The organism is Streptomyces canus 299MFChir4.1 (genome assembly GCF_000383615.1).
Taxonomy (GTDB): domain Bacteria; phylum Actinomycetota; class Actinomycetes; order Streptomycetales; family Streptomycetaceae; genus Streptomyces; species Streptomyces canus_C.
This window is the reverse complement of the sequence record NZ_KB911591.1, coordinates 144879-253343: the sequence shown is the minus strand read 5'-3', so window position 1 is coordinate 253343 and position 108465 is coordinate 144879. Positions and strand designations below refer to the sequence as shown.

The window sequence follows — 108465 nt, the reverse complement described above, 5'->3', positions numbered from 1 at the left end:
TACGCCGACTTCAACGGCGACGGCTACGACGACCTCGCCGTGGCCTCGCCGTACGAGAAGGTCGGCACCGACACCGACGGCGGCGCCCTCGCGATCCTGTGGGGTTCGGCGAGCGGCCTCACCGGCAAGGCGAGCGACGTACCCGACCCGGCCGTCTCCTCGCACGACAACTGGGGCCTGTCCCTGGCCGCCGGCGACTTCGACGGCGACGGCAAGGCCGACCTGGCCGTCGGCAACTCCTCCGCCACCCTCTACGTCTACAAGGGCGGCTTCAGCAGTTCCACCGGCCAGTCCGGCGGCCGCTACACCGTCAAGCCCCCGATCGCGCCCGGCTCGGCCGGCTTCCCGTACGGCCCGGAGCAGCTCACCGCCGGTGACGTGAACGGCGACGGCCGCACCGACCTGGTGGTCGACGGCTTCGAGACGCAGACGGAAAACGGCTGGAACACCAACTACTGGGTGCCGGGCACCGCGAGCGGTCTGAGCGTCGCGGGCGTCAAGACACTCAAGCCGGGCATCGTGACCGGCATCGGCGACATCAACGGCGACGGGTACGGCGACATCGTCACCGGCGCCGACTGGGACGCCACCTCCGGCGAGGGCCAGAGCATCCCGGACGCCGCGAACGGCGGCAAGGTCAGCATCACCTACGGCTCGGCGTCGGGTCCCGCCTCGACCACCGGCATCACCCAGAACACCGGGAACGTACCCGGCAGTTCGGAGAAGGGCGACGGCTTCGGCTGGGACCTGGACCTGGGCGACGTCAACGGCGACGGATACCAGGACCTCGTGGTCTCGACCCCGGCGGAGGACCTCGGCAGTGTCGCCGACGCCGGCATGGTCACCGTCATGTACGGCTCCGCGAGCGGCATCAACACCTCCACCGGCCTCCAGTCCTTCGCGCAGAACACGACGGGCGTCCCCGGCACCGACGAGAAGAACGACCTCTTCGGCGCCGACGTCAAGCTCGACGACGTCAACGGCGACGGCAAGGCCGACCTGGTCATCGGGTCGTACGAGGACGGCGGCGACGGAGCGGTGACCTACCTGCCCTCCACCGGGACGAAGATCGGCACGACCGGCTCCCGCGCCCTCTCCGTGACCTCGGTGGGCGTCTCCACCTCGGGCACCGCACAGTTCGGCGCGCTCTTCGCCGACTAGACGGTGCGCTAAGAGGTCACGGGCGAATCCAGGTGACGAGTGCGGCTGCGGCGACTGTACGGAGGTGGCCGCAGCCGCACTCGCCGAACCGGCCGAAGCCGCTCGCCCCGCTCTTACTGGGCATCCCAGTGATCTCCACGAGCTGGAGTCGACGTGGTCGGTCGACGTGACGACTCGACACGCCCTGTGCCTGGGGCGGTGGTCGGTGCCATCCGCAACGGCGGTTGCGTGGAGCGTCCGTGCGGTAGCCGTCCGTACTCCGGTTCCACTGGAGCCGGCTCGCCGCCGACGTCAGGCGGGGCGGCCGTAGGAGTGCGGGTCGACCGGCCGCTGGGACTTGGGGAGTTGACCGACCACGAGACGGTATGACTCGGTCACGAGCTCCTGGACCAACTCCTCGTCGATCGCCTCCCCGCCCTCCAGCGTGATCCAGTGCTTCTTGTTCATGTGGTAGCCGGCGGTGATGTCCGCGTTCTCCTCGCGCAGGGCCTGTGCCTCGCCCGGATCCGACTTGAGGATCACGACGGGGCGGCCGGGCACCTCGGTTATCAGCATGAAGACCTTGCTGCGCACCTTGTAGACCTCCCAGTCCGGACCGAAGGGATGCTCCAGGCCGCTTCCGGGCAGCGCCTCGGCGCGGTCGGCCGCGGTCTTCTGCAACGTTGTTCCGTTCATGGGGGGGTGAGGCCCTTCCTTCGCGGGGGGGGTCCTTCATCCTGTCCTTGAGATCGACAAGTCGGACGGCGGGCTGCGGACACATGATGGTCAGCAGGCGACACTCACTCGACGCCGACCACCTCACCCGTAACACCACAGCCCACGCGCCGGGCATGTGCCGTGCGGGCACGATCCCAGCACCGCGCACAACGCCCCGGCCGTCCTGGCCCCGCATCCGGTCGACGTGCCCTGCGGTACGAACGTTGCCTCGACCCCAGCAGTTGACCTTCCGCGAACTCACTAGACGACACCGGACACCTGAACGCCCGCCCCGGCCGCGAACGGCTCCCCAAGCTGCTCGCTCTCGATCTCCAGGACCCTCGTCGATGAGTTCAGCCACGGATCGCAGTCTCACCACTGTGACCGACCGATAGGAGTGGAGATGGGCAAGCTGCGTCAGGTGGCCGACGGCGTCTGGGTCCGGCAGAGCGAGTGGGTCTGGAGCAATTCCGTCGTGGTGCGCGGGGACGAGGGGCTGATCGTGATCGATCCCGGCATCAACGGCTCCGAACTGGACCAACTCGCCGATGACGTGGACCAGTTGGACGTGCCGGTGGTCGCGGGTTTCTGCACCCACCCCCACTGGGACCACCTGCTCTGGCACAGCCGGTTCGGCGACGTACCGCGCTACGCCACCTCGGCCGCCACCCGGGTCGCCACTGAAGCCCGGGAGCGGGCGCAGGCCATGGCGGCGCAGAGCGCGTCCGGCATCCCTCTCGAGCTGATCGCGCTCCTCACCCCGCTGCCCGCGGACGGCGGACCCGTTCCGGGAGAGATCATCGAGCATCGGGCGCACGCCGTCGGCCACGCCGCGATCCTTCTCGCGGACCGTGGTGTCCTGCTCGTCGGCGACATGCTCTCGGACGTATTGATCCCGCTCCTCGACATTCGCCAGGACGACCAGGTGACTGCCTACGAGACGTCACTGGACCGGCTGGACGAGGCCGCCAGGCGCGCCGACGTCGTGATTCCCGGGCATGGTGCCGTCGCCGAGGGTCCCCAGGTGGCGGCTCGGCTCGCCGCCGATCGTGCCTACATCGACGCACTCCGACGAGGGGAGGAACCGGTCGACGCACGTCTGGGGCCGCATGCGGACTGGCTCCAGGGCCCCCACCGGTCGAACCAGGAGCAGGCACGGGGGCAGTAGGGCCGCTGCGGCAGTTCACTCTCACCAACTCTCACCAACTCTCGCCACTCCTGGCGTAATTCGTTTGACCGGGCCTCCGCGCAACGCTGCACTATGGCCAGGCGCCACCCGTCGTGGTGCCGGTCTTTCGAGGAGGCAGCGGCACCGATGGAGATACGCGCCACGACCGACGAGGATCTCGACGTCTTCGTCGACACCGTCCATGCCGCGTTCGGACGCTTCCCGGAAACCCCGGTCGAGGGCGGCGGGCTGTGGTGGTCGGCACTCGAAATGGACCGCTGCCTGCTCGCCCTGACGGCGGACGGGCGGCCGGTCGGCACCGCCGCCACGCACTCCTTCGAGCTCACCCTTCCCGGCGAAACCCTCGTCCCGGCCCCCGGGGTGACCGCTGTCGGCGTCCTGCCCTCGCACCGCCGCCAGGGCGTGCTCACCGCGATGATGCGGCATCAGCTCGCCGACCTGCGGGCCCGCGGGGAATTCCTCTCCGTGCTGCTGGCCTCGGAGGCCATGATCTACGGCAGGTTCGGTTACGGACCGGCGACCTACACGCAACGGCTGACGGTGCAGCGCCACCGGGCCGCCCTCGCTGTGCCCCGGGCACGCGCAACGGCCGACGCGCCGGCTAGCGGCCCGGACAACGGCCCGTACAACGTCACAGAACACGGCCCGGACAACAACGGCCCGGTCGAGGTGCTGCGTCGTTCCGAGTGCGGCGAGATCCTGGAAGACGTGTACGACCGGTACCGCCGCGCCCAGCCGGGTGCTCTGTCCCGGCCGCACCGCTGGTGGGCCCTGCGCGCGGGGCAGCCCCCGATCTCGCCGGCGCCGCGTTACGTCGCCGTCCACCGGGACGCCGCCGGCGTCCCGGACGGGTACGCCAGTTACTCGATCGGCGAGCCCGACAACACCTTGACGGTCGACGAGACCATCACCGGCGACGACGCCGTCTTCACGGCCCTGGCCCGGTTCATGCTCGGCCACGACCTGGCCTCTCGGGTGGTATTCCAGCACGTCCCGCCCCAGCATCCGTTGCGCTGGCAGCTCGCGGACTTCCGCGCCGGTGAGGTGAGCGGCGACACGGACTGGCTCTGGGTGCGGCTGCTGGACGTCCCGCGTGCGCTGACCGCGCGCGGCTGGTTCACGGACGGCGAGCTCGTCCTGGACGTCGAGGACCCCTTCCTCGGCGAGCACGGCCGCTACCTGCTGACCGTCCGGGACGGAAAGGCCGAGTGCGTCCTGACGGACCGGGAGCCCGACCTGTCCCTGGACGTGGGAGACCTGGGCTCGGTCTACCTCGGCGGCACCGCACCCAGCACGCTCGTGCGTGCCGGACACATCCGGGCCCACCGCCCGGACGCGGCCACCCTCGCCGACGCCCTCTTCCGCGCCGACCGCGCCCCGCACTGCCTGCACTGGTTCTGACCACGCCCTCGCCGTCCCCGCACATGCCACCTCAAGGCCGCCCTGCGCGGGGAGTCACCCGACATCGAGGGCCGTGGTTTCGGCGGCCTCACCGAGGCCGAGCCGAGCAAGCCCCTCATCGCCGCCGTGGAGGGCTTCGCCATGGGCGGCGGCTTCGAACTGGCCCTGGCCTGCGACCTGATCGTCGCCGCCGAGGACGCCCGGTTCGGACTGCCCGAGGTCAAGCGCGGGCTGATCGCCGCGGGCGGCGGCGTGATCCGGCTGCCCAAGCGCGTGCCGCACCACCTGGCCATGGAGTTCCTGCTGACCGGCGAGATGAAGACCCTGATGGCCACGGACGACGTACGCGAGGGCATGACGGCCTTCGCCGAGCGCCGCCCGCCGCGCTGGACGGGACGGTGAGGGCCATGAAGGCAGCGGACGTACGACAGCACCCGACCACCCCGCTCACCAGCCCCGCCTACGCGTCGACGATCCCCCGGTTCACCGACCGCGAGTACCTCAACGTCGTCTACCGCACCGATCCCGACGCGCTGCGCGCCGTCGTCCCCGAACCGCTGCGGATCGACGAGCCGTTGGTCCGGTTCGAGGTCATGAAGATGGGCGACGTCAACGGCTACGGCCCCTATACCGAGGCCGGCCAGGCGATCCCCGTCACCTTCGAGGGCGAGTGGGGCGAGTACCTGCACGCCCATGTACCTCGACAACTTCCCCGCGACCGCCTCCGGCCGCGAGGTCGCCGCCTACCCGAAGGTCATCGACTCCCCGTCGCTCTTCGTCGACTCCGGCACGCTCGTCGGCACCCTGGATTACGGCACGCTGCGGGTCGCCACCGCGACCATGGGCTACAAGCACCACGAGCTGGACCTGCGCGAGGCCGTCATCCTCACCATCCGGCCCGAAGGGTCGTGCGACTGTGCGCTGCTTCACCTGTAATAGGCGGCGTACTGGGCCGATTGGGCGTCGACGGAGAAGTACTTGAAGTCGCCGTCGGTTTCGCAGCGATTCAGCTGTTCCAGTGCCGCCGCAGCTTCGGACAGATGTTGCTTCGAAAGGTGCGCTTTGGTTTCGTCCAGGCCCCCTCCGCAGAGCAACTGGATGTCGATCGAGCAGCCGGCGTCCATGCTGGCTGCCTTGGCGCGCCAGATCAGAAGCACGTCCTCAGGGTTCCCGGCGTTGAACAGCTGTACGCAGCACAGCTTCATCAGTTCCGTATCGCCGTCGCCTTGTGCACGTCGCTCAAGCCGGGTGTGTGCGGACAGCAGGCACCGGACGTCTTCCAGGTCCGCCCCCGTGGGGTGCAGGCCGTACCGACGCAGACTCTCGTCCTCGTCCATCGCCATGCTCCTTCTCGCAGTACCTGCTGTCAGCCGGTGTGCCGGTCTGTGGAGAGCAGCCACCGCCATCGATGGCGTTCTGTGACGAGGGTGGCGGCGACCAGGAGAGACACGAGCACCGCAGCGTAGACGGGCCATACCCACCATGCGGCGATTGCGGCTGCGGCGAGTTGGAGCAGTACGAGCAGAATCGTGACCGTACCTGAGACCGGGATGATCACCTGCTTCTTGTCCCCCGGAGTCGAGAAGACGGTCGGCAAACCGATCAGTACCACCACGGCCAGGACGGCGAGCGGCCACGAGTACGCGGACAAGGCCCACGGGGTGGCCACCCACGCGACGAGTTCCGCGGCGAAGCGCAGGACAGATGCGATGCGGTCGTCCGGTCTTTCCATGTGTACGCCCCCCGAGACAGCGCCAATCCCCGACGGGAGATCCTACGACCAGTCACGCGACGCCGAGAGCTCAGACGGGGCTCGGCTGCGGCCAGGGCATGACAGTCCCAGCCGTCAACGGAGCTGGGCTAGTCGGGAAACTCGCCGGCTACGAGGTATGGCCGCCAGTGGCTGACGTCGCCTCGGCCGTGACGTACCTGCAGCGCGAGCGTGCGGTGACCCTTGGCGCGGTCCGCCGGAAGGGCTGGGGTCTCGTGGTGACCGAACGAGCTGACGAGCGGCCCCCGAACGAGGTACTGCAGCTCGCGCAGCGAGGCCTGCGGCCATGGCTCGGAAGGACCGCGACACTCTTCAGCTGGAGTACTAAGTGATGGGAAAATCAAAGAAGGTGTCCGGGTAAGGTTCGCTTTTCAGTGTGTAATGCCACCATTCGCGCGCGTACGAGCTGAACCCGCAGTCCTCCATGATGGAACGCAGGTGTTCACGGTTTCGCCCTTCGGTTGGCTTGATTTCCGTTGCTCCATGGTGGGAGCGGGAATCCATCAGGTCGTGTCCACCACCCATGGGGACGAGTTCGCCGGACTCCAGGTGATACAGGGTCATGTCCACGGTGCTGCCCCGACTGTGGCCCGACATGGTGGCCACATATCCCCTCTCGAACATGTCGGACCTGTTCATCTTCGGATAGTGCCGTGCCTTGGTCCGGCCGTCCTCCGGCTGTTGCGACCAGCGTACGAAGCAGTCCACGGCGCGTTGGGGACGGTAGCCGTCCCAGAGCAGCAGGCCGAAACCGAGGGATGCGGCCTTGTCCCCCGCCTTTTCCAGTGCCGCGCACAGGGCCTTCGTGCCGACGATGCGATTCGCCAGGTAGCCGTCGACCGGTTTGCCGGTGAAATTGTCCCAGGTGGCGTATTTGGCGTCCCAGCGTATTCCGGGTACGAGTTCGTCCACGAAGGCGAAGTCCTCGTTCATCGCGGCTCCCCCGGCAGTGCCAGTGACACCAGCCGGTCGATCACTTCGGTGAGCGGAAGATCCGCGGCGGCCATCATCCTCGGATAGCGGCTGTACGACGTCATGCCCGGGAACGTGTTGACCTCGTTGAGGACTACTTCGCCGTCCTCCTTGAGGAACATGTCCACCCGCGCCAGTCCCCGGCATCCCAGGGCACGGTAGACGGCCTTCGCCTGCTCCGCGACGACCGATCGCGACTCTTCCGGGATGTCGGCGGGAACGATGGCTACGGAGTTGTCGGATCCGGTTTCGGGCTGGTCCTCCTGATGGATCCTGAAGAAGCCGTGGGAGACTGCGATGTGGTCCACCTGACCGGTGATCAGGTTCTTCTCGTTCCCGAGGACGGCGCACCCGATCTCGCTGCCGACGACGCCCTCTTCGATCAGCACCTTCGAGTCGTACCGCCGGGCGGATTCCACCGCACTCAGGAGTTCCTCCCTCCGGGACACTTTGGTGACGCCGAACGAGGACCCCGAACGGGCCGGCTTCACGAAGACGGGATACGTGATCCGGTCGGGATCGATGTGCTCGCCCGCCGTGACGGTCCAGTGGTTCGGCGTACGGATTCCCGCGCTGGAGGCGACGAGGTAGGCGAGCGACTTGTCCATGCACAGCGCGGAACTCTGAATGTCACAGCCGATGTACGGAATGCCGGAGAGTTCGAGGAGACCCTGTATCGCACCGTCCTCGCCGAGCTTGCCGTGCAGCACCGGCAGCACGACGTCCAGAGTGATCGTCTCGTATCGCCCCTGGTCCAGGACGAGCAGTCCGCCGACGCCGCGGTCAGGTGACAGCACGGCCGGGCGGTGGTCGCCCTTCTCCCAGTCCGTGTCGGGCCCGTCGCAGAGTCTCCAGTCACCGGCCTGCGTGATCCCGACGTAGAACGGCTCGTACTTCTCGACGTCCAGACTCCGGGCGACCTCCCGCGCGGACTTGACGGAGACGGGGTGCTCCTCGGAGCAGCCACCGAATATGACGCCAACTTTCAACCTAGCCACGCTGATTCCTTCTTTCAAATGTCAGGCAGCTGATGATCGAGTTCTCGACCGTGTCGATCAGGGCATGATCGGTGTAATACGCGGTGTGCGGCGTGATGAGCACGTTCGGCATCTCTTGCAGCCGCAACAGCGGCTTGCTTTTGATGTGCTTGTCGCGGCAGTCGGCGTAGAAGACTCCTTCTTCTCCTTCGATGACATCCAGTGCCGCACCGCCGAGCCGCCCACCTTCCAACGCCGAAACGAGAGCTTCGGTGTCGATCAGGGAACCGCGTCCGGTATTGACGATGAAGGCGCCACGCTTCATCCGCTCGATCCGTTGACGGTCGAGGAGATGATGCGTTTCCGTGGTGAGTGGCGCGTGGAGCGTCACGATGTCGCTCAGGTGCAGCAAGTCATCGAGCGAGACGTAGTCGGAAGACGTCTTGGGGCTGCGGTCATGGGCCAGTATTCGACCGCCGAACCCCCGCAGCCTTTCCACCACCGCCGTGCCGATGCGTCCTGTTCCCACGACCCCGATGGTCAGGTCTCGCAGTTCTCTGCCGCGCACCTCGCTCAGCCGGTAGTCGTGGCGATCGGAGCGGCGGACAGTCGTTTTCGCGTTCCGTACCGCCATCAGCATCAACATCAACGTGTAGTCGGCCACGCTGTCGGGCGAGTAGGTGACATTTTCGACCGCGATGCCGAGGCTTGCCGCGTATTCCACATCGATGTGATTGCAGCCGATGCTCCGCGTGGAAACGTAGGTTACGCCGACTCGGCTGAGGGCCAGAAGTGCGGAATTGGCGATCCGGGTCTTATGGCCTACGCTGACGCACCGATTCCCCGAGGCCAGGTCTGCATTGGCCTCGGACACCCCCGCCTCCGTGATGGTCGTGGTGACACCGAAGCGGAATGCCTTCTCCCGGAACACGGCGGCCTCGTCCGGCCCGCATCCGTAGACGGTGATACCCGTTGCCGGTCCCGACGACGAGGAAGAAGTCGCCGGAGATCCGGGGCGACCGACCGCCTTTCGGGCTGATTCGCTGTGGGTCATGCCAACAGTCAAGATGACGGGGTGTTGCCGGAACGTATGCGGTTTTCGATACGCCGGCGATATGCAACAGGCCGGTAGCGTCGACCACATGGCTATGTTGACCGTTCATCAGATTCCGCTTTTCCCGCATCCGTTCTTCCGGGTCCGCGAGACCTCGGCATGATTCCGCTCAGCGTTGGTGAGATCGCCGCGGTCGTCGGCGGGACGGTCTCTGGCGACGGTTCGGTGGCGGTGACCGCGCCCGCCGTGCTCGACAGCCGGCAGGCCCAACAGGGCAGCCTCTTCGTCGCCTTCGCAGGCGAGCACGTCGACGGCCACGCATACGCCGAACAAGCAGGCCGGACCGGTGCCGTGGCCGTCCTCGGGTCCCGGCCCACGTCGTTGCCCACCGTCGTCGTCGAGGACGCCCGGGCCGCGCTGCAGGCACTCGCCGCCCACGTCGTGGGCAGGCTGCGCGACCGGCTGACCGTTTTCGGGGTGACCGGCTCGCAGGGCAAGACCAGTACCAAAGACCTGCTGGCGGCCGTGCTGTCGAGCGCGGGGCCGACGATCGCCACCTTCGGCTCGTTCAACAACGAGCTCGGTGTGCCGCTGACCATGCTTCGCACCGAGGTGAGCACCCGGTTCCTCGTCCTGGAGATGGGAGCCCGCCACGTCGGCGACATCGCCGAACTCACCGGCCTGGTGGCGCCCGACATCGCCGTCGTCCTCAACGTCGGCCAGGCACATCTCGGCGAGTTCGGGTCGCGCGCGGTCATCGCCAAGGCCAAGGGTGAACTCGTACAGGGGCTGGCACCCGGCGGCACCCCCGTCCTCAACGCCGACGATCCCCGGGTGGTCGCCATGCGCTCACTCACCGACCGTCCGGTGCTGACCTTCGGCAAGGCGGAGCACGCCGATGTACGGGCGCTCGGCCTGGCTCTGGACCGGCTCGGCCGGCCGTCCTTCACCCTGCGGACCGCCGATGCTTCGGCTCCCGTCGCGCTGCCGCACGTCGGCGCCCACCAGGCGCTGAACGCGTCGGCTGCCGTGGCAGCGGGGCTGGTGGCAGGCATACCCCTCGACGTGGCCGCGGCGGCGCTCGCCACCGCCTCACTGTCGAGATGGCGCATGGAGCTGCACGACCTCGTCGGCGGCGCGACTTTGCTCAACGACTCCTACAACGCCAACCCCGACTCGACTCGCGCGGCCCTGGACGCCCTGGCCGCGATCGAGGGCGCGCGCCGCATCGCCGTACTCGGCGAAATGCTCGAACTCGGCGACGACAGCGAGGCCGAGCACCGAGCTGTCGGGGAGTACGCCGCCGCCCGGGCCCACGTGGTGGTCGCGGTCGGCGAGGCCGCCCTCCGGATCGCCGAGGGCGCGGGCGACCGTGCGGTGGCACTGGCCGACAACGGCGCCGCCGTCCACTGGCTGCGCAACCACCTGGCCGCCCACGATGTCGTGCTCGTCAAGGCGTCCCGCGGTGCGCGCCTCGACGAAGTGGCCGCCGCGCTCCCGTAGTTGGGCAAAGCGAGCCGGAGGAACCGCGTCGCCGTGCGGTTGGTGAGTCAATCGACCGATAACGGCAGGGCGCTGGTGACGCGGTGGACGCTCGCCTTGGGCGCAGGCCACGAGGGTGACGGGCCCAGGCTCATCGCCCGCGCCGCTTGATGTACAGGTCGAAGGCCCGGTAGACCAACGGCCGCAGTGGCAGGTCCCATTCGCCGACGTATCTCACCGCCTGGCCTCCGGTGCCGACCTTGAACTGGATCAGTCCCAGGTGCGGATCGTCGGCATCGAGGGTGGGCGTGATGCCGCGCAGGTCATAGACGTCGCATCCGGCCGACAGCGAGTCGCGGATCATCGCCCACTGGCAGGCGTTGGAGCCGCGCGCCTCGCGCTTGTGGGTCGATGAGGCGCCGTAGGAGTACCACGCGTGGGCGCCGACTCGGACCAGGATGGTGGCAGCGACGACGTCACCCTGGTGACGGGCCAGGTAGAGCCTGATCCGCTCGGGGTCCTCCGCGTTCAGCGCCGCGAACATGGTCTCGAAGTAGCGCAGCGGTCGGGGTGTGAAGTGGTCGCGCTCGGCGGTGTGGACGTAGAGGTCGTGGAACACCTTCAGGTCCCGGCCGACCGTGACCTCGACCCCCTCCTTGGCCGCTTTCCTGATGTTGCGGCGCCAAAGCTGGTTCATGCCTCCGAGCAGCACTTCCTCGGTCCTGCCGGCCAGCGGAATCTCGTACTTGAACTGCGGATGCCCGACCCCGAAGCCGTTCTCCGGACTCTGCGGCAGCCAGCCGGCGTCCCTGAGCCGCCCGGTCACTCGGGCGCCGACCGGGTCGGTCCACTGCCCGGCCATGTCGGTGAGCCGCCGGGTGCCCGGGTCGGCGATGCCCTCCTTCACCTGTGCCGCGCTCCAGGTGTCCGTGCGCACCGGCGGCCCGAGCCTGATCGCGAACGCGCCGTGTGCCTTGAGATGGGCCGCCAACGGGTCGAGCCATACGTCGATATCGCCGGTCCAGTCGATGACCGGGCCCTCGGGCAGATAGGCCAGCGTGAAGCGCTCGAGTCGCGGCACCGGGCGGTGCAGGACGAGCCCGGCGCCGACCAGTTGCCGGCCGTCGTACCAGCCGAGGGACTCGCCGTGCCATTCGGTCTTGACGCGGGCCCAGGCCGGGGTCTGCAGGAAGCTGACCGACCGCCGCGTCCGCACGAACGCCAAGTGCTCCGCGGCGCTGATCGGCACGACGGTCAGGCCCCCGCCCGCGGCCCCGGTCACGGCTGGTCGCGCTGATTCGCTGTAGGACATGCCGCCATACAAGGCAGCGCGGTGTTGCCCGCCCGTATGCGGTTTTCGATACGCCGACGACAGGTGGCAGTTCGTAGCCTGGGAGGGGGGCGGTCCGGCACGACCGTCGAGGTGACACCTGGGCGTGTCCGTCCCCAGGGTCCAGAGGCCGGTCCAACGGCACACACCCCTCCGCGAAGCGTGAGCGAGGCATGATGTAGGCCATGACTCACAGCGCCCGCCGCATGTACGAGCTACTGGAACCGATCTGCCTGGTCACGTACTTCGCCGATGAGTGCAACGAGGAGCTGACCGCGCTCGGCCACCGCACCTACTGGGACGGCTACTTCGCCAGCCGTGCCGCGCCGCTCGGGCGGGTGCCGGCGCAGGTCGTGCACGCGGCGTTCTACAGCTTCGCCGACGGGGAAGCCGCGCGGCACATCCCGAGCGCGTGGCAGACGATCCCGCCCGAGGCGTCCGTAGCCGCTCGGGAGCGAGGCAGCGCGGCCTCGTTGCGGCGGATCCTCGGCGAGGAGCTGGCCGACTCCCCTGGCCTGGTGCGTGCCGCCGACCTGACCACCAAGGCCGCGACGAACGCGCCCACGGCAGGCCGCGTGATGTACGCCGGTATGCGCGCTCTTCCGGTGCCGAGCGATCCGGTCGCCCGGCTGTGGCATTCCGCGACCATGCTGCGCGAGCACCGCGGGGACGGGCACGTCGCCGCTCTCGTCGGCGCGCGCATCGGTGGCACCGAGGCTCACGTGCTCTCCGCGCTGGAGCAGGGCGTTTACCCACCGGAGTTGTTCGGGCGCATCCATCACCTGCCGAAGAAACGGCTCGCCGCGGTCATGGACGGCCTGCGCGAGCGCGGGCTCGTCGACACCGAAGGCCACTTCACCGACGCCGGCCGCGAGACCAAGCAACGCGTCGAAGCCCTTACCGACGAACTCGCCGCCCCGCCGTACGACGCACTCTCCCCCGGCGAACTCGACGAACTGGTCACCGAGCTCGAACCCATCACCGCGACGCTGGTGGCGGCGGGGTCGCGGTGAGTGATCCCGCCGCTCGGCCCCTCGCGGGACATCGACAATCACACCGACAATCAGTGATGACTGATGTAGCAGCGAACCGTCGTTCCCTCGGTACCGGTGTGGATACGTACGAGGTCGGCCAGAGTGTGCACGAGCAGCAGGCCCCGGCCGCCGAGCTTGTCGCCTGCGGGTGGACGACGGCCGGCGAGCGGATCGCCCAGGTACCCGTGGTCGCGTACCTCGCACACCACTTGACTGTCGTCGGCCCACACACGCAGGGTGCCGGAACCCCCGCCGTGCACCACGCTGTTGGTGGTCAGCTCGGCCACGATGAGGGCCACGTCCTCCAGACGGACACCGGATAGACCGCACCGCGCGGCCTGCTCGACCGCGAAGCGCCGGGCTGCCGGCAGTTGGCCGGCCTGGAAGACGAGTTCCTCGGCGGCCGCCGGCTGCTCCAGGGGCTGGTTGTAGCGGTCGACCACGTGCTCCGGGGCGTAGGCGGTGCTGGGCCGTTCCCTGCCGCCGGAGATGATCACCGGATGGGTCGCGTGCGCGTCGGTGAGTGCCTGCTCATCGAGGCGGTCGGCGTCGTAGGGGCACAGGATGGTGACGTCCCGGCCCTGGAACGCCGGGTTGATCAGTGCCTCGTGCTGGACACATGCCGGGTACTCCACCGTGCTGCGACCGGCCCAGATCGGCTCACCGATGATCCGCACCCGCGTCTGGCGGTGGGTGTCCGCGAAGGCGCGCAGCACCCGCGGGATGATCCGTCCGGGGTTGCGCCCCGCCTCGGTCATGTCGAGGAACTTCACCTTGGCGACATCCTCGCCCAGGGCCGCCTTGAGGAGGGCGAGGTTCGGCCCGGGCACGGCCACCGCCACCGGCTCCCCGGCCTTCACGCCGTCGCGGATGAAGGGCACGGTGCCCTGCAGGTACTCCTCCTCGCCCTGGTAGAACAAGGCGGGATGAACGAACGGTTCGGTGCTGAGCTCCGTCATCGCCCGATCACCTCGACAGTCAGCAGGTCCGGCCAGAACAAGTCCAGAACGCGGCGCAGGGTGGCGGGCGGCTCCTCGATCACGATGCGTCGCCCCTGCGGAAGGCCCTGAGCGGTCATGGCCAGAGCGGAGACGCCGGCGACGTCGACGAACGTGACGGCTGAAAGTTCCAAGTGGCACGTCTCTTCGTCGCTGCGAGCAAGGTGGCACAGGGCCTGTTCCCAGGCCGGGCGGGTGATCAGGCTGACCTCTCCGGCCGCTTGCCAGCCCGGCCGGTCCGTCAGCGGGAGCACACGCAGCGCGCTGGTGGGCGGACCCGGCGATGCCGACGGCGCCCCCGCCTCCCCTGAACTGCCCACGCCTCACCTCTGGTCGCCCACGTCCTGCTTTCCAGTATCTCCTATCGGTGGAGTGTAGGTGGCGGCAGCGTGGAGGAGGCGCCGTGCGGGGCGGCGGCGCACGGGGCGATGAGGTGTGGCCCCGCCCCACCCCGTTCCGTCGAGCCGGCCGCCGAGTCGGCCGCCGAGCACTTCGCGATCGCCTTGAGCTTCACCGCCGGCGGTTCACGGTGTGAGGGGTTCAAGCACCTGTTTGTCGGTGTGCTGGTAGATCACAGAGGTCCGGAATCCGACGACTTCGCGGCGCGCGGTGAACTTGTCCATGAGGAAGCCGTGGAGGTGGTCGACGCTGGGCGCGGAGACGTGCACGATCATGTCGTCCCCGCCGGTGACGACGTAGACGGTGCTGACCTCGGGCAGACCGGCCGCATAGGTCTTGAACGCCTCGATGACCGCTCGGCTGAGGGGGCGGATCTGGAAGTGGATGAGCGCCTGGACGTGGCGGTTGAGGGCGGCCGGATCGACGGCGGCGTGGTAGCCGGTGATGACTCCGCGGGCGCGGAGGGCGCGAATGCGTTCCAGGCAGGTCGACGGGGCGATGCCGAGCGTGCGGGCGAGGTCACGGTTGGTCTGCCGCGCATCGCGCTGCAGATGCCGGACGATCGCCGAATCAAGTTCGTCCATGCCGCGACTATGGCGCCCGTGCCGAATACCGTTCGGTTGATGGCCATGGCCTTTGTCCGAACGGCTAGCTTCACGCCATGACAGCCGTACTTATGGAAGCCCTGGCCCCCCTCGTCCCGGAGCCGGCGCACGAGCTGGTACAGGTCGTGCGCGGTCGCCGCAGTGGCCTCGCGATCACCATCGCGGTTCACTCGACCGCGCTCGGTCCTGCCGCCGGCGGCTGCCGGATCGCTCACTACCCCGATCCCGCCGCCGCGATCACGGACGCGCTGCGGCTGGCGGCGGCGATGACCGAGAAGAACGCGTTGGCCGGTCTGGACCACGGCGGCGCGAAGGCGGTCGTCGCGCTCCCCACCACGACTCGGCCCACCGGCGCGGAGCGGACGGCGTTGCTCCACGACCTGGGCGACGCGATCGAATCGCTCGGGGGCCGCTACCTCGCGGGTCCGGACGTGGGAAGCAGCCCGGTGGACATGTCCGTGATCGGCGAACGCTCCTCGTATGTCTGCTGCCGGCCCGTGGCCGACGGCGGCAGCGGCGATTCCTCCTTCCACACCGCGCGCGGGGCCCTGTCGGCGCTGGGCGCGGTGGCGGACGAGGTCTTCGGCTCACCGGAGCTCGCCGGCCGGACCTTCGGGGTGATCGGGCTCGGTGCGGTCGGGGCCCACGTGGCCCGACTCCTGGCCCGTGCCGGCGCGCGGCTCGTCGTGACGGACATCAGCCCCGCCGCCCGCAGCCTGGCCGAGGAGGTGGACGCGACCTGGGTGGATCCGGACAACGTCCTCACGGCGGAGGTCGACGTCCTCGTGCCGGCGGCACTCGGCGGCCTGCTGACCGCGCGCACGGTGCCGCTGCTACGGTGCGCCGCTGTCGCCGGCCCGGCCAACAACCAGCTCGACGAACCCGTCACCGCCCGCCTCCTCGCCGCACGCGGCATTCTCTGGGCACCCGACGTGGTCGTCAGTGCCGGAGGAGTCATCCACGCCACCGGTGTCGAACTGCGCGGGGAATCCGAGGACCAGCTGACCGGGCGGCTCTCCGGCATCGCCGCGACGCTCCGACAGGTCTTCCACAGGGCCCGCACCCGTGGGACCACCCCCGCCGACGCGGCTACGGACCTCGCCCGGCAACGCGTACGCCAGGGAGCCGCGCACCCGGCTCACGCTGCCGTGCTGCCCGCGGCCCCGTCGGCTGCCGGGCCGAGGAATCCCGGGCCACCCGCATCCCGCCCCACGACACAGGAGAGCTGACGACATGACGAACCGCTGGGTCGGAGTGACCATCGACTGCCTCGACGTGGAAAGGACCGCCGGTTTCTGGAGCGCATTGCTGGAGCGCCCGACCATGCCGTCCCGCCCCGGCTGGGTCTATCTCGGCCATTCCGGCGACCCACAACCCCGCCTCAACTTCCAGCCTGTGACCGAGCCGAAGCGTGGGAAGGTGCGCCTGCACCTCGATGTCGCAGTCGACGACATCGACCGGGGCATCGCCCAGGTGATCGCCCTCGGCGGCCTGTTCACCGGCGAACGGCACGACTACGACGAAGGTGTGGTCGTCGTGGTGGCCGATCCCGAGGGGCACGAATTCTGCCTGGTTCAGTACTACTGAACCGCCTCGTGCGGCAGGCACCGGGTCTGCTCCTGAAATCCGGCTCCATCTGGCGGCTGACCTGCCAGAACCTTCGGCGCGTACGCAACGGGGTCCCCGGCGGCCCTGATGTTCCTCGCCCGGGACCGGACGATCGCCCTTCCGGTCGAATCTTCTTTTTCCGGAACGCGTGCGTCAGCGACGCGGCCGGCACCACGAACGCGACCAGCAGGGCCCGGACAGGCCCCGAAACCAGGGGGCAAACTCGGATCGCCGAGGAGCAGCAGCAGGCCCACGTGGGGGAGTTCGGCGACACGCCGGGCACCGACTCGACCGCGTTCTCGGTAGCGGCGGCCACTCCCCGGGTGTAGCGTCGTGATCCAGCAGTCGTGGTTCCGAAGTCCTGTTCGCCCGTGATCGCCGTCACGGGCGTTCTTGCGTGTCAGCGCCTCTCCGGACCAGGGCGATCACCTCCGGGCACGCAGAGTGCGAGCCCGGTTTCCCTCGAAGGAGACGGTTATGGCCAAGGGCACTGTCAAGTGGTTCAACAGCGAAAAGGGCTTCGGTTTCATTGAGCAGGAGGGTGGCGGCCCCGACGTCTTCGCCCACTACTCCAACATCGCCGCCCAGGGTTTCCGCGAGCTGCAGGAAGGCCAGAAGGTCGAGTTCGACGTCACGCAGGGCCAGAAGGGCCCGCAGGCGGAGAACATCCGCCCCGTCTGATTCCGCTGCCGCGGCAATCGTCAGGCCGGAGGCACATCGGCGTGCCGACACGCACGATGAGCCGATGAACCGGCCGGGCACGGAGTGGCGTTGAGGACGTGGCGTACGGATTCGGTCTGACCCGAGGGTTGTTCCGGCTCCCCATCCACCTCCGCACTCCCCGGCGAAAGCCGGGACGCCGCTCCTGGTCTCGTGTCCTGTTCGTGCCCTGTGCCGAACAGGACACGAGACCAGCCACGCCGTCGAGCAGCTGCTCGTCAGTCCAGCGCACCCGCCTGCTCGGGACGCTCGCCAGGGTCCGCAGGAACACCGCCCCGCGTCCGAAGGGCATCTCCGGTGCCGTAGTGGCGCAGCAGCCACACCCCGTACCCGGCGTGGAAGACGTACACGCACACCTGCCACCGGTCCGGTGCCGCTCCCGGTGAACGGATCTGGAAGAAGTCATCCAGTCCGTGGACGGCGACCATCGGCCAGACCGAGCCGATCGCGTACCGCAGCCCCGCGCAGGTGAAGCCGAACAGGCCGGCCGACAGCATCTGCCACAGCGTGTCGTCCAACGGGGCGCCGAAAAACAGGTAGTTCTGCAAGTGGCCGACGCCGAACAGGAAACCGACGCCGATCGCCGCCCGTGTCGCACCGAGCGGGGTGAGGACCTGTTGTACGAGGCCGCGACTGTAGATCTCCTCGTTGATGCTGACCCACAGCAGCGAGATCAGACTGCTGACCAGCAGGGTCGTACGTCCCTCCAGGCCTGCGGCCGCGTACGAGCAGGCCACGAGGAGCATCGGCAGAGCCAGCCACCAGCGCCGCGGTCCGCCCAGCGCGGTAACGCCACTCACGCGGAGCCATCCCCAGCGCCACAGGACGACCCAGACGCCCGCGAAGCAGACCGCGTTGACCACGGTGGCGCCCAGGTCGGGAAACCAGGACGGGGCCAGGGGTGGCAGGATCACCTTGGCGAACAGCACCAACACCACATGCCAGGCGACCGTGAACTCGACGGCGCCCCACAGAGGGTGGCGGCTTACATGGCCTTTCCACCGGTGCATCACGCGGTGAGCGTAACCGCGGGCTCCCGCTCTGCGCCCTGCCCTTTCGTGAAGCGGTGCCAAGGCCCTCCGGGGTGGCAACCACTGCGGCTGCGACGAGAGTTCAGAGGTCGCCGTCGTCGGCACTGCCGGACTGCCGGACTGTCCGACGGGCTGCCTCGCGCAGGGCTGATACAGCGGGTTCGTCCCGGTTGTCGGGAAGCCAGGCGAGTTCGGCCGTCGAGAGGCCGAGCTCCGGGCAGTCGACGTAGGTGATGCCCTCGCGCGGGTACAGGCGGCGGGCGGCGGCGGGCAGGAAGGTGATCGCGCCCCCTTGGGTGACGGCGAGGACCATGGCCTCGGTGTCTCTGACGACAGGGCCGAAGCGGACCCTGGTGCCGTCGGGACGGGGATTGACCGTCAGGTGGTTCCACCACGAGCGGGGTACTTCCGGCGGCATGTCGACGACCGTGCGATCGGCGAGCTGGCCGAGCGTGAGCATGTCCCGGTCGGCGAGCGGGTCGTCGGCGGACAGACAGACCACCCGTGTCTCGGACGCCAGGTGCAGGGACTGGATCCCGCCGGGCAGGGGGCCGCGGAGGAAGGCGGCGTCGACCTCCCCGCTGAGCAGGGTGCTGAACATGTCGACGAAGGTCAGGTTGCGGACCTCGATCTCCAGATCGGGGTGCCGACCACGGAGGAGGGCGAGGATGGCTTGGGCGTAGGGCATGGCTGCCTCGGCCCCGAGGCTGCCGATCCTCAACAGCCCACGCGCCGCGCCGGCATGACGGTCGGCCGCCTGTCGCAGTCGCGCCATGGCATCGACCACCGTCCTGGCCTCCTCGGCGACGGACTGACCGACGGCGGTGAGCCGCACGTTCCGGCTGCCGCGCTCGACGAGTACGACACCGAGCCGCTGTTCCAGCGACCGGATCTGCTGGCTGAAGGCGGGCTGAGTGACGTAGACCCGCGCTGCCGCACGCCCGAAGTGGAGCTCCTGGGCGAGGACCAGAAAGAGTCGGAGTTGGTGGAGGCTCGGCTCTCGTTTGGCCCCGGATCCGCCACCAGCACTCATAAAGGAAAGTTTATCGACAAGGAGGTCATCCTCTTCTGCCGATCGGCTTTTCCCGCCGGACCGACTCCATCAGGATCTGTGGGGCCGACTCGGCCGACGGAGCAGAATGAGCCGAACGATTCCCCAAGGGCTGCCCGAGCGCCGTGACAGCCGGCTATGACGACATCGACAGCGTCCGGCGCGGTGATCCCTGCCCTCAGTAGGCTGCCTCGGCCCGGCGGCGAACAGGCCGCATCCGTCGCGCCGTTGGGCCCGACGTGCTCACCATGGGCCACGCAAAGCCGGGGGTCCCTTCAGGTGACGGTGGGCCGGCCCGACGGTCACCCCTACCCGACTCGTCCGTCCAGCGTCCCTCTCAAGGAGCCACTTGCTACGTATCCACTTCAGCTGGCGCGATCTTGAGAACATCCGGATCGCTCAGCAGCCCGATCCTTTATGGGAGTTGATGTGCGCGGTCTGCCGCCTCCAGACGCGTCAGCGGCTCGTGGAGTTCGGACACTGGCGTCGCGAGACCGGACAGCGGCTGTCGCGGGACCGTCGGGCCTCACACGCCCTGGGCACCCTGCGCACCGTCATCCCGGCCTCCGGCTACATCCCCGACTTCCTCACGCCTCCCGTCACAGGCGAGTGCCTGGAGGCGGGTCTCGAAGAACTACGGGCGACACCTCGCGACCGATTGGCCGCGGAACTGAGGCGATTCGCCGGCACACGGCCGGTGCCTGGCTGGATGCGCGGCCCCCACGAACCACCCGCCTCCTCACTCAAACTGGTCTCCGACGCGCTGCGGGCCTCGTTCCGGGCGCTCCTGGAGCCCTACTGGCGGCATGTACGTTCGGCCGTGGGCGACGACGTCTCGGTCCGCACGCGCGCCGTCCTCGACGGAGGCACCGCCGCCCTCCTGGAGGGCCTGCACCCCTTCGCGCACTGGAACCCGCCGTATCTGGACGTCGACTATCCCGTCGACCGGGAACTGCGGCTGGAAGGGCGGGGGCTGATGCTCGTACCGTCGTATTTCTGCTGGCGCAGGCCCACGGCACTTGCTGATCCCGAACTCGACCCGGTCCTCGTCTACCCCGTCATGAAGCAGCCGCTCGAGATCGCCCGAGCGGGCGAGGAACGGCTGGACCGACTGCTCGGCCGGACCAGGAGTGCGGTGCTCGTCGACGTGGCAGGCCATTCCACCCGCACCACCACCGAGGTGGCACAGGCCCTCGAACTCGCACCGGCCAGCGCGAGCTATCAGATAGGCGTGCTGCGCGGGGCAGGACTCGTCGTCAGCAGGAGAGACGGGAAGCACGTCGAGCACACGGCGACGTCACTCGCCCTCAACCTGCTGGCCGGCACGGGGACGACGTTTCGAAGAGGGTCGAAAACATAGCGGCCCGTGCGGGTGCGTGGCACTGTCATTGCCATCGTTGAACGACCGGGGGGAACCACATGGGGCGTGCCGTCAAGGCCGCGCTGATCGCACTGTTGGTGCTCGGCTCCTGCTCCGTCCTGGCTGCCGGATCGGCACCGGTGCAGCACGTGACGATCAGGGCGCACTAGCGGGAACGCCGTCTGACGGGCGGCTGACGAACCAGCTCCCGGCAAGCATAGACCGACGACCAATGGGGGAAGAATGAACGTGCACAAGCGGGCCATCGCCGTGGTGTTCCTGGTAGCGACCGCGCTGGGCGCCCTCGGCGCACCTGCCATGGCGGCGCCGATGCCGTGGGAGACCAGCAGGGTCCCAGCGGCCCCAGTAACCCCTGTCGCCCCATCCGTCGCAGACGGGCACAACAACACCTTCACCGTCCAGTGTGCGCCTCCCTGCTATCAGTAGGCGACACGCGCACCACACACGCATCTCACCGCCTGGTGCCCCGGGCCTTCCATGGGAGGAGGGCCCGCTCAGTGAGCAGGCCCTCCTCCTGAAGTCAGGCATTTCGCCGGACGTGGTGCGAGGACAGCCCGGTCACCAATAGTGACGTCGGCCGGCGACCGCGTGCCCCATGGATCCCATGACCCAGAAAACGGCGCCCACCACGGCCAGGATGATCCCGAGGGTCCACAGGATCGATATGCCGGTGAGGAAACCGATGACAAGCAGGATGATGCCGAGCGCGATCATGACGTACCTCCTGGTGCGAGCTGACGTGTTACCTCCCGGATGCCCCGAAGCGGCAACATCACCCCACCGGCAATCAGGAAACAATTGCTCGTAGAATCCGTTGATCACCGAGGGATTCCGTGCCTGCGCACGAGACGACAAGGTGTGCTCGGCCCGCGCAGGCGGTAGATCGTCGGCGAAGGGCAACAAGGTCCCTGCCCTCTCCCCGCTGCTCCTCCCCCGCGACCCCACCGGCACCGTGATCAGCACCCCTGGCCTCCGTGGCCTGTCGCGCCGGCACGTCGCCCCGGACCTCCACGACCCGATCAGTCCGCCCGGGCATTCCAAAACCGTGGCCAGCAGGGGACGTTACGGGGAAAATGATCGACATGACGTACGAAGGCTCTTCCATCGACCCGTCCAAGCCCAGCATCGCCCGCGTCTACGACTACCTGCTGGGCGGCAAGGACAACTACGCCGTGGATCGAGAGATCGGCGACGTGTTCAAACGCGACCTGCCCGGCTCGGTGGCCATCGCCTTCGCCAACCGCGCGGCGCTGACCCGCGCGGTCGGGGAGATCGTGAGGACCACGGGCATTCAGCAGTTCATCGACCTGGGCAGCGGCCTGCCGACCGCGGACAACGTCCACCAGGTCGCACAACGGCACACGCCCGAGGCCCGGGTCGTCTACGTCGACATCGACCCCCAAGTCCTGGTCCACGGACGTGCGCTGCTGGAGAAGGACGACCGGACCCGGGTCGTCGCGGTGGATGTCCGCAACCCCGAAGGCATCCGGAACCACCCCGAGACCATGCGCTTGATCGACTTCACCCGGCCCGTCGCCGTGATGTTCAGCGCCATCCTCCACCACGTCAACGACGACGAGGACCCGGCCGGCATCGTCCGCTACTGGCGGGAGAACGTGCCCTCCGGAAGCCACTTCTTCGTCAGCCACTTCCGCTCCGGCGACAATCCGGAGACGCAGGAGGCCGAGAAGGTCCTCCAGCAAACCTTCGGCCGCGGCCGGTGGCGCACCGACGCCGAGATCGCCTCTCTCCTCGACGGCCTGGAGATCCTCGACCCCGGTATCGTCCCCGCACCCCTGTGGCGCCCGGAGCAGACCGAGACTCCGTGGAACAACAGCGGGGAACGGCAACTCACGGTCTGGGAACACCTCATCGCGGCCGCCCTCGCCCGCAAGCCCTGACCGCCGCCTCGGCCCCTGTCCTCTCCGCCCGGCTGAGGGCGGCCCGCCCGAAACGGACGCTGCCCGGGGGCGGACTTGTGGTCATTGCCTCGGCTCCACGCTCGTTGCTGCGTGGCCGTCATCGGGCCGGTGCAGGCCGCCTGGCGGGCGCCGTAGACGCATCCGACGGTGGAGCAGGCAGGTGTCACGGACGCAGGGGTGGGTTTCCGCCCCGAGCGCGCCCATGAGTCGAGCGGCTACGAACCCTCGTCGAACGCCGTAGATCGGCGCGTCGGGCCGATGAGTTCGCCGGTTGCCTGAAGTCTCCCTTGTGACCAGCCCACCCAGCCGGCGGCTCGGGAAGCGCCGGATCCGGGTGTCGTGGAGGAGAGACGGAGAGGCCAGGATGAACAATCCGATTCGGCTGTACATGTCGATGTCGCTCGACGGCTGTATCACCGGCCCGGACGATCGGCCGGGGCAGGAACTCGGGCGCGACGGTGGACGCCTCTTCAACTGGCTCGACGACCGAGAATCCGACGGTCCGAGCGGCCAGGTCTACCGCGAAGCGCTGGCGACCGGCGCGCTGATCTCCGGCCGTCGGACCTTTGAACTCGCTGGGCGCTGGCAGGGCGATCACCACGACGGCGTGCCCATCCTCGTACTCACCCACCAGGTGGACGCCGGGGACGTGCCACCCGGCCACGCGCGTTTCGTCACCGATGTCGCGGACTGCGCCCGCCAGGCTCGCGCAGTCGCAGGCGCCCGGCCGGTCATGGTCCACGGGGCGGGAGCGGCTCAAGCACTTCTCCGGGCCGGGCAGCTGGACGAGATGGAGATCCACCTGGTCCCGGTCCTCCTCGGGGAGGGGCGCCGGCTGTTCGACCACCTGGGCGGCGATCACATCGAACTCGACCTCGTCCGAAGGCTCGAGGACCGAGACGTCACGCATCTCCGATACCGGGTGCGTCGCCCCGGGGAGGCCGCGTGAAGACGCTCTTCGTCTCTTACCGCGTCACCGATCTGGCCCGCTCGCTCGGTTTCTACACCGCCCTGGGCTACGCCGAACTGGGCAGGGTCGAGGCCGGCGACGGGGCTCGCCTCGTGATCCTCAAGTTCCCCGACGAACCGGCGGCCTCGCTCGAACTGGTCCACCGCCCCGGCGGCACAGCGGTCGAGGTGGGCAGCGGTTTCGACCACCTCGCGATCCAGGTGGAGAGGCTCGCCGCCACGCTGGAGACGCTGACCGAAGCCGGCCTGAGGCCCGAGCCCCTCCAGTACCCGGGTGGCCCTGACGGCCCGAAGACGTCGTGGCTCACGGACCCTGACGGTTATCGGATCGAGTTGGTGGAGTGGCCGTCCGGACATCCGGACGGCATCACCGAGGCCGACTTCGCCTGAGGCGGCGGCCACAGAACGGTGCTTCCGTGCCGATCCTGCTCCTCCTTGTCGTCTACGTCATCGGTCGCGTCCGGGGCACGCGGTGAGCGCGGGTCTGCGGTCCGGCGATCCCGTCGGGAGTTCCGGCGTTTTCGCCGACCGCGTTCAGGAATTTCTGCGGCGCCGTGACGGTGTTGCTCCCGACGACCCCGTCGACGGTGCCGGTGTTGAAGCCCCAGGCGTTCAGGCAGCTCTGCCAGTTCTTGGCCGGTGCGGTGTTCAGGCCGAGGTAGTTCACCGCGGGGGGTGGGAGACATGCGCGCTGCTGGCCGCGGGCCTGACGGCCAAACAAACGATCCTCCTTTTGGTATGTCCGGCTGAACGGACTCAGTCGCGTACGGATGAACCTCCTCTCGGACAACGGCGTGTCGTAGCCGGGGCGGTGGGGGGCCGGGGCCGACGCTTCGGCTGTGCGGTCGTCGGCCGTATGACCGGTATCAGGAGGTTGAGACGCATGCTTGTTCTGGGCCGCTCGCAGGTCGAAGCCCTGCTCGACGTGGACGCCCTGATCGATGCCCTGGCCGTTGCGATGGCAGACCTCAGTGCCGGGCGCGCCTCGGTGCCCGACCGCGTCGCCGCCCTGGTGTCCGAACGCGATGGATTCCTGGCGGCCATGCCGGGCTTCCTGCCGTCGGCCGGGGTGCTCATGACCAAACTGGTGTCGCTCTTCCCGCACAACGACGGGGCACGGTTGCCCACACATCAGGCGCTGATCGTGGCGTTCGATCCGGACACCGGTGAGCCCACCGCACTGCTGGACGGTACGGCCATCACCGCGGTGCGGACCGGCGCCTGCTCCGCGTTGTCGGCGCGGCTGCTGGCCCGCGAGGACGCGACGGTGCTGGCGGTGCTGGGCACCGGCGTGCAGGCCCGGTCCCACGCCCGTGCGATCTGTCGGGTCCGCCCGATCCGGCGGATCCGCGTCGCGGGCCGGGATCCCGCGAAAGCCGCTGCCCTGGCCGCCGAACTCTCCGCCGTGCTGGAGGGAGAGGTCCAGGCCGTGTCCAGCTACGCCGAGGCACTGGACGGCGCGGACATCGCCGCCGCGACGACGCACGCCGCCGAACCCGTGATCCGCCGTTCCTGGCTGACACCCGGGGTGCACATCGCGTCCGTGGGGTACAACCCGGCCGGCCGCGAGATCGACGACGCCACCGTGGCTGAGGCTCTGGTGTGCGTCGAGTCGCGGCAGGCCGTGCTCGCCCCGCTTCCTGCCGGCAGCAACGACCTGCTCATGCCGATCCGCGACGGCCTCATCACCGCCGATCACGTGCACGCCGAACTGGGCGAACTCATCGCCGGCAGCAGACCGGGGCGCACCGCACCGGACCAGATCACCCTCTACAAGTCGGTCGGCGTGGCGGCGCAGGACGCCGCGGCGACGGCGCTGGTCATTGCAGCGGCCCGCGAGCGGTCGATCGGCCGGGAGGTCACGCTGCGCTGATGCCGCCGGCTGGGCTCGAACGGGAGGAGGTCTCCTCCCCGCAGCAGTCACCGGCTGGTGCGGCCGGCACTCCCGCACCAGCCGGGCCACCGGACCGCAGCGGTGATGCTTCCGCGCCTCGGCGCCTCGGCGTTCCGCGGCACCCTGGCCCCCGCGCTTCTCAGTTGCCGCTCCAGGGGTCCGCCCTGCGTGCCAGCTTCTTCGCTCGGCCCCGGACGTCCGGGGGGAGGCGGTGGAGGACCGTGCGGGCTGCGCGGCGGATGGGCGGGACGGATGTGGTGCGCAGGTAGAGACGGTGAGGGAGCGTGGCCTGGCCCGGTGGGCGTACGGACAGCCGGAGTTGGCCGGTCGGGCCGCCCCAGGCCGGGATCACCAGATGGGGTGGGTTTCCCACCCTGACCGAGCCGAACCCGAGACCGAGGCCCGCGCCGAGACCGAGGTCCGGAGCGCCACCGCGCGTCTCGGCGTCGCTGCGGGTCACCCTCGCCCTGCGGCCCACACCGAGGAGTTGGGCGCTCGCCCACACCACGTGCGTGCCGGGTTCCATCTCCTGTCCGCCGGCCAGAGTGAGGGGGTCGATGACCGTTTCGCCGGTGAGCACGACGCGGTGACGACGCCCGCCGAGCGGCTGGGTGCGCGGGGTCAGGTCGGCGTCGGGGAACCACCACAGGTCCCTGGCTGTGTCGTGGACCAGGAGTTCGCCGTGGGCGTGGCCGAGGGGGTGCGGGGCCTCCCAGCCCTCGGCGCCCTCGATGCCGTCCAGCAGCTCGGGGTCGAGGAGCATACGGCCGTAGCGCTCGACGAGGGCGAGGGGCTCACCGTCGGCGCGGCGCATGCCGATCGTGGTCGTGACGTGGAGCCTTCCGTCCCGCCAGCGGATGTCGTCGACGGTGACCTCGGGCCTGATGCGCCGGGTGCGGCGGCCGAGTTCGACGAGGGAGTCCAGATGGCCCTCCTCCAACAGGTGCGCCCGAAGTCGGGTGAGTGCGGGCAGGCCGTCGCGGACACCGGGCGGGTAGGCATCCAGGGCCATACGGCGTACGACGTCGAAGTGGCGCTCAAGGTTCTTGCCGGTGCGCTGGAGGACGCGAGGTTCGTTCACCGGACGAAGCAGTTCGACGCGGTAGGAGCGGCGGAGCAAGTGGTTCTGCAGCGGGCCGGGTTGGGTGTCCTGCTTGATGGCCTCGACGACCGTCCGGAGATGACCGTAGTAGTCCTCCGGGGTGGTGCCGCGGCTGCTGGTGTTGCCGCCGTCGTCACGGCGCTTCCATACGTAGCAGGGGTGGTCGGCGAGGATCGAGACCGTCTTTGCGCGCAAGTAGGCGCGGACCATGAAGAGTTGGTCCTCCAGGCGCACCGGGCCCTCGGGGAACCGGATGTCGTGGGTGAGGAGGAAGTCGCGGCGGAACATCTTGTGCGGGGTGAGGCTCTCCATGAGGGGCGCGTCCTCGACCGTGCAGCGCTCCACGGTGCGTTTGAAGACGTTGCTGGGGCCCTGCATGGTGCCGATGACCTTTCCCATGACGATGTCGGACCCGTTGCGGGTCGCCATCCGGTGCAGGTGTTCCAGGGCCCCCGGGGTCAACTCGTCGTCCTGGTCGACGAATTGGATGTACTCGCCGCGGGCTTCCCGGATGCCGACGTTGCGCGGTTTGCCGGGCCAGCCTGAGTTCTCCTGGTGGATCACCCGCACATGCGCGTGCTCGTCGGCCAGCTCGTCGAGCAGCTGCGCGGAGTCGTCGGTCGAGCCGTCGTCGACGTAGATGATCTCGTACGCATCCTCCCCCAAGGTCTGGCGTAAGAGCGACGGTGCACACATGTCGATGTAGCGCCCCGCGTTGTACACGGGCACCACGATGCTCACCTTGAGCATGAACGCTCCCCCTAAACGGAGACGGCGCGTCTCCTGTTGTTCTTTGGACGTTCAGACTCTGGCAAAGGTTGTCTAACCCGAAGCAATCAAACGATTGTCTCCAGAAGGCGTCATCGCTGGCGCTCCTGAGCCGGAACCGGGGAGTGAGGTGGGAAGGCCGAACGACGGGAACAGCCCGCCGTCGAGGAAGACCACGATCCGTGCGATCAGGCCCTCTCGGATCTCCAGCACATGGATGCCGTGCGGGACGAACGAGCCGTCCGGCGCCAGGCTGTAGGTCGCCACTGCCGGGCAGCCGTTGGCGGAGGTCGCGAGGGAGCGGTGCGGTCGGGCGAACGCCCGGCGCCTCAAGTGGTCGACGACGGCCGCGCGGCCGAGGAACCAAGTGGGGATCGGCGGCATCTCGTACTCGATGTCCGAGCGCAGCAGTTCCGCCAGAGCGGCGGTGTCCGACGTCTCGAAGGCGCGCAGGTACTGACGCATGACTTTCTCGTCGAGTGCCACGTCGGCCGCGGAGCCCGACGCCGTCTCCTCCTCGTCGGGGACGTCCTGTGCCAGCGTCTCGCGGGCGCGCTGAAGAAGACTGCGGGCGGCCGTGACGGTGATCCCGAGGAAGTCGGCCGCCTCGGCGGGACGGAAGGCGACCACGTCGACGAGGATCAGGACGGCACGCTGCCGGGCGGGCAGCCGCTGGAAGGCGGCGATGAGCGCGAGCCGGGTGCTGTCGCGGAGCGCCGCGATGCCGGCGGGGTCGTCCTGCGCGTCCCCGAGACGGCGCGTGGGCATCGGCCCGAGCCACGGCAGCGCATCCGACCTCGACAGGTCGGCCGTCTCCGGGCTCTCCGTCGCGGCGCCCAGGCCGGAGGGCAGGACACGTCGGTGGCTGCTCCGCAGGGCGGTCAGACAGGCGTTGGTCGCGATCCGGTACAGCCAGGTGCGCAGCGAGGATCGTTCGTCGAAGTCGCCGTATCCGCGCCAGGCCCGGATCAGCGTCTCCTGTACGAGGTCCTCGGCGTCCTGGAACGACCCGAGCATGCGGTAGCAGTGCGCGAGCAGCTCCTGCTGGTACGGGTCGGCGAGCCGGGTGAACTCCTCGCCCGTGCAGCGGCTCTCAGCGGACACCGAGTTCCTCCTGGGAGGTCTGAGCGGCCGGGTGCCGCGCGGCGGGTGTACGGCCCGGGGCGAGGACGCCCGAGGCGGCCCCGGCGAACGCGAGCGCCGCGGACGTGATGATGGCCGCCGAGAAGCCGTCCGCGAACTGCTCCGGTGACCGGTCGCTGCCGTGGGCCGCGAAGACCGCGGCCAGGACCGCGATGCCCAGGGCGCCGCCGAGTTGGCGCACCGTGCTGAAGGTGCCGCCGGCCTTGCCCATCGACTGCGGCGGCACCGACGTCATCACCGCGCTCTGCTGGGCCGGCATGGCCATCGACGTCCCGATGCCCGAGATGATCAGTGCGGCGACGGAGGACCCGTAGGAGTCGTGGTCGTGGGCGTTGACGCCCAGCCACACCAGTCCCGCACCCTGGAGGAAGAGCCCCGACGAGATCAGCCGGCGTGGGCCGACGCGGTCCTGCAGCCGGCCGGCGAGGGGGGCGACGAAGAACAGTGGCACCGTCCACGGCAGGAACCTGACCCCGGCGCCCAGCGGCGAGTAGCCGAGCGAGATCTGGAGATACTGGGCCAGGAAGAAGACCGTGCCGAACAGGGACGCGGTCAGCAGGAGTGTCGAGAGGTTGCCGGCGGCGAAGGCGGGGACGCGGAACAGGCTCAGCGGAAGCATCGGCTCCGTGGCCCGCCGCTCCCAGCCGGCGAACGCGGCGAGCAGGACGAGGCCGCCGACCAGGGAACCGAGGACCTCTCCGCTGCCCCAACCCGCCGGGCCCGAGCGGACCAGTGCCCACACGAGGCCGAACATCGAGGCCGCGACGAGCAGGATGCCCAGGTAGTCGATGGCGATCGGCTCCCCCTTCGTCTCGGTGAGCTTGGCCGCCGCGAACGGGATGACCGCGGCGATGACCGGCACATTGATCCAGAAGATCCACTGCCAGGCCAGGCCCTGCGTGACGGCACCTCCGACTAGCGGGCCGCCGACGACGGCGAGACCCATCACGGCAGCGTAGATCCCCATGACGGCGCCGCGCTTGTGCGGCGGCGCGGCCGCGGTCAGGAGTGCCAGTGCGGCGGGCGAGATCATGGCGCCGCCTGCGCCCTGGAGGACGCGGGCGGCGATCAGCAGTCCGATGTTCGGCGCCAGGGCGCATGCGGCCGAGGCGAGCGCGAAGACGACCAGGCCGAGGATGTACGTCCGCTTGCGGCCGATCCGGTCGCCGAGTTCGGCGCCGGGGATCATGAGCGCGGCGAAGCTGAGGCTGAAGGCGTTGACGGTCCACTCCAGGCTCGTCATCGAGGCGCCCAGGTCGCGGTGGATCGTTTGGAGCGCGGTGGCGACCACCAGTTGGTCGAGTGCCACCACGAGGGCGGCGACCGCGGTCAGCACGAGTACCCACGGCGGTGATGCCGGCGCCTTGTGGGGCGGGGCGAGGGTCATGTCCGGTCCTTCCGATCAGGTCTTGGTGATACAGACCTGTCGGCGGTCGCCGTTTCACCGGTCCGGGACGGAGGAGGGCGGCGAAGACCGCGCGGACCACTTCCACCAGCACCGAACCCAGGGACTCAAGCGGGCCTCGTACCCCTGGAGGCACACCCTGCGCCCCCGGCGGTCTGATTCTGCGGCTGTCACCACCTGACGGGGTGACGAGGGCACAACGGCTCTGGGTGCGCGACGCCGATGACACCAAAGTAACCGCCTTGACTGGTGACGCAGCCGTGTGGGAATCTCTCGTCACCGCTCAGAACAGTTACTTTTCGGTGAGGACATCCCATGGCAGTCGTACGCGTCCACCTCGTCTCCCAGCTCAGCCCCAAGGACGTGCTGGGAGTACTGACCGACTTCGGTCCCTCCCGCCCCCAAGCCTGGCCCACGATCGACGCCGACCACTTCGAGGTCCACGGCCTCGGCGACACCTGGGCCGAGGTCACCGAGGGGACCGCGGCCGCCTGGGAGCGGGCGCGCTATGAGTGGGAGCCCGCCGGTGACACGGTCACCGTCACCACGTTGGACTCCAAGCTCTTCGGGGCCGGCGGCGGCTGGGTCTTCCGGCTGACCCCCGAGGGCGACGGCACCCGGGTTGACGTCGAGCTGACGCGGGAGCCGAGCACGGTCAAGGGCAAAATGCTCGCCGTGCTCCTGCCCCTGGCCGCTCCCCGGTCGCTGCGCAAGTCCTTCGCGGGGCCGTTGCAGGCGAAGTGACCCGCCCTCACATGCGGGAGGGGCCGGCAGCCTGCGCTGTCGGCCCCTCCCGCATGTGCCCCCGTACGTGGGCTCGGCAGGTCACTTGTCGAGGTGGGCGGTGAAGTAGTCGGCGAGCTTGTCGACGGCCTGGTCGACATACTCGCGCTTGTCGTAGAGGTCGACGTGGCTGGCGCCGGGAATGCGATGGAGCTCCTTGGGGCCGGTGGCGGCCTGGTGGGCCTCGATCGCCATCCAGGCGGTCACCGCACGCTCCCCGATGATCTGCAGGACGGGGCGGGGGCCGATGAGGGGGACGGCGCGGAAGACGTCGCCGGAGGCCATCTTGTCGACGCTGTCCCAGGTGAGGTACTTGGCGGAGCGCTCGTGGTAGCCGCGGGCGCCGCAGTAGTACTCCCAGCCCTCGATGCCGTGTTCGCCGCCCAGGGCGCCCGCCTCCTCGGCGGTGTCCGGGAACATCGTCAGCACGCCGGGGTCCTCGCCGCGGGCGGCACGGGTGCGAGCCTGAGCGGCGGCGTCCAGGAGGGCCTGGAAGACCGCCGGGTCCTGGGAGCCGTCGGCGCCGAAGCGGAACTGGCGGGCGGGTTCGGCGGTCGAGACGGTCGCGACGGCCCTGACGCGATGGTCGCCTCCGGTGGCGGCCAGCGAGTAGCCACCGGAGGCGCAGATGCCGAGCAGACCGACGCGGTCGGAGTCGACCTCCTCGCGGGTCGTGAGGTACGAGACGGCGGCCTTGAAGTCCTCGATGCGCTGGGCGGGGTCCTCCAGCCCGCGGGGCAGACCACCGGACTCGCCCTGGTGAGCGGCGTCGAAGGCGAGAGTGACGAATCCACGCTCGGCCAGCAGCTGCGCGTACGTACCGGAGGTCTGCTCCTTCACCCCGGTGCCGGGGTGTCCGACCACCAGCGCCGCACGGGGGCCGACGGCCGGGCTGTCGGGAACGTAGAGGTGTGCGGCGATCTCGATACCGGCGCTGTCGAAGCTGACACGGGTCCTGGACATGGAACACACTCCTGGAAGACGGTGACGAACGAGTTCGGGATGACCCGGTCTCCGCCGGGCGCAGATCCACCATCCGTCGCCCGTCCCGTGTGCGGGAGAGGCAGGTTTCTGCCTGGGAAGAAACCTGCCCCCTCACACATGCGGGGTGTTCAGCGGCGTGGGAGTCCGGCTGTCACCGGCCCGAGTGGGTCGTACTCGGTGTGCCGTTGCCTCAGCCGGCAGCGGGAGGCACGGGGCGGGGCGTCCCGCACGTGGATCTCCTCCGACCTGGTTCACGAGTACGACGGCGGTGACCACACCACGGGTGCGCACGCACATCGACCCGCGGGCGGGTCACATGGTCCGGGTGCGCGGCCGGCGGGACTTCCAGCCCAGGAGCAGCGCCTGCAGGACGAACCACACCCCGCCGCCCGTGGCGTACACCGACAGCACGTCGAGCGAAGGGTGGTCGCCCGCCGCCTGGATGTTGTAGGCGAAGCCGACGAGGAAGGACAGTCCGCCCGAGATCAGGGTCGGCCACTGCTTGCCCAGTTCGGGACCGCGCCGCCGTAGTCCGACGCTCAGCTGGGCTGCCCCGGAGACGACGGCCCAGGCGCCGAACACATGGAGCACGGCCGTCACGCCGTCGGTCCCGGCGAGGCCGATGGCGAAGGCGGCCAGCGTGCTGAGCACCCCGTTGAACGCGGCGACCCGGCGTTCGGGACCGTCCAGGGTGGACCGGTAGTCGATCAGCGAGGACACCGCGTCGATCAGCGGGTAGACGACCAGCAGCGTGATCGCCGGAGCGTCGAGGTCCTCGTGGGCACCGGCGAACGCCAGGGCCCACGCCACGGCGGGGCGGTGGGTTTGGCCGTCTGCTTGCTCATGATGGGTCGGCCCCTCTCAGGTCGTCGGATGGTCGGCGGAGGGTCGGCCGTCAGGTCAGTGCCGGGGCGGGGAGACACACGTGAAGCTGGAGGCGGCGGCCGGGTCGCCGTGGCCCTTGTAGCGGGACACCTGCGGGTAGCCGCACAGGTCGCGGGAGACGCTCTGCCCCTCGGCGTTGATCAGGGTGGCGGGCAGCGTCCTCGGCGCCTTGCCGTGCTCGACCCAGCCGGTCAGCGCGGCGAGGCCGTCAGCCGAGCCCTCGAGGCCGTTGAGACCGCAGTGGTTGGTGCCCGGAGCGAGGAAGAGACGGTAGAAGTCGTTGACCTTCTTGGTGCCGCCCAGCTCCCGCTCGACCTTCTGGCGGTACTGCACGGTGCCCTGGGCGGGGATGAACTGATCGGCTTCGCCGTGCCAGGTCAGCAGCTTGCCGCCGGACTCGCGGAAGCCCGAGAGGTCCGGGTCGTCGGTGCCGATGACCTTGTCGTACTCGGCCTGGGACTGCTTGAACAGCTGTGTGAACCGGCTGTAGGTGATCTTGGAGAGGTCGAGGGAGGCGTCCTTCGCCACCCAGAGCTTGACCCAGGCGGCGGGCACCAGGAAGGGCGTGCCGACGACGTGTCCGTCGGCGTCGGGCTCGGTGTGCGCGGCCAGGGACCAGATGTCGGCGCCGACCGGGACGCCGTACCAGAGCTTCTTGCCGGCGGCGGTGCGCGGACCGTCCCAGATCTTGCGGACCACGGCCGCGTCGGCGGCGGTGACGGTCAGTTCCCTGCCGTCGCACACGACCTTGGTGCCGACCAGTCGGCGCGGGTCGTAGTCGCAGCGGGAGGCGTCGTCGACCAGACCGTCCCTGACGCCGTCGAGGGAGTCGCAGGCCTTGACGGCGGCCTGGGTGAAGGCGGCGAACGCACACTGGGACGGGTAGGTCTTCTCGTTGTTCATGACCACCTGCGGCCACAGGGTGGCGACCTCGAACTCGTCCCAGTTGACGGCGGGAGCGTCGGCGAGGATCCCGTCGTAGTCGCCGGGGTGGCGCTGGGCCTCCATGTAGCCCTGACGCCCGCCGGTGGAGCAGCCGATGAAGTACGAGTGCGCGGGACGCTCGCCGTAGACCGCGTCGACGACCTCCTTGCCGACGACGGCCGCCTCGTGCTGGGAGCGGGAGGCGAAGTTCTTCAGCAGCGCGGTGTCGACCTGGCCCTCGCTGTTCAGGGCCCAGCCGGTGTCCAGGGCGTCGCCGACACCGGCGTCGGTGGAGACGGCGGCATAGCCGTTCTTGACCGCGGTGCCCAGACCGACGTTGTTGTCGCCGGCCAGGTAGGCGGCACCGCCGAGTCCCTGGAAGCGGCCGTTCCAGCCGCTGACGGGCAGCCAGGTGCGGACCTTGGCGTGGTCGTTGCCGCCGGGGTGGGTGAGGGTGACCGTCACCTCGCAATAGGCCGGGACGCCGGAGACCGAACCACCGAGGGCCCCGGTGCCGGCGATGGTGCCGCCCTCCTGGCCGACCGCGGTCACGGACTCCACCCTGGTGCCGGCCGGCGCCTTCACTGACGGTGCCGTGCAAGCGGACGGGGTGGCGGCGGAGGCGTCCTTGGTTTCCGCCGAGGCGGTCGGCAGGTACACCGCGGCGGCCAGCGGAACACCGGCCGCGAGGACAGTCAGCAGTCGTCGTCTCATGGGTTTCCCCTTCAGGAAGTAGGTGTGCGTCCGACGTGGGCGACACATGTGCTCAGCGCACGGGGTGGGCCGGACTGCCGGAACGTGGGAATCACCGATTAAGACGGTGACTAATGAGTGTGAGTCGAGATTCGCGAAGGAACAGATGTGGCGCCTGTCGACCTGGCCCCACTCTGGCCACGCACCGCAGGTGCCGCCAACAGTCAGTTGACTGCCTGCACTTATGACTGTCGGCCGGGCCCGCCGGGGGCGTGTTGGGCCATCCGACGGTCCGTCGCGTCCTCGGCACCGTCGCCCACCCGCTTCTCGGACATCCAGCGCGAGTGGTACCGCTGCGCCCACGAGAGGCTGACTTACCCGGTACCCATCCCCCGTCGCGCCTCGGGGTCCGCGAACGCCCTGCGCATGCGCCCCAGGAGGACGAAGGCGATCGCCCAGGCCAGGATGTCGTGCACGAAGATCGCACTGGTACGGCGCCTGCGGACCGCACGCAACCACTGCCGGTCGTACACCGCGAACCGGTTCAGCCTGCGCAGGTCCGCACGGAAGGCGGGTGAGAGGAGCCCCAGCAAGGAAGGGCAGCGGCGGCGAGATGCCGGACCAGTCGTGGACCGTGACCATCAGGTGGCGCCGTCCGGCGAGTTGGGTCAGTGGCCCGAGACAGAGACAGGCGGCCGAGACCAGGCACAGCAGCATCAGAGGTCCGGTCGCCCGGGTGGACCATGCGCTCGGCGGTGCTGAAACGGCGTACCCGGCCCTCGCGTTCAGGCCGCTTCGCCGTTCCGGCCGGCTCCGTCGAGCCAGCCGTCGACCGCATAACCACGCTCCTCCCAGTAGCCGAGCCGTCGTGCGCGTGGGTGAGGGGTTTGTCCTGAATCTTCAGTGACACCAGGACGTCCGAGCGGCGGGCCTGTTCCAGGGTGAGGCTCTCGGTGCAGGCGCCGTCGAAGCAGGTGAACCGGATCGCCGCGCTCGGCGAACGCACCCCGGCGTCCTCGAGGATGTCCGCCGCCCCCCTCCCAGGGAGTCCTGGCCACGCGCCAGCCGTCGGTGCACACGACATCGTGGACGACCCGGGTCTGCGGCATCGCACGCAGCTGGTCGAGCGTGCAGGCCTTCGGCCGGTCGACCAGTCCGTCGGCCCACAGCACGCAGTCGGTCTCGTCCTTGTGCGGGACCGAACCGACGACGCTGTAGTACCGAAAGCCGCCCGGGTCGGGCAGCAGGCCGGTCAGGCCGGTGGCGTCGACCCCCGAGGCCGCGGCGAGGAACCTCTCCCAGCCGCGCTGGAGGTACGGCGCGGCGGCCACTCCGGCCGCGCCCGCGCCCGTGCCCGCGCCCGCGCCCGCGCAGCATGGCCCGCTGCCCGGGCGGTGCACCCCCGGCCCTGGGCTGAGCTCTTGGCTCTCCGCCATGGTGTACGCCCCTTCCGGCACATGTGAGCTTGCTGAGCCACACGAAATCGTCACCGCTTTAACTGGTGACGATGCTGGCATGCGGCCACAGGGCTGTCAACACGGGCCGTGCCCTCCATGCACATGTATGAGCTCGCCCGATGGCCACACCGCCTGGCGAACGGGGCGGCGAATGTTAGACTTCCGGGGACGTTGACCGTCGATCGAGGAGTCACAGACGTGGTGGGTGAAGACGACATCTCCGGATGAGATCCGGATCTGACGGCCACCGGCCGGCGCTCAGGAGCGCTGCCGAGGTGGTTCGTTTTGTCGCACCCCTTTTCCCCGTCTGCCCAGGGCAGAGGTAAACAGCTCTGCCCTCAGTCCTTTCGAGGTCGCCTCCATGTCCGACGCCGCGATCGTCTGCTCGAATCTCTCCTTCGCCTGGCCCGACGACACCCCGGTCTTCCAGGACCTGTCCTTCACCGTCACCACCGGCCGCACCGGCCTGGTCGCCCCCAACGGCTCCGGCAAGAGCACCCTGCTCAAACTGATCGCCGGTGAACTCGAGCCCGCCACCGGCTCGGTGTCCGTGAGCGGCACCCTCGGCCACCTCCCGCAGAGCCTGCCCCTGACCGGCGACCTCACCGTCGCCGAGGTGCTCGGCGTGGCCGCGGTGATCCGCGCCCTCGACGCCGTGGAGTCCGGCGACGTCGACGAGAAGCACTTCGCCACCATCGGCGACGACTGGGACATCGAGGAGCGCACCCGCGCCCAGCTCGACCGCCTGGGCCTGGCCGGCCTCACCCTGGACCGCGGCATGAGCACGCTCAGCGGCGGCCAGGTCGTCTCCCTCGGCCTCGCGGCCCAACTGCTCAAGCGCCCCGACGTCCTGCTGCTCGACGAGCCCACCAACAACCTCGACGTCGAGGCCCGCCACAAGCTCTACGACGTGCTCTCCGACTACACCGGCTGTCTGCTGCTGGTCAGTCACGACCGCGCGCTGCTCGACCGCATGGAACGCATCGCAGAACTCGGCAGCGACGAACTGCGCCTGTACGGCGGCAACTTCACCGCCTACGAGGAGGCCGTGCGCGCCGAGCAGGAAGTCGCCGAGAAGAACGTCCGCAACGCCGAACAGGAACTGAAGCGTGAGAAGCGGGAGTTGCAGCAGGCTCGTGAACGCGCCGAGCGCCGGATGAGCAACGCTTCCAAGAATCTCAAGAACGCCGGGCTGCCCAAGATCTTCGCCGGCAACATGAAGCGCGGCGCGCAGGAGGCCGCGGGCAGGTCCGGCACGATGCACGCCTCCCGCGTCGGTGAGGCCAAGGCCCGCCTCGACGAGGCCGGACGCGCCCTGCGCGACGAGCAGCGGCTCGCTTTGGAGCTGCCCGACACCCAGGTACCGGCGGGCCGCAACCTCTTCCTCGGCAAGGACATGCAGGTCCGCCTCGGGGGCCGGGACGTGTTCGCCGAAGGCGGCGTCGACCTGACCGTCCGCGGCCCCGACCGCATCGCCCTGACCGGCCCCAACGGCGCCGGAAAGACCACCCTCATGCGCCTGATCACCGGCGATCTCGCCCCGGACAGCGGGGAGACCAAACGCAGCGACGGCCGCGTCGCCTACCTCTCCCAGCGCCTGGACCTGCTGAACCCGGACCGCACGGTCGCCGAGAACTTCGCCGACTTCGCCCCCGAGCGGCCCGAGGCGGAGCGCATGAACCTGCTGGCCCGCTTCCTCTTCCGGGGCGCACGGGCCCACCTGCCGGTCGGGGTGCTCTCCGGCGGCGAACGGCTGCGCGCCACCCTGGCCTGCGTGCTGTGCGCCGAACCGGCTCCGCACCTGCTGCTGCTCGACGAGCCGACCAACAACCTCGACCTGGTCAGCGCCGGCCAGCTGGAGAGCGCGCTCAACTCCTACCAGGGCGCCTTCATGGTGGTCAGCCACGACGAGCGGTTCCTCACCGCGATCGGCGTGAACCGCTGGCTGCGGCTGGCCGACGGGACACTCAAGGAGACGGGAGCCCCCGAGGTGTGATCCGGCGACGTGTGACGTGGCCCGCGTCCGAGGCGGCATGCCCCGCGGGCCGAACACCGATCACGTTGGACGGTCCCCCTGTGCCTCAGTCCCCCATGCCCCAGCCCGCACTGCTCGCCCGCGACCTCGTCCGTACCCTGGGCGGACGACGCGTCCTCGACGGCGTCTCCCTGACCGCCTCACCCGGCCACCGCGTCGGTCTGATCGGGGAGAACGGCGTCGGCAAGTCCACCCTGCTGCGCGTCCTCGCCGGCACGGACGAGCCCGACGCGGGCAGCGTCACCCGCCCGGCCGACCTTGGGTTCCTCCACCAGGAGATGCCGTACGACGCCGGCTCCACCATCGCCGTAGTGCTGGACGAGGCGCTGCGCGAGGCCCGCGAGGACCTCGCCGAGCTGGACCGGCTCGGCACGGAACTCGCCCGGCTCCCGGAGGACGACCCCGGTCACCAGAACCTCCTCGACGCCTACGGCAGGCGTCTGGAACAGGTCCAGGACCGCGAGTCCTGGGACGCCGACCGCCGCGCGGCCCTGGTCCTGGACGGTCTCGGCCTCGGCGCGTTCGGGCACGAGCGCACCCTCGGTTCGCTCTCCGGCGGGCAGCGCGGCCGTCTCGCCTTGGCCGCCCTGCTCGTACGCCGTCCGTCGGCGTTGTTGCTGGACGAGCCGACCAACCACCTCGACGACGGCGCCGCCGCCTTCCTGGAGGAGCAGATCCGCGCGCTGCCCGGAACCGTGGTCGTCGCCGGCCACGACCGGGCGTTCCTCGACGCCGTCTGCACCGACCTGATCGACCTCGACCCGGCGGTCGACGGGCCGGTCCGCTACGGCGGCAACTACAGCGCCTACCTGTCGCAGAAGCGCGCCGAGCGGGAGCGCTGGGAACGGCGGTACGCCGAGGAGCAGGAGGAACTGGCGGAGCTGCGGCAGACGGCGGGAGTGACCGCGCACCGGGTCGCACCGGACCGGGGCCGCACCGACAACGAGAAGATGGGTTACGGCCACCGGGCCGGCCGCGTGCAGAACCAGATCTCCCGCCGGGTCCGCAATGCCACCCGGCGACTGGAGGGCCTGGAACGCACCCAGGTCGCCGAGCCGCCGCGGCCGTTGCGTTTCGCAGCCGGGGACATGGCCGCGCAGAGCGAGGAGGACTCCGGCCCCCTGCTCCTCCTGCACGGCATCCGGGTGCCGGGCCGACTCACGCTGGACGGCCTGGAGATCTCACCAACCGACCGGCTGCTGGTCACGGGCGGCAACGGCGCGGGCAAGTCGACGCTCCTCGCCGTGCTCGCCGGACACCTCCCGGCCGAGGGCGAGGTACGTCGGCGGCGCGGACTGACGGTGGGGCTGCTCACCCAGGACACCGAGGTCGAGCACGCCGACCGCACGGCCCGCGACACTTACGAGCAGGCGCTGGGCGCCCGGCGCGCCGAGCGGGTGCCGCTGCGCTCGCTCGGCCTGATGCACGAGGCGGACCTGGACAAACCGGTCGGCCATCTGTCCGTGGGCCTGCGCAGGCGTCTCGCCCTGGCGCTCCTGGTCGCCCGCCCGCCCCACCTCCTGCTCCTCGACGAGCCCACCAACCACCTCTCCCCACGACTGTGCGACGAACTGGAAGCCGCCCTGGGACCGGGGCCCGGCGCGATCGTCGTCGCCAGCCACGACCGCTGGCTGCGCCGCCGCTGGCAGGGCCGCGCCGTGCGCCTGGAGCGCGGAGCCGGTTCCCGGGAGGAGGCGGGTCCGCCCCTCGTCGGCCACCCCGGTCAACGGTTCTGACCCGCGCGTCCGTTCCCCTGCCGTACGGTCGCGAAGGCGCCGCCGCCGATAGGCAACCGCCTGAGGCGGTGACGGTTCTTGCATTCAACATTAGTCACCTGTCAAGATGGTGATGTGAATCTTGACCATGTCTTCGTATGCGGGCACCCGGCTCTCGACTTCGCGGCCACGCTCCGGGCCCGACGCTCGACCCGGTTCGAGATGTTCATGACGCCGGAGCGGCTCAACGCCTGGTACCTGGAGTCCGGGCTGGTGGACACGATCACTCCCGGCAGGGAGGACGACGTCCGCGAGGCCACGACCGTACGCGAGGCCGTCTACCGGCTCGTCACCGACCGCAGGCTCGGCGAGGAGTTCGACCGGGAGGCGCTCGGCGTCCTCAACGCCGCCGCGCGCAAGACGCCTGCGACACCCCAGCTCACCCTGTCGGGCCGGCACACCGACGCATCGCCGGAGCAGGCCCTGGCCACCGTCGCCAGGCAGGCCGTCGAGCTGCTCAGCGGCCCCGACGTGCCACTGATGAAGGAGTGCGGCAACCCCGAGTGCACCCGGGTCTACATCGACCGTTCCCGGGGCATGCGGCGCCAGTGGTGCGGCATGGAGTCCTGCGGCAACAAGATCAAGGCCGCCGCGTACCGCGCCCGGAAGAAGTCGGCACCCGCGGTCGCCGCCCGCTGACCTCATCCGGGCGGCGCACGGCCCTGACTGACGCGGGGCTCCGTGCGCATGTTCAGAAGCACCCCCGAGCCCGTCACCGGCCCAGCCCTGTTCCGCCGGTGACGGGCTCGAAGCGCACCGGGGAGCGAGGGCCAGGCGCGGGCCGCCCGGTGGACACCAGCCCCGACACGGCGACACACCTCAAGCCCCCCGGTAGCCGGTGGCGCATGGCCGGAAGCCCGCCATCAGCACATGTCGCCCCGTTCACATGTGTGTCTCCGTCCGGTCCGGCCGGGATGAAAGCCCCACACACGCACGACTGGAGCGAGCGCGGCAACCAGGCGCCGCAGAACTACAAGGCAGCCATCGAGACCCGGCTCGGCACCGCCCGCGATCTGGACGACTTCACGCGCAAGGCGCAGTTCGTCAACTACGAGAACTTCCGCGCCATGTTCGAGGCGAGGAACGCCAACCTGTGGGACAACGCCAGCGGGCTGATGCTGTGGATGTCCCATCCGGCCTGGCACAGCACGGTCTGGCAGACCTACGACTACGACTTCGACGTCAACGGCGCCTACTTCGGCTGCCGGAGCGCCTGCGAGCCCCTGCACGTCCAGGCCGACCCGGTGAAGTGGCAGGTCATCGCGGTCAACCACACCCGTAAGGCGCTCAAGGGTGCGCCGGTCAGGGCGGAGACGTACGACCTGACCGGCCGCCGGATCGCGAGCCCGCGGACCGCACGGGTGGACGTGGCGCCCGCCGCCTCGGCGCCGGCGTTCACCGCGGCGGCCGCGGAGGATCTGCCGGATCTCCACCTGCTGCGGCTGACCCTCACGGACGAGGCCGGCAAGGTCCTGTCCCGCAACACCTACTGGCGCTGCCGCACCCCCGAGGCGCTGCGCGGCCTCAACCAGGTCCAGCGGGCCAAGCTGTCGGCCTCCCTCACACACGTGTCGCGTGACGGGGACCGGCGTACGGCCACCGCCACGGTCCGCAACCGTGGGTCCGTGGTCGCGGCGATGGTCCGGCTCTCCGTGCTGGACGAGGAGGGCGCCCGGGTCCTGCCGACGCTGTACGACGACAACTACCTGTGGCTGCTGCCCGGTGAGAGCCGGACGATCACACTGTCGTGGCCCGCCTCCGCCCTTCCCTCGAACCCGGCCGAGGCTGCGGGCGGAGGGGTACAACACTCCTCCGGTCACGGTGCACGGCTGAGCCGTAGGCACGCGCCCGCCCGACGATCACACGGCACGCTTGCAACCCCCGCCGAGCCGGCGTGCGACTCGTGCAGTGTCACGGCACCTCGCGGCTCCCGCGGGCGCCCCACCCAGGACGCCCGCGTGGATCGCCTGGACCGCCCGGTCGGCGATTGCATCGCTCGGGTACGGGTGATCGATGACGAACTGCCTTGAGGCTTCGCGACCGACTACGCGAGAAATGCCCTCGCCGTGGACACTCGGTCCCGGCATGATTCCCACCGTGCATGAGGACGAGGGCCATCGCGGGCGCGCGCGGTACACGCGGTACACGCTGACCGAGGAGGAGCACGGGCATGCCTGGGGCGTCTGCGCCGAGGTGGAAGGGCTGTTCGGGGAGCCTCAGCGGGGGACCTACGAGCTGTTCGGCTGGGTTCCACAGGCAGAAGTGCGCGGTTGGGTCGGCGACCGAGTGTGGCTGGTGCCGGACGATGAGACGCTCGATGCCTGGCTGCTGGAGGACGCGGAGAGCGTAGGCCGGTCCTTGGGGACAGACAGTCTCGTACTCACCGGCCTGGACGACTACGAAGGCCCACCCGAAGGGCACCGGGGCCGAGTTCGCGTGCACGACGGGCACCGCTGGCTGGGCTCCCGCCGAGAATTCGCCCGTCTCCTGTCGCCCAAACGGTCGGCGGCCCCGCTCGTCCTTCGGGGGCTCGCCCAGGGTGATCAGCTGCGGGCGGCCCTGCTGAAGGGCACCCGGCGGGCGCTGGACCTGGAGCAGGCCGCCCTGGAGATACAGGACGACCAGGGCGAGCCGCTCACCGAACGCCTGCTCCGGGCCAGAGTCAGCGCCTGGCGCCCATCCTCCGACGGGAACGATCGGATCGACCTGGAGCTCGACGGAGCGCTCTTCACGCCCGTCCCCCCATACGCCCGGCCGATCTGGGAGCGGTGGTTCGCCGGGCCGCCGGACACTCAGGGTGCCTGGGCCGGCCTCGACACCCGGCGTCGCGGAGCCTGGCTCGACCTCGTTGAGAGCGGGCCGGCCGACGCACCCACCGTGACCGGCCGGTCGGTCACACCTACGAACTCGACGGCCGGCACGTCACCGACGAACCGGGCCTCTACCTGGCGCTCGGCGAGGCGGTGAACGGTCCGGGCGGCTACCTCGGCGGCTGTCTGGCCGCCCTCGACGACTGCCTGCGCGGCACCTTCGGCTACACCGCCCCCGCGACCCTGCTCTGGCGCGAAGCCGCGACAGCACGCGAGCATCTGTCCCAGGCCCTGACACCGGACGGCCAGGCCTACGACCTGTTCGGCGTGGTCCTCGATGTCCTGGCCCAGGGCGGCATGCACGTCACCCTGGCGTGAGCTGCCGTCCGCCCGGCTCGGAACCTGGTCAGCCCACTTCACCTGGGCATTCCCGACGGCACTCCCCCTACCTTCTCTCGCCGAGCTTCGTCTACGGCATCCAGTTGCGGGGTTTCAAGAAGAAGTCACCCGACCATCCGAGGTGGAACAACCTCGTGTCCCGGCGGCCGCTCGGGGTCCCTCAGTGGTTCTCCTGGCAGCACTTCGCTGCTACGTCCAGAGCCTGGCCGCTTACCTTGCCGAGTTCCCAGCTTCGTCGACCGGCGGTTCCGCGAGACGACCCCGCATGACGGGGTGACAGCGTCCTGTCGCGGATACACACATGTTTGTCTGCTCGTATCGCCGCGGCAGGGGTTCTACGACACACTTACCGGGCAGTACCTGCGCAGGGCACGAACCATCTGGCGCTGACACTTGTCCGCACGCGGCCCTCGGGCCTGGGTACCATGCGCGAACGTCAGTCATATCGAGGGAGTGAACGGTTGTGACCAGCCAATCAGCCGCCACGCTCCGGTCGCGGTACGTAGCGCAAGCCGCATCGGACCTGGAGGAGAACCGTCGGCGACAGCAGGAGCTGGCGGAGAGGATCAGCGTCTTGAAGCAGGAGGAGGCCCTCCTCTCGGACATCCTCAACCTCGCCGAGCGGTACGAGAGTTTCGCGGACGCGTCCCGTCTGCCCGACCAGTTGCAGGACAAGCCGGCCGCCGCAAAGGCGAAGAAGGCTCCTGCCGCTACCACCGCACGGCGCTCCGCGTCGGCCAAGTCCGCCCCGGCCGCCAAGGCGGCGAAGGACGGTGCGAAGGGGAAGCCGCAGCAGCCTCTGCTCGGTGACCTGTTGGCGGAGCTGCTGGGCCAGCGCGAGGAGCCACGTCCGGCGAAGGAGCTGCGGGACGAACTCCTGGCCAAGCACCCGGACCGCAATCCCACCCCGCAGGTGGTGCGCAACACCCTTGAGTCCCTGGTCGCCAAGGGCCGTATCCGGCGCCACAAGCAGCAGCACTCCGTCATGTACACCCTGGTCGAGCGGGGCGCGAGGGACACCGACTGACACCGGCAAGGTGTGAAACCTTGCCCCTCAAGCGTGCCTACGCCCGCCACATGTTGTCCACCGCCACGTTTCCACGTCTCGCCGCAGCCGTACGGCCTCCAGCTCCGTCACCGCGTCACCGACCGCGGCCTGGCGGTCCCATTGAAGGCGGCGAAGGTGCCGTAGCTGGCTCGCTCGGGGTGCACGCCGGGCACCAAGGGCCGAAGACCTCCGCACCGCTGGAGATCAGCTCCTCCTTGGCCTTGAGGATGTCGGTGACGGTCAGCTGGAGGCCGTGGAGGGTGCCCCCTTCCTGCTCGGTGAGGCCCCTGCCGAAGATGGCCGAGCATGCGGAGCCGGGCGGGGTGGCCTGCACGATCCGGTAGCCGTCGTGGATCGGGAAGTCGGCGTCCAGTCGCCACCGTGTCGGCCGCGATCGACTTGTGCGGCCTCAGTCACCTGACGGCGTGTGTGTCCGGACCCGGTTCTGGGTCCGTCGACATTCCGTTCAAGGCATTTCGTTGTCCGAGCCGAGTACCTGACGGCTCTCGCATACGTGTGAAGACCCGCGCTCCTTTGCCGACCAGGCGGTTGTTCCGCTGGTCGCAGGAAGGCGAGGGCGGACGGGCCGTACCCCGAGAGGGCCGTGCTCTCCACCCGCACGTGGGTGTGCGTCATGGCGGGCATGTTCTGCCCTCGCTCTTCGATCGGCGGTGCGGATGCGGATTGGGGGCGGGGCCCGTGCAGGGGACAAGGGACCCGCGGTCCAGGGGGACGGTTCAGGCGGCGACGCCGGCGTTGATGGTGACCGGGATGTTGTCGCGTGTGGCCTTGGAGTACGGGCAGATCCGGCGGGCGGCCTCGGCGAGCTCCTGCGCGGTGGCCTGGTCGACGCCGCGAGGACGGGGTTGAGGACCGCGCAGAGGGAGAACTCGCCGTCGTCGCCGTGGGTGAGCGTTATCTCGGCGGTGATGCTCGTGCTGGTGAGCCTGATCTTGCGGGTGGTGGCCGCACGACGCAGGGCGCCGAGGAAGCAGGCGGCCCAGCCCGCCGCCAGGAGCTGCTCGGGGTTGGTCGCGGTGCCGGCGCCGCCGAGTTCCTTGGGAAGGGCGAGGCCGGTCTCCAGCAGACCGTCGGAGGAGCGGACGTGGCCGCCGTTGCGGCCTTCTCCGTCGACGTCGACAACGGCGGTGTAGCTGACTGCCATGGCTGATACTCCCCCATCTGGGCCGCAAGGTCTTCGGTCGCCTGTTGACCTGCACATGTTCTATGTTACCGGTTAAGACGGTGACGCAATAGGCGGCGCCTCATCACCCGTCAAGATGGTGACGACACGCCATCCAGAGACGCCGGAGACGCCGCATCGACCGGTCAGGCGCGCAGGGCACGACCGACCGGGCGATCCGGGTGATTCATCCTGTTGTACCGGGTGCCGACAATCCGGCTTGTGCGCCTACAGCCCCAGGTCGAGGGCGAGGCACGAGTAGAACTTCCATGAGCCTTCGGGGTCGTACGATCCGTTCGCGCCGCCGGCCGGAGCGACTTCGACCGCTTCGGTCATGTCGTCGAAACGCACGCGCTCGGGAAGCTTGCCGAACCGTGCGCGTCGTACCGCCGCCTCGGCGGCTTCCATGGTGAGCCCCTTGCTCATGACCGTGCTCCACTTCGTCGATCGTGGACGGCGTCCCGCTTGTCGCCCGGACGGACCTCAGCATGCCCCTCCTTTCATCACCGGTCAAGCCGGTGACACCATTCGGGCGTGAGCAGCCGCCCCATGGCGTCGGCCGTCCTCGCCCGTGCTGTGCCCGGCATGCGTGCGCGGGCGCAGCGGCGTCGTCGTAGACGTCTTTCCCATGCACCGAGAACAGGCGTCAAGCCTTCCGTGTCAGACCGTGATGGTCTTGTACTCGGTGTGGGTGCCGAGGCCGACCGCTCCGTACTCCCGGCCGATCCCGCTCGCCTTGAAGCCGCCGAACGGGCCGTCGAAGGCGACTGAGGCGCCGTTGACCGTGACAGTGCCGGTACGGATGCGACGGGCCACCGCCAGGGCGTGCTCCTCGTCGGCGGACCAGACGCCGCCCGACAGGCCGTACTCCGAGTCGTTGGCGATCCGGACGGCGTCGTCCTCGTCGTCGTAGGCGATGACCACCAGGACCGGGCCGAAAATCTCCTCCTGCGCGATCCGCATGGAGTTGTCGACGTCGGCGAAGACGGTCGGGGTGACGTAGTTGCCCTTCTCCAGGCCCTCGGGGACCTGAGGGCCGCCGGTGACGAGGCGTGCGCCCTCCTCGATGCCGAGTCGGATGTAGCCGCGCACCCGCTCCTGCTGGTCGGGGCGGATCATCGGGCCGATGAAGGTATCGGGCTCGCTCGGGTCGCCGACCTTCAACGACTCGACCAGTTCCTTCAGCGCGGCCACCACCTCCTCGTACCGGCTACGCGGGGCCAGGACGCGGGTCTGGGCGATGCAGGACTCGCCGTTGTTGAGCAGGGAGCCGAACTTCAGGCCCGCCACGGCCCTGTCGATGTCGGCGTCCGGCAGGATGACGGCGGCGGACTTGCCGCCCAGCTCCAGACTGACCCGCTTGAGCTGCTCGCCCGCGATCGCGGCGATACGGCGGCCGGCCCCCGTCGAGCCGGTGAAGGCGATCTTGTCGACGTCCCGGTGGGAGACCAGGTACTCGCTGGTCTCACGGTCCGCGGGCAGCACGCTGATCACTCCCTCGGGCAGGCCGACCCGTTCCAGCAGCTCAGCCAGGAAGCCCATGCTGAGCGAGTTCTCCGGAGACACCTTGAGGACCACGGAGTTGCCGGCGAGCAGAGCAGGGATGATCTTCGAAGTGGCCGAGGAGAACGGCGAGTTCCAGGGGATCACCGCGGCCACGACGCCGACCGCCTCCCGGCGCACCACACTGCGCACCGGGGACTCAGGGTCCGAGGGCACGAGCGCCTCCTCCCAGGCGAACTCCTCCGCCGCCCTCAGGTAGGCGTTGGCCTGCCGGGTCAGGCCCGGCTGGCCGGCCCGGGTGAACCAGCCCGCCGAACCGTTCTCCAGCGAGATCAGCCGCGCGACATGCTCCGCGTTCTCCTCACGCAGCGCGTTGAACCGCCGCAGGGCGGCGATGCGCTCCGCGGGCGGAGTCCGGCGCCACACACCCTGCTCGAACGAGGCGCGCGCGGCGGCCACAGCCCGGTCCACGTCCGCCGGTCGCGCCTGTACCGCGCGGCCGATCATCGACCGATCGTGCGGCGAGGGGATGTCGAGCGGTTCCGGGTCGCTCGGCTCGACCCAGGTGCCTCCGACGAAAAGCCGGTCGTAGGTGATCATGCGCTTCTCTCTTCCGGTGCTTCAGACCCAGGTCATTGACCATCGTCAGTAATTGCCACTTCAATGTAGCATTTACGCAGCCTACATTCTCATGCCATTGACTTTGACTGAGATATCTTCCACACCAGGGGCCCCATTGAACACGAGAGCCGATACGGCAGGCGAGGCCCAAAGGTGCTCCCTTCAGCCGAATGACCGACCGGACGGCGCTCCGCACGCCCCCATGCACCCTTCACATCCGACCGTCACATGACTGATGCGTCGGGTTTCGTCACGGGCGAGAGTGTGGGGCACCGACGGCATTCGTCACCGGTTTGACAGGTGACGAGTGCTGTGCGAGGGTCGCCTCGCCCCGGGCTCACCAAGCACGGGCCGGTCATCGCAATCGCACGACGGAGGACTGGACATGATCAACAGGCGTACCTTCAGCAAGGCCGTCGGCCTGGGCACCGGCGCGGCAGCGGTCTCACTCACCGGCCTGAAGACCAACGCATCCGCCGCGACCGCCCCGGACGAGCCGGGCGGCGCCACCACGCCCACGGTGCCGACCATCACCCCCGGCACCCACACCGAGTTCAGCACGCTCAGGCACGTCAAGGCGGGTGTCCTGGACATCGGTTACGCCGAGGCCGGCCCCCGGCACGGCCCGGTCGTCGTTCTCCTGCACGGCTGGCCGTACGACATCCACAGCTTCGTCGACGTCGCCCCGCTCCTGGCCGACCTGGGCTACCGCGTGCTCGTCCCGTATCTGCGCGGCCACGGCAGTACCCGATTCCTGTCCCGCCACACGCCCCGTACCGCCGAGCAGTCCGCGATCGCGCTGGACGTCATCGCCTTCATGGACGCCCTGAAGATCGAGAAGGCCGTCCTCGCCGGCTTCGACTGGGGCTCACGTACCGCCGACATCATCGCCGCCCTGTGGCCCGAGCGCGTCAAGTCCCTCGTGTCGACCAGCGGTTACCTCATCACCGACCGCAAGATGCAGCTGGAGCCCGCCGCTCCGGGCGTGGAGCACAACTGGTGGTACCAGTGGTACTTCGCCACCGACCGCGGCGTGAAGGCCATGGAGAACGTCGACGAGCGCATCGCGCTGTGCCGCTACGTGTGGACCCTCGTCTCCCCCGACTGGAAATTCTCCGACGCCACCTTCGGGCGCACGGCCGAGGCCTTCGAGAACCCCGACTACGCCGCGATCGTCCTCTACAACTACCGCTGGCGCATCAGTCTGATCGAGGGCGACCGACGCTATGACCGGTACGAAAAGAAGCTGGCCGCCCAGCCCTCCATCGGGGTCCCCACCGTCACCCTCGACGCCGCCCTCGACCCATTCACCGCACCGGGCGACGGGTCCAGTTACCGCAGCCACTTCACCGGGCCCTACCTGCACCGGACGATCGCGGACATCGGTCACAACCTGCCGCAGGAAGCCCCCACCGTCTTCGCCCAGGCAGTGGTCGACGCCGACCACCTCTGAGCGTCGGCCGTCGCCGGGCGGCGGCGCCGGACTCCGCGCACACCGGAGTGGCCGTCATGCCGTCCGCGTCAGAATCGTCACCAATCAATCCGGTGACGAGGTTCAGCGAGACCGAAACACCGTAAGTACCGAGAAGACTTCCTGAGAGGGGTTTGTCGTGGTGAGCATCAAGGGTGGACACAAGCGGCTGGTGACGGGCGCGGCCGCGGCGGGGCTCGCGCTCGGCGCGTTCGCCCTCAGCGGGACCGCCAACGGCGCGACCGAGACGGCCGAGGTCGCCGGAGCAGCCCAGCCCGCCAAGCCCTCCAAGCCCGCCATCATCCTGGAGCACGGAGCCTTCGCCGACGGATCCAGCTGGAACGGCGTCATCGCCGACCTGCGTGCCGACGGCTACCCGGTCGTCGCCGCCGCCAACCCACTGCGCGGCCCGGCCTCCGATGCCGCCGCGCTGCGCACGGTCCTCGACCACGTCAAGGGACCGAAGATCGTCGTCGGCCACTCCTACGGCGGCAACGTCATCAGCGAGGCCACCACCGACGCACCCGAGGTCAAGGCCCTGGTCTATGTGGCCGCCTTCCTGCCCGCCCCCGGCGAAAGCGCCCTGGAGCTCACGAACACGTACCCGGGCTCCACGCTCCCCGGCGCTCTCGACCCGGTCACCTACCAGCAGGCGGACGGCTCCACCGCCACCGACCTGTACATCCGGCAGGACAAGTTCCACCACCAGTTCGCCGCCGACGTGCCGACGGGGCAGGCCGTCCTGATGGCCGCCGAACAGCGTCCCATCGCCCAGGCCGCCCTGGAGGAGAAGGCCACCACCGCGGCCTGGAAGACCAAGCCCAGCTGGGACATCATCACCACCGAAGACCTCAACATCCCCCCGGCCGTGCAGCGCTTCATGGCCAGGCGTGCCCACGCACACACCACCGAGGTCGCCGCGTCCCACTCCGTCGCCGTCTCACACCCGCATCTGGTGGCCAGGGTGATCGAGCGCGCGGCCCGCGCAACTGTCCGCTGACAACCCCTCGGAAGGCTGCGGGACCGACCAAGGGTCCCGCAGCCCTCGGGCGGCATATCGGCACACTGCACGTGTGCGTGATCCGCAGGAGAATCGACGACATGAGCTCACATCCCGACCCCCGTGCCCTCGGTGCCTTCCTACGGGCCCGTCGGGCACAGCTGACCCCCCGGGACTGCGGCCTGCCCACCACGGACACCACACGCCGCGTCACCGGCCTGCGCCGCGAAGAGGTCGCCACCCTCGCCGCCATCAGCGTGGACTACTACACCCGCCTCGAACAGGGCCGCGTCCGCGCCTCCACCCCTGTCCTCGCCACCCTCACCCACGCCCTCCACCTCGACGAAGACCAGCGACAACACCTCTACCAACTCGCCGGCCGCACCGACGACCAACCCCGCCACCACCGGCAGACCCAGCGCATGCGGCCCGCCATGCGCCGCCTCCTCGACCAACTCACCCACACCCCGGCCCTCGTCCTCGGCAAACACCTCGACATCCTCGCCTGGAACCCCACCGCCACCGCCCTCTACACCGACTTCGCCGCCCTACCGGCCCAACACCGCAACTACCTGCGCCTCATGTTCACCCACCCAGCGATCCGGGGACTGCACAAGAACTGGGCGCACGACGCCCGGGACGCGGTGGCCGCCCTGCGCATGGAGGCGGGCGCCGACCCCGACGACCCGGACCTCGCCCGCCTCGTCGGCGAACTCTCCGTCCGGGACACCGACTTCCGCACCTGGTGGGCCGAACACCGCGTCACCAGCGCGACGTACGGCACCAAGCACTACCACCACCCCTTGGTCGGCGACCTCACCCTCGACTGCGACACCTGGGCCAGCCCCGACCACTCCGGACAACGCCTCATGATCCTGACCGCCGAACCCGCCAGCCCCGCCCACGATGCCCTGCGCATCCTCACCTCCTGGGCCGCGGAGCAGACGGAACCGGCCTCGGCGAAGAACACGACCCGTTAGCGATCCGGCCGACTGAAACCCGCAGGCCCTCGTGTACGGAAAACCATGCGTATCGGTCCCTTGACGCTCTGTCCGATGCTCACGCCCGGGAACGGGAGGCGCCCTCACGGCGGCCTGCCTCAGTCCTTGAGCGCGTAGAAGCGCATCGGGGAGTTCGGCTCGAAACCGATGCGCGGATACACCGGTGCCCCGGCGGCGGTCGCGTGCAGGGTGGCCCGGGTGAGGCCGGTGGCGCGGACACCCTCGTACAGCGCCTTGCGGGTCACCGCCTCGCCGTAGCCGCGGCGCTGCTGCCCGGACCTCGCCTTCATCCGCTGAGAGGGGAGCCTGGCGTGTCCGGTGCTTCGAACGGTGGCCGGAGTGGGGGCCGGAGGGGGGGCCGGGCCTCACCGAGGTCCGAGCTGGGCCGCTCGCCCGAAGCTCCGCGGTGTGGTTCCACGGCCATCGGTTCGAGATGTTCCCGGGAGAGCAGGTGCCGTACACGCGGCTCGGATGGTCGGGTGTCGGCGCGGGTGTGCAGCTGCACCAGGGACATGGTTGCTACCTCCGGTGGCGGACAGCACGCTTGTGGTGACCGGGAACGACGCGTTGTGGGTCACCCAGCTCAAGCGGCTGTCGGAGACGACTCCGCAGGACGGTGACGCCTGGCCCGGTGCCATGGGCGCCCGGAGCACGCCGTCGGCCGGTACCTGGTGGGGTGTCGGCCGGTCGAGGGCGTGGGCGCCGGCGGGTCAGGCGGCCCGGACGGAATCCTTGGCGGGGGCGGGATCGGAGTGGTCGAGGGTGGCGGTCTCGCCGGTCCTGAGCGCCGGCTTCAGGAACAGGGCGAGAAGAACCCCGACGGCGAGGGCGGGCGCGATCCAGAGATAGCCGCCGGCCGTGGCGTGGGCGAAGGCGTCCAGTGCGGAGTCGCGCAGGGCGCCGGGCAGCCGACCGATGGTGTCGGGACGAGCGGAGTCGAAGCCGCCGGCGGTCGGCAGTCCGCTTGTGCGGTCGGCGAATCCCGTGTTGAGGAGGGTGCCGAAGACGGCGACCCCGAAGGCAGCGCCGATGGAGCGGGCGAAGGTGACGACGGCGCTGGCGGCGCCGAGGTCGGCGGCGGGCACGCTGTTCTGGACGGTGGTCAGCACGACCATGGGCACCATGCCGATGCCGACACCGGTGATCAGGAAGTAGAAACTCAGGACGAGAGCGTTGGTGGCCGCGCCGATGGTGCCCAGCAGGAGCAGCCCGGCGAGGTTGGCGACCAGGCCGGCCAGGAGGATCGTCCGCAGCCGGCCGGCTTGTGCGGCCCAGCGTCCGGCCAGGGACTGGCTGACGACCAGACCGGCGACCAGGGGCAGCATGTGGATGCCGGAAAGGGTGGCCGAGACTCCGTGGACGATCTGGAGGTAGGTCGGCAGGTAGACCAGCACGGAGAACATCGCGGCGTTGGCGAAGAAGGCGATCAGCGAGGAGAACACCACGGTCCGGGAGGCGAACATGGCCGGCGGCAGGACCGGGGCGGCGGCGTGGCGCTCGACCGGCACCAGCAGTACGGCCAGCGCGACGGTGACGGCGATCAGTCCGACGATGGCAGGCGAGCCCCAGCCCCAGCGCTCCCCGAACGAGGTGACGAGCACCAGGCCGGTGGCGAGGGCGGCCAGCACGGTGGCGCCGAGGTAGTCGATGCGGGCCCGGGCGCCCCGGGTGGCGGCGGGCAGCGCCCGGGCGGCGATGGCCAGGGCGACGATGCCGACCGGCAGGTTGACCAGGAAGGCCCAGCGCCAGGACAGTTGGTCGGTGAAGACGCCGCCCAGCAGGGGGCCGACAATGCTGGCGACGCCGTAGACCGAGCCGAACATGCCCTGGTAGCGGCCGCGTTCGCTCGGGGTGACGATGTCGCCGACGAGGGCGAAGGTCAGCACGATCATGCCGCCTCCGCCCACACCCTGCAGCACACGGGCGCCGACCAGCTCGGGCAGGTTCTGTGCCAGGCCGCAGGCCACGGAGGCGATCAGGAAGACCGAGGTGGAGGCCAGATACAGCGGCTTGCGGCCGAACATGTCGCCCAGCTTGCCCCACAGAGGTGTGACCGCGGTCGACGCGAGGAGGTAGGCGGCGCTGACCCATGCGATGTCGTCGAAACCGTTCAGGTCCTCGGCTATCCGGGGCAACGCGGTCGAGACGATCGTCTGGTCCAGGGCCGCGAGCAGGACCGCCAGGACCAGCGCGCTCATCGCGGCGGCGACACCACCCGCCCTGGGTGAGGAGGAGTTGTCTGCCTTCGACATCGGAAGCTGCCTCTCTAGAAGACTCACAGATCTGTCACTACCAGATCTTTCTGTCACTAGAATGTAGCACTTATAGGGGTGCCTTCTACTCCTGAGAGGCGCTAGATGTCTCAGGCATCACATTCCGCCACTAGAATCAGTGCGGTGAGAGCCGATGCAGCGCGCAATCTCGAAGCCGTCCTGACCACCGGCGCCCGCATGCTCGCCGCCGACCCCGGCGCGAGCATCGCGAGCATCGCCGCCGAAGCGGGAGTCGACCGGCGCACCGTCTACCGCCGCTTCGCCTCCCGCGAAGACCTCCTCGCGGCCATCTACGAAGCCCGCCTCACCGCCATCGAGCACGCCATCGAGGACGCGCGGCTCCGCGAGGCACCCGTCGCCGTCGCCCTGCACCGCTACGTCGAGAACATCATCACCGTCAACCGCACCTGGCCCGTCGACCTCGCCCGCATGCTCACCGACAGCAGCGTCCATGCCCGACGCGACGCGGCCGTCGAGGAGGTCGACACCTTCCTGCGACGCGCCACGGACGAAGGCCTGCTGCGCTCCGGTCTCCCGCAGGGCTGGCCGAGCGCGCTGCTGCCCCAGCTCATGCACCTGGTCTCCCGGCAACTGCCGGAACTGAGCGCGGGACAGGCGGCGGACGTCGTCGTCGACACCCTCCTCAACGGCCTCGGGACGTCCTGACACACCGGCGGTCTCGGTTCGGGTACGCGGCTTCTCCCATGAGCGAGGGTTCCGCTGCCGCGCACCGAGTCAGCCGCGGCGGACTCCCCCGATGAAGCGGCCGGCGAGGCCGACGCGTTCGGCGAGAGACGCGACTGTCTGCCCGAAGTCCACGAACAGCTCGTGCACGCCCGCATCTGCGGCGGACCGCGCGTAGTCGACGTACTGGGCGAGGGTGCCCGCTGCGGGCATCTGGCCGCCCGGGTCGGTCCTCGTATCGGTCAGCCGGGCTGCTGCACACCGTCCACAGCCGCCGTGGCATCGAAGCCCTGCGCCAAGGCCGGTGCCCGCGGCTGCCGACCTGGCTCTCACCGCTGCTGAGCGATCCCCGAGTCGGGTACCGAGAAACCCCCCGGCGCTTCACAGCCACGTGCGCAAGTGGCAGGTTCTGGTCAAAGGCTTGTCAAACCCCCGGACGCTCCGTCCCGCGCGTGGTCGGGTCTCCACCGACGGCTGTATCACCACCCGCTCGGGAGGACCTGGTGTCAGCACCAACTCGGAGCAGACGATGGCTCACGACCTGCGCCATCACCGCAACCGCCGGGCTCATCGCGATACCCGCGAGTGCCGCGCCCGGCCGACACGACAGCAGCCCCTTCGGGGCTCGCGCACTCGCCCAACTCGCCGCTGAGCGACGGCAGTCGGTGGGCGCCATGAGCCCGAAGGCGAAGGAGGACGACGGCGACGACGGCAACGAGGCCGACGAGATAGCCGAGGGCGCGGACCAGTACGCCGAGGCCCGCACCTCGCCCGGCATCGTCGCCCCTGGCGCGTACGGGGCCGCATGGAGCAGTCTCACCAAACTTCCCGGTACCGGCGGGAGTTGGCGCAATGTCACCAACCTGCCGTACAACTCCGACGACCCGCGTTACCGCGACATCGACTCCAACTCCAGCGGTGGCTCGGGCAATGTCACCGGCCGGATGGCCGCGGTGGCCGCCGATGACGACGGGTACGTGTACGCGGGCAGCGCCGGCGGCGGGGTGTGGCGGTCCCGCAGCGGCGGCGGCCACTGGCAGCCCATCAGCGACCGGCTTCCCGCACAGTCGACCGGCGCGCTCACGCTCGACGGCGGCGGACGGCTGTGGCTGGGCACCGGCGAGGCGACCACCAACGCGGACGCCTACCTCGGCAGCGGTGTCTACGTCCTGTCCGACCCGCACCACGGCACGTTCTCCACGCGCAGCCGGGTCGGCGGCCACGAACTGGAGTCCACCACCATCCACGAGCTCCGCTTCGGCGGCGGCAAGGTGTGGGCGGCGACCAGCGCGGGAGTGTGGAGCCACTCCACGAAGAAGCTCAGCGGCGCCTGGAAACTGGAGTACGCGCCCAACCCCGACTACCTGCCCGGCGGTTCGAAGGCCGACGACCCCAGCGCGGCGTACGAGAACATCACCACACGATCAAGGTGCGCGACTGCGACTGAGGCGCCATCGGCGTCGCGACGGTTCGCGGTTCGCGGTTCGCGGTTCGCGGTGAAGGGGTGATCCCGGTTTCCGGGGTCACCCCGCCGTCGTGTGCGGCACCACGTTCACCTGCAAGGTGAACGCCACACCGCCCGCGCCCGCCAGGTCGGGTTCCTTCGCCAGGGCGGTGACGTCGGCAACACCGCCTCGCGTCCCCGCGCAGCGCAGTGAGGCCCGCGCGGTGCCGTCCGCGCCCAGCCGCCAGCCGGAGGGGAGGACGAAGACCGGCGCGGAGCTGCGTAGGGCGGTCCACCGCTTGCCGTCCGTACGAGGGCGCAGGACGAGCGACACCACGGTCCCGGGCCGCACACACACCTGCTGCCGGACGGGATCACCGGGGGCCACGGTGACCTCCACATGCCCGCCGGCACAGCTCTTGGGCGAGGAGGGTACGGAGGCCGAAGCGGACGGGCTTCGTCCGGTCGGGCTCGCGGTCGGTGCCGCGGACGAGCTCGTGGACGGCGCCCCGGACGCGGCCGTCGACGCACCGGTCGACGGCGTCGGGGAGCCACCCCCGGACGTTCCTCCTGAGGAGCCGCCGCACGCCACCAGGACGACCACCCCCACGATCACCCACCCCCCGGCCCACCCTCGCATCCGTGCACCTCCCGGCCCGGCACCCATGGATACCAGCATGCCCCACCGCGCCCTGGGGGTCCGGAGACGAAATGGGCTCCGCGAACGGAACGGTGACGTCGGCACCCTGCCCGACGCACCCCTGCGGCACGCATCCGCCCCCGATCACGGCCATGCTGGAGAGGTCCGAGCGCCGGCGACCGCCGGAGTCAGGGGTGCGAGGCGGTGACACGATGAGCATCGACGTGACAGTGCGGCGCGAGATCCCGCTGCCGCCAGAGCGCGTGGCCGCCTACGCCATGGACTGGCGCCACGACGCCGAGTGGACACAGGGCATCCGTACGGCGGACCTGACCCGGCAGGCGGACGGCGGCGGCTTCGGGACGGGCGCCGAGGTCACCCGTAGTGCGCACTTCCTGGGTCGGCGCATCGACTACGTCCTGCGGGTGGCCGTGTACGAACCTCCGAGGCTGCTGGACATGGTCTCGGTGGCCGCTCCCATGCCGATGCACGTGACCTACTCCTTCGAGCCCCACCCGCGCGGCACGCTCGCGGCCATCCGGGTCCGGGGAGGCCCAGGGGGTCTACTGCGCCTCGCGGCACCCCTGTTCGCCCGTCAGGTCCGTTCCTCCCTCACCAAGGACCTGCGCGACCTCGAACGCAGGCTCTCCGAGCGGCAAGGAGACGGCTGATGGCGTACGACGAGGGGCTCAGGGCAACGTGGCCGTCGGTGTGACCGGCGACGACCTCATGGTCCGCGTCGGGCCGGACCCCGCCGACGCGGCCCTCGCCCGGCCCGGGACGCGGCTCTTCGACATGACCGGCCGCCCGATGCGCGGCTGGGTCGTGGTCGCCGGGGCCGCCACGACGCAGGACGAGGCCCTGGTCGCGTGGATCGACGAGGGACGCGCGTTCGCAGTGAGCCTGCCGCCCAGGTAACGGTCCTGGCCGCTCCGGACACCGGCCTGCCGTCCTCAGCCGAAGCTGACCGCGGACGTACGGCGACCGCGAATCCGGGACTTCAGTCCCGCTGCCCGACCGCCTCCAGTACGGCCTTCAGCTGCCGCAGCGGATCCGGGCCGGAGATCCGCAGGACCACCGTGTCCGCGCCGGCCGTCGCCAGCTCGCGGATGTGCCCGGCGGCCTGGGCGGCAGGACCCGAGACGGTGAACACCTCGTGCGGCGGACGGCCGAGCCAGGCGGCGTGGCCCTCGATGTGCGGGTGCAGGGCGCGGGTCACCTCGTGGGCGTCGTCACCGACGCAGGCGAAGGCGAAGACCGTGAGGGTGTGGTCGGAGGCGGCGCCGCCCTTGGCGATCAGTGCGCGGGCGTTCTCCAGGTCGTGCGGGCCATGGCCCTCCGTGATCACCGTACCGTCCGCGACCCGCCCGGACAGCTCCAGGGAGCGCGGACGCACCACACCCGCGACCACCGGCGGGGCCTCGGCCGGAGGGTGTGTCAACTGAACGCCGTCCAGGCGGACTTCGCGGCCCGCCAACGCCACCCGCTCTCCGCGCAGCAGCGCACGCACCGAGGTGACGGTCTCCTCCAGCAGGGCCAGCGGGGAGCGGGCCGCGGCGCCCACCTGGGCCATCCACTCCTGCACCCCGTGCCCGATCCCGGCCACCAGCCGCCAGGGGAACACCCGTGCCAGCGTGGCCAGTTCCATCGCCAGGAGCGCCGGGCTGCGCAGCGGGGCGGGGGCGATGCCGATGCCGACCCTGATGTGTTGCGTGGCTCCCAGTGCCACGGCCGCCGCCGACACCCCTCCGTTCCACCCGAGGTCCTCGACCACCCACAGGTCGTCCAGGCCGAGCGCCTCGGCCTGCCGCGCGAACTCGGGCAGCCCTTCGGGGGCCCAGTCGCGGTCGTACATCACACCGATCCGTACGTTCGTCATACGCCGGAACCTATGCGGCGGTGAGCAATCGTTCAACGGCGTCTCCGGGCCCCGGGAGTTGAGTGCGGCGAGGCCGACGAACACAAGTGCCATCGGCTGTAGGCCCGTTCAGCCAAGGTCGGACATGTCGAGTACGAAGCGGTAGCGGACGTCGTTGCGCCGGAGGCGGTCGAGGGCCTCGTTCACACCCGCCGAGGGAAGTATCTCGATGTCGGCGGTGATGCCGTGGCGGGCGCGGAAGTCGAGCATGTCGGCCGTCGCTGCCCGCGGAGCTGAGTTTCCTGCGGCCCTCTACGCCGCCGACCTCGCGGACTGGGCCGTGCGCCTCTACGACGAGTACCTCCGGCGCCCCGACCTCATCCGGCTGGCCACCTGGGCGCGATTGGAGCGACGGCCGGTGGGCCACCTGGTCGACGACCCCGACCGCCTCGACGACGGCAAGCTGCGGGCCATCGCCCAGGCCCAGGCCGCCGGCTCGGTGCACCAAGGAGACCCGTTCGACCTCATGGCCATGGTGATCGCCATGTCCATGGCCTGGTCACCGGTCAGCAATGTCTATGCGGCGACCGCACAGGAACCCCCCGAACTGCATGATCAGCGTCGGGCCCTGCTCAGCGAAAGTGTCCGGCGCGCCGTGGCGGCCGACCGGGGTTAGCGCGGCACCCTACCTCGCCGGGCGAATCAACCCGGCCCCGCACAAGACAGAGTCCGGGCACCTCGGCCGACAACGGAGTCCGAGGTGCCCGGAGACGGTCACGGAGACGTCCAGCGCCCCGCGGATCCCGGAGGTCCGGAGGTCCGGCGGGACAACTCCCCTTGGAGCTATTCAGCCGGAGCCCGGAACCGCTCCGGCTCAGCCCCCGCTCTTGCGCCGGAACGACCGCTGGCTCGACGCCGGGCCGTGCGCTCCACGGATCTTTGACGCGTGGGGGTTGGAAGCGAGGTCGGCGGCGTCCGCCTCCGCACCGCGCTTGCGGGCCAAGGCCTCTCGGAACTTTCGTTTGAGGTCGTAGTTGCCGTCGCTGTCGGGCGCGAGCGCGGACGTCTCGGGCTCAGCCGGCTCCGAACCTTCTGGGGACGCAGCTTCTGCGGTCATCGTGACCTCCTGGGTTCGGGCAGTGGGAAGCACAGCTTGTCATGCCGGACGCGGTACGGGCGCCGCTATTCCGCCCAGGTGACAAGCCAGGGCACGTTCCTCAGGAGTCCTGGGCGACCGTGAGCACGATCTTGCCCCGGATGTGCCCCCGGGCGGCCCGTTCGTGCGCCGCCCGGGCGTCCGCGAGCGCAAAGGTGCTGTCGATCGCGACACGGACCGTGCCCGCTTCGAGCAGGCGCCCCATTTCGGCGAGCTGCGCGCCGTTCGAGCGGACCTGGGTGGCCGTGACGGTGACACCCAGCTTCTCGTTCTCCTCGTCGTCGAACTCTCCGAAGTACACCGGGTAGAGGGCCCCGCCGCGCTTGACGGTCTGCAGGAAGCGCCTGCTGCCGGGGCCCCCGACGGAGTCCAGGACGAGATCGACGTCCCGGGCGACCTCTTCCGGACGGTCCTTGGTGTAGTCGATGAACTCGTCGGCGCCGAGTTCGCGCAGGAACGTCTCGTGGGTGCCCGAGGCCACGGCAATGACGCGGGCCCCCTTCCACTTGGCCAGCTGGAGCGCGAGATGCCCCACGCCACCGGCAGCGCCGTTGACGAGCACGGTGGTCCCGGCGCCGAGCGCCATCGGGCGGTGCCGAGCCGCCTGGAACGGCGAGGGATGGTCGTGCCCGAGGTCGATCAGGAACTGCCACGCCGTCAGTCCCGACATGGGCAGGCCGGCGGCGTGGACATGGTCGACGGAAGCCGGCTTGCGCGCGAGGTCGGAGGCCGGCGCGGTGACGTAGTCGGCGTACGCGCCGCCCTGGAGAGCGGTGGGGAAGCGCACAAGACCGAACACCTCCTCCCCCACGGTGAAGGCGTCGACGTCGGCGGCGACGGCCTCCACGACGCCCGACACGTCGGTCCCCGGAATCAGGGGGAGGTCGAACGGGGGCTTGAGCTCGGGAGGTACATCGGGCATCCCCCCGCGGGCGTACCAGTCGGGAGGATTGAGGCCCACCGCGTGCACGCGCACCAGCACCTCACCGGGGCCCGGCACGGGAACCGGCACCTCCTCGTAACGCAGCACCTCGGGGCCGCCGAACTCGTGCAGCCGGACGGCCCTCATCGTGTCTGTCGACATCATTTTCTCCTGTCCGCGCTGCGGGATACGCTTATCCGGATCAGCGATCCGGGTATCCGGACCACTGATCCGAATATATGGATCACTGATCCGGATAGTCAAGGGGAGCAGATGCGGGCCGACGCCAGGAAGAACCACGACCACCTCCTCGCGGTCGCGGGCGCCGTCATCACCGAGCAGGGCGTCGACGCGTCGCTGCGCGACATCGCACGCAGGGCCGGGGTGGGACTCGCCACGCTGATCCGCCACTTCCCCACCCGCGAGGCACTGCTCGAAGCCCTGCTCCGCACGAGCTTCGACGAACTGGCGGTGAAGGCGGCAGCCCTCGAAACGTCGAGGGAGCCCGCGGACGCGCTGGGCTCGTGGCTGCGCGACTTCGTTGCCTGCGCGCACAACTACCGGGGTGTCGTGGACCTGATGGTCACGGCCATCGAGGACCCGCAGTCCGCGCTGCACGCCTCGTGCGTCGCGATGCGCGCCGCCGGCACCCAACTCCTCACCCGCGCACAGGCGCAGGGCCTGGCTCGCACCGACATCGACGGCACCGACCTGTTCGCGCTGGCCGGTTCGCTGGCATGGCTCAGCGATCAGCCCTCCCTCGCCGCACGCACCGATCACCTCTTCGACGTGGTCGTGAGCGCCATCCTGAGACCCGGCGAGTAAGGACGACAGGGCAACGGCGTCCCCGGCCCCGGCCGCGACCGAAACTCTTCGAGGCCGCTCGACACGGTGCCCGTCATGACTGAACCGGGCTCCGTGGCCCGGCCAGTTGACCCGATCAGAACCTGGGCGTACGGGCCCGGCCGCGCCGCCCGCCGGCTGAGGCCCTCGGTGCCGCCGGCTCCGGCACCGCCCTGAGGCCGCTCGCGGTCCGCCGCGGCAGAACCGGTCAGCCCTCCCGACGCACCGCCGCGTCGAGGAGGGGGCCGAGTTCACCGGCCACGGTCGTCAGCGGACGTACGTCCCGCTCCGCCCGAGCCATGAGGATCGCCCCTTCCAGGGCGCTCACCATGAGGGTGGCCAGCGCGGTCGCGCGTTCCCCGGGCACGCCCATGTCGGTCAGCGCGCGGGCCACCGGACCGGTCCAGGTCGCGAACGCCTCCGCCGCGGCCGCCCGCGTGGACGCGGTCGACTCCGCCCAGTCCACCGTGGCGGCGGCGACCGGGCAGCCACCGGCGAAGCCGGCGCTCTCGTACTCGTGGGTCCACTGGCGCACCATCTCGGCGAACAGCCCGCTCGGTGTCGGCTCGGGCAGGGCGGCGAGGAAACGGGCCACGCGCTTGCCGGCGTATCGGCCCGCCCACTCCACCGCCTCGTTGACCAGTTGCTCCTTGCCGCCGGGGAAGTAGTGCTGGAGTGAACCGCGCGGCGCGCCGGCGTGGGCGGCGACCTCGCGCATCCCGGTCGCGGCGACCCCCTCGCGCCGGATGAGCTGGGCAGCGCTGAAGACCATCCGCTCCCGAGCTCCCCTCTCGGACACCGCCATCGCCGACCTCCACGTCCGGTTTCGTACGCGTTCACTCTATGACCGTCGTCATAGACACGCCTACCATGACCGCTGTCATAGTGTGCGGCAGCGGCTCGGCTTCGGCGTGGGCCGGAGAAGGCGGTGCCTCGTGTACGTGGGATTCATCGGCCTCGGAGCCATGGGCCGGCCCATGGCCCTCAACCTCGCCCGGTCCGGGACGCCGCTCGTCGTGTGGAACCGCACTCCCGACCGGTGCGAGGCCCTGCGCGCCGCCGGAGCCGAGGTCGCCGCGCGCCCTGCCAAGGTCTTCGACCGGGCCGGAACCGTGATCCTCATGCTGGCCGACGAGGCTGCCGTGGACGCCGTCCTGGGGCGCGGCACCCCGGACTTCGCCGATCTCGTGGCCGGACGGACCGTCGTCCACATGGGCACGACCTCGGCCGAGTACTCGGCCGGTTTGCAGGATGCCGTCCGGGCGGCGGGCGGACGGTATGTCGAGGCTCCCGTCTCCGGCTCCCGCATCCCGGCCGAGCGGGCCGAGCTGGTGGGCATGACGGCGGGTGACGACGCCGCCGTCGCCGCCGTGCGCCCTCTGCTGGCCGCCATGTGCCGGGAGACGTTCGACTGCGGTGCGGTCCCCGGAGCGCTGCTGATGAAGTTCTCGGTGAACCTGTTCCTGATCACCCTCGTCACCGGGCTGGCCGAGGCGTTCCACTTCGCCGACCGGCACGGACTCGACCAGCGCCTGCTGCGGGACGTCCTGGACGCGGGCCCGATGGCCAGTGCCGTCTCGCGGGTGAAGGGGCCCAAGCTGCTGACCCGCGACTTCACCGTGCAGGCCGCCGCCACCAACGTCCTGGAGAACAACCGTCTGATCGCCGAGGCCGCCCGCAAGGCCGGCCTGGCCTCCCCGCTCCTCGACGCCTGCCACGCCCTGTACGGCGAGGCCGTCGAACAGGGCCACGGCGCCGAGGACATGGTGGCCGTCCTGCACGCACTGGAATCCCGCACCGACGCCACCCCCGCCTCCGTCCGACGGTCGGAGGCCCACGCGAAACGGCCATGAGCCGACGAACGCGGGCCAGGGCACCGCTGATGAACTGCCGAGTCAAGGTCCCGTACGCGCCCTGCGTCGCGGACCTCAAGGCGCAGAACGCCGCCGACACCGGCAGCACCTCACCGGCACTGCCGATCACCCTCGGCGCCGGCCTGGCCACCGCTGTTGCCACGACCACGGCGTTCGCCCCGCGGCGCCGCTGGACACGCGGCGCGACGCGCTGAGCATCGGTCAGGTGATCCGACCCGGTCGTGGGAGTCGGCGGTCCGGGGTCTCCCGGACCGCCACCGCCGGTGCGCCTCCTTACGCCGTCAGGTCCTCGCCACGAGTTCCCTCACGGCGATGTTGAGTTCGAGGACGTTGACACGGGGCTCGCCGATGAAGCCGAGCGTGCGGCCGGACGTGTGCTCCTCGACCAGCTTCTCGACCTGCGCGACGGCTAGACCGTTGCGTTCGGCGACCCGGCGGACCTGGATCTCCGCGTAGGCCCGGGAGATGTCCGGGTCGAGGCCGGAGCCCGAGGAGGTGACCGCGTCAGCGGGCACCTGGGAGGGCCTGACCTTGTAGTCGGCGGTGGAGTTGTCCTTGACGACCCTGGCCTTGGCCTCCTGCACCCACTTGACGAGTTGGGGGTTGTCGGCGGAGCGGTTGGTGGCGCCGGAGAGGATCAGTGCGTACTGCTTGTTGACCGAGTTCTCGCCCAGTCCGTTGGCCAGCCGGGGCTGGAAGTAGTCCAGGCCGTAGCCCTGTTGGCCGATGAGGGAGGAGCCGACGACCTTGCCGTCCGCCTTGATCTGCGAGCCGTTGGCCTTGGTGGGGAAGAACGCCTGGGCCACACCTGTCACGGCCAGCGGATAGAGGACGCCGGTGAGCACGGTCAACACCAGCAGTGCCCGCAGGCCCGCGCCGAGCAGACGGGCGGTGTTCACAAAGGAGTTGTTCATGTCCTTCAGCCGATCCCGGGAATGAGCGAGACGAGCAGGTCGATGATCTTGATGCCGACGAAGGGCGCGACCAGGCCGCCGATGCCGTAGATCCCGAGGTTGCGGCGGAGCAGCTTGTCCGCGCTCACCGGCCGGTATCGCACGCCCTTCAGAGCAAGCGGCACCAGCGCGATGATGATCAGCGCGTTGAAGACGACGGCGGACAGGATCGCCGAGTCGGGTGAGGACAGGCGCATGATGTTCAGCCTGTCCAGGCCCGGGTAGACCGCCGCGAACAGCGCCGGGATGATCGCGAAGTACTTCGCCACGTCGTTGGCGATGGAGAACGTCGTCAACGCGCCCCGGGTGATGAGGAGTTGCTTGCCGATCCCGACGATCTCGATCAGCTTGGTCGGATTGGAGTCGAGGTCGACCATGTTGCCGGCCTCCTTGGCGGCCGACGTCCCCGTGTTCATCGCGACGCCGACGTCCGCCTGGGCCAGGGCCGGGGCGTCGTTGGTGCCGTCACCGGTCATCGCGACCAGCTTGCCGCCCGCCTGTTCCCGCCTGATGAGGGCCATCTTGTCCTCGGGGGTGGCCTCCGCGAGGAAGTCGTCGACGCCCGCCTCCTCGGCTATTGCCTTGGCCGTCAGCGGATTGTCACCCGTGATCATGACGGTCCTGATGCCCATGCGGCGCAGCTCCTCGAACCGCTCCCGCATCCCCTGCTTGACCACGTCCTTGAGGTGGACCACTCCGAGGAGCCGGGCCCCCCGCTCGTCCTCGACGGCCACCAGCAGCGGTGTGCCACCGGCCTCGGAGATCCGGTCGGAGAGGGTCGCGGCGTCCTCGGCGACCGTGCCGCCCCGCTCCTTCACCCAGGCGACGACCGAACCGGCCGCGCCCTTGCGGACCCTCCTGCCGTCGACGTCCACGCCGGACATCCGGGTCTGCGCGGTGAAGGCGATCCACTCGGCTCCGGCCAACTCGCCCTGGTGGCGCTCACGCAGTCCGTACCTCTCCTTCGCCAGTACGACGACGGAACGGCCTTCGGGTGTCTCGTCGGCCAGCGACGACAGTTGGGCCGCGTCAGCGACCTCGGCCTCGGTGGCGCCCTTGACCGGCACGAACTCCGCGGCCTGGCGGTTGCCGAGGGTGATGGTGCCGGTCTTGTCGAGCAGCAGGGTGGAGACGTCCCCGGCGGCCTCGACCGCCCGGCCGGACATCGCCAGGACGTTGCGCTGGACGAGCCGGTCCATGCCCGCGATGCCGATCGCGGAGAGCAGCGCGCCGATCGTCGTGGGGATGAGGCACACGAGCAGGGCGATCAGCACGACCATCGTGAGGTGCGTGCCCGCGTAGTCGGCGAGCGGCGGCAGGGTGGCCACAGCCAGCAGGAAGACGATCGTCAGCGAGGCCAGCAGGATGTTCAGGGCGATCTCGTTCGGCGTCTTCTGCCGGGCCGCGCCCTCGACCAGGTTGATCATCCGGTCGATGAAGGTCTCACCCGGCTTCGTGGTGATCCTGATGACGATCCGGTCGGAGAGGACCTTCGTCCCGCCGGTCACGGCACTTCGGTCGCCGCCCGACTCGCGGATGACGGGTGCCGACTCACCGGTGATCGCCGACTCGTCGACCGACGCGACGCCCTCGACGACGTCACCGTCGCCGGGAACGACATCGCCGGCCTCGCAGACCACCAGGTCCCCGATCCTCAACTCGGTGCCGGGGACCCGCTCTTCGACAGACCCGTCGAGCCGTCGAGCCATCGTGTCGCTCTTGGCCCTGCGCAGGGTGTCGGCCTGCGCCTTGCCCCGGCCCTCGGCGACCGCCTCCGCCAGGTTGGCGAAGACGACCGTCAGCCACAGCCAGGCGCTGATGGTCCAGCCGAACCAGTCGCCGGGGTCCTTGAAGGAGAAGACGGTGGTCAGGACGGAACCGACCCACACCACGAACATCACGGGCGACTTGACCAGCACCCGCGGATCGAGCTTGCGGAAGGCGTCCGGCAGCGACTTCAGCAGCTGCCCGGGGTCGAAGAGGCCCCCGCCGACACGGTTCTCGGGGGACGGGTGCCGGGTGGGTGCGTCACTGTGCGGCGCCCGGGTCGCAGTGGTGGGGGACATCTCTTCGCTTTCGTCACGAGGGACCTTTGTGCGCGTGGTCATGACGCCAGCCCCTCGGCCAGCGGGCCCAGCGCGAGCGCCGGGAAGTACGTGAGACCGGTGATGATGAGGATCGCGCCCACCAACAGCCCGGTGAACAGCGGCTTTTCGGTGCGCAGGGTGCCCGCTGTCACCGGCACCGGCCGCTGCTCCGCGAGCGAGCCGGCCAGCGCCAGCACGAACACCATGGGCAGGAAGCGGCCGAGGACCATGGCCAGGCCCAGGGTGGTGTTGAACCAGTGGGTGTCCGCGTTCAGTCCGGCGAAGGCCGAGCCGTTGTTGTTGGCGGCCGACGTGTAGGCGTAGAGGATCTCGGAGAACCCGTGCGCCCCGCTGTTGGTCATCGAGTGGGCGGGAGTGGGCAGCGCCATCGCCGCGGCGGTGAAGACGAGGACCAGCGCCGGGGTGACGAGGATGTAGCAGGCGGCGAGCTTGATCTCGCGGGTACCGATCTTCCTGCCCAGGTACTCGGGTGTACGGCCGACCATGAGACCGGCGATGAACACCGCGATGATCGCCATGACCAGCATGCCGTAGAGCCCGGAGCCGGTGCCGCCGGGCGCGATCTCGCCCAGCATCATGCCGAGCAGGGTGATGCCGCCGCCGAGCCCGGTGAAGGAGGAGTGGAAGGAGTCCACGGCACCGGTCGACGTCAGGGTCGTGGACACCGCGAAGATCGACGAGGAACCGACGCCGAAGCGGACCTCCTTGCCCTCCATCGCCCCGCCGGCGAGCTGCAACGCCGGTCCGTGGTGGGCGAACTCGGTCCACATCATCAGGGCGACGAAGCCGACCCAGAGGGCGGCCATCGTCGCGAGGATCGCGTAGCCCTGTCTGACCGAGCCGACCATGACCCCGAACGTGCGGGTCAGGGAGAACGGGATCACCAGCAGCAGGAAGATCTCGAAGAGGTTGGTGAAGGGCGTCGGATTCTCGAACGGGTGCGCCGAGTTGGCGTTGAAGTACCCGCCACCGTTGGTGCCCAGCTCCTTGACGGCCTCCTGCGAGGCGACAGCGCCCCCGTTCCACTGCTGCGAGCCGCCCATGAACTGGCCCACCTCATGGATCCCGGAGAAGTTCTGAATCACCCCGCAGGCGACCAGCACGATCGCCGCGGCGAACGCGCCCGGAAGCAGGACGCGCGTGACACCGCGCACCATGTCCGCCCAGAAGTTGCCCAGCTCTCCGGTGCGGGATCGCGCGAACCCGCGCACCAGCGCCACCGCGACGGCCATGCCGACGGCCGCCGAGACGAAGTTCTGCACGGCCAGACCGGCGGTCTGCACGACATGGCCCATGGCCTGTTCGCCGTAGTACGACTGCCAGTTGGTGTTGGTCACGAACGAGACCGCGGTGTTGAACGCCTGGTCCGGATCGATCGCCTTGAAACCGAGCGACAGCGGCAGCATGCCCTGGAGCCGCTGGAGGACGTAGAGGAAGAGAACCGACACGGCAGAGAAGGCGAGGACACCGCGCAGGTAGGCGGGCCAGCGCATCTGCGTGTCGGGGTCGGCGCCGACACACCTGTAGATCCACTTCTCGATCCGCCAGTGCCGGTCGGCGGAGTAGACCTTGGCCATGTAGGTGCCGAGAGGGACGTGGGCGAGAGCCAGCGCGCCTATGAGGGCGGTCAGCTGGAGGACGCCGGCGAGTACGGGACCCATGTCGTGGTTCAGAACCTCTCGGGGAAGATCAGCGCGAGGACGAGATAGCCCAGCAGGGCGACGGCGACCGTCAGGCCGACGATGTTCTCGGCGGTCACAGCTTCGTCACCCCCTTGGCGACGAAGGCCACCAGTGCGAAGACCGCGACGGTGGTGACGACGAAGGCCAGATCGGCCATCACGAACTCCTGGAAGAGGTTCGGAAGAGAAGACGGACAGGTAGAGCAAACCTCGCCCACGCCCGGCCGCCGCCGCCGTTGACGGCTCCCTTACGGCGGACCCCGGCACTTTGACGGGCCCCTTACGCCTGCGGCGTTCAGTGCCTGGTGACCCAGGTGGCGCGGGAGACCGCTCACGGCGAGAGCGGCCGTCCCACGCGGCGGGCCGCGTCGACGGCGAGAGACCGCAGGCCCCCTACGGCGTCGGCGAAGCCCCTGCCACCGCACTGCACCGGGGACGCCCGGTACAGGTCGAAGGACCGGGCCCGGTGCCGTGGTGCCGCCCCACCCGCGGGACGCGCAGCAGCCGTACGCCATCGGGCCCGGCTTCCCCGCCCGCCCCGCGCCGCGCGGACGGCCCAGCGGCACAGCCCTCCCAGGCCGGCCGGCCGCCGTGGCCGGCCCCCTTCGCAGGACGGCCTCCGCGACCCGTACGGGTATTGAGGGATCCCGCCGCCGAGACCGCGCGGGAAGCCGATCGCGCGGGGACGAATCGAAAACCGCGATGGGGGAACCGGGAGAGAAGCCCGACGCACGAAGGGGGCCGGGGGCGCGACGCCCCGGCACCCGCACCGGAGGAGAGGCCACGATGGCGCGTGAACACGACTCCCGGCAGGCCGTCCCGAACACCCCGGGGATGCGGCCCGACAGCGACGGCGTCACGCGCCGTCGGCCGCTACGGCGGCGGCACGTCGAGGAGACGGTCGAGGTCGCGGTGCCGGTGCGGACGGCGTACAACCAGTGGACGCAGTTCAAGACCTTCCCCCGGTTCTCCGGCGTGGTGCACGGCGTGGAGCAGGTCAGGCCCACCGTGACCGCCTGGACCATCGGCTACGGGCCGCTGCGGCGTCGCTTCGCGGTGGAGATCGTGGAGCAGGACCCGGACGCCTACCTGGCCTGGCGCGCCCTGGAGCAGCGCCCCTCCCACCAGGGCGAGGTGGAGTTCAGGCCGACCGACTCGGGCGGCACGGCCATCACCGTCCGGATGCTCCTGGAGCCACGCGGAGTCGCGAAACGGCTCACCGGGTCGTCCAAGGTCACGCAGGTGACCACCCGGTTGGTGCGCCGCGAACTCCAGAACTTCAAGCAGTTCATCGAGGGGCTGGGCCAGGAGGGCGGGGCCTGGCGCGGCACCATTCGCAACGGCCGCGTACAGCACGACCACCCGGAACCGCCGAGGAGCCGGGTGGCCCAGTGGCCCGTCGGCTGACCTGCGTACCGGACGCGGCAGGACACCGCGGCGAGCGAGTCGCGGCAAGAGAAAGGCGATGCGATGCAGAACCCGCCCGGTGAGGAGCCGGAGACCACCGTCTCCGTGACACCGCCGAAGAAGTGGGCGGCCGGGGTCCCCGCGGTCGTGCACGCGCTGGAGTACTCCCTGGAGCAGACGTCTCCGCGCAGGACCGGCGTGGACCTGCTGGCCATGAACCAGGTGGGCGGGATCGACTGTCCCGGCTGCGCCTGGGCGGATCCGGCCCCGGGGCAGCGCCACCGCAACGAGTACTGCGAGAACGGCGCCAAGCACATCAACGACGAGGCCACCAAGCGCCGGATCACCGCCGACTTCTTCCGCCGGCACAGCGTCTCCGACCTCGCCGGGCGCTCCGACATGTGGCTCAACCAGCAGGGCCGGCTCACCGAGCCGATGATCAAGCGGCAGGGCTCCGACCACTACGAGCCCATCAGCTGGAACGACGCCCTGGGCGTGCTCGCCGGGGAACTGACCTCGCTCTCCTCCCCCGACGAGGCCGTCTTCTACACCTCGGGGCGGGCCAGCAACGAGGCCGCCTTCCTCCTCCAGCTCTTCGCCCGCGCCTACGGCACCAACAACCTGCCCGACTGCAGCAACATGTGCCACGAGTCCAGCGGCTTCGCCCTGAGCGACACACTCGGCACCGGCAAGGGCACCGTCACCCTCGACGACCTCCACCACGCCGACCTGATCTTCCTGGTCGGACAGAACCCCGGCACCAACCATCCGCGCCAGCTCTCCGCCCTGGAGGAGGCCAAGCGCAACGGCGCCCGCATCGTGGCGGTCAACCCGCTGCCCGAGGCGGGGCTGCGGCGCTTCAAGAACCCGCAGAAAGCACGCGGGGTCGTGGGCCGCGGCACCCAGATCGCCGACCGTTTCCTGCACATCAAGCCCGGCGGTGACCTCGCCCTCTTCCAGGCCCTCAACCGTCTGCTGCTGGAAGCCGAGGACGCCCGGCCCGGCACCGTCCTGGACCACGACTTCATCGACGCGCACACGGCCGGCTTCGAGGAGTTCGCCCAGCACGCCCGCACCGTCGACTGGGACGACGTGCGCGCGGCGACCGGACTGACCCGCGAGGAGATCGAGAAGGTCCACGACGAGGTCCTGCGCAGTGAACGCGTCGTCGTCTGCTGGGCGATGGGCATCACCCAGCACAAGCACGGCGTGCCCACCATCCGGGAGATCGTCAACTTCATGATGCTGCGCGGCAACCTGGGGCGGGCCGGCACCGGTGTCTGCCCGGTGCGCGGGCACAGCAACGTCCAGGGCGACCGCACCATGGGCATCTGGGAGCAGATGCCGGACTCGTTCCTCGACGCGCTGCAGGAGGAGTTCGGCTTCGACCCGCCGCGCCCGCACGGGCTCGACTCGGTGAACGCGATCAAGGCGATGCGCGAGGGCCGCGTCAAGGTGTTCCTCGCCCTGGCCGGCAACTTCGTGCGTGCCGCTCCCGACAGCGAGGTGACCGAGGAGGCGATGCGTTCGTGCCGGCTGACCGCCCACATCTCGACCAAGCTGAACCGGTCGCACACCGTGTGCGGTGACACGGCGCTGATCCTGCCGACGCTCGGCCGTACCGAACGGGACGTCCAGGCCGACGGCGAGCAGTTCGTCACCGTGGAGAACTCGATGAGCGAGGTGCACACCTCCCAGGGCCGCCTCGAACCGGCTTCGCACCTGCTGCTCAGCGAAGTCGCGATCCTGTGCCGGCTCGCCCGCCGCACCCTGGGCGGCAAGCCGGACATCCCCTGGGACCGGTTCGAGGGGGACTACGGCACGATCCGTGACCACATCTCCCGTATCGTGCCGGGATTCCACGACTTCAACGCGCGGGTGACGCGACCCGGTGGTTTCCAGCTGCCCAACCCGGTCAACGAGGGCGTGTTCAACACGTCGGTCGGCAAAGCGCTGTTCACCCGCAACGAGCGGGTGGTCCCGAAGGCGCCCGAGGGACATCTGCTGTTGCAGACCCTGCGTTCGCACGACCAGTGGAACACCATTCCCTACTCGCTCGACGACCGCTACCGTGGCATCCACGGCAGCCGCCACGTCGTGCTCGTCAACCCGGCCGACCTCCCCGGGCTCGGCCTCGCCCAGGGCGACCAGGTCGACCTCGTGAGCGTCTGGGCGGACGGCACCGAGCGCCGCGCCCAGAACTTCGAGGTCGTCCCCTACCCCGCCGCGCAGGGCTCCGCCGCCGCCTACTACCCCGAGACCAACATCCTGGTGCCGCTGGACAGCGTCGCCGACATCAGCAACCAGCCCACGTCGAAGGGCATCGTCGTCCGCCTGGAGCCGACGTCAGGCCGGGCGACGACCCCCACCTCCGCGTGAGACGGGCGCCGAGAGGGACGCGAACCACGGCTCGCGTCCGTACGGACACCCGGTGACAACGGCTACGGCGAGACGGACGCGCGGTTGTTCCGACTGCCCGCCCGACGAACCCTGTCCCAGGGGCCACGATCGGCCGGATGCCGTCTGTCCACGGGCCCGTGACGGCCAATAGCCTGTGCGGCCAGCGCGCTCTGGGAGGTCTCGTGAACGGTCTCCGTGCGGTCGTCGTCTGTCTTGTGATCGCCTGTGCCTCGGTGGTGTCCCCGGCTGCGGCCGTGACACCGGACCCGGCGACGCCGAGCTGGTCGGCGCTGCCGGTGCCGGCGGCGGCCCCGCCCGTGACGGTGTCCGACCTCGCCGCGCGCGGGCCGGGTGAGGCGTGGGCGACCGGCTACGAGCAGGCCACCGACGGACTGCGGCCGATGCTGTACCGCTGGAACGGCACGGCGTGGAGCCGGGACACCTCCTTCCCCGGCTCCGGCGAGCCGGGCTGGCTCGGCAAGGTGCAGTTCGTCGGTACGGAGGTGTGGATACTCCACAACCGCGCGGGCGCGGGGGAGCTCCTGCGCCGGTCGGCGGGAGGATGGAGTGCCGTCCCGCTGCCGCAGACCCTGTGGACCTACCAGGACTTCGCCGCGGTGCCGGGGGCCGCGTGGGTGGTCGGTGAGGACGACACCGGGCTGAAGGTGCTGCACTACAACGGCTCCCGCTGGACCACGCAGGCCACCCCGGACGGCGTGCTGTACCTGATGGGGATCAGCGCCCGGACCGCCACCGATGCCTGGGCCTGGGCGGACACCAGCACCGGGACGAGTGTCCTGCGCTGGGACGGCACGGCGTGGCGGGACGCGAAGGTGCCACTGCCGCCGAACAGCAATGTGCACACCCTCCTGCTCGAACCGTCCGGCCGGATCACGATCGGCGGCAGCCAGTACACCGACGGCGCGGCCCGCACCTACCTGATGACCTTCGACGGGCACACCTGGCACACCGCCTACCCGCCGCTGGGCGACACCTCCACCGAGGCCATGGTGCGCGGCCCGGACGGCGCGCTGTGGCTCCCGGTGCGCGGCGACCGCGCGTTCCAGTCGAAGTACGCGCGGGTGGACGGACCCCGCACCACCTTCTCCTACGGCCCGGAGCGCACGAACGCGATCGACGTCAAACCGCGTGCGCTGGCGAGGGCCGGGGTGGCCCTGCTGTCCTTCGGAACGGTCGAGATCTACGGCTCGAAACCGAACCTGATGAGTGAGCGGCTGGGAGGCTGACCATGGCACGCAGGACCATGGCACGCAGACTTCTCGTCGCGGCCCTCGCTGTCGTCATGACCCTCCTCACCGCCCTGACGACAGCGAGGGCCGCGACGGAACCCCTGTCCTGGCACCACGTTCCGGTCCCGGACCGGGTACGCCCCCAGGCCGCGCTCAACGAGGCCGTGGCGTTCGGCCCGGACCGGGCGTGGGCGGTGGGCGCCGACGCCGTGGGTCGCGAGGCGCCGGGCTTCCCGCTGGTGCTGCGCTGGGACGGAACCGAGTGGCACGACCAGAGCCTGCCCGGGGTCAGTTGGCAGGGTGAACTGCTGTCCGTCGCCGCGACCTCACCCGCCGCTGTCTGGGCGGTGGGCCGCGACGCGGCGGGCGGCACCCGGCTGCTCCGCTTCGACGGCACCGCGTGGTCCGAGCGCCGGCCGCCGTCCGGTGCGGCGCTGACGCAAGTCGTCGCCGGAGGCGGTGAGACCTGGCTGATCGGGTCGCGGGACGGCGCCCAGGCACTGCTGCGCCGGGACGGGAACCGCTGGCAGGACGTGCCGGTGCCGCCGGGATCGGTGTACGGCCTGCACATCAGGGCCGCCGACGACGTCTGGGCCGCGGGCGCCACCGACTCGGGTGCGACCGTCTCCCACTGGAACGGGCAGGCGTGGCAGCAGACGATCGTGGACGGCTTCCCGCGGTCGGCCGTGGGCAGTGTGCTGGCGGTCTCTGCGACCGAGGTGTGGGCGGGCGGCACGGCCGGGTTCGTCGGCGGTCCCCCGGGGAGGCCGATCCCCCCGCTGCTGGTCCGCTTCGACGGACAGACGTGGAGCCGGGTGACCGTGCCCGCCGACTTCGGCTCGGTCAGTTCGCTCACCGCCTCCCCGTCGGGCCGGCTGGCCTGGGTCTCGGTGGCCCGGTCGCAGAAGTGGGGCCCGCCGGGCAGCACCCCGCCCCTCGTCCCCGGGCCGGACTTCCTCGCCTGGAACGGGCAGTCGTTCACCGAGTACAGCGAACCCGCGGTGGCCGGAGAGGGAGACTCCCGAACGCTGCGGCCGGCGCCCGTACCGGGCACGGAGACGGTGTGGTCGGTCGGCCGCGCCGACGGCCCCGAAGGCACCTTCGCCCCGCGCATCCTGCGCTTCGGTTGAGCAGCGGAAAAATCAAAGCGGGAATCAAGGCGAAATCCATTCCTCTTCCCCGGATGACTCCGCGCATGCGCAGCGTCCCTCAATCGAGAGACATACGGCACACCCCCCGAACAAGTCGGCGCGACGGGGTAACCGAGTTCAGGTAAGGGCGTCAGACGCACTGTTGCCGTTTGACAACAAAAGCCGGCAAGCAACACAGTAACCGTGTCGGACGTATGGGGAAGGACCTTGAATGTTCCGGTGGGCGGAGACCACTCCGTGTGCTGGTCACGCGTGTCGAGAGGTGACGAAGACGCCGACAATCCGATCGGCGCGTCAGGCTGTCCGACTGCCGGAGCCCGCCGCGTCGCCGTGCGTCTGCGCCGCCGCGGTGGCACAGAAGGCCTCCAGCCCTTCCAGCAGCGCGACCCGCTTGGCGGCAGGCATGTCCGCCAGCACGGTCCGCAGCTCCCTCTCCCTGCGGGCGCGCAGGTCGACGAGGAACGCGCGGCCCCGGCCACTGAGGTGCAGCCGCACCTCACGTCTGTTCGCCTCGCACACGACCCGCTCGACGAACCCGGCCGCCACCAGCCGGTCGCACAGCCGACTGGTGGACGGCGGGGTCGAGGCCAGGGACTCTGCGAGGGTGCGCAGGTTGATGCCGTCGTGGTGCTCGAGGATGTGCAGCACCCGAAGCTGCGACGCGGAGGTCGGCGTGGTCGAGGCCCGGCCCCACACGACCTCCAGCAGCTCGACGGCCGTGGTGGTCACACGGGCGACCTCATCAGGCTCTGAGCGGCGGCGGAAGGCAGTCACGATCACACTCTCGCAGGCACTGGGATGCCTGTCAGCGTACTAGGCGCCCGCCGACCGCACAGAACCGGAACGGTCGCACCGAGCGGCCCAGTGAGTGAGACCCGTACGTCGTCCGGCGAAGGACAGGTGTTTTTTCCCTCATGAAGAGATTTCTGGCCGCTGAACGCGCTCTGCGCACAGCGGCCCCCCACGAGTTGCTCGACGCCATCCGCGCCGTACTGATCGAGCAGTACGGCGCGGAGGACGTCGAGCTGTTCATGGCCGACTACAGCCTGCGCGTGCTCCAGCCGGTGTCGGTGCTGCCGCACACGCTGGAGCCGGTGTCGGTGCACAGCAGCCCGGCCGGCCGGGCCTTCGGTTCGCAGAAGCCGTACCGGGAGGAGGGGCCCGACGGGCGACCCCGTCTGCATCTGCCGGTCAGTGTGCGCGGCGACCGGCTCGGCGTGCTGTCCGTGACCCTGCCCGACGGCGACACCACGCGGCGGTGGGAGTCCGAACTGGCCGACGTCGCCGGCGTACTGGGGCACGAGCTGGTCGTGGCGGAGCGCGACACCGACCTGTACCTCCAGGCGCGGCGCAAGGACCGGCTGACCCTGGCCGCCGAGATGCAGTGGCAACTGCTGCCCGGCCGCGCCTGCTCCCGTCCCGAGTACGAGCTGGGGGCCCAGCTGGAGCCGGCCTACGCGATCTTCGGCGACAACTTCGACTGGTCCGCGACCGCCGACCACCTGATGCTGTACGTCACCAACGGCATGGGCGAGGGCATAGAGGCGTCCCTGCTCACGAGTCTGGCCATCAACGCGCTGCGCAACGCCCGGCGCGCCGGGCTGTCCCTCGCCGACCAGGCGGCCCTGGCCGACCAGGCCGTCTACGCCCACTACCGTGGGCACTGCTACTTGTCCGTCCTGATGTTCGACTTCGACCTGGCGACCGGCCGGGCGAGCGTCGTGGACGCCGGCTCCCCCCAGCTGCTGCGGCTGCGCGGCGGCACCGTGGAACGTGTCGACTTCGACGCCCAGCTTCCGCTGGGGATGTTCGAGGAGACCGACTACATCGCGCAGGACTTCCAGGCCGAGCCCGGCGACCGGCTCATCTTCGTCAGTGACGGAGTCCATGCCGTCGCCTCGCCCAGGGGCGAGGCGTACGGGGAGGCGGATCTCGCCCGGGCCATCCACTCCACACGGCTGCTGCCCGCCGCCGAGGTGCCGCGCGCCATCCTGCGGGAGCTGACCGGCCACCGCGGGGAGGCGATGCCGGACGACGACGCACTGGTCGTCTGTCTGGACTGGCACGGCAGGACACCGTCGGCCTGATCGCGCGCCTGTCCGGCGGCGGGGAGGGCATGTTGTCCGCCGTACACGCACACGTTAACGTTTGCCATGCGGCAATAATTGCCACATGGCCTGACCGCTCGGCGAGCCGAAGGCCTCGCAGACAGGGAGACGATGCAGGTGGCGGAGCACGACACGGCCCCCGACACAGCGAAGGAGCTGGGCGCCTTCCTGGAGCGGCGCCGTGAGCAGATCGCCCAGCGCTGGGCGGACGCCGCCCTGTTCCGCACCGTCTTCACCGTCTCCCGGGACGAGGCGGTCGAGGCGGGTAAATCCGTCGTGGACGCCCTGGCCGACGTGGCCCGCTCCGGGCGGCTGGAGGATGTCGACGCCCCGGGTTTCGGCACCGTGCGGGACCAGCTCGGCCGGATGGCCGCGGCTCGGGCCCGGGCCGGGTACACGCCCGTGCAGATCGCCGGCGAGGTCGCGGATCTGCGCGAGCCGGTGACCGCGCTGCTGCGGACCGAGTTCCAGGGCGCCGACGACGTGCGGGCAAAGGCGTGCGCGCAGGCGCTGGCGGTCCTGACGGCCACGCTCCGACTGGTGATCATGGAGACGACGGTGAGCGCGGGCGAGGAACTCATCGCCCGCCAGCGTCAGCAGCTGCTGGAGGTGGCCACGCCGGTCATCAAGCTGTGGGACGGCGTGGTCGCCGTGCCCCTGATAGGGACGCTGGACAGCGCCCGCAGCCAGGTCGTGATGGAGAGCCTCCTTGAGGCCATCGTGGACCAGCGGGCGGCGTACGCGATCCTCGACATCACCGGCGTGCCGACGGTGGACTCGCTCGTGGCCCAGCATCTGATGAAGACGGTCGCCGCGGCCCGGCTGATGGGCGCGGAGTGCATCGTCTCCGGCATCCGTCCCGCCATCGCGCAGACCATCGTCCACCTCGGCATCGACCTCGGATCGATCATCACGCGGGCCGGCCTCGCCGACGCGTTGGCGTACGCGCTCACCCAGCAGGGCATCGTCGTCTCCCCACGCCCGGCGACGGGAGCGAGCCCGCGGTGACCGGCTTCGTCGCCACACACTCCGGCCCGGGTCCGGTGCCGGTACTGGCGCTGGGAGACGTCCTGCTGGTCACCCTGCAGGGCGAGCTGCACGACGGCGCGGCCGAACAGCTCCAGCAGGACATCTCCCAGCGGATCGCCTCCAGTGCCACGCCGGTGAACGGTGTCGTGATCGACATCTCCGGCGTGGAGATCGTCGACTCCTTCCTCGGCCGCGTCCTGGCCGAGATCGCCGCGAGCTCGCGCCTGCTGGCCGCGCGGACCGTCCTGGCCGGCATGCGTCCGGCCGTGGCCATCACCCTGGTCGAGATGGGGCTCACCCTGCCCGGCCTGGGGACGGCCCTGAACGTCGAGAGGGCCCTGTCCCTGCTGGGCCGCGCACCCTCGGCTGCTCCGACCGCACACCTGGAAGAGGGTGCATGATGCATGCCCCCAGCGCCTCGACCACGCGCCTGCCCATCGGCTCGGACGCCGACCTGGCCTGGGTCCGCCAACAGGTGCGCCAGGCCGCTGCCGACCTCGGCTTCAACCTGGTCCAGCAGACGAAGCTGGTGACCGCGGCCAGCGAACTGGCGCGCAACGCCCTCGTCCACGGCGGCGGCGGACACATGGAGATGACGGTGCTGACGGAAGGCGCCCACCACGGACTGCGACTGTCCTTCGTCGACGCGGGCCCCGGCATCCGGGACGTCGAACTCGCCATGACCGACGGTTACACCACCGGAAACGGCCTGGGCATGGGGCTGAGCGGAGCCAAGCGGCTCGTCAAGGAGTTCGCTCTCGACACCCGCCCCGGGCAGGGCACCACCGTCACCATCACCGACTGGATCTCCGGACTGCCCGCGCCCCGCACAGGTGCGCCTTGAGCAGGGTGTGGGACATCCCGGTCCAGGACAGCACCCGCGTACGGGACGTACGGGTCGCCGCCGAGGCCGCCTGCGCCCGGGCGGGGCTGGACGCACATGCCACAGCCGTCGCGGCGCTGGTGGCCACGGAGTTGGGCACCAACCTCGTCAAGCACGCCGGGGGCGGCCGTGTCCTCGTCAACCTGGCGGCCCGCTCCGACACGTTCGCCGAGGACGTGTCCTGTGTGCAGATCGCCTCGATCGACCACGGACCGGGCATCGACAACGTCCCCGCGGCGATGCGGGACGGTCACACGACCGCGTCCTCCTCCCTCGGTGCGGGCCTGGGCACCTGCCGGCGCATCGCCGGCGAGTTCGACCTGCACAGCAGACCGGGTCAGGGCACCGTCGCGGTGGCACGCATCACCCCGGCGAGAGCGCCGGGCGGACCGCACCCACGGGAGGCGCGTCCCGGGACCGGCACCCGGGCCGGGGGCATCACCACCTCCCTCGCCCATGCCGAGCACTCCGGAGACGCCTTCACCTGGGTGCGCTCCGGTCCACGCGTCACGCTGATGCTGGTGGACGGGCTCGGCCACGGGGACAAGGCAGCCGACGCGTCCACGGCCGCCGTCGAGGAACTGCGCCGGTGCGCCGAGCTGCCGCCGGCCGAGATCCTGCGGCGGCTGCACACCGCGCTGCGGGCCACGCGCGGCGCGGCCGTCGGCGTCGCCCAGCTCGACGAGGACACCGAACAGCTGTCGTTCGCCGGCGTCGGCAACATCGGCGCCAGGCTGCGCATCGCCGGCGTGTGGCAGCCCCTCATCTCCCATCCGGGCATCGTCGGCGCCCACTTCCCCGCCACCGTGCCCCTGCGCGAGAATGTCTGGACGCCGGAGAGTCTGCTCGTCCTGCACAGCGACGGACTCCCCAGCCGCTGGGTGCCCCCCGGCGACCCCCTGCTCGGCGCCCACGACCCCGCCGTGGTGGCCGCGGTCGTCCTCAGGGACGCCGGCAGCGCCGCCCGGCCCCTGCGCGACGACGCCAGTGTGGCCGTACTGGCCCCTGAACCCCGGACGGACCCGCATGACCCCACCCCCTGACGTCTGGAAGATCGCGTCGGTCGCCGACGCCGCCCGAGCCCGTGCCGCCGTCGACCGCATCGCCACCGACGGCGAGGCGCCGACGCTGGAACGAGTCCGCTTCCTGACAGCGCTGACGGCACGACTGCGCCACTGCCTCAGCCGCGGCGGTGAATGGGAACTCCGGCTCCACGTCCGGCAGTTCGCCACCGGGCAGCCCGCCCGTCTCGAGGCGTCGTTGAGCCCGGCCGGCGACCGCGAGCCGGACCCGCGGGACGAAACGCCCTCACTCACCTGCCCCCTGCCGCACCAGCCCGCCCGAAAGAGTCGCCGGGCCGCCACCTCGCTGTCGCAGGCCCTGCTGGCCGCGGACGAGAACACCGCGGCGGTGCTGAGCCTCCTCGACGAGCAGGAGGACCTGGTCCGGCTGCACCGGGAGGAACTGCACCACACCAACCAGGGCGTTCTGGCACTGCACGCCGACCTGGAGGCCGCGGCCCGCGCCCAGCGCGAGCTCCTCGAAGCCGAGCGGACCGCACGCGCCGCGACGGAACGGGCCCGGCGTCTGCTGACCTTTCTCGGTGACGCCAGCGCCGCCATCACGTCGTCCCTCAGCCATACGGCCATCCTGCGCCGCCTCTCCGACATGCTGGTGCCGGAGTACGCGGAGCGTCTCGACGTCTGGCTCTTCGACGAGGAGGAGTACGAGGACCACGACGACGAGCCCGCGCACCGCGTCCGCGAGCACTCGGCGGCCGCTGTGGCCGCCGCCCGCACGGGCCGCCCCCAGCACGCCGCCGCCCACCCCGGCACCCTTCCCGGCGTCGACGACCTCCCGCCCTCCGCCCTGTCCCCCGAGCGGCCGCTGCTGGCCATCCCCCTCGTCGCACAGCGCCTGCTGGGCGTCCTCACCCTCACCGCGCCAGGCCCCCGCTTCGACAAGGACACCTCCGTGATGCTGGTCGAGCTGGCCCGCCGCGTCGGCGTCGCCCTGGACCACGCCCACCGCTACCAGCAGTCCCGCAACACCGCCGAAGCCCTGCAGCGCGCCCAGCTCACCGACCTGCCGACCCCGCCAGGCCTGCTGCTCGCCGCGCGCTACCTTCCCGCCACCTGGGGCATGAACATCGGCGGCGACTGGTACGACGCCTTCCTCCAGCCCGACGGCAGCGTGCTGGCCGTCATAGGGGATGTCACCGGCCACGGGCTGCACGCCGCCGTCGTCATGGGCCAGCTGCGCACGGCCCTGCGTGCCTACGCGGTCGAGAACGCCACGCCCGGCGAGATCCTCACGCGGCTGCACCGCATGCTCGGCCACCTCCAGCCGGAGCTGTACGCCACCGCGCTGATCGCCCGCTTCCGACCGGGCGAGCCGGAGGTGGTGTGGGCCTCGGCCGGCCACCCGCCCGCCGTCGTGCGCGGCGCCGACGGCACCGTACGGGTCCTGGACGCCAAGCCCGGCGTGATGCTGGGCATCCCGCTGCCCTACGTGTACAAGGATCACCGGGCCGACCTGGCCCCCGGCTCGTCGCTGGTCCTCTACACCGACGGCCTGGTCGAACGCCGGGGGCAGGGCATCGACCCCGGCATCGGGCGTCTGGCCCGAGCCCTGGAGGCGTTGAACACCCCGGAGCTGGAACAGGACTTGGACGCGGCCGCCGACGCCCTGCTCAAGCCCCTCCTGTACGACTCCGAACGGGACGACGACGTCTGCCTGCTGCTGTGCCACACCATGACCGAGTCGCCTGACCGTTCGCCCGCTCGCGGTAGCGTGAAGAACACAAGGCGAGAGGGTGGATTTCGTGAAAGCCTCTGAACCGCAGCCGTCCGCGGAGGCCCAACTCCGCGCGGCCGCGCCGCACGCGCTGGTCGCCACCGCCCGCCGTCTGCTCGCCGACCGGGTGGGCGCCCAGGAGGTGACACTCCTCCTCGCCGACTACGGGCTGGACGTCCTGCAGCCGGTGACGCACCTGCCGCACACCGGCCCCCCGGTCTCCGCCAAGGAAGGGCCCGCGGGCAGCGCCTTCCTCACCCAGAAGCCGGTGCTGGAGATCCTTCACGACCCGGCCGGCAACCTGGCCCATCTGCCCATCACCGTGCGCGGCGACCGTCTCGGCGTCCTGTCCGTCCAGCTGCCCGCGGGGGCCGTCGACCCGCACACCGTGCTCCAGCTCGGCGACTTCGCCACGACACTCGGCCACGAGGTCACCACCGCCGGCCGCGACACCGACCTCTACCTCCAGGCCCGCCGCACCCGTCGGCTGACCCTCGCCGCCGAGATGCAGTGGCAGCTCCTGCCCGGCCGGGGGTGCGCCCGCGAGGAGTACGTCATCGGCGCCCACCTCGAACCCGCCTACTCCATCGGCGGCGACACCTTCGACTGGTCCACCGGCGCCGACCACCTGTTCCTCAGCATCACCGACGGAATGGGACAGGGCATCGACGCCTCCCTGCTCGCCGGCCTCACGACCGGCGCCCTGCGCAACGCCCGCCGCGCCGACATAGGCCTCGCCGACCAGGCGTGCCTCGCCGACCAGGCCGTCTACTCCCAGTACGGCGGCAAGGCGTACGCCTCCACCCTGCTGCTGCGCTTCGAGCTGGCCACGGGCCTCGTGCAGGCCGTCGACGCGGGTTCCCCCCAACTGTTCCGGCAGCGCGGCGGCCGTACCGAGCGGGTCGAGCTGGAGGCGCAGCTGCCGCTCGGCATGTTCGAGGAGACCCTCTACACGGAGCAGACCTTCCAGGTCGAGCCCGGCGACCGGCTCATCGCGGTCAGCAGCGGTGTCCACGGCACCCGCTCCGCGACGGGTGATCTCTTCGGCGAGCGGGTCCTGCGCCAGGTCCTCGGCGCCACTCGTTCGACGGCGCCGCACGAGACGGCACGCGCGGTCGTCGCCGGGCTGATCGAGCACTTCGGCAGCAAGGAACTGCTGTCCGACGCCGCCGTGGTCTGCCTCGACTGGAACGGCCGCCAGGGCTGACCGTCCCGTCAGCGTCCGGGGCCGCCGGTCTCCGTGCCGGTGTCGCTCTGAGCGGTCAGAAAGGCCCGCAGCCCCCCGCTCAGCGCCGCCCGCTCGCCGGGTTCCATGGCCGCGAGGACCGCGGCGAGCGCCTGCGATCTGCGCGCGTCCACCTCGTCCAGCACATGCCGACCGCGCCCGGTGAGAACGAGCTGCACCTCACGCCGCCGGTGCGGGTGCAGCAGACGCTCCAGCAGCCCGGCCGCCTCCAGCCGGTCGCACAGCCTGCTGGCGGTCGGCGGCCCGATCTCCATGTTCTCCGCCAGAGTGGTGAGGTTGAGACCCGGCTCCGACTCCAGGATCCGCAGAGCCCTCAGTTGGTGCGGCGACAGCCTCAGGCTCGCTCCCTGGGCGGCCACCGACCACAGATTCGCGAGACCGTCCACGGCGTCGGCGACCTCCAGCGCGACGGAGAGTGGGTCGTCACCCGGTCCGCTCGACTGGTCGTCCCCCGAGCCACTGAGACGAGTCACACACCCATCGCTTTCAGTAATCGCTGCGCCATACAGATACCACCCTCATTCAAACGCGGTACCCGATGAGACGGCGACCAAGCACCTGGCGGCTCCGGAGGACGGCAAAAGCAAAAGGCAAGGAGATAACTCTCCTTGCCTCTTTTCAAGTTATAGCGCGGAGGGGGGCTTGCGGCAAGCCCCCGGTCAGGGCGCAGAATCGTCGGCCGAGGCTACAACCTGCGGAAATGGGGGAACGACGTTGTCGTTGAACAACGTGACCGAGCGGTACGTGCTGGACCTTCGGGAGATCGACGAGAGTCAGATCGCCGTCGTCGGCGGCAAGGGGGCGCACTTGGGCAGCCTGTCCCGGATCGAGGGCATCCGCGTACCGGCGGGCTTCTGCGTGACGACGGACGCCTACCGGCGGGTCGTGGCGCAGTCACCGTCGCTCGACGCACAGCTGGACCGGCTGTCGCGCGTGAGTCCGGACGACCAGGAGGCGATCCGCACGCTGAGCGCGGAGATCCGCCGGACCATCGAGGAGATCGCCGTCCCGGACGATCTGGTGGGGGCGATCACCCGGGCGCTCGCCCGGTCCGGGGAGCGGACCGCGTACGCCGTCCGCTCCAGCGCGACGGCCGAGGACCTGCCGACGGCCTCGTTCGCCGGTCAGCAGGACACCTACCTGAACGTCGTCGGTACGGCGGCGATCCTGCAGCACGTCAGCCGGTGCTGGGCGTCACTGTTCACCGAACGAGCCGTGACCTACCGCCGGCGCAACGGCATCGACGACCGTACGGTCCGTATGGCCGTCGTGGTGCAGCAGATGGTGTTCCCGCACGCGTCCGGCATCCTGTTCACGGCCGACCCCGTCTCGGGCGACCGGACGGTCGCCACCGTGGACGCCGGCTTCGGCCTCGGCGAGGCCCTGGTCTCCGGGCTGGTGAACCCGGACGTCTTCAGGGTGCGCCACGGCGAGGTCGTCGCCAGGACGATCTCCGCCAAGCAGCGTGAGGTGCACGCCCTGCCGGCCGGAGGCACGCGAGAGGTGTCGATCGACGCGCAGCGCCAGGAGCAGCCGGCGCTGACGGATGCGCAGGCGATCCGGCTCGTGGAGCTCGGGCGACGGATCGAAGCGCACTTCGGCCGCCCGCAGGACATCGAATGGTGCCTGGCCGACGACGACTTCCACATCGTGCAGAGCCGGCCGATCACGACGCTGTTCCCCGTCCCCGAGAGCTCCGACCAGGAGAACCACGTCTACGTCTCCGTCGGACACCAGCAGATGATGACCGACCCCATGAGGCCGCTGGGCCTGTCCATGTGGCAGCAGACGGCCATGGCGCGGATGCACGAGGCCGGCGGGAGGCTGTTCGTCGACGTCACCCAGCGTCTGGCCGCGCCCACGAGCCGGGCCGGCCTGCTGGACCTCATGGGCAGAGGCGATCCGTTGGTCAGGGACGCGCTGGAGACCGTCCTCGACCGCGAGGACTTCGTCCCGTCGCTCCCGGACGCTCCTCCCGCCGGGCCGCGCGGCGGCGCGGCCCCCGAGCCGGTCGAGACCGACCCGGCGGTCGTCACCGGGCTGATCGAGCGCAGTCAGGCGTCCCTCGCCGTCCTGCGGCGCGACGTCCGGACGAAGACCGGGCCGGAGCTGTTCGACTTCCTGCCGACGGCCTTCGAGGAGCACAAACGCGTCCTCACCGATCCGCTGAACTTCAAGGCGATCATGGCGGGCATGGAGGCCACGTGGTGGCTCAACGACAAGCTGGAGGAGTGGCTCGGCGAGAAGAACGCGGCGGACGCGCTCACGCTGTCCGCCCCCGGCAACATCACGTCGGAGATGGGACTCGCGCTGCTCGACGTCGCCGACGTGATCCGCCCGCATCCGGAGGTGGTCGGGTTCCTGGAGGGCGTCGAGGACGACGGCTTCCTCGACGAGCTGGCGAAGCTTCCGGGCGGGACCGAGGCACACGACGCCATCCAGGCCTACCTCGACCGGTACGGCATGCGCTGCGTCGGCGAGATCGACATCACCAGGCCGCGGTGGAGCGAGCGCCCGAGCACGCTCGTTCCCGTGATCCTCGACAATGTGCGGAACTTCGAACCGGGCGCGGCCCGGCGGCGCTTCGAGCAGGGGCTCGAGCAGGCGCGGAAGAAGGAACAGGACGTGCTGTCCCGGCTGCGGGCCCTGCCGGACGGGGAGCGCAAGGCCGACGAGGCCAAGGCCATGATCGACCGGGTCCGCACCTTCATCGGCTACCGGGAGTACCCGAAGTACGACATCATCAGCCGCTACTTCGTCTACAAGCAGGCCCTGATGGCGGAGGCCGAGCGCCTCGCGCAGGCGGGCGTGCTCGCCGACAAGGAGGACGTCTTCTACCTCACCATCGAGGAGTTCCACGACGTCGTTCGCTCGCGGCGGGTCGACGACCGGCTCGTCCGGCAGCGCAAGGACGCGTTCCGCTCGTACCAGGCGCTCACCCCGCCCCGGGTCCTCACCTCGGACGGCGAGGCGCTGACGGGGGCGTACCGGCGCGACGACGTACCGGACGGCGCCCTGGTCGGCCTGCCGGTCTCCACCGGGACCGTCGAGGGACGGGCCCGCGTCATCCTCGACATGGCGGACGCCGATCTCGAAGCGGGCGACATCCTGGTCACGACCTTCACGGACCCCAGCTGGTCACCGCTGTTCGTCGCCGTCGCGGGTCTGGTGACGGAGGTGGGCGGCCTGATGACCCACGGTGCGGTGATCGCCCGGGAGTACGGCCTGCCGGCCGTGGTGGGCGTGGAGCAGGCCACCCGGCGGATCCGGGACGGACAGCGGATCCGCGTGCACGGCACGGACGGGTACATCGAGATCCTGTCCTGACCGCCCGGGAGGGAGCCGGGTCCCGGCTCAGGGTCTTGTGGCGCTCTCGATGTCCGGGTGCACGGTGAAGATCTGGTCCAGGCCGACGATGCGCAGGACGCGCAGTATGTTCGGCGGTACGGCCGCCAGGGCGACGTCCGCCCGGACGGTCTGCGCGTTGCTGCGCGCGGCGATCAGAGCCGTGATGCCGCTGGAGTCGCAGAATTCCAGCCCGCTCATGTCCAGGACCAGGCACCGGCCCGGCCGGAGGGCCAGGCCGTCGAGCGCTTGGTGCAGTTCGGCGACGTTGGCGTAGTCGAGTTCACCGGAAAGCTCCAGAACGGGACCGGTCGCGGCGTCTCGGGGAGTGATCTTCAGCGGGCTCATCGTTCGTCTCTCGTCTGTGGGTCGGAGGCGGGGACACCGATGGCGAGCAGGGCGGTGTCGTCGTCGAGACCGTCACCGAAGCTGTCCAGGAGCCCGGTGAGGGCCTGGACGACGGCATGCGGTGGCTTGCCGGCGTGAGCGGTGACGAAGGCGAGCAACGCCTCGTCGCCGTAGAGACCCGCACGGTCCTGGCCGGTGCGGGCTTCGGTGAGGCCGTCTGTGTAGAGAAGAAGCGTGTCGCCGGGACCGAGAACGGTTGTGGCGTCGGTGAAGGGCGCTGAGGGCAGGATGCCGACGAGAAGGCCGCCGGGAGTGGGCAGGAAGTCGGCTGTGCCGTCCGCGCGCAGCACGATGGCCGGCGGGTGGCCGCCCGCGGCGAGGTGGACGGCCAGCTGCCCGGTCGCGGGGTCGGGTTCGAGGGTGCCGTAGACCGCGGTGCAGTAACGGGGGTCGCCGCTGCCGGCGTAACGCTCGTGGAGCACCGTGTTGAGGGTGGTCAGGGCGGAGACGGGATCGGGGTCGTGCAGGGCGGCGGCGCGCAGGGTGTAGCGGGTCAGCGAGGTGAGTGCGGCGGCCTGGGGCCCCTTCCCGCACACGTCGCCGAGGAAGAAGCCGAAGCGTTGGCCGTCGAGCGCGAAGACGTCGTAGAAGTCGCCGCCCAGCCGGTCGGGGGAGGCCGTGTGGTAGTGGGTGGCCGTCTGCGCGCCGGGTACCGGCGGGAGGGTGTCCGGGAGCAGCGACTGCTGGAGCACGGCGAGCGCCTCCTGCAGCCGTGCGCGGTCGGCCTCCGCCTGTCGGCGTGCTTCCTCGGCCGCCTCCCGGCGGCGCAGGAGTTCCTCTTCGTAGGCGCGGCGGTCCCGGGCGTCGAAGACCGTGGTGCGGATCAGCAGGGGCTGCCCGGTGGTGCCGTGTTTGACGGCCGACGAGACCAGCACGGGTATCCGGCCGCCGCCGGTCTGCTTCATCTCCAGCGCTATGCCGCTGATCTCGCTCTGCATACGCAGCAGTGGGGCGAAATGCGTCTCGTGGTACAGCTTCCCGCCGACGGTCAGCAGGTCGGTGAACCGCTTCCGGCCGACCACCGCCTCCCGCTCCAGACCGAGCCAGTCCAGCAGGGTGCCGTTGATCTTCGCGATGGTGCCGTCCATCAGCGTGGAGAGGTAACCGCAGGGGGCGTTCTCGTAGAGGTCCTCGGCGCTGTCCTCCAGCAGTGCGGCGAACGCCGCGTCCGCGGTCCGGTCGGCATCGGCGTCCGCGTCGGCGTCCTGCGGGTCGGGCTGCTGGTCGGCGCGGCACATCATCACAGGCTCGCGAGGAAGTCGACGATCGCCTGGTTGGTGGCCTCGGGCGCGGACAGGTGCGGGCAGTGCCCGGTGGCCTCGAGAGTGACCAGGGCCGAGCCGGGAATCGCCTGGTGCACGAAGGCTCCGACCTCACGGGGGGCGATCACGTCCTGGGTGCATTCCAGCACCAGCGTCGGCACGCTCACGCCCTTGAGGTCGTCCCTGGAATCCGACAGGAACGTGGTCCGGGCGAAGACGCGCGCCATGTCCGGGTCGGTGGTGCAGAAGCTGTTCCTGAGCTCGTCGCCCAGCTCGGGCCGATCGGCGTTGCCCATGATCACCGGGGCCATGGCCGCCGACCAGCCGAGGTAGTTCGCCTCCAGCGACGCCAGCAGTTCGTCGATGTCCTCTGCGCTGAACCCGCCTCGGTACCCCTCGTCGTCGATGTACCGCGGGGACGGGGCCACCATCACCAGCGCGCCGATCCGCTCGGGAGCCAGCCCGGCCGCCAGTACGCCGATCATCGCGCTGACCGAGTGCCCCACGAACACCGCGTCGCGCAGTTCGAGGGCCTCGCACACCTCGACGACGTCCCTGGCGTACCCGTCCAGAGAGGCGTACCGCTCCTCCGAGAACGCGGACGCGTCCGAGCGGCCCGAACCCACGTGGTCGAACAGCACCACGCGGTAGTCGTCGACCAGGGCGGGCACCGTCAGCCGCCACATGTTCTGGTCACAGCCGAAGCCGTGTGCCAGCACCACCGTCGGTCCCTGCGGGTTGCCGGTGACGGTCACGTGGTTTCTGCTCGCGATGTCCATACCCGCCAGTCTCTCAAGTCGCATCCGCCCGTCCTGACACCCCCTCCGCCGGTCGTCTCAGGACCCCGCGCGGGCTCGTGCGTGGCCGCCCGCCAGGGCCCGGAGCAGGCGGTTGCGGCCGCCGTTGGGCACGGTCCACAGCGGGTGGCCCCGTACCGCCCAGGACTGCAGGAGGGCGTTGGCGGCGAGGAAGCCGCTGGTGGCGGCGCGTTCCATCAGGGCGACCGGGAGGTCCGTGCGCACCAGGTCGCCTGCCAGCACCAGGCCGGGCTGGGGGGTGCGCACGCCGGGGCGGTCCCGGGATCCACCGACGGGGAACAGGGGGCAGTCCTGGCGCCATTCGTGCCGGGCGTCGAGGACGCGCGCGTCGCGGGTCTCGGGGTAGACGGTCCGCAGCTGTGCGATCAGGTGCCGGGCCTCCGCGTCGGGGTCGGCGTTCTCCGGCAGCGCGTAACCGTGGAGTTCGACCACGGAACCGCCGGTGCGGGCGGACCGTCGTGCGGCCTCCTGCTCCCAGCGTTCCAGGACGCTGACGTTGTCCAGCGAGCCGTACCCGGCCGTGCCCAGGAACCCGGGCCGGTCGGCGTCGACGGGGCGGTCCAGCCAGAGTCTGGAGACGAGGAAGGGCGGGGCGGTGCGCAGTCTGCCGACCCGTTCACGCCAGGCCGCGTCGGCCAGCCGGGGCGAGCGGCCGACCAGGGAGCGCAGGCCGCCGGTGTCGAGGGCGAGGACGACGGTGTCGTACGGCCCCTCCTCGCGGTCCGTGGCGACGGTGAAGGCGCCGTCCGTGGTGGGCGAGACGTTCTCGACGGAGGTCGACAGGCGCAGGTCGACGCCGTGGCGGGTCAGGTGTTTGGCGAGGGGGTCCCACAGGGCTGTCGGGAAGGGGTCGTCGGGCACGTCGAAGAGAAGCCCCTCGGAACTCCCGAGGAAGTAGATGTGGAACATCAGGACCATCTCGGCGGCCGAGAGGTGGCGGGGGTCGGCGAAGAAGCTGCGGGAGAAGACCTCGAAGGCCAGGTGACGTGCGGCCGGAGGGAAGCGCAGGGACTCGAGGAAGTCGTGCGCGCTGACACCGTCCAGTCGGTCGTAGACGTCCGGGACGCGGACGTCCAGCAGGGGAAGGGCCGCGGCCGGGCGCATGCGCACCAGGTCCCGCCAGCGGAAGGAGGGGCTCAGCGCGACGAAGCCCAGTGCGCTCAGCGGTGGCGTGCGCGGCACTCCGCGGAAGCTGTCGTGCAGTCCCTCGCGGTGCCGCAGCGGGTAGTCGGGGAGGCCGGTGAGGCGCCCCGGAGGGGAATCGGTACGGCTCAGCAGGCTGCGCAGGTTGTAGTACTGGCGGAAGAAGGCGTGGAAGCCGCGGCTCATGGTCGCGGTGGTGCCGTCCGACAGGGCGGTGCTCCAGCCGCCCACGCGGCCTCCGAGGTAGGCCTCGCGTTCGTAGAGCGTCACGTCGACGCCGCGCTCGGCGAGCGCGGTGGCGGCGGCGAGCCCGGCGATGCCGCCACCGACGACGGCGGTGCTGCGCGCCCGCCCGCCGACCCGGGTCGCTCCGGGCGGCGGAGGCAGGAGCACGGCGTGGCGGTCCCGGCCGGGGGCCGCCGCCGCGGCGGTCACTGTCCGCTCCCGGCGGGCCACGGCCGACGCGGGCAGGAGGACGGCGTGGTGGTCCCGGCAGGCGCTGCCGTCGTCGCAGTCACTGTCCGCTCCCGACGGGTCGGGTGGCGCGGTGGGCCACGGCCGTGTGGGTGATGCCGGTCTGCCGGCCCACGAAGGTCGGTCCGGACGGCGTGGGCAGGAGCCCGGCATGCCGGTCCTGGCCGGAGCTCACCATGACAGCAGTCACTGTCTGCTTCCGGCGGGCCACGGCCGTGCAGGTCATGCCGGCCTGCCCACCCCTCTCCCCAGGCGGCGCGGGCAGGAAGGCGGTATGCCGGTCCCGGCCGGTACCCCCCGTCGTCGCCGTGACCGTCCGCTCCCGGCGAGCCGCGGCCGTGCACCTCATGCCGGTCCGCCCACTGACGCCGCTCTCCCCGGGCGGCCCAGGCAAGAGAACGGCACGCCGACCCCGGCTGGGACTCCCCGTTGTCGCGGTCACCGTCCAACCCTGCCGGGCCGGGCGCCGCGGTGGGCCACGATCGTGTGGGTGATGCCGGTCTGCCAGCCGGGCAGGGGGAGGGCGCGTACATGGTCGAACCCGCGGCTCCGGACGCGGTCCGTGAAGCGGTCGACGGTGTCGAAGTCGACGACGCTGCGCCAGAGATGGCGGTACAGGTCGCCGTCGCCGAGGGCGGTGGCGACGGGCAGTACCAGGCCGCGGCACACGGCGCTCCAGACGGCACGGTCGAGCGGGCGCCCGCTGAGGGTGTACTCGTGCACGGCGAGCCGGCCGTGCGGGGCGAGCAGGTCGTGGACGGCGTCCAGCACGGCGTCGGGGTCGGCGACGTTGCGGAAGAGGTAGGCGGCGAACACCGCGTCGAAGGGCCCGTCCACGCCCGCCTCGGCGAGGGCCTCCGCCGGGGCGCACACGAACCTGACCCTGCCCTGCCACGACTTGGCCATGGCACGGTCCAGCATCCCGGCGGAGGCGTCCACGGCCGTGATCTCGGCGCCGGGCAGCACCCGGGCGAGCGCGGCGGTGGACGCGCCGGTCCCGCAGCCGAGGTCCAGGACGCGCAGCCCGGCGCCCGGGTGGGGCAGGCCGAGCCGGCGCGCCGAGCGGCGCAGATGGCCGTGATAGCCGGGGTTGGCGGCCACGAGTGTGTCGTAACTGTGCGCCGCACGGTCGAATGCGGCGGCCAGGTCCGCGTCACGCAGCACGGTCACGCTGCCTCCTGGTACGGGTCGTAGGGAAGTCGGGGATCGCGGGCCGCACCGCGGGTCAGGGTCCGGGGAAGGGGCGCCGGGGAAGCCGGGGCACTTGCGCGGCGGCGCGCAGCATGGGCAGGACGGGGGTGCGCAGACCAATGGCGAGTTCTTCGTGGGGGCGGGTTCCGCCGTCCAGGAAGCGCAGGAGCCGGGTCATGGGGATCCTCGTGAACAGCCGCGCGAAGAAGTCCGCGCCGTCCACCAGGCCGCTGTCGAGGGCGTGCAGCAAAACCGCGTCCATGGCGCGGGCGCGGGACGAGTGGGGCGAGGGGGGCACGGGCCGCCGGCCTTGGCGCAGGGCTGCCGCGACGGCCGCGGTCTGGCGCTGCACGCCGGCGAAGGTGTAGCCGGTGGCGGGCCGGGTGGCTCCGCCGGCCGCCCCGATACGGAAGACCGACGCGCCCGTCTGCCGGGCGAACCTGGCGTCGGTCATCGGGATGACCCCGGTCTCGGTGGCGGTCACCTCGAAGTCGTCCAGGCCGAGCACGGTGGCGGTGTAGTGGTGGAGCGCCTTGTCGTACGCGTCCGGGGAGAGGACGGTCGGCGAGAACTCCGTGTACTCCACCAGGGCCTGGTCCGGGCGGGTGGGCAGGACGTAGCCGAAGGAGAGGCCCTTGGTGGGCCGGGGCGTGCGCAGGTCCATGAACTCCACGCGGGCCGGGTCGAAGACAGGACGGCCGGTGCGGACGAACCAGCCGTGGAAGTGCTGGAGCAGCGTCGTACGGGCCGCGGGCAGACTGCCCAGCGGCCGGGAGTCGAACACCCAGCGGGCCCGGACCGACTCGCGGTGCCCGTCCGCCGTGCGGGCGTCGATCCGCGCCCCCCGCGGGAGTCCTTCGACGCTCTCGACGGTCGCCTCGATGCGCCGGACCTGTCCGCTCCGGTCGAGGTCGTGCTCGATCAGGGACTCGAAGTGGTCCGAATGGATCATCTTGTAGCGCAGGGGCGAGATGTCGTGCTCGATCGGCTCCCCCGTGGGCCGGTGCACGCGCAGGCGCTGCCACGACCGGGTGACCGCGGCGTCGTAGGGTCCGCGGCCGCTCTCCCAGAAGCACCACGTGCGCCGGGGCGGACGCAACGGTCCGGGCGGGGCGTCCACGAGGACGACGGACGGGCGCCGCACACCGGGGGCGGGGCGGGAGAGGCGGTGGGCCAGGGACAGCCCCGCGGCCCCCGCTCCGATGATGGCGACGTCCGCCTCGTGCATGTCCGGGTCACTCCCTCCGCGCCTTCGCCGTGCCCTGCGGCGACACTCCGGTCGCAGTACCCGTCCGGATGCGGATGTCACCTGCTCGGTGCCGCGGGTGGCGCCGGTCGCGATGACGATGTGCATCGGTTCCGCGTTGCTCACGCGGCGCACTCGACCAGATCGTCCTGGCGGAGCCGGCCGGCGAGGCGGCGCAGGCCCCGGCGCGCGTGGCTCTTGACCGTGCCCAGCGGCCAGCCGGTGAGTTCGGCGATCTGGGTCTGGGTGAGGTCGTCGTAGAAGGCGAGGTTGAGCACCCGGCGCTGCGGTGCCGGAAGCTGAGACATCTCGTCGGCGAGCAGGACACGGTCGAGGGCGGCCTCCGGCAGCGCGGCCTCGTCCTCGGCCCGCAGGAGCAACTGGGCGCCCGCGGCGGCGACGAGTTCGTTGCGCCGGGTGCGGGCGGCGAGCGCGTCGGCGATCTTCCGGCGGGCGATGCCCGTGAGCCAGCCGGGCAGGGTGCCGCGGTCCGGGGTGAATCCGGCGCGGCCCCGCCACGCGGCGAGGAACACCAGCTGGGTGATGTCCTCCGCTTCCCTCGCGTCCCCGAGGGAGCGCCTGGCGAGGGCGTGCACGAGCGGACCCCACCGATGGTGAACGGCCGTGAGGCAGGCCTCGTCCCCCTTGAGGAACCCGGCCACGAGATCCCTGTCGTCGATGTCTCCGCCGGTTCGCGGTGCGGTCGTCATCGTCACTCCTCCGCTGAGCCTGGTGGTCGCCGAGAGCGACCGCAGCCCTTCCACCGTGCGGATTCCACGCAGGGGTGGCAACTTGCATCGACTTCGCATCGAATTGACCCAGGAGGGGTGGGACACGCACCCGCGGGATCCATTCCTCACCGTGCCGCCCCGCATCCGTCTCCGCCACCCGAGGCGAACCGGTCATGACGACACCAGTTCTGATCACGAGGACCTCGACGAGGGGAACCGGCATGAGCTCCACCGTGGCAAAGGACCACCGCGCGGACCGGAGTCCGTGCGCGCACCCGACCGCCGAGCAGGTCTCCCCCGCTCCCGCCCGCCGGGCGGCCGAGGGGACGGACCACGGCCGGGGCGACCATCAACGCGCCTCCCCGCCGGGCACCCGTTCGGCGTACGGCGACGATCCGCGCGCCGTGGACGCGGACGTGACCCACGCCGTGCGCACCGTGCTCGGCGACCTGCTCGACCAGCACCTGGCCGCGGCCGAGACCGTCGACCCGCTCTTCGCCGAGGACCTGGCCGCACGGGTCGCCGGCTTCACGCGGGGCGGCGGCGGCCTCGGCCGCTCCCGCTTCGTGTGGTGGGCGCTGCGGGCCTGCGGCGGCGCCGAGCCCTGGCGAACGCACGCCGCGCTGCGGATCGGAGCCGCCCTGGAGCTCATCCAGACCTGTGCCCTGGTCCATGACGACGTGATGGACGGGGCGCTACTGCGCCGCGGACGGCCGTCGTTGCACGTCGACGTGGCGGCCCAGTACGCGGGTGCGTGCGACCCGCGGCGCGGCGGGCACCTCGGGGAGGCCGCCGCGATCCTCGCCGGTGACCTGGCCCTGGCCTGGGCGGACGACGTGGTGGCGGACACCGAGATGCCACGTCCCACCGCGCGGCGGGTCCGGGACCTGTGGAGTGCCCTGCGCACGGAGATGGTGGCCGGGCAGTACCTGGACGTGCAGGGTGCGGCCACCTCGGCGCGTTCTCCGGCCCGGGCGATCCGCGCCGCCCGCCTCAAGAGCGCCCGGTACTCCGTGGAACGGCCGCTCGCGCTGGGGGCGGTGCTGGCCGACGCCGGGCCGGCCGCCATCCGGGCCCTGTGCTCGGCGGGCGGCTGCGTCGGGCTGGCCTTCCAGCTGCGCGACGACCTCCTCGACGCCTTCGGGGACCCGCGCGACACCGGCAAGCCCGCGGGCGGCGACATCCGCGGCGGCAAACCCACCTACCTCGCCGCCGTCGCACAGGCGCGGGCGGACGCCTCGGGCGACCTACGCGCCCAGGACCTGTTGCGCGACACACTCGGCCGTACGGACGCCTCCGACGCCGAAGTCGCCGCGGTGCGCGAGGTGTTCGTGTCCACCGGCGCGCGCGACACCGTGGAGGAGAAGATCCACCGGCTGGTGGTCCAGGGACTGCGCCACCTGGACACGGCGGCCCTCGAACCCGAGCCCACAAGGCAGTTGCGCATGCTGCTGCGCTCCGCGAGCGGCGTGGCCTCCGACGCCGCTCCCGTCTCCCGGGCCGTACCGACCGCCGACGAGGGGGCCGGCCGATGACCCGTACCGTTCCCGGGCGCACCGATCATGTGGTGGTCGTCGGCGCCGGCCTGTCCGGACTGGCGGCCGCCCTGCACCTGCTCGGCGCCGGACGCCGGGTGACCGTGGTGGAGCGCGAGGCGTCTCCCGGCGGACGTGCCGGGCGGACGGTCCGCGGCGGCTACCACCTCGACACCGGGCCCACGGTCCTGACCATGCCCCACCTGGCGGACGAGGCGTTCGCCGCCGTGGGTGACAGCCTGGACGCCCGGGTCGAGCTGGTGCCGCTGCACCCGGCCTACCGGGCGCGGTTCGCCGACGGCAGCTCCCTGGACGTCCACACCGGCGCCGAGGCGATGGAGGCGGAGATCGAGCGCTTCGCCGGGGCCCACGAGGCGGCCGGATACCGTCGGCTGCGCGCCTGGCTGGAGCGGCTCTACCGGGTGCAGATGCGGCGCTTCATCGACGCCGCCTTCGACTCACCCCTGCAGCTTTTCCATCCCGACCTCGCCCGCCTGGCCGCCCTCGGCGGGTTCGGGCGTCTGGACGCGCGCATCGGACGGTTCCTGCACGACGAGCGGCTGCGGCGCGTCTTCTCCTTCCAGTCCCTGTACGCGGGTGTGGCACCGGAACGTGCCCTGGCCGCGTACGCCGTCATCGCGTACATGGACACGGTGGCGGGCGTCTGGTTCCCGCGCGGCGGCATGCACGCCCTGCCCCGGGCGATGGCGGACGCCGCCGCGGACGCGGGGGCCGACCTGCGCTTCGGGCAGCCGGTCACGCGCCTGGAACGCTCCGGGGAACGGATCACGGCCGTGGTCACCGACGCCGGCCGGATCGCCTGCGACGCCGTCGTCCTCACCCCCGACCTGCCCGTCACCTACCGGCTGCTGGGCCGCGCCCCGAGGCGGCCGCTGGGTCTGCGGTTCTCGCCGTCCGCCGTGATCCTGCACGTCGGCACCGACCGCACCTGGCCCGGGCTGGCCCACCACACCCTCTCGTTCGGCGCGGCATGGCGGCGGACGTTCCGCGAACTCACCGAGAGCGGCCGCCTGATGAGCGACCCGTCCCTCCTCATCACGCGCCCCACCGCCACCGATCCGGGCCTCGCCCCGCCCGGACGTCACCTGCACTACATCCTCGCCCCCTGCCCGAACACCTCCCTCGGCCCGGACGCGGCCGCCTGGGGCGAACTGGGCCCGCGCTACCGCGACAGCCTGCTCACGGAACTGGAGCGGCGCGGCCTGGACGGTCTCGCCGCCGCCGTCGAGGAGGAGTGCCTGGTCACTCCGGCCGACTGGCAGGCCCAGGGACATGCGGCCGGCTCGCCCTTCTCCGCCGCCCACACCTTCGCGCAGACCGGGCCGTTCCGGCCGCGCAACCTGGTGCGCGGCACGGTCAACGCCGTGCTCGCCGGCTGCGGCACCACCCCCGGCGTCGGCGTGCCGACCGTCCTGCTGTCGGGCAAGCTCGCCGCGGCCCGCATCACCGGCGGGGCCCGGCCCCGCGTAGCTGCACATGCATCCCGGGAACGGAGGCCGGTGTGACCGACCGTGAACTCGACGCGGCCGGCGTCACCGATCCGGCGCTGCGGCAGGCGTACACCCGGTGCCGGCGGCTGAACGCCCGGCACGGAAAGACGTACTTCCTCGCCACCCGACTCCTCCCGGTGGCCCGCCGCCCGGCCGTGCACGCCCTGTACGGGTTCGCCCGCTGGGCCGACGACATCGTCGACACGCTCGACGGTACGACCACCACCGCCGAGCGGGCCGAACAACTGACCCTGCTCCAGCACCAGTTGGAGGCGGGACTGCGCACCGGCGACAGCGCCGAACCGGTCGTCCGCGCCCTGGCCGACACCGCGCTGCGCTACGCCATCGACCACCGCCACTTCATCGACTTCATGACCGCGATGCGCGCCGACCTCGACATCACGGGCTATGCCACCTACGCCGACCTGCGCACGTACACCTACGGTTCGGCGGAGGTGATCGGCCTGCAGATGCTGCCGGTGCTCGGCACGGTCGTCCCGCGCGAGGAGGCCGCACCGCACGCGGCGGCCCTGGGTGTGGCGTTCCAGCTGACCAACTTCCTGCGGGACGTGGGCGAGGACCTCGACCGCGGCCGTGTCTATCTGCCCGCCGACCTGCTGGCCGCACACGGCGTCGACCGGCGGTTGCTGCGCTGGAGCCGGGACACCGGACGCCCCGACCGCCGGATCACCGCGGCCCTGCGGGAGTTCGAGCGGCTGACGCGCGCGCTCTACCGTGAGGCCGCCCCGGGGCTGGCCATGCTCGACCCGGTCTCGCGCCCGTGCATCCGCACCGCGTTCGTCCTGTACGGCGCGATCCTGGACGCGGTCGCCGCCGACGGGTACCGCTCGGTGCAGCGCCGAGCCGTGGTCCCGGGACATCGCCGTGCCGTCGTGGCCCTCGACGGCCTGGTCCGGGTGGGCGCGGCACGGCTGCTACACGGGACGGCCGACGACCGGGCAGCCCCCTCGCCGGGCCCGGTCACTGACACGTCATCACCCCTGCGGAGGATCGCATGAAGCCGTGGCGACCTGCGGGCCGTGCCCGCTACCCGCTTTCCCTGCGGCACCGCCCGGTGCGGTGGGACAAGCAGCGACCGACATGGCGGCAGGCCCGGCCCGCTCTGATCGCCGAGGCGCTGAAACGGGCCCAGGCCCGCCCGTCCGGCAATTGGTACGTCGTCGGTGCGAGCCGGGACGTTCGCGCCGACCGGTCACTGTCCGCGACGGTGGCGGGGCAGGAACTGGTGGTGTGGCGCACCGCCGACGGGCGGCCGGTGGCGGGCCCCGGCAGCTGCCCGCACCTGGGAGCACCGCTCGCCGAGAGTCCGGTGCGCTGCGGGACACTCGTCTGCCACTGGCACGGACTGGCTCTGGACGGCGGGCCGTTCGCCGGCTGGGAGCCGCTGCCCGTGCACGACGACGGCGTGCTGATGTGGGTCCGCCTGGACCAGGTGGGCGGTGAACCGCCGACACCGGCACCGGTCGTCCCGCCCCGGCCGCAGTTGTCGCGCTCCGTCGCCGCCGTCTGCACCGGGGTGGGGATCTGCGAGCCGGAGGACGTGGTGGCGAACCGGCTGGACCCCTGGCACGGGGCCTGGTTCCACCCGTACTCCTTCGTCGACCTGACCGTCGTCGGCACTCCCGACGCGGAACCCGACGCGGAGCCCGACGCGGAGGGGGCGGGCGAGGACGGGTTCACCGTGGACGTCTCCTTCAAGGTCGCCGGGCGGTTCGTCGTACCGGTGCGGGCCGTCTTCACCACGCCCGGACCGCGGACGGTGCTCATGCGCATCACCGAGGGCGAGGGCCGGGGCTCCGTGGTCGAGACGCACGCGACCCCGCTCGGTCCGGACGAGCTGGGCCGGCCGCGCACTGCCGTCGTCGAGGCGGTCGTGGCCTCCTCCGCGCGTCCCGGCTTCGCCGCGGCCCGCGCTGCGGCCCCCGTGGTGCGCCGCCTGATGGCGGCGGGGGCGGCGCGGCTGTGGCGCGACGACCTGGCCTACGCCGAACGCCGCTGGCTGCTGCGGTCCACGGGACGCTTCCCCGGCTGACCGACCCCCCGGACGCGCAGGACCGGGTGGCGCGGTTCAGTGGATCGGGGCGGCGACGGCGTCGGGGTGATCGGTGAGGTAGTCCACGAGCACCGACCGGAAGCTCGGGTCAGGGACGAGTCCCAGTGCGGCGGCGCGACGGTGGTCGAAGACGGCCGGCCATGAGCCGACGATCGCCTCGACCGCCGGGTCGGGAGCGAGGGTGACCCGGTCGGCGACCGTGTCACCCGCCACCTCTCGGAGGGTAGCGAGCATGTCGGCGACCGAGACGGTCAGGCCGGGCAGATTGACCGGCAGCGGGCCCTCCAGACGGCCCGGCCCGGTGCCGCGTTCGGCCTCGGCGACACGGAGGATTCCCGCCAGGGTGCGCCGGGGTGAGGACAGGGCCACTTCCAGAGCGGGATCGACCGGGCAGACAGCGGGCAGGCCCGCGAGCGGTTCGCGGACGATGCCGGACAGGAAGCCGGAGGCGGCCGCGTTGGGCTTTCCCGGACGTACCGCCACCGTCATCAGCCGGGCGACCCGCCCGTCGACGAAGCCGCGTCGGGTGCAGTCCGCGATCAGCTGCTCGCACATCAGCTTCTGGGTGCCGTAACTCGACCGCGGGACCGCCGGCGTCGTCTCGCTGACCGCCGTCGGCAGCGGCACGGCCGGGTCGGAGCCGTAGACGGCGACACTGCCGGCGAACAGCATCCGCACCACCGGCCCGCCCGACCCGGACTGCGCCCGCGCCGCCTCCAGCAGTGCGCGCGTGACGTCCACGTTGGCGCGCATCCCGAGGTCGAAGTCGGCCTCGCACTCGGCCGACACCGCGGCGGCGAGATGGAAGAGCACGTCCACCGGCTCGGCGAAGACCGCGTCCAGGTGCTCGAGCAGTTCCCCGTGCACCACCTGGACCGGCGTCCCCGCACCGTGCGGCTCGTCGGGCGGCGCCACGCGGTCGACCAGCACCAGACGGCTGATCGGCGCACCGTCGAAGGCCCCCGCCCGCAGCAAGGCGTCGGCCAGCAGTCGCCCGAGGAACCCGGACGCACCCGTCACGACGATTCTCATCTGTTCGTCTCCTCCGGAGGCGGCCTTGTCCCATCGGGTCGTACGGCGTGACCGAGGGCGACCCCGGCCGATCCTCCACGTGATATCAGGGCAGAACACGCAAGCCAGGACGCCGTTGCGTGCCCAACTCGTGAAAGATTGACGGCGGTTGTGAAGTGGGACAAGAATGCGCTCGCTCGCTGTGACTGAAGTGAGCAAGGTGACACGAGTGGCTCCGCCACGGCTTGCATTTCCCACTCTCCGCCTGCCGCGCCTGCTCGCGTCCGCCACCTCCCACATTCTCGAACCGCTAGGGCATATCTTGACGCGCCTCTCACGCTCCAGAACGTCGGCCGCCATTGCCGCAACCGCCTTCATCGCCACGGCCACTCCCCTGTTCGGGGCCGCCACCGCCAGCGCCACCCCCGCGGGCGGCTGCCAGACGGCCACGGTCCAGTACCGTCTCGTCGACTCCGCCGGAAAGCCGGTCGATGCCGACTGGACCTCTCAGGGCGGCTTCCACCAGTGGTCCGCCGCCCCCGGCACCGTCGAGGTCCGGCTGGCGCCGGGGCAGACCGTCGGCGAGGGCTGCAAGTACCCGGTCTCGCTGGCCGAATACACCACCGAGGGCCCCAACTGGTACACCTCCGGTCTCCAGACACTCGTCGACCACGCCGCGGTCTACCTCAGCGCCAAGGACCTTCCCGGCGCCGACGAGGCCAAGCAGACCTGGCAGAAGCTCACGGTCAAGACCCCGGACTGCTACGGGCAGATCGACCTGTACGGCGACGACGTCATCTACGACGGCGGGTCGGGAGAGGGTCACGGACCCGCGCCGTACCAGCCTGACAACGTCGTCACGCCGTACCACCTGATCGCCGCGTGGAACGGCGGCGACAAGTCGTGCACCCCCGACCAGCCGAACTCCCCCACGCCCCCGTCCACGCCGGACAGCCCGAGCAGCCCGCCCGCCGGCCAGCCGCCCGCGGACGAGACCACTCCCCCGGCCACGCCCACGACCCCGCCCCCCACCTCCAGCACTCCGCCCACCACCCCGGACGTCCCTCCGATGGAGTCGACGCCGCCCACCGGCCCGGCGCCCTCGCCCAGCGAGAGCACCCCGCCGCTGGCCGAGACCGGCTCCAGCGCGCCGGTCGGCCTGATAGCCGGCGGCGCGGCCGCGGTGATCGCCCTCGGTGCCGCCGCTCTCTACGGCACCCGCCGCGCACGGCGTTCCTGACCAGGACCGCCGCTGACACCGCCACGCGGTGAGGCACCCGGCGGTTTCGCCCCGGGCACCGGACACCGACCACCCGGTCGGCCAAGGGCCCGGGGCGAGACCGTCGTCGCGGCGCAACGGGCGGGCGAACGGTCACGGGGAGCCAGGCCCTCGCCGCGGCCTCGTGCCGGTTCAGTGCTCGCGACGTGCGCCGCGGTCGGCCAGGCCGCCGGCACCGAGGGGTCCCGTGTACTCGAGGGACTGTTCGGCCTCCAGGCGGGGCAGCGCGCGGCGCGAAACGCGCAGCACCAGGGGCGGCAGGGCCGCCCGCACCGGTTGGGTCAGGCGCAGCCAGGCCGGGGCGTACAGCGCCGTACGGCGCCGCTCCAGGCCCCGGACCAGGCGGGCGGCGACCATTTCGACGGGATACACGCGGCGGGCAGGCGCGGGCATGCGGACGCGCAGTTCCCGCAGGACGGCGTGCCGGTCGGCGTCGCGGATCATGTCGGTGTCCGTCCAGTTCAGGTAGCCGATGCCCACGCCGACGCCCCGGTGCGCCACCTCTGCCCGCAGGGCGTGCGCGAAGGCCTCGGCCCCCGCCTTGGAGGCGCAGTACGCGCTCATCAGCGGGGCCGCGCCGATCGACGCGAGCGAGGCGATCTGGAGGAAGTACCCCGCCGTCTCGAGAAGGTCCGGCAAGAACGCCCGGGCCGTGTGGGCACTGCCGGTGAGATTGACGTCGACGACGCGGCTCCAGGCACCCGGCGGCGAGGTGAGGAACGGGCCGCCTTCGGCCACGCCCGCGTTGGCCACCACCGCCGAGGGGGGTCCGAGGCGGCCCCGCACGGTACCGGCCGCGGCGGCCAGCGCGTCCGGGTCGGTGACGTCGACCTCGACGGCCAGGGCCGGTCCCGGCAGGGACGCGGCCACCGCTTCCAGGAGGGCCTTCTCGTGGCCCAGCAGCGCCACCCGGGCCCCGCGCCGGGCGAACTCCCGGGCCAGGGCCGCCCCCAGGCCGCGGGCGGCTCCGGTGACGACCACCGTCCGGCCGTCGAGCGGACTGCTTCGCACGGACCGGCCCTCCTTTCGTGGAGCGGGCACGTTGTCAGCCGCGTCCCCGCTCCGGGAACGCCCGGGCTCAGCTCTCGCGGACCGGCGGGCGCGCGGCGTGGTCGGGGTGACCGGGAGTGCGGCGCTCCTCCTTCATCTCCGCCTCGTACAAGTGGTCACGGCCGCGCGCGAGTTCCTGCACCGCGCTCGTCTCCAGCTGCTGGAAGGGCCGGTAGTAGGTGGCGTTGTAGGCCTCGACGATCTGGAACGTCCAGTGGCCGGGGATGACATTGCGCCCGAGGATCTCCGAACGGACCTTCGCGGCCCATTCGGGGTGACCTGCCTCATCCAACAGCCGTACGGCACGGTCGAGTTGCAGGTCGGCGGTGCCGGTCAGCTGGTGGAAGTCGTACAGTCGGCCCCGGGCCCGCTCGGTCGTCTCCAGTGCCTTGGACAGCGCTCCGAGAGCCTCGACGGTCCTGTCGTCGGCCCCCGCGGGGCGCCGATGGTCGCGGTCGGGGCCGCCGAGGGCCTCCTCGTGTGCGTTCACTGGTCCTCCTCGACAGATACGGCCGCCCCGGCGGGCGGCGCCATGGGTCAGCGTCTGCTTCCGGTGCGGTCGCGGCGCGTCAGGAGTCGTTGGGCGCGGGCGAGCCCGGGGGGCCGTTGTCGGTGCAGGGCCGCCCGCGCGGCGTTGGCGCCCGGCGCACCGTGCACGCCGCCGCCCGGGTGGGCGCCGGAGGAGGCCAGGAAGAGCCCGGGGACCGAGGTCTCCGGGCGGCCGGTGCCGGGCACGGGGCGGAAGACGAGCTGCTGGTGGAGGGCGGTGGTGCCGCCGTTGATGGCGCCGCCGCTCAGGTTGGCGTCCAGGGCCTGGAGGGTCGGGGGCGCCAGGATGCGGCGGCCCCGGATCAGGGCGCGGAACCCGGGCGCGAACCGTTCCACCTGCTGTTCGACCCGGTCGGCCATGAGCTCCTGGTCCTTGGTGTCCCAGTCGCCGGTGATGCCCTCGTCCGCGGCGTCGGCCCCGATCTCGTGGGGGACGTGGGTGTAGGCCCAGGCAGATTCCGTGCCCTGCGGGGAGCGGGTGGCGTCGGCGGTGGTCATCTGCCCGAACAGCAGGAAGGGGCGGTCAGGGACCTGTCGCATGGCCAGCTGCGCGGCGAAGCGCGTGAGTTCGTCCACGCCGTCGGCGAGGTGGACCGTACCGGCCCGGGACGCCTGCTCGGCCCGCCAGGGCACCGGGCCGTCGAGCGCCCAGTCGACCTTGAACGTGGCGAAGTCCCACTGGAACCGGCGCAGGTCCTCCAGGAGCTGCGAGGGCAGGTGCTCGGGGGCGACAAGGCTCCCGTACAGCGCGGGTACCGACACGTCCGCCAGCACCGCCCGGCGGGCCGGTACCGCGTCGCCGGCCGCCGTGCGGACGCCGACGGCCCGGCCGCCGCGGACGACGACCTCCTCGACGCGCTGCCCGCAGCGCACCTGCCCGCCCCGGGCCCGCAGCCGGCGGGCCAGGGCCTGCGTCAGGGCGCCGGAGCCGCCGACGGGGACGGGGAAGCCGTACGTCTGCCCCAGCATGGCCATCAGCCAGCCGAAGCCGCCGCTGCCCGCCGATTCCGGGGCGAGGTCGGCGTGCAGGGCGTTTCCCGCCAGCAGGAGCCGGCCGCCCTGCCCGCGGAACTCCTCCTCCCCCAGCCGCCGTACCGGAAGGACCAGGGTCCGGGCCATCCGCAGCCCGCCCGCGGCCCGCAGCCGCCACGCCAGGCGGGCCGAGGCGCGGACCGGCGGGAAGGGGGTGAACAGGGCGTCCAGGAGATCGGGGCCCAGTCTCAGCCACACGTCGTGCAGCCGCCGCCAAGCGTCCCCGTCGCCTGGCGCGAAGGCGTCGAGGGACCGGGCGGTGGTGTCGAGATCACGGTCCAGAAGGGCGCAGCTGCCGTCGGTGAGGGGATGCGCGAGCACACTCGGCGCGTTGCTCCACCGCAGTCCGTGGTCCTCCAGGCGCAGTGCGTCCAGGACCGGGGAGGCGGCCGCGAGCGGGTAGAAGGAGCTGAAGAGATCGTTGACGAAGGCGGGGTCGACCCCGTGGTCGTGGCGCACCGCGCCGCCCGGTTCCGGCTGCTCCTCCAGGACGTCGACGCTCCAGCCGGCGTCCGCCAGCACGTTGGCGGCCACCAGACCGTTGGGTCCCGCGCCGATCACCACGGCGTCAGGCATGGCCTGCTCCCTCCACGCCCGGTACCGCCGAAGGGACGGGTGCCAGGTGCGGGGCGTCGGAGGCCCGGCTCTCGCACAGCCTGGCCAGTCGGGCGAGCATGGTGCGGTGGCGCAACTGGATCAGCGCGTCGAAGCCGACGTTGTGCAGCCGGCCGCCGGCTCCCTGCAAGGGGTGTTCGTCCACGATGACCAGGCAGTGTTCGCCCCACGGCCGCAGTTCAATGGCGATGCGGGCCGTGCCCAGCACGCCGGCGTGGGCTTCCAGCTCCAGAGCGACGCCTTCCTCGCAGAGGCGTACGACCGTCTCGTTCTCCAGTCGCAACGGGCCGAGCCGGACCTGGAAACGGATCGCGGCGTCCTTGTGCGGCCACTGCCCCCGGACCGGCTCGGACCGCGCGGTCCCCACCACCCACTCGGCGTAGCGGTGACCGTCGGCGAGGACGTCCCACACGGCACTGGGACTGACTCGGATCAGACGATGGCGACGAGCCACGGGCACCTCCAGGACTGTGCGTACAGAGAACTTCTGTCGTGATCCCCCGGCCGGATGCACCGGTTCCGGCCCGGCCTTCCCGGTCCACGCTGCCGCGCGGTCACCGTTGGTCTCGCGTCATGTCCGGGCCTCCCGTAGGGTCACGGTGCCGCCAGGCAGAAGGGCCCTGCGGCCGGGTCGCAGGTCGACCGATGAGGAGTGCCCATGTCCGGAGAGTTCAAAGCGGTGGTGGAGATCGACCGGCCGGTCGAGGAGGTTTTCGCCTACCTCGCCGACGGGCGCAACGATCCTCAGTTCAGTCCCCGGGTCCTCCGGATCGAGAGGGTCCCGGACACCCCGACCGCCGTGGGCACGGTCTTCCGGAGCACCGTCAAGGACGCCGGCATGAAGACCGCCCGGGAGTTCCGCATCACCGAACTCGAAGCGCCGGTGAGGCTCCGCTGGGCCGAGGTGTCCAAGAACAGCGTGACGGTGCGCGAGGGTGGCTACGACCTGGAGCCCCTGGCCGACGGCAGGACTCGCGTCCGTATCTTCAACGTCCTGGAAGGGCACGGTCTGGGCAGACTGCTGGTCGGACTGGCGCTGGCCGCGGCCCGCAAGGACGCCCCCGCCTTCGGCACCCGGATCAGGACGGCCGCCGAGAAGGCGATCGTTCCCGACTGACTTTCGCGGGGGCCGCGACGACTCAGCGGAGGGTTTCCTCGTCGGTGACGGTGCCGTGGCGCTTCTGTGCCGGGACGACGGTCAGGAGGCCGGCCGTCTCCAGATGGGCGCGCGCGGCCTTGATCGCCTCCGGTGTGGTGGCGTACTCCCTGCCTCCTGGGCGGAGCAGGTCGAGTGCGCCCACCGAGTCCAGGACCTGTCGCTGACCGGGCCGGATACCGGAGGCCAGGACCACGATGTCGCGGCGGTTGAGCTTCTCCACGGCGTCCTTGAGGACCAGGGCCCCGGTGGCGTCCATGGTCGTGACCCGGGACATCCGAAGAACGACCACCCGGACGTCGGCGAGCTCGCTCAGCTCCAGCAGGAAGCGGTGCGCGGCGGCGAAGAAGAGCGGCCCGTCGAGACGGTAGGCGACGATGTGCTCGGCCAGCAGAGCGTGCTCCTCGGCGCTGTGGTCGCCCCGGTCCAGTGGCACCTGGTCGAGGCGGGCCTGTCCGGACACGGCGCGCAGCGCGAGGGCGCCCGCCACTGCCAGACCGATGACGACCGCGTGCACGAGGTCGAGGGCGAGGGTGGCGACCGCCGTCAGGACGAGGATCAGCGCGTCGGAGCGGGTCGCCCTGGCCATGGCTCGGAGCGAGCCGACCTCGACCATGCGGATCGCGGTGGCCATCAGCACGCCCGCCAGCGCGGCCAGCGGGATCCTCGACACCAGCGGCGCGGCGGCGAAGACGATCACGGCGAGGATCGCGGCATGGGTGAGGGCGGCGAGCCGGGAGCCCGCTCCGCTGCGCACGTTGACCGCCGTCCGGGCGATCGCGCCGGTGGCCGGTACGCCGCCGAAGAGCGGGGCGGCGATGTTGGCCAGTCCTTGTCCGAACAGCTCCCGGTCGGGATCGTGCTTCTGTCCGACCGTCATGCCGTCGGCGACCGACGCGGACAGCAGCGACTCCAGTGCGCCCAGCGCCGCCACCGCCACGGCCGAGGGCAGCAGCGCACCCAGCGAGCCCAGGTCGAGGAAGGACAGGGAAGGTGCGGGCAGACCGGACGGGAGGCCGCCGATCGGCTTCGCCGCGTCCAGGTGGAGGACCTGGGCCACGGCGGTCGCCGCGAGCACGGCCAGGATCGAGAACGGGACGGTGGGCCGCCACCGGGCGCCGGCCAGCATCACCGCGGCGACCGCCACGGCCAGGGCGACGGCGGTCCCGTTCGGGTGGCGGGCGAACTCGGCCAGCGCCTGTCCCGCGGCCACCACGGTGTTCTCGGCGTCCGGTGCGGCCACGCCGAGCGCGTTCGGCACCTGTTGCAGGCCGATCACGCAGGCGATGCCCAGTGTGAAGCCCTCGACGACCGGCGCGGGCATGTACTGCATGTACTTCCCGGCGCGTGCCAACGCCAGCGCGACGATCATCAGTCCGGCCAGGAGCCCGACGCCGAGGACGCCCGTCGGCCCGTACCGGTGGGCGATCGGCACCAGGACCACCGTCATGGCCCCGGTCGGCCCGGACACCTGGAGATTCGAGCCGCCGAAGACCGCGGCGAGGGCGCCCGCCACGACGGCGGTGGCGAGGCCCGCCTCGGCTCCCAGCCCGGAGGAGACGCCGAAACCGAGCGCCAGCGGCAGCGCGACGACGGCGACCGTCAGCCCCGCGAGCAGGTCACGCCGGGGGTCGCGCCGCATCTGCGTCAGGTCGTCACGCCTGGGGAGGAGCTCGGTGAGCCGTACGAGGGCCGTTCTCATGGCGCGGTGACCTCGGCTTCCCTAGCTGCCCGCGAACACGACCGACACAGCATCCAACGAATTGCAATATTTCGCAATTCATGTATTCGCTTGTTCGACAGGTTGGCAATCACCGACGGGCGGGCGAGGAGGCCGAGCGCGGCGACGGCCCGCACGAGGGGGTCGGCGTCGGGGCCGCCGAGGGCCCGGCCGCGGACATGGGCCGCTTGCCGCACGCCGCCGACCTGGTGTCCAGCGCTCTCGGCCCGCTCACGGCGGCGCAGCGGTGATCGGTGCCCGGTTTGCTCGACTGGCCCGGCAAGGCCCCGTGAGGTGGGTCGCCGTCGCGGAGCGCGGCGCGGCTACGACCGCGGCTTCGCCTCACCCTGCGCGGCCCGCAGGTCGGCGAGGAGTTCGGCTTGGCCGGCCAGCACGCCGGAGAGAATGGTGCGGGCCACCCGGAGGAGCTCGGCGAGGTGCGGGCTGGTCAGCGAGTAGTACACGGCGGAGCCCTCCTTGCGCGTGACCACGAGGTTCGCGCGGCGCAGGACGGCCAGCTGCTGGGACAGGTGGGCGGGCTCGATGCCCACCTCGGGCAGCATCTCGGCGACCGCGTGCTCGCGCTCGCTCAGCAGTTCAAGAACGCGGATACGGGCCGGATGACCGAGGGTCTTGAAGAACTCGGCCTTCAGTTGGTACAGCGGCGTGCTCATGCTGCCGTCCCCTCCCCGGCGCGGGCGCGCGGCCGCGCCGGCGACCCATTCGTCAAGAACATGCGGACCATCCTCGCGTGCGATCGCGGTCCGGCCGAACCGCACCGGGGAACGGGCCGCCGTATCCGGCCGCGACGACCTTATGAATTGCTGATATTAGCAAGTGGGCGTCACGTGCAGCGGGCAGCGGGCAGCCGCGATCCGTCCCGCTGTCCAAGCCGTCCGCGCACCCGGCATCGGACGGCAGGACCCGAGAAGAGAGACGCTGGGCCGGGCGAGGCCGGCCCGGGACGTCCTAATGCGGCTCGTCGAGCAACGTGAGCCGGACCGTGACGCACTTGCCGACCGGCTCCCGGCGCACCTCGATTCCCTGGACGACCGCCAACACGATCTCCAGACCGTGCTGACCCACCCGCCCCACGTCGGCGGCGCGAGCCAGCGGAAGGGTCGGGTCGGTGTCCCAGACCTCGATCTCCAGCATGCCGTCGGCGATACGCAGGTGCAGCAACACCGGCCCGGGCGCGTATTTCAGCGCGTTGGTGACCAGTTCGCTGACCACCAGCTGCCCCAGGTCCATGGTGCGGGCCGACACCGGCAGCCCGTACTCCCCCTGCACCCGCGTCAGGAACTTCGACGTCTGGGCCCGGGCGTCGGCGATACAGCCATCCGCTCCGTCCAGGGCCACGGTCACCTCGGCAGGTGCGGCTTCCGGCATCCGCGAACACTCCTCAGGCAGGACCCGCACCCTGCCGACCATCTCCAGTACCCCGTTCATGAGCGCGCGGATACCCCGTGATGCGCGCCTTACGCCTGTGCCGTGCTTTTCCTGTGCTGCCGACGAACTGAAGGGCCGTCTCATGCATCGTGCGAGGACTTCCGGGGCAGCGGTGGCACCAAGGACGTGACAGCCCCCATCGAGTGCGCAGAGGACGCAAGTGGCAGAGAACCGGGAAGCAGCGGGTCACGGCACATTGTCCGTGGTCCGGACCGACACCGACGGCATCACCGTGCTCGGCCTCGACGGAGAGATCGACCACCAGAGCGTGGGCGGCCTGACGCATGCCCTGGCTCGGGCGGACGCCGCCGTGGGTCAGCGGGTCGTCATCGATCTGAGCCGGGTCACGTTCATGGACTCCAGCGGCGTCAATGCCCTGATCGCCGCTTTCCAGGCCGCCGGGGCCGCGGGGGGATGGCTGCGGCTCGTGGTGGTGCGGGGCGCTGTGCTGCGCACCCTGCAGCTCGTGGGACTGGACAGCGTCATCCCCTTTCACGAGACCCTGGAGGACGCCCTCGCGTCACCTCGGCCGGGCTCGTGAAAATGAAACCGAGTACCCAGGGTCAAGCCCCTCATGCCACCTTCATGAGGTCTTTTTTCGCCATGTCACAACCCTCCCGCCAACCTTTTGTCGCTGCTCCGGACCTGGGTTAATCTTCGACGGATTTCTCATCGGGCAGCCCCGTGGGGTGCGGGATTGTCGCTGGTGAGCGGGCCCTTCAAGAGCCCGGCACGGTTCCGAGTCCCCGGTGCGGGGGCTCTTGGGGAGCGGAACGAGGGTGCGCATGACCAGCACGTCGACGGAGGCCCGGGAAGAGGCCCCGGGCGAGCAGGAGCTACGGCAGTTGCTGGCCGGGCTGACCGCTGTACGCGACGGTGACTTCGGCACCCGGCTGCCGTCCGACGGAGAGGGCCTGCTGGGCGACATCGCCACGGTCTTCAACGGCATGGTCGACCAGCTGTCCGTGTTCACGTCGGAGGTCACCCGGGTAGCCCGCGAGGTGGGCACCGAGGGCACGCTGGGCGGCCAGGCGGAGGTGCCGGGGGTCTCCGGCACCTGGGCGGACCTGACCGACTCGGTCAACGCGATGGCGGGCAATCTGACCACCCAGGTCCGTGACATCGCCCAGGTGGCGACGGCGGTGGCCAAGGGCGACCTGTCCCAGAAGATCGACGTCCCCGCGCGCGGGGAGATCCTTCAGCTGAAGGAGACCGTCAACACGATGGTCGACCAGCTGTCCGCCTTCGCCGACGAGGTCACCCGCGTCGCCCGAGAAGTCGGCAGCGAGGGGCGCCTCGGCGGACAGGCGCAGGTGCCCGGGGTGGGCGGCGTCTGGCGCGACCTCACCGATTCGGTCAACTTCATGGCGGGAAACCTCACCTCCCAGGTCCGCAACGTCGCCCAGGTGACGACGGCGGTGGCGCAGGGAGACCTCTCCCAGAAGATCACCGTCGACGCCCGCGGCGAGATCCTCGAACTCAAGAACACCATCAACACGATGGTCGACCAGCTCTCCGCCTTCGC

General features: G+C 70.9%; 99 protein-coding genes and 12 pseudogenes. 54 read left to right on the top strand and 57 right to left on the bottom strand.

The window, feature by feature from the left end:
• Window positions 1–1161, top strand: a 1161-nt coding sequence (locus tag H293_RS0123620; RefSeq protein WP_020120314.1) for an FG-GAP and VCBS repeat-containing protein, incomplete at its 5' end; no start/stop codon positions are given.
• A gap of 291 nt (window positions 1162–1452) precedes the next feature.
• On the opposite strand, the gene H293_RS0123615 is transcribed toward H293_RS0123620, so the two are convergent.
• Window positions 1453–1836, bottom strand: coding sequence for an MmcQ/YjbR family DNA-binding protein (locus H293_RS0123615; RefSeq protein WP_020120313.1), 384 nt, complete (start codon window positions 1834–1836; stop codon window positions 1453–1455).
• A gap of 424 nt (window positions 1837–2260) precedes the next feature.
• Between H293_RS0123615 and H293_RS0123610 the strand changes: the two genes are divergently transcribed.
• From H293_RS0123610 to H293_RS52830, 4 genes and pseudogenes are all read left to right on the top strand, one after another.
• Complete coding sequence (locus H293_RS0123610) at window positions 2261–3025, top strand: MBL fold metallo-hydrolase (protein ID WP_020120312.1); 765 nt, start codon at window positions 2261–2263, stop codon at window positions 3023–3025.
• A gap of 147 nt (window positions 3026–3172) precedes the next feature.
• Window positions 3173–4447: a GNAT family N-acetyltransferase gene (locus tag H293_RS0123605; protein ID WP_020120311.1), complete on the top strand. Its 1275-nt coding sequence runs from the start codon at window positions 3173–3175 to the stop codon at window positions 4445–4447.
• Between the two features lie 30 nt (window positions 4448–4477).
• Window positions 4478–4849 (top strand): annotated as a pseudogene (locus tag H293_RS49915) (enoyl-CoA hydratase-related protein); the annotation flags it as partial.
• 5 nt (window positions 4850–4854) lie between these two features.
• Window positions 4855–5326 (top strand): annotated as a pseudogene (locus H293_RS52830) (acetoacetate decarboxylase); the annotation flags it as partial.
• A gap of 47 nt (window positions 5327–5373) precedes the next feature.
• Here H293_RS52830 and H293_RS0123590 read toward each other — a convergent pair.
• The 5 genes from H293_RS0123590 to H293_RS0123570 all read right to left on the bottom strand — a co-directional run bounded on the left by H293_RS0123590 (window position 5374) and on the right by H293_RS0123570 (window position 9221).
• Complete coding sequence (locus H293_RS0123590; RefSeq protein WP_020120308.1) at window positions 5374–5784, bottom strand: hypothetical protein; 411 nt, start codon at window positions 5782–5784, stop codon at window positions 5374–5376.
• A gap of 29 nt (window positions 5785–5813) precedes the next feature.
• Entirely contained in the window at window positions 5814–6179 is a 366-nt protein-coding gene (locus tag H293_RS0123585) for a hypothetical protein (protein WP_020120307.1), read from the bottom strand.
• Between the two features lie 363 nt (window positions 6180–6542).
• Window positions 6543–7151: a D-Ala-D-Ala dipeptidase VanX gene (gene vanX, locus H293_RS0123580; protein ID WP_020120306.1), complete on the bottom strand. Its 609-nt coding sequence runs from the start codon at window positions 7149–7151 to the stop codon at window positions 6543–6545.
• Window positions 7148–8188: a D-alanine--(R)-lactate ligase gene (vanA, locus tag H293_RS0123575; RefSeq protein ID WP_028808120.1), complete on the bottom strand. Its 1041-nt coding sequence runs from the start codon at window positions 8186–8188 to the stop codon at window positions 7148–7150. Before vanA ends, vanX begins: the two co-directional genes overlap by 4 nt.
• Window positions 8181–9221 carry a D-isomer specific 2-hydroxyacid dehydrogenase family protein gene (locus tag H293_RS0123570; protein WP_078612648.1) on the bottom strand — a complete coding sequence of 347 codons (1041 nt, stop codon included), beginning with the start codon at window positions 9219–9221 and terminating at the stop codon, window positions 8181–8183. The genes vanA and H293_RS0123570 overlap by 8 nt, the downstream gene beginning before the upstream one ends.
• Before the next feature lie 159 nt (window positions 9222–9380).
• On the opposite strand from H293_RS0123570, the gene H293_RS0123565 reads away from it, so the two are divergent.
• On the top strand, window positions 9381–10724 hold the full coding sequence (locus tag H293_RS0123565) for a UDP-N-acetylmuramoyl-tripeptide--D-alanyl-D-alanine ligase (protein WP_020120303.1): 1344 nt from the start codon (window positions 9381–9383) through the stop codon (window positions 10722–10724).
• Window positions 10725–10854: 130 nt separating this feature from the next.
• Here the strand turns inward: H293_RS0123565 and H293_RS0123560 are convergent, their stop codons facing one another.
• Window positions 10855–12015, bottom strand: coding sequence for a lipid II:glycine glycyltransferase FemX (locus tag H293_RS0123560; RefSeq protein ID WP_028808119.1), 1161 nt, complete (start codon window positions 12013–12015; stop codon window positions 10855–10857).
• Window positions 12016–12218: 203 nt separating this feature from the next.
• Here H293_RS0123560 and H293_RS0123555 point away from each other — a divergent pair, with 203 nt between their 5' ends.
• Entirely contained in the window at window positions 12219–13046 is an 828-nt protein-coding gene (locus tag H293_RS0123555) for an SCO6745 family protein (protein ID WP_020120301.1), read from the top strand.
• Window positions 13047–13096: 50 nt separating this feature from the next.
• On the opposite strand, the gene H293_RS0123550 is transcribed toward H293_RS0123555, so the two are convergent.
• From H293_RS0123550 to H293_RS0123540, 3 genes are all read right to left on the bottom strand, one after another.
• Window positions 13097–14026, bottom strand: coding sequence for a sensor histidine kinase (locus H293_RS0123550; protein ID WP_020120300.1), 930 nt, complete (start codon window positions 14024–14026; stop codon window positions 13097–13099).
• Entirely contained in the window at window positions 14023–14319 is a 297-nt protein-coding gene (locus H293_RS0123545; protein ID WP_020120299.1) for an STAS domain-containing protein, read from the bottom strand. Before H293_RS0123545 ends, H293_RS0123550 begins: the two co-directional genes overlap by 4 nt.
• A gap of 270 nt (window positions 14320–14589) precedes the next feature.
• Window positions 14590–15048, bottom strand: a complete 459-nt coding sequence (locus tag H293_RS0123540) for an Lrp/AsnC family transcriptional regulator (protein ID WP_007379519.1) — start codon at window positions 15046–15048, stop codon at window positions 14590–14592.
• A gap of 77 nt (window positions 15049–15125) precedes the next feature.
• Between H293_RS0123540 and H293_RS0123535 the strand changes: the two genes are divergently transcribed.
• The 3 genes from H293_RS0123535 (at window position 15126) to H293_RS0123525 (ending at window position 17358) form a co-directional block, all read left to right on the top strand.
• Entirely contained in the window at window positions 15126–16298 is a 1173-nt protein-coding gene (locus H293_RS0123535) for a Glu/Leu/Phe/Val dehydrogenase family protein (protein WP_106968382.1), read from the top strand.
• A 4-nt stretch (window positions 16299–16302) separates the two neighbouring features.
• Window positions 16303–16656, top strand: a complete 354-nt coding sequence (locus H293_RS0123530) for a VOC family protein (protein WP_020120297.1) — start codon at window positions 16303–16305, stop codon at window positions 16654–16656.
• 498 nt (window positions 16657–17154) lie between these two features.
• A complete protein-coding gene (locus H293_RS0123525) occupies window positions 17155–17358 on the top strand; it encodes a cold-shock protein (RefSeq protein WP_020120296.1) in 204 nt (67 codons plus the stop codon).
• Window positions 17359–17615: 257 nt separating this feature from the next.
• On the opposite strand, the gene H293_RS0123520 is transcribed toward H293_RS0123525, so the two are convergent.
• Both H293_RS0123520 and H293_RS0123515 read right to left on the bottom strand, forming a co-directional pair.
• Window positions 17616–18407: a CPBP family intramembrane glutamic endopeptidase gene (locus H293_RS0123520; protein ID WP_020120295.1), complete on the bottom strand. Its 792-nt coding sequence runs from the start codon at window positions 18405–18407 to the stop codon at window positions 17616–17618.
• Window positions 18408–18510: 103 nt separating this feature from the next.
• On the bottom strand, window positions 18511–19461 hold the full coding sequence (locus H293_RS0123515; RefSeq protein WP_020120294.1) for a LysR family transcriptional regulator: 951 nt from the start codon (window positions 19459–19461) through the stop codon (window positions 18511–18513).
• 367 nt (window positions 19462–19828) lie between these two features.
• On the opposite strand from H293_RS0123515, the gene H293_RS0123510 reads away from it, so the two are divergent.
• On the top strand, window positions 19829–20839 hold the full coding sequence (locus H293_RS0123510; RefSeq protein ID WP_063746928.1) for an ArsR/SmtB family transcription factor: 1011 nt from the start codon (window positions 19829–19831) through the stop codon (window positions 20837–20839).
• A gap of 579 nt (window positions 20840–21418) precedes the next feature.
• On the opposite strand, the gene H293_RS59255 is transcribed toward H293_RS0123510, so the two are convergent.
• The gene (locus H293_RS59255) at window positions 21419–21574 is read right to left on the bottom strand and encodes a DUF6131 family protein (protein WP_020120291.1); all 156 of its coding nucleotides are present in this window, start codon (window positions 21572–21574) and stop codon (window positions 21419–21421) included.
• Window positions 21575–21942: 368 nt separating this feature from the next.
• Here H293_RS59255 and H293_RS0123495 point away from each other — a divergent pair, with 368 nt between their 5' ends.
• From H293_RS0123495 to H293_RS0123485, 3 genes are all read left to right on the top strand, one after another.
• Window positions 21943–22761: an SAM-dependent methyltransferase gene (locus H293_RS0123495; RefSeq protein ID WP_033415623.1), complete on the top strand. Its 819-nt coding sequence runs from the start codon at window positions 21943–21945 to the stop codon at window positions 22759–22761.
• Between the two features lie 385 nt (window positions 22762–23146).
• Window positions 23147–23731 carry a dihydrofolate reductase family protein gene (locus H293_RS0123490; RefSeq protein ID WP_020120289.1) on the top strand — a complete coding sequence of 195 codons (585 nt, stop codon included), beginning with the start codon at window positions 23147–23149 and terminating at the stop codon, window positions 23729–23731.
• The gene (locus tag H293_RS0123485) at window positions 23728–24141 is read left to right on the top strand and encodes a VOC family protein (protein ID WP_020120288.1); all 414 of its coding nucleotides are present in this window, start codon (window positions 23728–23730) and stop codon (window positions 24139–24141) included. The genes H293_RS0123490 and H293_RS0123485 overlap by 4 nt, the downstream gene beginning before the upstream one ends.
• A 52-nt stretch (window positions 24142–24193) precedes the next feature.
• Here the strand turns inward: H293_RS0123485 and H293_RS52825 are convergent, their stop codons facing one another.
• A complete protein-coding gene (locus H293_RS52825) occupies window positions 24194–24472 on the bottom strand; it encodes a peptidoglycan-binding domain-containing protein (protein WP_259294514.1) in 279 nt (92 codons plus the stop codon).
• 162 nt (window positions 24473–24634) lie between these two features.
• On the opposite strand from H293_RS52825, the gene H293_RS0123475 reads away from it, so the two are divergent.
• Entirely contained in the window at window positions 24635–25624 is a 990-nt protein-coding gene (locus tag H293_RS0123475; protein ID WP_020120286.1) for an ornithine cyclodeaminase family protein, read from the top strand.
• A gap of 160 nt (window positions 25625–25784) precedes the next feature.
• Here H293_RS0123475 and H293_RS0123470 read toward each other — a convergent pair whose 3' ends face one another.
• From H293_RS0123470 to H293_RS0123460, 3 genes are all read right to left on the bottom strand, one after another.
• Entirely contained in the window at window positions 25785–27497 is a 1713-nt protein-coding gene (locus tag H293_RS0123470; protein ID WP_020120285.1) for a glycosyltransferase, read from the bottom strand.
• Window positions 27498–27569: 72 nt separating this feature from the next.
• Window positions 27570–28619 carry an RNA polymerase subunit sigma-70 gene (locus H293_RS49900; protein ID WP_020120284.1) on the bottom strand — a complete coding sequence of 350 codons (1050 nt, stop codon included), beginning with the start codon at window positions 28617–28619 and terminating at the stop codon, window positions 27570–27572.
• A complete protein-coding gene (locus H293_RS0123460) occupies window positions 28609–30045 on the bottom strand; it encodes an MFS transporter (RefSeq protein ID WP_020120283.1) in 1437 nt (478 codons plus the stop codon). The genes H293_RS49900 and H293_RS0123460 overlap by 11 nt, the downstream gene beginning before the upstream one ends.
• 333 nt (window positions 30046–30378) lie before the next feature.
• On the opposite strand from H293_RS0123460, the gene H293_RS0123455 reads away from it, so the two are divergent.
• Window positions 30379–30807, top strand: a complete 429-nt coding sequence (locus tag H293_RS0123455) for an SRPBCC family protein (protein ID WP_020120282.1) — start codon at window positions 30379–30381, stop codon at window positions 30805–30807.
• 81 nt (window positions 30808–30888) lie between these two features.
• Here H293_RS0123455 and H293_RS0123450 read toward each other — a convergent pair whose 3' ends face one another.
• The 5 genes and pseudogenes from H293_RS0123450 to H293_RS60215 form a co-directional block, all read right to left on the bottom strand.
• On the bottom strand, window positions 30889–31809 hold the full coding sequence (locus H293_RS0123450; RefSeq protein ID WP_020120281.1) for an alpha/beta hydrolase: 921 nt from the start codon (window positions 31807–31809) through the stop codon (window positions 30889–30891).
• Window positions 31810–32142: 333 nt separating this feature from the next.
• Window positions 32143–32643 (bottom strand): annotated as a pseudogene (locus H293_RS49895) (DUF308 domain-containing protein); the annotation flags it as partial.
• 87 nt (window positions 32644–32730) lie between these two features.
• Window positions 32731–34353: a DUF6351 family protein gene (locus tag H293_RS0123440; RefSeq protein ID WP_020120279.1), complete on the bottom strand. Its 1623-nt coding sequence runs from the start codon at window positions 34351–34353 to the stop codon at window positions 32731–32733.
• A 221-nt stretch (window positions 34354–34574) separates the two neighbouring features.
• Window positions 34575–35170 (bottom strand): annotated as a pseudogene (locus H293_RS60220) (cytochrome b/b6 domain-containing protein).
• A pseudogene (locus H293_RS60215) lies at window positions 35118–35768 on the bottom strand (molybdopterin-dependent oxidoreductase). The pseudogenes H293_RS60220 and H293_RS60215 overlap by 53 nt, the downstream one beginning before the upstream one ends.
• Before the next feature lie 382 nt (window positions 35769–36150).
• Here H293_RS60215 and abc-f point away from each other — a divergent pair.
• The 6 genes and pseudogenes from abc-f (at window position 36151) to H293_RS0123400 (ending at window position 43835) form a co-directional block, all read left to right on the top strand.
• On the top strand, window positions 36151–37785 hold the full coding sequence (abc-f, locus tag H293_RS0123425) for a ribosomal protection-like ABC-F family protein (protein ID WP_020120277.1): 1635 nt from the start codon (window positions 36151–36153) through the stop codon (window positions 37783–37785).
• 95 nt (window positions 37786–37880) lie between these two features.
• Window positions 37881–39560 carry an ABC-F family ATP-binding cassette domain-containing protein gene (locus tag H293_RS0123420; RefSeq protein ID WP_020120276.1) on the top strand — a complete coding sequence of 560 codons (1680 nt, stop codon included), beginning with the start codon at window positions 37881–37883 and terminating at the stop codon, window positions 39558–39560.
• A gap of 114 nt (window positions 39561–39674) precedes the next feature.
• A complete protein-coding gene (locus tag H293_RS0123415; protein WP_020120275.1) occupies window positions 39675–40238 on the top strand; it encodes a CGNR zinc finger domain-containing protein in 564 nt (187 codons plus the stop codon).
• Window positions 40239–40531: 293 nt separating this feature from the next.
• Window positions 40532–41432, top strand: a pseudogene (locus H293_RS0123410) (glycoside hydrolase family 2 protein); the annotation flags it as partial.
• A 252-nt stretch (window positions 41433–41684) separates the two neighbouring features.
• Window positions 41685–42787 (top strand): annotated as a pseudogene (locus H293_RS52810) (barstar family protein).
• A 484-nt stretch (window positions 42788–43271) separates the two neighbouring features.
• A complete protein-coding gene (locus H293_RS0123400; protein WP_020120274.1) occupies window positions 43272–43835 on the top strand; it encodes a hypothetical protein in 564 nt (187 codons plus the stop codon).
• Window positions 43836–44593: 758 nt separating this feature from the next.
• Here the strand turns inward: H293_RS0123400 and H293_RS55065 are convergent.
• The 3 genes and pseudogenes from H293_RS55065 to H293_RS0123385 all read right to left on the bottom strand — a co-directional run bounded on the left by H293_RS55065 (window position 44594) and on the right by H293_RS0123385 (window position 47142).
• Window positions 44594–45021: pseudogene (locus tag H293_RS55065) on the bottom strand (Ohr family peroxiredoxin).
• Between the two features lie 246 nt (window positions 45022–45267).
• The gene (locus H293_RS0123390; protein WP_020120272.1) at window positions 45268–45465 is read right to left on the bottom strand and encodes a hypothetical protein; all 198 of its coding nucleotides are present in this window, start codon (window positions 45463–45465) and stop codon (window positions 45268–45270) included.
• Between the two features lie 234 nt (window positions 45466–45699).
• Window positions 45700–47142 carry an aldehyde dehydrogenase gene (locus H293_RS0123385; RefSeq protein ID WP_020120271.1) on the bottom strand — a complete coding sequence of 481 codons (1443 nt, stop codon included), beginning with the start codon at window positions 47140–47142 and terminating at the stop codon, window positions 45700–45702.
• 406 nt (window positions 47143–47548) lie between these two features.
• On the opposite strand from H293_RS0123385, the gene H293_RS0123380 reads away from it, so the two are divergent.
• The 3 genes from H293_RS0123380 to H293_RS0123370 all read left to right on the top strand — a co-directional run bounded on the left by H293_RS0123380 (window position 47549) and on the right by H293_RS0123370 (window position 50614).
• Window positions 47549–48616, top strand: a complete 1068-nt coding sequence (locus tag H293_RS0123380; RefSeq protein WP_020120270.1) for an alpha/beta fold hydrolase — start codon at window positions 47549–47551, stop codon at window positions 48614–48616.
• A 157-nt stretch (window positions 48617–48773) separates the two neighbouring features.
• Window positions 48774–49634 (top strand): alpha/beta fold hydrolase, encoded by an 861-nt coding sequence (locus H293_RS0123375; RefSeq protein WP_020120269.1) that lies wholly within the window; start codon window positions 48774–48776, stop codon window positions 49632–49634.
• A gap of 101 nt (window positions 49635–49735) precedes the next feature.
• A complete protein-coding gene (locus tag H293_RS0123370) occupies window positions 49736–50614 on the top strand; it encodes a helix-turn-helix transcriptional regulator (protein WP_020120268.1) in 879 nt (292 codons plus the stop codon).
• 119 nt (window positions 50615–50733) lie between these two features.
• Here the strand turns inward: H293_RS0123370 and H293_RS0123365 are convergent.
• Window positions 50734–50985 (bottom strand): annotated as a pseudogene (locus tag H293_RS0123365) (GNAT family N-acetyltransferase); the annotation flags it as partial.
• A gap of 360 nt (window positions 50986–51345) precedes the next feature.
• Window positions 51346–52887, bottom strand: a complete 1542-nt coding sequence (locus H293_RS0123360; protein ID WP_020120266.1) for an MDR family MFS transporter — start codon at window positions 52885–52887, stop codon at window positions 51346–51348.
• Window positions 52888–53085: 198 nt separating this feature from the next.
• Between H293_RS0123360 and H293_RS0123355 the strand changes: the two genes are divergently transcribed.
• Window positions 53086–53574 (top strand): TetR/AcrR family transcriptional regulator, encoded by a 489-nt coding sequence (locus H293_RS0123355; protein ID WP_028808116.1) that lies wholly within the window; start codon window positions 53086–53088, stop codon window positions 53572–53574.
• Between the two features lie 69 nt (window positions 53575–53643).
• Here the strand turns inward: H293_RS0123355 and H293_RS55060 are convergent, their stop codons facing one another.
• Window positions 53644–53805, bottom strand: coding sequence for a hypothetical protein (locus H293_RS55060; protein WP_020120264.1), 162 nt, complete (start codon window positions 53803–53805; stop codon window positions 53644–53646).
• Between the two features lie 290 nt (window positions 53806–54095).
• Here H293_RS55060 and H293_RS0123345 point away from each other — a divergent pair.
• Window positions 54096–55007: pseudogene (locus tag H293_RS0123345) on the top strand (glycosyl hydrolase); the annotation flags it as partial.
• A 108-nt stretch (window positions 55008–55115) separates the two neighbouring features.
• Here the strand turns inward: H293_RS0123345 and H293_RS0123340 are convergent.
• On the bottom strand, window positions 55116–55424 hold the full coding sequence (locus H293_RS0123340; RefSeq protein ID WP_259294513.1) for an acetyl-CoA synthetase: 309 nt from the start codon (window positions 55422–55424) through the stop codon (window positions 55116–55118).
• 464 nt (window positions 55425–55888) lie between these two features.
• Here H293_RS0123340 and H293_RS0123335 point away from each other — a divergent pair, with 464 nt between their 5' ends.
• Both H293_RS0123335 and H293_RS0123330 read left to right on the top strand, forming a co-directional pair.
• Window positions 55889–56347 (top strand): SRPBCC family protein, encoded by a 459-nt coding sequence (locus H293_RS0123335; protein WP_020120261.1) that lies wholly within the window; start codon window positions 55889–55891, stop codon window positions 56345–56347.
• A gap of 28 nt (window positions 56348–56375) precedes the next feature.
• On the top strand, window positions 56376–56594 hold the full coding sequence (locus H293_RS0123330) for a hypothetical protein (protein WP_020120260.1): 219 nt from the start codon (window positions 56376–56378) through the stop codon (window positions 56592–56594).
• A gap of 82 nt (window positions 56595–56676) precedes the next feature.
• Here the strand turns inward: H293_RS0123330 and H293_RS0123325 are convergent, their stop codons facing one another.
• Both H293_RS0123325 and H293_RS55055 read right to left on the bottom strand, forming a co-directional pair.
• The gene (locus H293_RS0123325; protein WP_020120259.1) at window positions 56677–57555 is read right to left on the bottom strand and encodes an LLM class flavin-dependent oxidoreductase; all 879 of its coding nucleotides are present in this window, start codon (window positions 57553–57555) and stop codon (window positions 56677–56679) included.
• 108 nt (window positions 57556–57663) lie between these two features.
• Window positions 57664–57844, bottom strand: a pseudogene (locus H293_RS55055) (NAD(P)-dependent alcohol dehydrogenase); the annotation flags it as partial.
• A 6-nt stretch (window positions 57845–57850) separates the two neighbouring features.
• Here H293_RS55055 and H293_RS49875 point away from each other — a divergent pair.
• Window positions 57851–58210 (top strand): annotated as a pseudogene (locus H293_RS49875) (TetR/AcrR family transcriptional regulator); the annotation flags it as partial.
• A 198-nt stretch (window positions 58211–58408) separates the two neighbouring features.
• Here the strand turns inward: H293_RS49875 and H293_RS0123310 are convergent.
• Window positions 58409–58651, bottom strand: a complete 243-nt coding sequence (locus H293_RS0123310; protein WP_020120256.1) for a DUF5302 domain-containing protein — start codon at window positions 58649–58651, stop codon at window positions 58409–58411.
• A 100-nt stretch (window positions 58652–58751) separates the two neighbouring features.
• Complete coding sequence (locus H293_RS0123305) at window positions 58752–59774, bottom strand: NADP-dependent oxidoreductase (RefSeq protein ID WP_020120255.1); 1023 nt, start codon at window positions 59772–59774, stop codon at window positions 58752–58754.
• A gap of 111 nt (window positions 59775–59885) precedes the next feature.
• On the opposite strand from H293_RS0123305, the gene H293_RS0123300 reads away from it, so the two are divergent.
• Window positions 59886–60437 (top strand): TetR/AcrR family transcriptional regulator, encoded by a 552-nt coding sequence (locus tag H293_RS0123300; RefSeq protein ID WP_020120254.1) that lies wholly within the window; start codon window positions 59886–59888, stop codon window positions 60435–60437.
• Window positions 60438–60663: 226 nt separating this feature from the next.
• Here H293_RS0123300 and H293_RS0123295 read toward each other — a convergent pair whose 3' ends face one another.
• A complete protein-coding gene (locus H293_RS0123295) occupies window positions 60664–61260 on the bottom strand; it encodes a TetR/AcrR family transcriptional regulator (protein ID WP_028808115.1) in 597 nt (198 codons plus the stop codon).
• Between the two features lie 130 nt (window positions 61261–61390).
• On the opposite strand from H293_RS0123295, the gene H293_RS0123290 reads away from it, so the two are divergent.
• The gene (locus H293_RS0123290) at window positions 61391–62308 is read left to right on the top strand and encodes an NAD(P)-dependent oxidoreductase (protein ID WP_020120252.1); all 918 of its coding nucleotides are present in this window, start codon (window positions 61391–61393) and stop codon (window positions 62306–62308) included.
• Window positions 62305–62523 carry a hypothetical protein gene (locus H293_RS0123285; RefSeq protein WP_158694431.1) on the top strand — a complete coding sequence of 73 codons (219 nt, stop codon included), beginning with the start codon at window positions 62305–62307 and terminating at the stop codon, window positions 62521–62523. Before H293_RS0123290 ends, H293_RS0123285 begins: the two co-directional genes overlap by 4 nt.
• A gap of 87 nt (window positions 62524–62610) precedes the next feature.
• Here the strand turns inward: H293_RS0123285 and H293_RS0123280 are convergent, their stop codons facing one another.
• The 5 genes from H293_RS0123280 to H293_RS59250 are packed head-to-tail and all read right to left on the bottom strand — an operon-like array spanning window position 62611 to window position 67289.
• The gene (locus H293_RS0123280; protein ID WP_020120250.1) at window positions 62611–63243 is read right to left on the bottom strand and encodes a potassium-transporting ATPase subunit C; all 633 of its coding nucleotides are present in this window, start codon (window positions 63241–63243) and stop codon (window positions 62611–62613) included.
• Window positions 63244–63248: 5 nt separating this feature from the next.
• Window positions 63249–65348, bottom strand: coding sequence for a potassium-transporting ATPase subunit KdpB (gene kdpB / locus H293_RS0123275; RefSeq protein WP_020120249.1), 2100 nt, complete (start codon window positions 65346–65348; stop codon window positions 63249–63251).
• A 38-nt stretch (window positions 65349–65386) separates the two neighbouring features.
• Window positions 65387–67051 carry a potassium-transporting ATPase subunit KdpA gene (gene kdpA / locus H293_RS0123270; RefSeq protein WP_020120248.1) on the bottom strand — a complete coding sequence of 555 codons (1665 nt, stop codon included), beginning with the start codon at window positions 67049–67051 and terminating at the stop codon, window positions 65387–65389.
• An 8-nt stretch (window positions 67052–67059) separates the two neighbouring features.
• Complete coding sequence (gene kdpF, locus H293_RS54295; RefSeq protein ID WP_020120247.1) at window positions 67060–67149, bottom strand: K(+)-transporting ATPase subunit F; 90 nt, start codon at window positions 67147–67149, stop codon at window positions 67060–67062.
• On the bottom strand, window positions 67146–67289 hold the full coding sequence (locus tag H293_RS59250) for a hypothetical protein (protein ID WP_199790188.1): 144 nt from the start codon (window positions 67287–67289) through the stop codon (window positions 67146–67148). The genes kdpF and H293_RS59250 overlap by 4 nt, the downstream gene beginning before the upstream one ends.
• 568 nt (window positions 67290–67857) lie before the next feature.
• Between H293_RS59250 and H293_RS0123255 the strand changes: the two genes are divergently transcribed.
• The 4 genes from H293_RS0123255 (at window position 67858) to H293_RS0123240 (ending at window position 73258) form a co-directional block, all read left to right on the top strand.
• Window positions 67858–68478 (top strand): SRPBCC family protein, encoded by a 621-nt coding sequence (locus H293_RS0123255; RefSeq protein ID WP_020120245.1) that lies wholly within the window; start codon window positions 67858–67860, stop codon window positions 68476–68478.
• Window positions 68479–68541: 63 nt separating this feature from the next.
• Window positions 68542–70857: an FdhF/YdeP family oxidoreductase gene (locus H293_RS0123250; protein WP_020120244.1), complete on the top strand. Its 2316-nt coding sequence runs from the start codon at window positions 68542–68544 to the stop codon at window positions 70855–70857.
• A 203-nt stretch (window positions 70858–71060) separates the two neighbouring features.
• Window positions 71061–72125 (top strand): hypothetical protein, encoded by a 1065-nt coding sequence (locus tag H293_RS0123245; protein WP_020120243.1) that lies wholly within the window; start codon window positions 71061–71063, stop codon window positions 72123–72125.
• 17 nt (window positions 72126–72142) lie between these two features.
• The gene (locus H293_RS0123240) at window positions 72143–73258 is read left to right on the top strand and encodes a hypothetical protein (protein ID WP_020120242.1); all 1116 of its coding nucleotides are present in this window, start codon (window positions 72143–72145) and stop codon (window positions 73256–73258) included.
• Between the two features lie 315 nt (window positions 73259–73573).
• Here H293_RS0123240 and H293_RS0123235 read toward each other — a convergent pair whose 3' ends face one another.
• Window positions 73574–74008, bottom strand: coding sequence for a MarR family transcriptional regulator (locus H293_RS0123235; protein ID WP_020120241.1), 435 nt, complete (start codon window positions 74006–74008; stop codon window positions 73574–73576).
• Between the two features lie 185 nt (window positions 74009–74193).
• Between H293_RS0123235 and H293_RS0123230 the strand changes: the two genes are divergently transcribed.
• The 7 genes from H293_RS0123230 (at window position 74194) to H293_RS0123200 (ending at window position 81302) form a co-directional block, all read left to right on the top strand.
• Window positions 74194–75366, top strand: a complete 1173-nt coding sequence (locus H293_RS0123230) for a PP2C family protein-serine/threonine phosphatase (protein ID WP_020120240.1) — start codon at window positions 74194–74196, stop codon at window positions 75364–75366.
• A 132-nt stretch (window positions 75367–75498) separates the two neighbouring features.
• Window positions 75499–76395, top strand: a complete 897-nt coding sequence (locus tag H293_RS0123225; protein ID WP_020120239.1) for an STAS domain-containing protein — start codon at window positions 75499–75501, stop codon at window positions 76393–76395.
• Window positions 76392–76817, top strand: coding sequence for an STAS domain-containing protein (locus tag H293_RS0123220; RefSeq protein WP_020120238.1), 426 nt, complete (start codon window positions 76392–76394; stop codon window positions 76815–76817). The genes H293_RS0123225 and H293_RS0123220 overlap by 4 nt, the downstream gene beginning before the upstream one ends.
• Entirely contained in the window at window positions 76817–77260 is a 444-nt protein-coding gene (locus H293_RS0123215) for an anti-sigma regulatory factor (RefSeq protein ID WP_078612649.1), read from the top strand. The genes H293_RS0123220 and H293_RS0123215 overlap by 1 nt, the downstream gene beginning before the upstream one ends.
• Window positions 77257–78342, top strand: coding sequence for a SpoIIE family protein phosphatase (locus tag H293_RS0123210; protein ID WP_033415603.1), 1086 nt, complete (start codon window positions 77257–77259; stop codon window positions 78340–78342). Before H293_RS0123215 ends, H293_RS0123210 begins: the two co-directional genes overlap by 4 nt.
• The gene (locus H293_RS0123205; protein WP_020120235.1) at window positions 78326–80137 is read left to right on the top strand and encodes a PP2C family protein-serine/threonine phosphatase; all 1812 of its coding nucleotides are present in this window, start codon (window positions 78326–78328) and stop codon (window positions 80135–80137) included. The genes H293_RS0123210 and H293_RS0123205 overlap by 17 nt, the downstream gene beginning before the upstream one ends.
• Window positions 80115–81302, top strand: coding sequence for a PP2C family protein-serine/threonine phosphatase (locus H293_RS0123200; RefSeq protein ID WP_028808114.1), 1188 nt, complete (start codon window positions 80115–80117; stop codon window positions 81300–81302). The genes H293_RS0123205 and H293_RS0123200 overlap by 23 nt, the downstream gene beginning before the upstream one ends.
• 8 nt (window positions 81303–81310) lie before the next feature.
• Here H293_RS0123200 and H293_RS0123195 read toward each other — a convergent pair whose 3' ends face one another.
• Complete coding sequence (locus tag H293_RS0123195; RefSeq protein WP_020120233.1) at window positions 81311–81814, bottom strand: MarR family winged helix-turn-helix transcriptional regulator; 504 nt, start codon at window positions 81812–81814, stop codon at window positions 81311–81313.
• A gap of 256 nt (window positions 81815–82070) precedes the next feature.
• Here H293_RS0123195 and rph point away from each other — a divergent pair, with 256 nt between their 5' ends.
• A complete protein-coding gene (rph, locus tag H293_RS0123190) occupies window positions 82071–84668 on the top strand; it encodes a rifamycin-inactivating phosphotransferase (protein WP_028808113.1) in 2598 nt (865 codons plus the stop codon).
• A gap of 27 nt (window positions 84669–84695) precedes the next feature.
• Here rph and H293_RS0123185 read toward each other — a convergent pair whose 3' ends face one another.
• The 8 genes from H293_RS0123185 to H293_RS0123150 form a co-directional block, all read right to left on the bottom strand.
• Window positions 84696–85034: an STAS domain-containing protein gene (locus tag H293_RS0123185; RefSeq protein WP_020120231.1), complete on the bottom strand. Its 339-nt coding sequence runs from the start codon at window positions 85032–85034 to the stop codon at window positions 84696–84698.
• A complete protein-coding gene (locus H293_RS0123180; RefSeq protein ID WP_028808112.1) occupies window positions 85031–86332 on the bottom strand; it encodes a PP2C family protein-serine/threonine phosphatase in 1302 nt (433 codons plus the stop codon). Before H293_RS0123180 ends, H293_RS0123185 begins: the two co-directional genes overlap by 4 nt.
• Before the next feature lie 2 nt (window positions 86333–86334).
• On the bottom strand, window positions 86335–87135 hold the full coding sequence (locus H293_RS0123175; RefSeq protein WP_020120229.1) for an alpha/beta fold hydrolase: 801 nt from the start codon (window positions 87133–87135) through the stop codon (window positions 86335–86337).
• Window positions 87136–87192: 57 nt separating this feature from the next.
• Complete coding sequence (locus H293_RS0123170; RefSeq protein ID WP_020120228.1) at window positions 87193–88752, bottom strand: FAD-dependent oxidoreductase; 1560 nt, start codon at window positions 88750–88752, stop codon at window positions 87193–87195.
• Window positions 88753–88831: 79 nt separating this feature from the next.
• Window positions 88832–89017, bottom strand: a complete 186-nt coding sequence (locus H293_RS58460) for a hypothetical protein (protein WP_158694430.1) — start codon at window positions 89015–89017, stop codon at window positions 88832–88834.
• Between the two features lie 212 nt (window positions 89018–89229).
• Window positions 89230–89961, bottom strand: coding sequence for a methyltransferase domain-containing protein (locus H293_RS0123160; protein ID WP_020120226.1), 732 nt, complete (start codon window positions 89959–89961; stop codon window positions 89230–89232).
• A 55-nt stretch (window positions 89962–90016) separates the two neighbouring features.
• On the bottom strand, window positions 90017–91210 hold the full coding sequence (locus H293_RS0123155; protein WP_028808111.1) for a lycopene cyclase family protein: 1194 nt from the start codon (window positions 91208–91210) through the stop codon (window positions 90017–90019).
• Between the two features lie 140 nt (window positions 91211–91350).
• Window positions 91351–91938, bottom strand: a complete 588-nt coding sequence (locus H293_RS0123150; protein WP_020120224.1) for an RNA polymerase sigma factor — start codon at window positions 91936–91938, stop codon at window positions 91351–91353.
• 242 nt (window positions 91939–92180) lie between these two features.
• Here H293_RS0123150 and H293_RS0123145 point away from each other — a divergent pair, with 242 nt between their 5' ends.
• Genes H293_RS0123145 through H293_RS0123130 form a run of 4 tightly spaced genes read left to right on the top strand, consistent with a single transcriptional unit; the run spans window position 92181 to window position 97058 of the window.
• On the top strand, window positions 92181–93494 hold the full coding sequence (locus H293_RS0123145) for a polyprenyl synthetase family protein (RefSeq protein WP_020120223.1): 1314 nt from the start codon (window positions 92181–92183) through the stop codon (window positions 93492–93494).
• Entirely contained in the window at window positions 93491–95020 is a 1530-nt protein-coding gene (gene crtI / locus H293_RS0123140; RefSeq protein ID WP_020120222.1) for a phytoene desaturase family protein, read from the top strand. The genes H293_RS0123145 and crtI overlap by 4 nt, the downstream gene beginning before the upstream one ends.
• Entirely contained in the window at window positions 95017–96024 is a 1008-nt protein-coding gene (locus tag H293_RS0123135; RefSeq protein WP_020120221.1) for a phytoene/squalene synthase family protein, read from the top strand. Before crtI ends, H293_RS0123135 begins: the two co-directional genes overlap by 4 nt.
• A complete protein-coding gene (locus tag H293_RS0123130; protein ID WP_020120220.1) occupies window positions 96021–97058 on the top strand; it encodes a DUF5914 domain-containing protein in 1038 nt (345 codons plus the stop codon). The genes H293_RS0123135 and H293_RS0123130 overlap by 4 nt, the downstream gene beginning before the upstream one ends.
• A 36-nt stretch (window positions 97059–97094) precedes the next feature.
• On the opposite strand, the gene denD is transcribed toward H293_RS0123130, so the two are convergent.
• Window positions 97095–98111, bottom strand: a complete 1017-nt coding sequence (denD, locus tag H293_RS0123125) for a D-erythronate dehydrogenase (protein WP_020120219.1) — start codon at window positions 98109–98111, stop codon at window positions 97095–97097.
• Window positions 98112–98412: 301 nt separating this feature from the next.
• Here denD and H293_RS0123120 point away from each other — a divergent pair, with 301 nt between their 5' ends.
• Window positions 98413–99330, top strand: coding sequence for a hypothetical protein (locus tag H293_RS0123120; protein WP_020120218.1), 918 nt, complete (start codon window positions 98413–98415; stop codon window positions 99328–99330).
• 171 nt (window positions 99331–99501) lie between these two features.
• On the opposite strand, the gene H293_RS0123115 is transcribed toward H293_RS0123120, so the two are convergent.
• The 4 genes from H293_RS0123115 to H293_RS0123100 form a co-directional block, all read right to left on the bottom strand.
• Window positions 99502–100380: an SDR family oxidoreductase gene (locus H293_RS0123115; RefSeq protein WP_020120217.1), complete on the bottom strand. Its 879-nt coding sequence runs from the start codon at window positions 100378–100380 to the stop codon at window positions 99502–99504.
• A gap of 67 nt (window positions 100381–100447) precedes the next feature.
• The gene (locus H293_RS0123110; RefSeq protein WP_020120216.1) at window positions 100448–100909 is read right to left on the bottom strand and encodes a hypothetical protein; all 462 of its coding nucleotides are present in this window, start codon (window positions 100907–100909) and stop codon (window positions 100448–100450) included.
• Window positions 100910–100956: 47 nt separating this feature from the next.
• Window positions 100957–102576, bottom strand: a complete 1620-nt coding sequence (locus tag H293_RS0123105) for a phytoene desaturase family protein (RefSeq protein WP_020120215.1) — start codon at window positions 102574–102576, stop codon at window positions 100957–100959.
• Entirely contained in the window at window positions 102569–103069 is a 501-nt protein-coding gene (locus H293_RS0123100) for an SRPBCC family protein (RefSeq protein ID WP_033415601.1), read from the bottom strand. Before H293_RS0123100 ends, H293_RS0123105 begins: the two co-directional genes overlap by 8 nt.
• A 204-nt stretch (window positions 103070–103273) precedes the next feature.
• Between H293_RS0123100 and H293_RS0123095 the strand changes: the two genes are divergently transcribed.
• Window positions 103274–103732, top strand: coding sequence for an SRPBCC family protein (locus tag H293_RS0123095; RefSeq protein WP_020120213.1), 459 nt, complete (start codon window positions 103274–103276; stop codon window positions 103730–103732).
• A gap of 22 nt (window positions 103733–103754) precedes the next feature.
• On the opposite strand, the gene H293_RS0123090 is transcribed toward H293_RS0123095, so the two are convergent.
• Window positions 103755–105473, bottom strand: coding sequence for a SulP family inorganic anion transporter (locus tag H293_RS0123090; RefSeq protein ID WP_020120212.1), 1719 nt, complete (start codon window positions 105471–105473; stop codon window positions 103755–103757).
• An 80-nt stretch (window positions 105474–105553) separates the two neighbouring features.
• Between H293_RS0123090 and H293_RS58455 the strand changes: the two genes are divergently transcribed.
• A complete protein-coding gene (locus H293_RS58455) occupies window positions 105554–105742 on the top strand; it encodes a hypothetical protein (protein ID WP_020120211.1) in 189 nt (62 codons plus the stop codon).
• 72 nt (window positions 105743–105814) lie between these two features.
• Here the strand turns inward: H293_RS58455 and H293_RS0123080 are convergent, their stop codons facing one another.
• On the bottom strand, window positions 105815–106165 hold the full coding sequence (locus H293_RS0123080; RefSeq protein ID WP_028808108.1) for an ArsR/SmtB family transcription factor: 351 nt from the start codon (window positions 106163–106165) through the stop codon (window positions 105815–105817).
• 295 nt (window positions 106166–106460) lie between these two features.
• Window positions 106461–106940 (bottom strand): ATP-binding protein, encoded by a 480-nt coding sequence (locus H293_RS0123075; RefSeq protein WP_020120209.1) that lies wholly within the window; start codon window positions 106938–106940, stop codon window positions 106461–106463.
• A 160-nt stretch (window positions 106941–107100) separates the two neighbouring features.
• On the opposite strand from H293_RS0123075, the gene H293_RS0123070 reads away from it, so the two are divergent.
• Together H293_RS0123070 and H293_RS49865 are read left to right on the top strand one after the other, a co-directional pair.
• Complete coding sequence (locus tag H293_RS0123070) at window positions 107101–107481, top strand: STAS domain-containing protein (protein WP_028808107.1); 381 nt, start codon at window positions 107101–107103, stop codon at window positions 107479–107481.
• 244 nt (window positions 107482–107725) lie between these two features.
• The coding region (locus tag H293_RS49865; RefSeq protein WP_033415599.1) for a HAMP domain-containing protein at window positions 107726–108465 on the top strand (740 nt) is incomplete at its 3' end.

Bases quoted from the DNA above. Each gene is read 5' to 3' on its own strand.
- H293_RS0123615 (WP_020120313.1), bottom strand. From the start codon at position 1,836: ATGAACGGAACAACGTTGCAGAAGACCGCGGCCGACCGCGCCGAGGCG.
- H293_RS0123610 (WP_020120312.1), top strand. From the start codon at position 2,261: ATGGGCAAGCTGCGTCAGGTGGCCGACGGCGTCTGGGTCCGGCAGAGC.
- H293_RS0123605 (WP_020120311.1), top strand. From the start codon at position 3,173: ATGGAGATACGCGCCACGACCGACGAGGATCTCGACGTCTTCGTCGAC.
- H293_RS0123590 (WP_020120308.1), bottom strand. From the start codon at position 5,784: ATGGACGAGGACGAGAGTCTGCGTCGGTACGGCCTGCACCCCACGGGG.
- H293_RS0123585 (WP_020120307.1), bottom strand. From the start codon at position 6,179: ATGGAAAGACCGGACGACCGCATCGCATCTGTCCTGCGCTTCGCCGCG.
- vanX (WP_020120306.1), bottom strand. From the start codon at position 7,151: ATGAACGAGGACTTCGCCTTCGTGGACGAACTCGTACCCGGAATACGC.
- H293_RS0123570 (WP_078612648.1), bottom strand. From the start codon at position 9,221: ATGACCCACAGCGAATCAGCCCGAAAGGCGGTCGGTCGCCCCGGATCT.
- H293_RS0123565 (WP_020120303.1), top strand. From the start codon at position 9,381: ATGATTCCGCTCAGCGTTGGTGAGATCGCCGCGGTCGTCGGCGGGACG.
- H293_RS0123560 (WP_028808119.1), bottom strand. From the start codon at position 12,015: ATGTCCTACAGCGAATCAGCGCGACCAGCCGTGACCGGGGCCGCGGGC.
- H293_RS0123555 (WP_020120301.1), top strand. From the start codon at position 12,219: ATGACTCACAGCGCCCGCCGCATGTACGAGCTACTGGAACCGATCTGC.
- H293_RS0123550 (WP_020120300.1), bottom strand. From the start codon at position 14,026: ATGACGGAGCTCAGCACCGAACCGTTCGTTCATCCCGCCTTGTTCTAC.
- H293_RS0123540 (WP_007379519.1), bottom strand. From the start codon at position 15,048: ATGGACGAACTTGATTCGGCGATCGTCCGGCATCTGCAGCGCGATGCG.
- H293_RS0123535 (WP_106968382.1), top strand. From the start codon at position 15,126: ATGACAGCCGTACTTATGGAAGCCCTGGCCCCCCTCGTCCCGGAGCCG.
- H293_RS0123530 (WP_020120297.1), top strand. From the start codon at position 16,303: ATGACGAACCGCTGGGTCGGAGTGACCATCGACTGCCTCGACGTGGAA.
- H293_RS0123525 (WP_020120296.1), top strand. From the start codon at position 17,155: ATGGCCAAGGGCACTGTCAAGTGGTTCAACAGCGAAAAGGGCTTCGGT.
- H293_RS0123520 (WP_020120295.1), bottom strand. From the start codon at position 18,407: ATGCACCGGTGGAAAGGCCATGTAAGCCGCCACCCTCTGTGGGGCGCC.
- H293_RS0123515 (WP_020120294.1), bottom strand. From the start codon at position 19,461: ATGAGTGCTGGTGGCGGATCCGGGGCCAAACGAGAGCCGAGCCTCCAC.
- H293_RS59255 (WP_020120291.1), bottom strand. From the start codon at position 21,574: ATGATCGCGCTCGGCATCATCCTGCTTGTCATCGGTTTCCTCACCGGC.
- H293_RS0123495 (WP_033415623.1), top strand. From the start codon at position 21,943: ATGACGTACGAAGGCTCTTCCATCGACCCGTCCAAGCCCAGCATCGCC.
- H293_RS0123490 (WP_020120289.1), top strand. From the start codon at position 23,147: ATGAACAATCCGATTCGGCTGTACATGTCGATGTCGCTCGACGGCTGT.
- H293_RS0123475 (WP_020120286.1), top strand. From the start codon at position 24,635: ATGCTTGTTCTGGGCCGCTCGCAGGTCGAAGCCCTGCTCGACGTGGAC.
- H293_RS0123470 (WP_020120285.1), bottom strand. From the start codon at position 27,497: ATGCTCAAGGTGAGCATCGTGGTGCCCGTGTACAACGCGGGGCGCTAC.
- H293_RS0123460 (WP_020120283.1), bottom strand. From the start codon at position 30,045: ATGACCCTCGCCCCGCCCCACAAGGCGCCGGCATCACCGCCGTGGGTA.
- H293_RS0123455 (WP_020120282.1), top strand. From the start codon at position 30,379: ATGGCAGTCGTACGCGTCCACCTCGTCTCCCAGCTCAGCCCCAAGGAC.
- H293_RS0123450 (WP_020120281.1), bottom strand. From the start codon at position 31,809: ATGTCCAGGACCCGTGTCAGCTTCGACAGCGCCGGTATCGAGATCGCC.
- H293_RS0123440 (WP_020120279.1), bottom strand. From the start codon at position 34,353: ATGAGACGACGACTGCTGACTGTCCTCGCGGCCGGTGTTCCGCTGGCC.
- abc-f (WP_020120277.1), top strand. From the start codon at position 36,151: ATGTCCGACGCCGCGATCGTCTGCTCGAATCTCTCCTTCGCCTGGCCC.
- H293_RS0123420 (WP_020120276.1), top strand. From the start codon at position 37,881: ATGCCCCAGCCCGCACTGCTCGCCCGCGACCTCGTCCGTACCCTGGGC.
- H293_RS0123390 (WP_020120272.1), bottom strand. From the start codon at position 45,465: ATGAGCAAGGGGCTCACCATGGAAGCCGCCGAGGCGGCGGTACGACGC.
- H293_RS0123385 (WP_020120271.1), bottom strand. From the start codon at position 47,142: ATGATCACCTACGACCGGCTTTTCGTCGGAGGCACCTGGGTCGAGCCG.
- H293_RS0123380 (WP_020120270.1), top strand. From the start codon at position 47,549: ATGATCAACAGGCGTACCTTCAGCAAGGCCGTCGGCCTGGGCACCGGC.
- H293_RS0123370 (WP_020120268.1), top strand. From the start codon at position 49,736: ATGAGCTCACATCCCGACCCCCGTGCCCTCGGTGCCTTCCTACGGGCC.
- H293_RS0123360 (WP_020120266.1), bottom strand. From the start codon at position 52,887: ATGTCGAAGGCAGACAACTCCTCCTCACCCAGGGCGGGTGGTGTCGCC.
- H293_RS0123355 (WP_028808116.1), top strand. From the start codon at position 53,086: ATGCTCGCCGCCGACCCCGGCGCGAGCATCGCGAGCATCGCCGCCGAA.
- H293_RS55060 (WP_020120264.1), bottom strand. From the start codon at position 53,805: ATGCCCGCAGCGGGCACCCTCGCCCAGTACGTCGACTACGCGCGGTCC.
- H293_RS0123335 (WP_020120261.1), top strand. From the start codon at position 55,889: ATGAGCATCGACGTGACAGTGCGGCGCGAGATCCCGCTGCCGCCAGAG.
- H293_RS0123325 (WP_020120259.1), bottom strand. From the start codon at position 57,555: ATGACGAACGTACGGATCGGTGTGATGTACGACCGCGACTGGGCCCCC.
- H293_RS0123310 (WP_020120256.1), bottom strand. From the start codon at position 58,651: ATGACCGCAGAAGCTGCGTCCCCAGAAGGTTCGGAGCCGGCTGAGCCC.
- H293_RS0123305 (WP_020120255.1), bottom strand. From the start codon at position 59,774: ATGTCGACAGACACGATGAGGGCCGTCCGGCTGCACGAGTTCGGCGGC.
- H293_RS0123300 (WP_020120254.1), top strand. From the start codon at position 59,886: ATGCGGGCCGACGCCAGGAAGAACCACGACCACCTCCTCGCGGTCGCG.
- H293_RS0123295 (WP_028808115.1), bottom strand. From the start codon at position 61,260: ATGGCGGTGTCCGAGAGGGGAGCTCGGGAGCGGATGGTCTTCAGCGCT.
- H293_RS0123285 (WP_158694431.1), top strand. From the start codon at position 62,305: ATGAGCCGACGAACGCGGGCCAGGGCACCGCTGATGAACTGCCGAGTC.
- H293_RS0123280 (WP_020120250.1), bottom strand. From the start codon at position 63,243: ATGAACAACTCCTTTGTGAACACCGCCCGTCTGCTCGGCGCGGGCCTG.
- kdpB (WP_020120249.1), bottom strand. From the start codon at position 65,348: ATGTCCCCCACCACTGCGACCCGGGCGCCGCACAGTGACGCACCCACC.
- kdpA (WP_020120248.1), bottom strand. From the start codon at position 67,051: ATGGGTCCCGTACTCGCCGGCGTCCTCCAGCTGACCGCCCTCATAGGC.
- H293_RS0123255 (WP_020120245.1), top strand. From the start codon at position 67,858: ATGGCGCGTGAACACGACTCCCGGCAGGCCGTCCCGAACACCCCGGGG.
- H293_RS0123250 (WP_020120244.1), top strand. From the start codon at position 68,542: ATGCAGAACCCGCCCGGTGAGGAGCCGGAGACCACCGTCTCCGTGACA.
- H293_RS0123240 (WP_020120242.1), top strand. From the start codon at position 72,143: ATGGCACGCAGACTTCTCGTCGCGGCCCTCGCTGTCGTCATGACCCTC.
- H293_RS0123230 (WP_020120240.1), top strand. From the start codon at position 74,194: ATGAAGAGATTTCTGGCCGCTGAACGCGCTCTGCGCACAGCGGCCCCC.
- H293_RS0123225 (WP_020120239.1), top strand. From the start codon at position 75,499: ATGCAGGTGGCGGAGCACGACACGGCCCCCGACACAGCGAAGGAGCTG.
- H293_RS0123215 (WP_078612649.1), top strand. From the start codon at position 76,817: ATGCATGCCCCCAGCGCCTCGACCACGCGCCTGCCCATCGGCTCGGAC.
- H293_RS0123205 (WP_020120235.1), top strand. From the start codon at position 78,326: ATGACCCCACCCCCTGACGTCTGGAAGATCGCGTCGGTCGCCGACGCC.
- H293_RS0123185 (WP_020120231.1), bottom strand. From the start codon at position 85,034: ATGAGCCCGCTGAAGATCACTCCCCGAGACGCCGCGACCGGTCCCGTT.
- H293_RS0123180 (WP_028808112.1), bottom strand. From the start codon at position 86,332: ATGTGCCGCGCCGACCAGCAGCCCGACCCGCAGGACGCCGACGCGGAC.
- H293_RS0123175 (WP_020120229.1), bottom strand. From the start codon at position 87,135: ATGGACATCGCGAGCAGAAACCACGTGACCGTCACCGGCAACCCGCAG.
- H293_RS58460 (WP_158694430.1), bottom strand. From the start codon at position 89,017: ATGACCTGCACGGCCGTGGCCCGCCGGAAGCAGACAGTGACTGCTGTC.
- H293_RS0123155 (WP_028808111.1), bottom strand. From the start codon at position 91,210: ATGCACGAGGCGGACGTCGCCATCATCGGAGCGGGGGCCGCGGGGCTG.
- H293_RS0123150 (WP_020120224.1), bottom strand. From the start codon at position 91,938: ATGACGACCGCACCGCGAACCGGCGGAGACATCGACGACAGGGATCTC.
- H293_RS0123145 (WP_020120223.1), top strand. From the start codon at position 92,181: ATGAGCTCCACCGTGGCAAAGGACCACCGCGCGGACCGGAGTCCGTGC.
- crtI (WP_020120222.1), top strand. From the start codon at position 93,491: ATGACCCGTACCGTTCCCGGGCGCACCGATCATGTGGTGGTCGTCGGC.
- H293_RS0123130 (WP_020120220.1), top strand. From the start codon at position 96,021: ATGAAGCCGTGGCGACCTGCGGGCCGTGCCCGCTACCCGCTTTCCCTG.
- denD (WP_020120219.1), bottom strand. From the start codon at position 98,111: ATGAGAATCGTCGTGACGGGTGCGTCCGGGTTCCTCGGGCGACTGCTG.
- H293_RS0123105 (WP_020120215.1), bottom strand. From the start codon at position 102,576: ATGCCTGACGCCGTGGTGATCGGCGCGGGACCCAACGGTCTGGTGGCC.
- H293_RS0123095 (WP_020120213.1), top strand. From the start codon at position 103,274: ATGTCCGGAGAGTTCAAAGCGGTGGTGGAGATCGACCGGCCGGTCGAG.
- H293_RS0123090 (WP_020120212.1), bottom strand. From the start codon at position 105,473: ATGAGAACGGCCCTCGTACGGCTCACCGAGCTCCTCCCCAGGCGTGAC.
- H293_RS58455 (WP_020120211.1), top strand. From the start codon at position 105,554: ATGTATTCGCTTGTTCGACAGGTTGGCAATCACCGACGGGCGGGCGAG.
- H293_RS0123080 (WP_028808108.1), bottom strand. From the start codon at position 106,165: ATGAGCACGCCGCTGTACCAACTGAAGGCCGAGTTCTTCAAGACCCTC.
- H293_RS0123075 (WP_020120209.1), bottom strand. From the start codon at position 106,940: ATGAACGGGGTACTGGAGATGGTCGGCAGGGTGCGGGTCCTGCCTGAG.